At 58.7% G+C, this 108,625-nt stretch carries 111 protein-coding genes and 3 tRNA genes (1 of these 114 cut by a window edge); 49 read left to right on the forward strand and 65 right to left on the reverse strand.

The features are described 5' to 3' along the window. On the forward strand, positions 1 to 323 hold the 3' portion of the coding sequence (locus ACOTXT_RS01810) for a short chain dehydrogenase (protein ID WP_008502553.1). 280 nt of this gene lie to the left of the window's left edge; only the last 323 of its 603 coding nucleotides appear in the window; its start codon lies beyond the left edge, outside the window; the stop codon is at positions 321 to 323. On the opposite strand, the gene ACOTXT_RS01815 is transcribed toward ACOTXT_RS01810, so the two are convergent. The 7 genes from ACOTXT_RS01815 to ACOTXT_RS01845 form a co-directional block, all read right to left on the reverse strand. Beyond that, positions 317 to 1,051, reverse strand: coding sequence for a class I SAM-dependent methyltransferase (locus ACOTXT_RS01815; RefSeq protein ID WP_333164010.1), 735 nt, complete (start codon positions 1,049 to 1,051; stop codon positions 317 to 319). The two genes, ACOTXT_RS01810 and ACOTXT_RS01815, sit on opposite strands and share 7 nt — an antisense overlap. Before the next feature lie 126 nt (positions 1,052 to 1,177). Beyond that, positions 1,178 to 2,557, reverse strand: coding sequence for an amidohydrolase family protein (locus ACOTXT_RS01820; protein WP_333164007.1), 1,380 nt, complete (start codon positions 2,555 to 2,557; stop codon positions 1,178 to 1,180). A 1-nt stretch (position 2,558) separates the two neighbouring features. Beyond that, the gene (locus tag ACOTXT_RS01825) at positions 2,559 to 3,515 is read right to left on the reverse strand and encodes a carbamate kinase family protein (protein WP_213374999.1); all 957 of its coding nucleotides are present in this window, start codon (positions 3,513 to 3,515) and stop codon (positions 2,559 to 2,561) included. Further along, the gene (locus ACOTXT_RS01830; protein WP_333164002.1) at positions 3,512 to 5,065 is read right to left on the reverse strand and encodes a xanthine permease; all 1,554 of its coding nucleotides are present in this window, start codon (positions 5,063 to 5,065) and stop codon (positions 3,512 to 3,514) included. Before ACOTXT_RS01830 ends, ACOTXT_RS01825 begins: the two co-directional genes overlap by 4 nt. Positions 5,066 to 5,076: 11 nt before the next feature. Further along, the gene (locus ACOTXT_RS01835; protein ID WP_055321950.1) at positions 5,077 to 6,492 is read right to left on the reverse strand and encodes a DUF1116 domain-containing protein; all 1,416 of its coding nucleotides are present in this window, start codon (positions 6,490 to 6,492) and stop codon (positions 5,077 to 5,079) included. Further along, positions 6,492 to 8,033 carry an acyl-CoA synthetase FdrA gene (gene fdrA, locus ACOTXT_RS01840; RefSeq protein ID WP_333163999.1) on the reverse strand — a complete coding sequence of 514 codons (1,542 nt, stop codon included), beginning with the start codon at positions 8,031 to 8,033 and terminating at the stop codon, positions 6,492 to 6,494. The genes ACOTXT_RS01835 and fdrA overlap by 1 nt, the downstream gene beginning before the upstream one ends. Before the next feature lie 108 nt (positions 8,034 to 8,141). Further along, a complete protein-coding gene (locus tag ACOTXT_RS01845) occupies positions 8,142 to 8,747 on the reverse strand; it encodes an ankyrin repeat domain-containing protein (RefSeq protein ID WP_008502560.1) in 606 nt (201 codons plus the stop codon). A 319-nt stretch (positions 8,748 to 9,066) separates the two neighbouring features. On the opposite strand from ACOTXT_RS01845, the gene ACOTXT_RS01850 reads away from it, so the two are divergent. Continuing rightward, the gene (locus tag ACOTXT_RS01850) at positions 9,067 to 9,996 is read left to right on the forward strand and encodes a LysR substrate-binding domain-containing protein (protein WP_008502561.1); all 930 of its coding nucleotides are present in this window, start codon (positions 9,067 to 9,069) and stop codon (positions 9,994 to 9,996) included. Here the strand turns inward: ACOTXT_RS01850 and ACOTXT_RS01855 are convergent. Beyond that, positions 9,993 to 10,151 (reverse strand): YqaE/Pmp3 family membrane protein, encoded by a 159-nt coding sequence (locus tag ACOTXT_RS01855; RefSeq protein ID WP_008502562.1) that lies wholly within the window; start codon positions 10,149 to 10,151, stop codon positions 9,993 to 9,995. The genes ACOTXT_RS01850 and ACOTXT_RS01855 overlap by 4 nt on opposite strands. Before the next feature lie 181 nt (positions 10,152 to 10,332). Here ACOTXT_RS01855 and ACOTXT_RS01860 point away from each other — a divergent pair, with 181 nt between their 5' ends. The 3 genes from ACOTXT_RS01860 (at position 10,333) to ACOTXT_RS01870 (ending at position 11,422) form a co-directional block, all read left to right on the forward strand. Beyond that, a complete protein-coding gene (locus ACOTXT_RS01860) occupies positions 10,333 to 10,632 on the forward strand; it encodes an ArsR/SmtB family transcription factor (RefSeq protein ID WP_008502563.1) in 300 nt (99 codons plus the stop codon). A gap of 9 nt (positions 10,633 to 10,641) precedes the next feature. Then, on the forward strand, positions 10,642 to 11,163 hold the full coding sequence (locus ACOTXT_RS01865) for a rhodanese family protein (protein ID WP_023344777.1): 522 nt from the start codon (positions 10,642 to 10,644) through the stop codon (positions 11,161 to 11,163). A 79-nt stretch (positions 11,164 to 11,242) separates the two neighbouring features. After that, the gene (locus ACOTXT_RS01870) at positions 11,243 to 11,422 is read left to right on the forward strand and encodes a hypothetical protein (protein WP_213375003.1); all 180 of its coding nucleotides are present in this window, start codon (positions 11,243 to 11,245) and stop codon (positions 11,420 to 11,422) included. Positions 11,423 to 11,460: 38 nt separating this feature from the next. Here the strand turns inward: ACOTXT_RS01870 and stpA are convergent, their stop codons facing one another. Further along, positions 11,461 to 11,865, reverse strand: a complete 405-nt coding sequence (gene stpA / locus ACOTXT_RS01875) for a DNA-binding protein StpA (protein WP_008502566.1) — start codon at positions 11,863 to 11,865, stop codon at positions 11,461 to 11,463. A 493-nt stretch (positions 11,866 to 12,358) separates the two neighbouring features. On the opposite strand from stpA, the gene alaE reads away from it, so the two are divergent. Then, positions 12,359 to 12,808 carry an L-alanine exporter AlaE gene (gene alaE, locus ACOTXT_RS01880; protein ID WP_008502567.1) on the forward strand — a complete coding sequence of 150 codons (450 nt, stop codon included), beginning with the start codon at positions 12,359 to 12,361 and terminating at the stop codon, positions 12,806 to 12,808. Positions 12,809 to 12,840: 32 nt separating this feature from the next. Here the strand turns inward: alaE and ACOTXT_RS01885 are convergent, their stop codons facing one another. Next, positions 12,841 to 13,185, reverse strand: a complete 345-nt coding sequence (locus ACOTXT_RS01885) for a DUF2002 family protein (protein ID WP_008502568.1) — start codon at positions 13,183 to 13,185, stop codon at positions 12,841 to 12,843. A 160-nt stretch (positions 13,186 to 13,345) separates the two neighbouring features. On the opposite strand from ACOTXT_RS01885, the gene ACOTXT_RS01890 reads away from it, so the two are divergent. From ACOTXT_RS01890 to leuA, 13 genes are all read left to right on the forward strand, one after another. Then, the gene (locus ACOTXT_RS01890) at positions 13,346 to 13,672 is read left to right on the forward strand and encodes a DUF883 domain-containing protein (RefSeq protein ID WP_008502569.1); all 327 of its coding nucleotides are present in this window, start codon (positions 13,346 to 13,348) and stop codon (positions 13,670 to 13,672) included. Positions 13,673 to 13,914: 242 nt separating this feature from the next. After that, entirely contained in the window at positions 13,915 to 14,154 is a 240-nt protein-coding gene (gene nrdH, locus ACOTXT_RS01895) for a glutaredoxin-like protein NrdH (RefSeq protein ID WP_008502570.1), read from the forward strand. After that, positions 14,151 to 14,561 carry a class Ib ribonucleoside-diphosphate reductase assembly flavoprotein NrdI gene (gene nrdI, locus ACOTXT_RS01900; RefSeq protein WP_023294399.1) on the forward strand — a complete coding sequence of 137 codons (411 nt, stop codon included), beginning with the start codon at positions 14,151 to 14,153 and terminating at the stop codon, positions 14,559 to 14,561. The genes nrdH and nrdI overlap by 4 nt, the downstream gene beginning before the upstream one ends. Beyond that, positions 14,534 to 16,678: a class 1b ribonucleoside-diphosphate reductase subunit alpha gene (gene nrdE / locus ACOTXT_RS01905; RefSeq protein WP_023294400.1), complete on the forward strand. Its 2,145-nt coding sequence runs from the start codon at positions 14,534 to 14,536 to the stop codon at positions 16,676 to 16,678. Before nrdI ends, nrdE begins: the two co-directional genes overlap by 28 nt. A 9-nt stretch (positions 16,679 to 16,687) precedes the next feature. Continuing rightward, on the forward strand, positions 16,688 to 17,647 hold the full coding sequence (gene nrdF / locus ACOTXT_RS01910; RefSeq protein ID WP_055321953.1) for a class 1b ribonucleoside-diphosphate reductase subunit beta: 960 nt from the start codon (positions 16,688 to 16,690) through the stop codon (positions 17,645 to 17,647). A 330-nt stretch (positions 17,648 to 17,977) separates the two neighbouring features. Continuing rightward, on the forward strand, positions 17,978 to 19,180 hold the full coding sequence (gene proV, locus ACOTXT_RS01915; RefSeq protein ID WP_008502574.1) for a glycine betaine/L-proline ABC transporter ATP-binding protein ProV: 1,203 nt from the start codon (positions 17,978 to 17,980) through the stop codon (positions 19,178 to 19,180). Then, the gene (gene proW / locus ACOTXT_RS01920; RefSeq protein ID WP_008502575.1) at positions 19,173 to 20,237 is read left to right on the forward strand and encodes a glycine betaine/L-proline ABC transporter permease ProW; all 1,065 of its coding nucleotides are present in this window, start codon (positions 19,173 to 19,175) and stop codon (positions 20,235 to 20,237) included. The genes proV and proW overlap by 8 nt, the downstream gene beginning before the upstream one ends. A gap of 9 nt (positions 20,238 to 20,246) precedes the next feature. After that, complete coding sequence (gene proX, locus ACOTXT_RS01925) at positions 20,247 to 21,242, forward strand: glycine betaine/L-proline ABC transporter substrate-binding protein ProX (protein WP_045417596.1); 996 nt, start codon at positions 20,247 to 20,249, stop codon at positions 21,240 to 21,242. A 186-nt stretch (positions 21,243 to 21,428) separates the two neighbouring features. Further along, positions 21,429 to 22,613, forward strand: a complete 1,185-nt coding sequence (locus ACOTXT_RS01930) for an MFS transporter (RefSeq protein ID WP_008502577.1) — start codon at positions 21,429 to 21,431, stop codon at positions 22,611 to 22,613. 314 nt (positions 22,614 to 22,927) lie between these two features. Further along, the gene (mprA, locus tag ACOTXT_RS01935) at positions 22,928 to 23,458 is read left to right on the forward strand and encodes a transcriptional repressor MprA (RefSeq protein WP_008502578.1); all 531 of its coding nucleotides are present in this window, start codon (positions 22,928 to 22,930) and stop codon (positions 23,456 to 23,458) included. A gap of 126 nt (positions 23,459 to 23,584) precedes the next feature. Further along, on the forward strand, positions 23,585 to 24,757 hold the full coding sequence (gene emrA, locus ACOTXT_RS01940) for a multidrug efflux MFS transporter periplasmic adaptor subunit EmrA (protein WP_055321954.1): 1,173 nt from the start codon (positions 23,585 to 23,587) through the stop codon (positions 24,755 to 24,757). Positions 24,758 to 24,773: 16 nt separating this feature from the next. After that, positions 24,774 to 26,321 (forward strand): multidrug efflux MFS transporter permease subunit EmrB, encoded by a 1,548-nt coding sequence (gene emrB / locus ACOTXT_RS01945; RefSeq protein WP_008502580.1) that lies wholly within the window; start codon positions 24,774 to 24,776, stop codon positions 26,319 to 26,321. A 195-nt stretch (positions 26,322 to 26,516) separates the two neighbouring features. Continuing rightward, positions 26,517 to 28,172: a 2-isopropylmalate synthase gene (gene leuA / locus ACOTXT_RS01950; RefSeq protein ID WP_055321955.1), complete on the forward strand. Its 1,656-nt coding sequence runs from the start codon at positions 26,517 to 26,519 to the stop codon at positions 28,170 to 28,172. Here leuA and ACOTXT_RS01955 read toward each other — a convergent pair. From ACOTXT_RS01955 to mltB, 17 genes are all read right to left on the reverse strand, one after another. Then, positions 28,159 to 28,923 (reverse strand): AraC family transcriptional regulator, encoded by a 765-nt coding sequence (locus tag ACOTXT_RS01955; protein WP_055321956.1) that lies wholly within the window; start codon positions 28,921 to 28,923, stop codon positions 28,159 to 28,161. The two genes, leuA and ACOTXT_RS01955, sit on opposite strands and share 14 nt — an antisense overlap. 64 nt (positions 28,924 to 28,987) lie before the next feature. Beyond that, a complete protein-coding gene (gene luxS, locus ACOTXT_RS01960) occupies positions 28,988 to 29,503 on the reverse strand; it encodes an S-ribosylhomocysteine lyase (protein ID WP_008499539.1) in 516 nt (171 codons plus the stop codon). A gap of 153 nt (positions 29,504 to 29,656) precedes the next feature. Continuing rightward, positions 29,657 to 31,201, reverse strand: a complete 1,545-nt coding sequence (gene gshA, locus ACOTXT_RS01965; protein ID WP_055321957.1) for a glutamate--cysteine ligase — start codon at positions 31,199 to 31,201, stop codon at positions 29,657 to 29,659. Positions 31,202 to 31,284: 83 nt separating this feature from the next. Beyond that, positions 31,285 to 31,713, reverse strand: coding sequence for a YqaA family protein (locus ACOTXT_RS01970; RefSeq protein ID WP_021241956.1), 429 nt, complete (start codon positions 31,711 to 31,713; stop codon positions 31,285 to 31,287). After that, positions 31,710 to 32,276 carry a fructose-1-phosphate/6-phosphogluconate phosphatase gene (gene yqaB / locus ACOTXT_RS01975; RefSeq protein ID WP_008499542.1) on the reverse strand — a complete coding sequence of 189 codons (567 nt, stop codon included), beginning with the start codon at positions 32,274 to 32,276 and terminating at the stop codon, positions 31,710 to 31,712. The genes ACOTXT_RS01970 and yqaB overlap by 4 nt, the downstream gene beginning before the upstream one ends. 125 nt (positions 32,277 to 32,401) lie before the next feature. After that, positions 32,402 to 32,478: transfer RNA gene (locus tag ACOTXT_RS01980), tRNA-Arg, on the reverse strand. Between the two features lie 64 nt (positions 32,479 to 32,542). Further along, a tRNA-Arg gene (locus tag ACOTXT_RS01985) sits at positions 32,543 to 32,619 on the reverse strand. A gap of 4 nt (positions 32,620 to 32,623) precedes the next feature. Next, positions 32,624 to 32,716, reverse strand: a tRNA-Ser gene (locus ACOTXT_RS01990). Positions 32,717 to 33,058: 342 nt separating this feature from the next. Further along, positions 33,059 to 33,244 (reverse strand): carbon storage regulator CsrA, encoded by a 186-nt coding sequence (gene csrA, locus ACOTXT_RS01995; protein ID WP_000906486.1) that lies wholly within the window; start codon positions 33,242 to 33,244, stop codon positions 33,059 to 33,061. Positions 33,245 to 33,485: 241 nt separating this feature from the next. Then, positions 33,486 to 36,113 carry an alanine--tRNA ligase gene (gene alaS / locus ACOTXT_RS02000; RefSeq protein ID WP_023325950.1) on the reverse strand — a complete coding sequence of 876 codons (2,628 nt, stop codon included), beginning with the start codon at positions 36,111 to 36,113 and terminating at the stop codon, positions 33,486 to 33,488. A 131-nt stretch (positions 36,114 to 36,244) separates the two neighbouring features. Then, positions 36,245 to 36,745, reverse strand: coding sequence for a recombination regulator RecX (gene recX, locus ACOTXT_RS02005; protein ID WP_023294407.1), 501 nt, complete (start codon positions 36,743 to 36,745; stop codon positions 36,245 to 36,247). A gap of 68 nt (positions 36,746 to 36,813) precedes the next feature. Beyond that, positions 36,814 to 37,872 (reverse strand): recombinase RecA, encoded by a 1,059-nt coding sequence (gene recA / locus ACOTXT_RS02010; RefSeq protein ID WP_008499546.1) that lies wholly within the window; start codon positions 37,870 to 37,872, stop codon positions 36,814 to 36,816. 89 nt (positions 37,873 to 37,961) lie between these two features. Beyond that, entirely contained in the window at positions 37,962 to 38,459 is a 498-nt protein-coding gene (gene pncC, locus ACOTXT_RS02015) for a nicotinamide-nucleotide amidase (protein ID WP_008499547.1), read from the reverse strand. A 130-nt stretch (positions 38,460 to 38,589) separates the two neighbouring features. Beyond that, on the reverse strand, positions 38,590 to 39,474 hold the full coding sequence (locus tag ACOTXT_RS02020; RefSeq protein ID WP_032664228.1) for a metal ABC transporter substrate-binding protein: 885 nt from the start codon (positions 39,472 to 39,474) through the stop codon (positions 38,590 to 38,592). Between the two features lie 14 nt (positions 39,475 to 39,488). Then, on the reverse strand, positions 39,489 to 40,349 hold the full coding sequence (locus ACOTXT_RS02025) for a metal ABC transporter permease (protein ID WP_021241951.1): 861 nt from the start codon (positions 40,347 to 40,349) through the stop codon (positions 39,489 to 39,491). Then, complete coding sequence (locus ACOTXT_RS02030) at positions 40,346 to 40,999, reverse strand: metal ABC transporter ATP-binding protein (RefSeq protein WP_055321958.1); 654 nt, start codon at positions 40,997 to 40,999, stop codon at positions 40,346 to 40,348. The genes ACOTXT_RS02025 and ACOTXT_RS02030 overlap by 4 nt, the downstream gene beginning before the upstream one ends. 300 nt (positions 41,000 to 41,299) lie before the next feature. Next, positions 41,300 to 42,400, reverse strand: a complete 1,101-nt coding sequence (gene mltB / locus ACOTXT_RS02035; protein WP_008499552.1) for a lytic murein transglycosylase B — start codon at positions 42,398 to 42,400, stop codon at positions 41,300 to 41,302. Between the two features lie 251 nt (positions 42,401 to 42,651). Between mltB and srlA the strand changes: the two genes are divergently transcribed. The 7 genes from srlA to gutQ all read left to right on the forward strand — a co-directional run bounded on the left by srlA (position 42,652) and on the right by gutQ (position 47,587). After that, the gene (gene srlA / locus ACOTXT_RS02040) at positions 42,652 to 43,215 is read left to right on the forward strand and encodes a PTS glucitol/sorbitol transporter subunit IIC (protein WP_003862164.1); all 564 of its coding nucleotides are present in this window, start codon (positions 42,652 to 42,654) and stop codon (positions 43,213 to 43,215) included. Then, a complete protein-coding gene (gene srlE / locus ACOTXT_RS02045) occupies positions 43,212 to 44,171 on the forward strand; it encodes a PTS glucitol/sorbitol transporter subunit IIB (protein ID WP_333163986.1) in 960 nt (319 codons plus the stop codon). Before srlA ends, srlE begins: the two co-directional genes overlap by 4 nt. Before the next feature lie 12 nt (positions 44,172 to 44,183). Then, positions 44,184 to 44,546, forward strand: coding sequence for a PTS glucitol/sorbitol transporter subunit IIA (gene srlB / locus ACOTXT_RS02050; RefSeq protein ID WP_008499554.1), 363 nt, complete (start codon positions 44,184 to 44,186; stop codon positions 44,544 to 44,546). A 14-nt stretch (positions 44,547 to 44,560) separates the two neighbouring features. Beyond that, the gene (gene srlD, locus ACOTXT_RS02055; RefSeq protein WP_023294411.1) at positions 44,561 to 45,340 is read left to right on the forward strand and encodes a sorbitol-6-phosphate dehydrogenase; all 780 of its coding nucleotides are present in this window, start codon (positions 44,561 to 44,563) and stop codon (positions 45,338 to 45,340) included. Positions 45,341 to 45,432: 92 nt separating this feature from the next. Further along, positions 45,433 to 45,792: a transcriptional regulator GutM gene (gene gutM / locus ACOTXT_RS02060; RefSeq protein ID WP_008499556.1), complete on the forward strand. Its 360-nt coding sequence runs from the start codon at positions 45,433 to 45,435 to the stop codon at positions 45,790 to 45,792. A 63-nt stretch (positions 45,793 to 45,855) separates the two neighbouring features. Continuing rightward, complete coding sequence (srlR, locus tag ACOTXT_RS02065) at positions 45,856 to 46,629, forward strand: glucitol operon DNA-binding transcriptional repressor SrlR (protein ID WP_008499558.1); 774 nt, start codon at positions 45,856 to 45,858, stop codon at positions 46,627 to 46,629. After that, positions 46,622 to 47,587: an arabinose-5-phosphate isomerase GutQ gene (gutQ, locus tag ACOTXT_RS02070; RefSeq protein WP_021241948.1), complete on the forward strand. Its 966-nt coding sequence runs from the start codon at positions 46,622 to 46,624 to the stop codon at positions 47,585 to 47,587. Before srlR ends, gutQ begins: the two co-directional genes overlap by 8 nt. On the opposite strand, the gene norR is transcribed toward gutQ, so the two are convergent. Then, a complete protein-coding gene (gene norR, locus ACOTXT_RS02075; protein ID WP_055321959.1) occupies positions 47,584 to 49,095 on the reverse strand; it encodes a nitric oxide reductase transcriptional regulator NorR in 1,512 nt (503 codons plus the stop codon). The genes gutQ and norR overlap by 4 nt on opposite strands. A gap of 188 nt (positions 49,096 to 49,283) precedes the next feature. On the opposite strand from norR, the gene norV reads away from it, so the two are divergent. Together norV and norW are read left to right on the forward strand one after the other, a co-directional pair. Then, on the forward strand, positions 49,284 to 50,726 hold the full coding sequence (norV, locus tag ACOTXT_RS02080; RefSeq protein WP_055321960.1) for an anaerobic nitric oxide reductase flavorubredoxin: 1,443 nt from the start codon (positions 49,284 to 49,286) through the stop codon (positions 50,724 to 50,726). Continuing rightward, positions 50,723 to 51,856: an NADH:flavorubredoxin reductase NorW gene (gene norW / locus ACOTXT_RS02085; protein WP_055321961.1), complete on the forward strand. Its 1,134-nt coding sequence runs from the start codon at positions 50,723 to 50,725 to the stop codon at positions 51,854 to 51,856. The genes norV and norW overlap by 4 nt, the downstream gene beginning before the upstream one ends. A gap of 81 nt (positions 51,857 to 51,937) precedes the next feature. Here norW and ACOTXT_RS02090 read toward each other — a convergent pair whose 3' ends face one another. From ACOTXT_RS02090 to ACOTXT_RS02105, 4 genes are all read right to left on the reverse strand, one after another. Further along, on the reverse strand, positions 51,938 to 52,960 hold the full coding sequence (locus ACOTXT_RS02090) for a HoxN/HupN/NixA family nickel/cobalt transporter (RefSeq protein ID WP_021241944.1): 1,023 nt from the start codon (positions 52,958 to 52,960) through the stop codon (positions 51,938 to 51,940). Position 52,961: 1 nt separating this feature from the next. Beyond that, on the reverse strand, positions 52,962 to 55,178 hold the full coding sequence (gene hypF, locus ACOTXT_RS02095; protein WP_333163981.1) for a carbamoyltransferase HypF: 2,217 nt from the start codon (positions 55,176 to 55,178) through the stop codon (positions 52,962 to 52,964). A 5-nt stretch (positions 55,179 to 55,183) separates the two neighbouring features. Continuing rightward, positions 55,184 to 55,729 (reverse strand): electron transport protein HydN, encoded by a 546-nt coding sequence (gene hydN / locus ACOTXT_RS02100; protein ID WP_008499565.1) that lies wholly within the window; start codon positions 55,727 to 55,729, stop codon positions 55,184 to 55,186. 134 nt (positions 55,730 to 55,863) lie between these two features. After that, positions 55,864 to 56,877 carry a LacI family DNA-binding transcriptional regulator gene (locus ACOTXT_RS02105; RefSeq protein WP_023325960.1) on the reverse strand — a complete coding sequence of 338 codons (1,014 nt, stop codon included), beginning with the start codon at positions 56,875 to 56,877 and terminating at the stop codon, positions 55,864 to 55,866. A gap of 213 nt (positions 56,878 to 57,090) precedes the next feature. On the opposite strand from ACOTXT_RS02105, the gene ascF reads away from it, so the two are divergent. Together ascF and ACOTXT_RS02115 are read left to right on the forward strand one after the other, a co-directional pair. Continuing rightward, the gene (gene ascF, locus ACOTXT_RS02110; protein ID WP_008499568.1) at positions 57,091 to 58,542 is read left to right on the forward strand and encodes a PTS cellobiose/arbutin/salicin transporter subunit IIBC; all 1,452 of its coding nucleotides are present in this window, start codon (positions 57,091 to 57,093) and stop codon (positions 58,540 to 58,542) included. 18 nt (positions 58,543 to 58,560) lie between these two features. Beyond that, positions 58,561 to 59,985, forward strand: coding sequence for a 6-phospho-beta-glucosidase (locus ACOTXT_RS02115; RefSeq protein WP_021241941.1), 1,425 nt, complete (start codon positions 58,561 to 58,563; stop codon positions 59,983 to 59,985). 81 nt (positions 59,986 to 60,066) lie between these two features. Here the strand turns inward: ACOTXT_RS02115 and hycI are convergent, their stop codons facing one another. From hycI to hycA, 9 genes are all read right to left on the reverse strand, one after another. Next, positions 60,067 to 60,522, reverse strand: a complete 456-nt coding sequence (gene hycI / locus ACOTXT_RS02120; protein ID WP_032664243.1) for a hydrogenase maturation peptidase HycI — start codon at positions 60,520 to 60,522, stop codon at positions 60,067 to 60,069. Next, on the reverse strand, positions 60,515 to 60,925 hold the full coding sequence (locus tag ACOTXT_RS02125; protein WP_021241939.1) for a formate hydrogenlyase maturation HycH family protein: 411 nt from the start codon (positions 60,923 to 60,925) through the stop codon (positions 60,515 to 60,517). Before ACOTXT_RS02125 ends, hycI begins: the two co-directional genes overlap by 8 nt. After that, positions 60,922 to 61,689: an NADH-quinone oxidoreductase subunit B family protein gene (locus tag ACOTXT_RS02130; protein WP_021241938.1), complete on the reverse strand. Its 768-nt coding sequence runs from the start codon at positions 61,687 to 61,689 to the stop codon at positions 60,922 to 60,924. Before ACOTXT_RS02130 ends, ACOTXT_RS02125 begins: the two co-directional genes overlap by 4 nt. Then, a complete protein-coding gene (locus ACOTXT_RS02135; protein ID WP_032675404.1) occupies positions 61,689 to 62,231 on the reverse strand; it encodes a formate hydrogenlyase complex iron-sulfur subunit in 543 nt (180 codons plus the stop codon). Before ACOTXT_RS02135 ends, ACOTXT_RS02130 begins: the two co-directional genes overlap by 1 nt. 9 nt (positions 62,232 to 62,240) lie before the next feature. Continuing rightward, a complete protein-coding gene (gene hycE, locus ACOTXT_RS02140) occupies positions 62,241 to 63,950 on the reverse strand; it encodes a formate hydrogenlyase subunit HycE (protein ID WP_023294424.1) in 1,710 nt (569 codons plus the stop codon). Positions 63,951 to 63,965: 15 nt separating this feature from the next. Next, the gene (locus tag ACOTXT_RS02145; protein ID WP_023294425.1) at positions 63,966 to 64,889 is read right to left on the reverse strand and encodes a respiratory chain complex I subunit 1 family protein; all 924 of its coding nucleotides are present in this window, start codon (positions 64,887 to 64,889) and stop codon (positions 63,966 to 63,968) included. 1 nt (position 64,890) lies between these two features. Then, positions 64,891 to 66,705 (reverse strand): formate hydrogenlyase subunit 3, encoded by a 1,815-nt coding sequence (hycC, locus tag ACOTXT_RS02150; protein WP_333163976.1) that lies wholly within the window; start codon positions 66,703 to 66,705, stop codon positions 64,891 to 64,893. Beyond that, a complete protein-coding gene (locus ACOTXT_RS02155) occupies positions 66,702 to 67,310 on the reverse strand; it encodes a 4Fe-4S dicluster domain-containing protein (protein WP_045408561.1) in 609 nt (202 codons plus the stop codon). Before ACOTXT_RS02155 ends, hycC begins: the two co-directional genes overlap by 4 nt. Before the next feature lie 71 nt (positions 67,311 to 67,381). Next, entirely contained in the window at positions 67,382 to 67,846 is a 465-nt protein-coding gene (gene hycA / locus ACOTXT_RS02160) for a formate hydrogenlyase regulator HycA (protein WP_023294428.1), read from the reverse strand. 210 nt (positions 67,847 to 68,056) lie between these two features. Here hycA and hypA point away from each other — a divergent pair, with 210 nt between their 5' ends. The 10 genes from hypA (at position 68,057) to ACOTXT_RS02210 (ending at position 77,992) form a co-directional block, all read left to right on the forward strand. Then, positions 68,057 to 68,407, forward strand: coding sequence for a hydrogenase maturation nickel metallochaperone HypA (hypA, locus tag ACOTXT_RS02165; RefSeq protein ID WP_008499580.1), 351 nt, complete (start codon positions 68,057 to 68,059; stop codon positions 68,405 to 68,407). Positions 68,408 to 68,410: 3 nt separating this feature from the next. Beyond that, positions 68,411 to 69,274 carry a hydrogenase nickel incorporation protein HypB gene (gene hypB, locus ACOTXT_RS02170; protein WP_248226037.1) on the forward strand — a complete coding sequence of 288 codons (864 nt, stop codon included), beginning with the start codon at positions 68,411 to 68,413 and terminating at the stop codon, positions 69,272 to 69,274. After that, complete coding sequence (locus ACOTXT_RS02175; protein WP_333163971.1) at positions 69,265 to 69,537, forward strand: HypC/HybG/HupF family hydrogenase formation chaperone; 273 nt, start codon at positions 69,265 to 69,267, stop codon at positions 69,535 to 69,537. Before hypB ends, ACOTXT_RS02175 begins: the two co-directional genes overlap by 10 nt. Positions 69,538 to 69,539: 2 nt before the next feature. After that, on the forward strand, positions 69,540 to 70,661 hold the full coding sequence (hypD, locus tag ACOTXT_RS02180) for a hydrogenase formation protein HypD (protein ID WP_248226040.1): 1,122 nt from the start codon (positions 69,540 to 69,542) through the stop codon (positions 70,659 to 70,661). Continuing rightward, complete coding sequence (hypE, locus tag ACOTXT_RS02185; RefSeq protein WP_248226041.1) at positions 70,658 to 71,668, forward strand: hydrogenase expression/formation protein HypE; 1,011 nt, start codon at positions 70,658 to 70,660, stop codon at positions 71,666 to 71,668. The genes hypD and hypE overlap by 4 nt, the downstream gene beginning before the upstream one ends. A 64-nt stretch (positions 71,669 to 71,732) precedes the next feature. Next, the gene (flhA, locus tag ACOTXT_RS02190) at positions 71,733 to 73,805 is read left to right on the forward strand and encodes a formate hydrogenlyase transcriptional activator FlhA (protein ID WP_021241929.1); all 2,073 of its coding nucleotides are present in this window, start codon (positions 71,733 to 71,735) and stop codon (positions 73,803 to 73,805) included. A 153-nt stretch (positions 73,806 to 73,958) separates the two neighbouring features. Further along, complete coding sequence (locus tag ACOTXT_RS02195) at positions 73,959 to 74,957, forward strand: ABC transporter substrate-binding protein (protein WP_045418276.1); 999 nt, start codon at positions 73,959 to 73,961, stop codon at positions 74,955 to 74,957. Continuing rightward, positions 74,957 to 75,994, forward strand: a complete 1,038-nt coding sequence (locus ACOTXT_RS02200; RefSeq protein ID WP_008499587.1) for a FecCD family ABC transporter permease — start codon at positions 74,957 to 74,959, stop codon at positions 75,992 to 75,994. Before ACOTXT_RS02195 ends, ACOTXT_RS02200 begins: the two co-directional genes overlap by 1 nt. Continuing rightward, the gene (locus tag ACOTXT_RS02205) at positions 75,994 to 76,755 is read left to right on the forward strand and encodes an ABC transporter ATP-binding protein (protein WP_008499588.1); all 762 of its coding nucleotides are present in this window, start codon (positions 75,994 to 75,996) and stop codon (positions 76,753 to 76,755) included. Before ACOTXT_RS02200 ends, ACOTXT_RS02205 begins: the two co-directional genes overlap by 1 nt. A 16-nt stretch (positions 76,756 to 76,771) precedes the next feature. Beyond that, the gene (locus ACOTXT_RS02210) at positions 76,772 to 77,992 is read left to right on the forward strand and encodes an MDR family MFS transporter (RefSeq protein WP_055321967.1); all 1,221 of its coding nucleotides are present in this window, start codon (positions 76,772 to 76,774) and stop codon (positions 77,990 to 77,992) included. A 5-nt stretch (positions 77,993 to 77,997) separates the two neighbouring features. Here ACOTXT_RS02210 and ACOTXT_RS02215 read toward each other — a convergent pair whose 3' ends face one another. Beyond that, positions 77,998 to 78,342, reverse strand: coding sequence for a nitrous oxide-stimulated promoter family protein (locus ACOTXT_RS02215; protein WP_008499590.1), 345 nt, complete (start codon positions 78,340 to 78,342; stop codon positions 77,998 to 78,000). Positions 78,343 to 78,517: 175 nt separating this feature from the next. On the opposite strand from ACOTXT_RS02215, the gene ACOTXT_RS02220 reads away from it, so the two are divergent. Both ACOTXT_RS02220 and mutS read left to right on the forward strand, forming a co-directional pair. Further along, positions 78,518 to 78,748, forward strand: coding sequence for a SymE family type I addiction module toxin (locus ACOTXT_RS02220; RefSeq protein WP_008499591.1), 231 nt, complete (start codon positions 78,518 to 78,520; stop codon positions 78,746 to 78,748). 113 nt (positions 78,749 to 78,861) lie between these two features. Continuing rightward, positions 78,862 to 81,423, forward strand: coding sequence for a DNA mismatch repair protein MutS (gene mutS / locus ACOTXT_RS02225; protein ID WP_045418257.1), 2,562 nt, complete (start codon positions 78,862 to 78,864; stop codon positions 81,421 to 81,423). Between the two features lie 139 nt (positions 81,424 to 81,562). Here the strand turns inward: mutS and ACOTXT_RS02230 are convergent, their stop codons facing one another. Genes ACOTXT_RS02230 through ACOTXT_RS02240 form a run of 3 tightly spaced genes read right to left on the reverse strand, consistent with a single transcriptional unit; the run spans position 81,563 to position 83,814 of the window. Beyond that, positions 81,563 to 81,784, reverse strand: coding sequence for a non-oxidative hydroxyarylic acid decarboxylases subunit D (locus ACOTXT_RS02230; RefSeq protein ID WP_003862116.1), 222 nt, complete (start codon positions 81,782 to 81,784; stop codon positions 81,563 to 81,565). 10 nt (positions 81,785 to 81,794) lie between these two features. Continuing rightward, the gene (locus tag ACOTXT_RS02235; protein ID WP_055321968.1) at positions 81,795 to 83,222 is read right to left on the reverse strand and encodes a non-oxidative hydroxyarylic acid decarboxylases subunit C; all 1,428 of its coding nucleotides are present in this window, start codon (positions 83,220 to 83,222) and stop codon (positions 81,795 to 81,797) included. Continuing rightward, the gene (locus tag ACOTXT_RS02240; RefSeq protein ID WP_055321969.1) at positions 83,212 to 83,814 is read right to left on the reverse strand and encodes a non-oxidative hydroxyarylic acid decarboxylases subunit B; all 603 of its coding nucleotides are present in this window, start codon (positions 83,812 to 83,814) and stop codon (positions 83,212 to 83,214) included. Before ACOTXT_RS02240 ends, ACOTXT_RS02235 begins: the two co-directional genes overlap by 11 nt. 172 nt (positions 83,815 to 83,986) lie before the next feature. Between ACOTXT_RS02240 and ACOTXT_RS02245 the strand changes: the two genes are divergently transcribed. Next, positions 83,987 to 84,394: a MarR family winged helix-turn-helix transcriptional regulator gene (locus ACOTXT_RS02245; protein ID WP_008499596.1), complete on the forward strand. Its 408-nt coding sequence runs from the start codon at positions 83,987 to 83,989 to the stop codon at positions 84,392 to 84,394. On the opposite strand, the gene ACOTXT_RS02250 is transcribed toward ACOTXT_RS02245, so the two are convergent. Further along, complete coding sequence (locus ACOTXT_RS02250) at positions 84,391 to 85,278, reverse strand: LysR family transcriptional regulator (RefSeq protein ID WP_039024141.1); 888 nt, start codon at positions 85,276 to 85,278, stop codon at positions 84,391 to 84,393. The two genes, ACOTXT_RS02245 and ACOTXT_RS02250, sit on opposite strands and share 4 nt — an antisense overlap. A 108-nt stretch (positions 85,279 to 85,386) precedes the next feature. On the opposite strand from ACOTXT_RS02250, the gene ACOTXT_RS02255 reads away from it, so the two are divergent. Both ACOTXT_RS02255 and ACOTXT_RS02260 read left to right on the forward strand, forming a co-directional pair. After that, positions 85,387 to 86,589: an MFS transporter gene (locus tag ACOTXT_RS02255; RefSeq protein ID WP_333163962.1), complete on the forward strand. Its 1,203-nt coding sequence runs from the start codon at positions 85,387 to 85,389 to the stop codon at positions 86,587 to 86,589. Further along, positions 86,586 to 86,966, forward strand: a complete 381-nt coding sequence (locus ACOTXT_RS02260; RefSeq protein ID WP_055321971.1) for a DUF4440 domain-containing protein — start codon at positions 86,586 to 86,588, stop codon at positions 86,964 to 86,966. Before ACOTXT_RS02255 ends, ACOTXT_RS02260 begins: the two co-directional genes overlap by 4 nt. 52 nt (positions 86,967 to 87,018) lie before the next feature. On the opposite strand, the gene rpoS is transcribed toward ACOTXT_RS02260, so the two are convergent. Beyond that, positions 87,019 to 88,011, reverse strand: a complete 993-nt coding sequence (rpoS, locus tag ACOTXT_RS02265; protein ID WP_008499600.1) for an RNA polymerase sigma factor RpoS — start codon at positions 88,009 to 88,011, stop codon at positions 87,019 to 87,021. A gap of 59 nt (positions 88,012 to 88,070) precedes the next feature. After that, complete coding sequence (gene nlpD / locus ACOTXT_RS02270; protein WP_369751012.1) at positions 88,071 to 89,144, reverse strand: murein hydrolase activator NlpD; 1,074 nt, start codon at positions 89,142 to 89,144, stop codon at positions 88,071 to 88,073. Here nlpD and ACOTXT_RS02275 point away from each other — a divergent pair. Next, positions 89,086 to 89,217 (forward strand): peptidase, encoded by a 132-nt coding sequence (locus tag ACOTXT_RS02275; RefSeq protein ID WP_369751013.1) that lies wholly within the window; start codon positions 89,086 to 89,088, stop codon positions 89,215 to 89,217. The genes nlpD and ACOTXT_RS02275 overlap by 59 nt on opposite strands. Before the next feature lie 94 nt (positions 89,218 to 89,311). On the opposite strand, the gene ACOTXT_RS02280 is transcribed toward ACOTXT_RS02275, so the two are convergent. The 11 genes from ACOTXT_RS02280 to cysG form a co-directional block, all read right to left on the reverse strand. Then, positions 89,312 to 89,938, reverse strand: coding sequence for a protein-L-isoaspartate(D-aspartate) O-methyltransferase (locus ACOTXT_RS02280; protein ID WP_008499604.1), 627 nt, complete (start codon positions 89,936 to 89,938; stop codon positions 89,312 to 89,314). Beyond that, positions 89,932 to 90,693: a 5'/3'-nucleotidase SurE gene (gene surE, locus ACOTXT_RS02285; RefSeq protein WP_021241911.1), complete on the reverse strand. Its 762-nt coding sequence runs from the start codon at positions 90,691 to 90,693 to the stop codon at positions 89,932 to 89,934. Before surE ends, ACOTXT_RS02280 begins: the two co-directional genes overlap by 7 nt. Continuing rightward, the gene (truD, locus tag ACOTXT_RS02290; protein WP_023344810.1) at positions 90,674 to 91,723 is read right to left on the reverse strand and encodes a tRNA pseudouridine(13) synthase TruD; all 1,050 of its coding nucleotides are present in this window, start codon (positions 91,721 to 91,723) and stop codon (positions 90,674 to 90,676) included. Before truD ends, surE begins: the two co-directional genes overlap by 20 nt. After that, a complete protein-coding gene (gene ispF, locus ACOTXT_RS02295; RefSeq protein WP_008499607.1) occupies positions 91,720 to 92,199 on the reverse strand; it encodes a 2-C-methyl-D-erythritol 2,4-cyclodiphosphate synthase in 480 nt (159 codons plus the stop codon). Before ispF ends, truD begins: the two co-directional genes overlap by 4 nt. Next, entirely contained in the window at positions 92,199 to 92,909 is a 711-nt protein-coding gene (gene ispD / locus ACOTXT_RS02300) for a 2-C-methyl-D-erythritol 4-phosphate cytidylyltransferase (RefSeq protein ID WP_023616744.1), read from the reverse strand. The genes ispF and ispD overlap by 1 nt, the downstream gene beginning before the upstream one ends. 19 nt (positions 92,910 to 92,928) lie before the next feature. Continuing rightward, on the reverse strand, positions 92,929 to 93,240 hold the full coding sequence (gene ftsB, locus ACOTXT_RS02305; RefSeq protein WP_008499609.1) for a cell division protein FtsB: 312 nt from the start codon (positions 93,238 to 93,240) through the stop codon (positions 92,929 to 92,931). Positions 93,241 to 93,406: 166 nt separating this feature from the next. After that, a complete protein-coding gene (locus tag ACOTXT_RS02310; RefSeq protein WP_008499610.1) occupies positions 93,407 to 93,733 on the reverse strand; it encodes a DUF3561 family protein in 327 nt (108 codons plus the stop codon). A 58-nt stretch (positions 93,734 to 93,791) separates the two neighbouring features. Beyond that, positions 93,792 to 94,397, reverse strand: coding sequence for an adenylyl-sulfate kinase (gene cysC / locus ACOTXT_RS02315; RefSeq protein WP_021241908.1), 606 nt, complete (start codon positions 94,395 to 94,397; stop codon positions 93,792 to 93,794). After that, a complete protein-coding gene (gene cysN / locus ACOTXT_RS02320) occupies positions 94,397 to 95,821 on the reverse strand; it encodes a sulfate adenylyltransferase subunit CysN (protein WP_049121049.1) in 1,425 nt (474 codons plus the stop codon). The genes cysC and cysN overlap by 1 nt, the downstream gene beginning before the upstream one ends. Before the next feature lie 9 nt (positions 95,822 to 95,830). Then, positions 95,831 to 96,739: a sulfate adenylyltransferase subunit CysD gene (cysD, locus tag ACOTXT_RS02325; RefSeq protein WP_008499613.1), complete on the reverse strand. Its 909-nt coding sequence runs from the start codon at positions 96,737 to 96,739 to the stop codon at positions 95,831 to 95,833. Positions 96,740 to 96,748: 9 nt separating this feature from the next. Next, the gene (cysG, locus tag ACOTXT_RS02330) at positions 96,749 to 98,107 is read right to left on the reverse strand and encodes a siroheme synthase CysG (RefSeq protein ID WP_055321972.1); all 1,359 of its coding nucleotides are present in this window, start codon (positions 98,105 to 98,107) and stop codon (positions 96,749 to 96,751) included. Between the two features lie 237 nt (positions 98,108 to 98,344). Between cysG and ACOTXT_RS02335 the strand changes: the two genes are divergently transcribed. Continuing rightward, complete coding sequence (locus tag ACOTXT_RS02335) at positions 98,345 to 99,388, forward strand: aminopeptidase (RefSeq protein ID WP_008499615.1); 1,044 nt, start codon at positions 98,345 to 98,347, stop codon at positions 99,386 to 99,388. A gap of 98 nt (positions 99,389 to 99,486) precedes the next feature. On the opposite strand, the gene cysH is transcribed toward ACOTXT_RS02335, so the two are convergent. Genes cysH through cysJ form a run of 3 tightly spaced genes read right to left on the reverse strand, consistent with a single transcriptional unit; the run spans position 99,487 to position 103,754 of the window. Then, a complete protein-coding gene (gene cysH, locus ACOTXT_RS02340; protein ID WP_032675427.1) occupies positions 99,487 to 100,221 on the reverse strand; it encodes a phosphoadenosine phosphosulfate reductase in 735 nt (244 codons plus the stop codon). Positions 100,222 to 100,236: 15 nt separating this feature from the next. Further along, on the reverse strand, positions 100,237 to 101,949 hold the full coding sequence (cysI, locus tag ACOTXT_RS02345; RefSeq protein WP_008499617.1) for an assimilatory sulfite reductase (NADPH) hemoprotein subunit: 1,713 nt from the start codon (positions 101,947 to 101,949) through the stop codon (positions 100,237 to 100,239). After that, the gene (gene cysJ / locus ACOTXT_RS02350) at positions 101,949 to 103,754 is read right to left on the reverse strand and encodes an NADPH-dependent assimilatory sulfite reductase flavoprotein subunit (protein ID WP_055321973.1); all 1,806 of its coding nucleotides are present in this window, start codon (positions 103,752 to 103,754) and stop codon (positions 101,949 to 101,951) included. The genes cysI and cysJ overlap by 1 nt, the downstream gene beginning before the upstream one ends. Positions 103,755 to 104,060: 306 nt before the next feature. Between cysJ and queD the strand changes: the two genes are divergently transcribed. Continuing rightward, positions 104,061 to 104,423, forward strand: coding sequence for a 6-carboxytetrahydropterin synthase QueD (gene queD, locus ACOTXT_RS02355; RefSeq protein ID WP_023294450.1), 363 nt, complete (start codon positions 104,061 to 104,063; stop codon positions 104,421 to 104,423). Positions 104,424 to 104,510: 87 nt separating this feature from the next. Here the strand turns inward: queD and queE are convergent, their stop codons facing one another. From queE to ACOTXT_RS02370, 3 genes are read right to left on the reverse strand one after another with little or no spacing between them, the layout of a single operon-like run. Beyond that, positions 104,511 to 105,182 carry a 7-carboxy-7-deazaguanine synthase QueE gene (gene queE, locus ACOTXT_RS02360; protein ID WP_021241905.1) on the reverse strand — a complete coding sequence of 224 codons (672 nt, stop codon included), beginning with the start codon at positions 105,180 to 105,182 and terminating at the stop codon, positions 104,511 to 104,513. A 54-nt stretch (positions 105,183 to 105,236) separates the two neighbouring features. Continuing rightward, the gene (locus tag ACOTXT_RS02365) at positions 105,237 to 105,944 is read right to left on the reverse strand and encodes an N-acetylmannosamine-6-phosphate 2-epimerase (RefSeq protein ID WP_055321974.1); all 708 of its coding nucleotides are present in this window, start codon (positions 105,942 to 105,944) and stop codon (positions 105,237 to 105,239) included. Further along, positions 105,944 to 107,503, reverse strand: a complete 1,560-nt coding sequence (locus ACOTXT_RS02370; protein WP_023294452.1) for a PTS transporter subunit EIIC — start codon at positions 107,501 to 107,503, stop codon at positions 105,944 to 105,946. Before ACOTXT_RS02370 ends, ACOTXT_RS02365 begins: the two co-directional genes overlap by 1 nt. 165 nt (positions 107,504 to 107,668) lie before the next feature. Here ACOTXT_RS02370 and ACOTXT_RS02375 point away from each other — a divergent pair, with 165 nt between their 5' ends. Continuing rightward, positions 107,669 to 108,493: a MurR/RpiR family transcriptional regulator gene (locus ACOTXT_RS02375; RefSeq protein ID WP_044597718.1), complete on the forward strand. Its 825-nt coding sequence runs from the start codon at positions 107,669 to 107,671 to the stop codon at positions 108,491 to 108,493. Positions 108,494 to 108,625: the final 132 nt, after the last annotated feature.

Raw genomic sequence — 108,625 nt, forward strand, 5'->3', positions numbered from 1 at the left:
CGCTGACCGGCCAGCACTACCTGAACGAAGGCGGCTCGATTACGTTGATAAGCGGGATCGTGGCGCACGAGCCGATTGCGCAGGGGGTAAATGCCACCACGGTGAACGCGGCGCTGGAAGGGTTTGTGCGCGCCGCAGCCTGCGAACTGCCGCGCGGGATCCGCATCAACCTGATTAGCCCAACGGTGCTCACCGAATCGGTCGACACGTACGATGGCTTCTTCCCGGGCTTCGAAAGCGTGCCTGCCGCCACGGTGGCGCAAGCCTATCGTCGCAGCGTGGAAGGCGTGCAGACCGGGCGGGTGTACAAGGTCGGCTACTGAGCCTTGCGGGCGGCGATCAGCACCAGCATCGGGCGCTCCGCCTCTTCGGCCAGCGCGGGCCAGGCGTCAATCTGCGCCTGCGTTGGCCCCCATTCGTTGACGTTGCTTATCGTTAATCCGGCTTTAATCAGCGCGTTAAGCGTGGTGCCCAGCGTACGATGGTATTTGATCACCCCGTCCGCCAGCCAGTTGCTGACGCGCTGGCCTTCGTCCTGATAATGATTCACGCCCCAGAACCGCTCGCCGTTATCGTCGGTCAGCCAGCCCTGACGCGAGGCGCAGGTGTAAATGGGGTGCTCCATCGAAAAGACCAGGCAGCCGCCGGGCTTAAGCGCGCGCTGAACCTTCGCAAACAGGGTATCCAGCTCCGGCAGGTAGTGCAGCGCCAGCGAGCTGTAGACCAGATCGAGGCTGTTCTCGTTGAGCTTGAGTGATTCCAGATCGCTACGCTGATAGTGAATCCGTGCGTCGTCAGTCAGTTCAGCCGCGCGGGCGAGCATCTTTTCTGAAATATCGACCCCCGTGACGTCAGCAGCGCCCAGCTCGCGCGCGGCGCGGCAGAACCAGCCGTAGCCGCAGCCGAGATCGACAACCGATTTACCGGTTAAAGCCGGCAGCATGGCCTTAAGCGCGGGCCACTCCGGCGCACCGTCCAGCCCCTGCACCGAGCGCGGAAGCTGGGCGTAGCCTTCGAAAAACGCCGGGTTGTCGTAGATGTTTTGTGCCATGGCAGATCCCTCTTTAATAATGTGACTGCCAGTATAAAACATTGCCGGGTGGCGCTGCGCTTACCCGGCCTACGATTTGAGGGTTTCAGTAGGCCGGGTAAGGCGAAGCCGCCACCCGGCTCGCTTTTAGCCCACCGTACCCCAGACCAGATTGCCCTTATGGAACGTCGCGGTGCGCGGGGAGATGCGCGCCACGGCTTCGGCGGAACAGGAGGCGTCCACCAGCACAAAGCTGGCGTCATCCTGCGCTTTCGGCCACACGCGTTCGCCTTTGTCGTTCAGCGGCAGCACGTCGCCGGTCGCAATTCCCAGCGCGCGGGAGAGCGTCTGCTCGTTCGGGCGAATATAGAGCTGGGCGTAGAGATTCGCTTTTTCCAGCATGTCCCCCAGACCGTACGGCGACCAGTGGTCGATTACGCTGTCGGTGCCGGTCATCACAAACACGCCCTTGTACCGCAGCTGCTTCAGCGGCATATGCAGGGTGCCAATCGGCACGGTGGAGGCGATAGTCACCTGCTGCGCCGCCATGCGGGTAGCAATCTCATCCACCTGCTGCTCGTTGAGCGTGGCCAGCGCGAAGGCGTGGCTGATGGTCAGCTTGCCCTTCAGTTGCGGGGTTTTCTCCACCGTTTCGACCATGTAATTCACCGCCGCCACGCCCGCCGGGCTGGTTTCGTGCAGGTGAATGTCCACCCCTTTGTCGTAGTCCAGCGCAATCTGGAACATCAGATCGAGAGATTTCTCCATCGCGCCGTCGACGTTGGTCGGGTCCAGCCCGCCCACGTAGTGCGCCCCGGCCTGCATCGCCTCGCGCATCAGCTTTTCGGAATTCGACAGCAGCAGGCCGTGCTGCGGAAAGGCAACGATCTCGCAGTCAAATCCGGGCTTGCGGCGCGCCAGCACCGCCTGCAGGTTTTCGAGATTCTTCAGGCCGGAGGTCGGCTCAATATTGCAATGGCTGCGGGCGAGGGTGGAGCCTTTTGACTGGATCAGGTCGATCAGCTTTTCCGCACGCTCCTGGGTGTAGGGCTGGAGCTCAGGCAGCAGCTTCTGTTCCAGGCGGATCATATCCTGAATGGTGGTGCCCGCCGGGCGGTTGAGGGAACGCCACGGGCCGCCGTAAAAGGTTTTATCCAGGTGAATGTGCATGTCGCGCATCGCCGGAAGCATCAGCTTTTTACCCGCGTCGTAGTGCGGCAGGGTCGCGTCGGCGTGGCTGCCGTTATCGCGCAGGGCGACAATTTTCCCGTCTTTGATCTCCAGCGTTTTCAGCTCGGTGCGGGTGCTCGTCGCCACGCTGCCGTCGAAGTTAAACCCGGCTTCGAGCAGCACGTTGTCCAGATAGTAATGTTTCGCGGTGATGGTCATCGGTTTACCCGTCTCGCAGGTTGGTTTTGCGGAGTCGGCAGCATACGCGACGGATCCGGTCGCGCCAAACAGCGCGCAGGCGGTCACCATTTTGCCGCTCTGGCTGATAAATTCACGGCGGCTTTTATTTTCACTCATCTTATCTTCCTTCATTAATAATATGGGTACCGGTTTCCCCGCGCAGCGCGGCGGGCAGGCAGTCCGGCGAGGTGATAATCACGCGCTTGCCGCCGTGGTGTAAAAACGCCAGCGAGGCGATGATTTTGGGCAGCATGCTGCCCGCCGGGAAATGGCCCTCGTCTTTGTAACGCGTCATCTGCGCCACGCTCACCGCGTCCAGCGCCTGCTGATTCGGCTTGCCAAAGTGGATGCACACCTTCTCCACGCCGGTGGTGATCACCAGCACGTCGGCGCGGATCTCGCGCGCCAGCAGCGCGGTGGAGAGATCTTTATCAATCACCGCGTCGACGCTCTGGTAATCGCCCTGCTCAGTGCGCACCACCGGAATACCGCCGCCGCCCGCGCCAATCACCACAAACCCTTTTTGCGTCAATGTCTTGATCGCATCGGCCTCGACAATGCGCAGCGGCTGCGGGGAGGCCACCACGCGACGATAGCCCCGGCCCGAATCCTCAACAAAATGCCAGTCCGGGTGCGCGCGCTGCAGCTCGTCGCGCTGCGCCTCGCTGAAGAACGCGCCGATCGGCTTCGTGGGGTGCGTGAAACCGGGATCGTTTTTATCCACCTCCACCTGCGTGACGACCGTGACCGCTTTTTGCTCCCCGCGCGCGGCAAGGCGGTTGTTCAGCGCCTGCTGAATGAGGTAGCCGATGCCGCCCTGGGTGTCCGCCACGCAGTTTGCCAGCGGGGTCAGCGGGAGCCCTTCCCGCTCGTGGGCGATTTCGGCGCGGCGCAGATCCAGCCCCACCTGCGGACCGTTGCCGTGGGTGAGCACGATGTCATAGTCGGAGGCCAGCATTTCGAGCACCGACTCTGCCACCGCTTTAACCGCCTGCGCCTGATGTTCAATCGACTGGCTGGCGTTGTCTTTGATAATGCTGTTGCCGCCGATGGCAACGACCATAAGCTCTTTCATACGTGCTCCTTCGCAACAGTACCCGACGCAGCGCTCGTCACTTCCCGGCTGTCGAGAAAATGCTTCACCACAAACATGCCGCCCATCATCAGATACGCGGTGACGAACATCAGCGAACTGCCTTCGGCAAAGCCCACCACCGGCGCGTGGATCACCCCGAACAGCGCCAGCAGTGCCCCGCCCGCGGCAGCCATGGCGCCGCGCAGCGGTTTATTGATGATGGCGAAAATGGCGATACAGCCCCAGAGCATACTGGCGAGCGGTGCCCCGTTCCCCAGATGGACGAGTCCTTCGTAGTAGATCCCTTTGCTGTGCAGCACGTCGGTACCGATTTTCGCGGCATTCGTGCCCGCCGCCCCCATCACGCTGTTCATCATGGTCAGCGCCCAGTTGGCGATCCACGGGAACAGGCAGATGAAGATCACGGGCACTTCCACTTTCGGCGTTTCCCTCACCACCTGGTTGGCGGTGACCACGCCGATAAACACCAGAATCGGTACGATGGCGGTCATCGGGATGATGGCGAGCATAAAGGCTCCCAGCCCGAACAGCGGCACGATGAACATGGTCACGCCGGAGGCCAGGGTGTAGCCGATGCTGGCGCCCATCGCTTTCCAGCCGGGATGGCCGACGTAGACCGTCACCGGGAACGGGTTGCCCATCAGGCAGCCGAGCATCGACGCCAGACCGTTCGCCAGCATCACCTTGCGCGTCGGGTATTCATCCCCCGCCGCGTGGGCACTTTCGATGTTCTCCAGGTCAAAGATGTAGTTCGCCAGACCCAGCGGCACGGCAGAGGCCAGATACGGCAGCGCGTGCGGCAAGCCCTGCAGGAAGCCCTCCACATGCACCTGCGGCGGGTTAAAGCCGAACGATGACATGGACGCTTTGATCGCTTCCGGGCTCTGCAGGCCGGAGATCCATGCCAGGGCCGTACCGGCAATCAGCAACAGCAGACCGGTCGGGATTTTGGCGAAAATCGGCTTTTTACCGAACCAGTTGATGAAGATCAGCAGCAGGACGATGAACGACACGGTCGGCGCTTCGAACGCCTGCAGCATCGGGTTCATCGCCAGCAGCAGCAGGCCCAGGCCGGAGAGGCACGACAGCAGCACGGTGCGCGGGATCATCTTGCGGATGGTTTCCCCGAGGAACGAACCGCCCGCCAGGATCATCGCCTCCACGAAGCACCACACCAGGCCAATCTGAATCGCGAACTCCGCATCGCCCGTTTGCTGATAGACCGGCATCAGCACCAGGAAGGTCACGGTAAAAATGGACGGCGCGCTGGGGCCGGACGGCAGCGCGGTGACGTCCGTGCGCCCGGTCTGGCGCGCCATCTGCATGCCGAACCACGCATAGCAAATACTCGCGGCCAATACCGCCAGCCCGAAGGCTGGCGCAATGCGTCCATAAACAATCTCCTTCGGGATGCCGACGACAAAAATGAGCAACCCCATCATGGTCAGCAGATTGGTCAGGTTGTTGGTCATCAACCCGAAATACGCCGCCCAGTCACCTCTTTTCCACTCCAGTTTCATGTTTTTCATGGATGCATGCCTTATAAAAAGTAGCGATCGCGGAAGGTCAACAGCGCCTTTTCAAAACAGCTAAACGGCGGGTGAACGATGCCCGCTCCAATCATGCCGATGCCCGCGTCTTTGTGGGCAATGGCGGTATTAATGACCGGCAGAATGCCGCTGCCCGCGACCTTCGTGATGTCGATGGCGGTCGGGATCCCCATAAAGGAGAGCAGCGGAATGGTGACGTTCGGGTTTTCGCCAAGAGTGATTTCGCGCATCTGACGGGAGAAGTCGATGGCTTCCTCCACCGTGCCGCCCACCAGGGCGACAATCGCCGGGGCCGTCGCCATCGCAAAGCCGCCGATGCCGTAGGTTTCGGTGATCGCGCTGTCGCCGATGTCCAGCCCGGAATCCTCCGGCTTATAGCCCGCGAACATCGGGCCAATCACCTGCTGCGCCGGGCCGGTGAACCACTGCCCCGGCAGGCCGGAGACGCGCAGGCCGAACTCGTAGCCGTTGCGCGCCATGGTGGTCACGACGGTGCTGTATTCAATGCCGTGGGCAGCGTCCAGCGCGGCTTTACACATCGCCATCCACGTCGGGCCGGAGAAGTAGTCGCTGCTGGCGACAAACTCGAATACCTCGCGCTGCTGCGCTACCGGGTAGCCCGCCTGGATCAGCCCCGGCGTCAGCGCCTGGATCAGCAGCGTGGTGCCCGCGTTGTTGCGGTTGTGGCACTCGTCGCCCATGTGCAGCGCCTGGGCCAGCATCAGGCGCAGGTCGATTTCGCCGATAATCTTCATCGCGTCGCGCAGCATCGGGCCAAGCACGTCGCGCATCCAGTTCAGGCGATCGATGACGCTCTGGTCGTTGGCCCCCATGCGCAGGATCTTCGCCATCTGCTCGCTGAGGTTGGTGAACGCGCGGTTGCCGTAGGTTTTGTTCTCCACGATGTGCATAAACATCGACGCGGAGGTGACGCCCGCCATGGAGCCCACGCAGTCGTGCTCGTGGCACGGCGAGAAGGCGATCTCCCCGGAGGCGGCAAGCCTGGCCGCATCCTCCAGATCCGTCGCCAGACCTTCAAACACCAGCGCACCGGTGACCGCGCCCTTCATCGCGCCGCACATGTTTTCCCAGGAGACTGGCGGACCGGCGTGCAGAATGGTGGTGCGGGTCATCCCCGGCACAACGTTAATCGCCTGGTCATAGCCCACCAGCACCGGATGGGACTGAATAATGCGCTCCAGGGCGATTTGGTTAGCGGCGGCAATCTTCTCCGCCAGCGGTTTTTTCGCCAGCTGGTCGAGCGCTTCCACCACCTGCATATTGCCCTGCCCCGGCGGCGTCCAGTCGAGCTGGGTCACGGGTACGTGCTGCTTTTTAAGATCGTCGCTGAACATCGCAATGCCGACGTTAATGACGTTCAGCGGCTGGTTGAATAAGGTGGTCATTATGCGTTCTCCCCTTTGCAGACAAATTCGCGTGCGAGTAATCCGGTATTGGTGCTGCTGCTGGCCCAGATGACGCCTGCGTCGGTCAGCATCTGGCACTGCTGCGCCAGCGACTGCGGATCCTGGTCGGTGCCGAGCACGTAGCCGAGGATCTCAAGCGGACGGTTATCGGCCTTCGCGATAGCCTGCGCCTCTTTGATCGCCTCGATCATCACCCCTACCGGATCTTCGTGCGCGCCGAAGCCCAGCACGAAGTCCATCACGATGACGCCCACTTCCGGATCGCGCGCCTCCTGCAGCAGGCGGCTGATGCGGTTGGTCGGGTCGATCATCGGGTGCGGCCTGCCGTTGGTGAACTCATCGTCGCCAAAGTCGAGGAAGGTATGGGCTTTACTGACGCTTATGTCGCTCAGGCGCTTAGCCGGATCCGGCTGGATGTTGCTGTAGACGTCGTCGAATTTCGCAAGCGCCGCAAACATCGCCTCGTCGCACAGGGTGCCGCCGCAGAACAGGCCGCGAATGTACTTCTGCTGCGGGGTCAGGCGGGCGCGCACCTCTTCGATCAATGGCCAGTTGAGCGGGTGCAGATCGAGGGACTCTTTTTTGATGCCGGTAAGCAAAACGGCCTTCAGCGCCGCCTCTTTGGTGCCGCGCGCAAACTGCAGGCCGTCCTCATCGGCGGGCGGTTCATTGCGCCCGAGGAAGCAAACAACCACCTGCTTGCGGCAGGCTTTGGCGCGTGCCAGCACCTTCTCTGCCACGGCTGGCGCCGGCGGCTTGGAGATCAGCGCAATCACCTCTGTGCCCTCGTCGGCTTCCAGCGTGTCGATGGCGTCGAGCATCATCAGGCCGCCGATCTTCTCGCTAAGATCGCGCCCGCCGGTGCCAATCAGCTGCGACACGCCGCCGCCGAATTCATGGATGCGCACGCTTAGCTCCTGGCTGCCGGTGCCGGACGCGCCGACGATGCCAATCGGCCCGCGACGCACCGTGTTGGCGAAGCACAATCCCGCGCCGTTGATGATGGCGGTGCCGCAGTCCGGCCCCATCATCAGCAGCCCTTTCTTATGCGCCAGCTGCTTCAGCGCCAGCTCGTCGTCGAGCGACACGTTATCGGAGAAGAGCATCACGTTGAGATCGTTTTCCAGCGCCTGGCGCGCTTCGCGGGCAGCGAAGGTGCCGTTGACGGAAATCACCGCGAGGTTGCTCTCCGGGCGATGTTTTTTGGCGCTGGCAATCGTCGCGTAGCGCGCTTCATGGGAGCCCGCGGGCTCTTTACGCGTAAACAGCGCTTCGATGGCCGCCAGGGTTTCATCATTTGCCGCGTCGCCTTTAATGACGATCATCAGGTCGCCGTTTTTCGCCTCATTTAATTCCGGCGTTAACAGCCCGAGGTTTTTTAATACGCCCTTATTCATCTCCGTCGCCATGGCGACAAAAGCCTGCTCGACGCCCGGCAATTTATTGGCTTTGGTGGAAACGGACATTAATGACACGGAGTCATAATACGTATTCTTTTTAATCACGATTTTCGTTGGCATTATTTGCACCTGTTTACGGATAAAAGGAGGCCGCCGTCGTGCAAAATGCACGTCGGTAAAAATGCTTTTTTAAATTAGCGGCCAGCCGGAACGGGCTGACCGATCGTTTTACGCGCCCGCCGCCAGCAGCAGGTCGGCAATCTCAGTGAAGCCTTTCTCCCGCGCCAGTTCGAGCGGGGTTTTGCCGTATTTGTCGGTCATGTGCGGGTTCGCGCCGTGATCCAGCAGCAGCTTCACAATCTCTTGCTGTTTCGCACCGCCGTCGTTTAACACGATGGCTTCCAGCAGCGGCGTCCAGCCGACAAAGTTGGTGTGGTTAACGTTAATGTCGGTTTTTTCCAGCAGCTCGCGCACGATCTCCACGTGCCCTTTTTCACTGGCAGGGGTAATGCCCACGCCGCCGAAGCGGGTAAGGCGGTCGAGATCCGGATTCGCGGGTAATACCAGCCGCAGGAGGGTTAAATCGTTCGTCAGGCAGCTGATCAGGAAGGGGTTAAAACAGGTCTGGTCCTGTTTATCAATATCTGCCCCGGCGGCAATTAATAACGCCACGCAGGAATAGTGTTTTTTCAGGCTGGCAATCGTAACGGCGGTTCTTTTCTGGCGGTTAGTGGCGTTAATATCCACGCCTTTTTCCAGACAGGCTTTTAGCGCATCGCTATTTCCCTCTTCTGCCGCCAGCAGAAATTCCGTAACCAGTTCAGTTGCAGACATATTCAGACTCCCGATGTTTTATTGCTCTTGACCCGAGAATAGCAACAGCCTGGTCATAAAAGAATCCGCTTAAAAATGATTCATCGACAGTGAATTCATTGTTGAGATAAATTCAACAGTCGGGATAAAACGTGCGTCCGTGCAACCTTTTTCTTATGTTTAACCGCTTTTTAGCGCCTCAGGCTGCATTATTCTTATGGTTGAAAAAGCCTTGCATGACGCGGCTCTGAGTAAAGAGTCAGAACTGTGATCGGCTTCAAATGTGTTGTAAAGGCGTTGTTAAAATATGTTCAAAACTGATGACTGAGGAAGCTGTGATATGAATTCCATCTTTACCGAAGAGAACCTGCTGGCCTTTACCACCGCCGCACGCTTCGGCAGCTTCAGCAAGGCGGCTGCCGAGCTGGGCGTCACCACCTCCGCCATCAGTTACACCATCAAGCGGATGGAAACCGGGCTGGACGTGGTGCTGTTTGTGCGTAACACGCGCAGCATTGAGCTGACCGAGTCCGGGTTCTACTTTTACCGCAAAGCCACCGACCTGCTTAACGACTTCCACGCCATCAAGCGCGGGATTGATACCATTTCACAGGGCATCGAGGCGCGGGTGCGCATCTGTATCAACCAGCTGTTATATACGCCGCGCCATACCGCGCGGCTGCTGCAGGTGCTGAAAAAGCAGTTTCCCACCTGCCAGATCACCGTCACCACCGAGGTCTATAACGGCGTGTGGGACTCCATCATCAACAACCAGGCCAATATCGCCATTGGCGCACCGGACACGCTGCTCGACGGCGGCGGAATTGACTACACCGAGATCGGCGCTATTCGCTGGGTGTTTGCCATCGCGCCGGCGCATCCGCTGGCGTTCGTTCCGGAACCGATAGCGGAGAGCCAGCTGCGCCTGTATCCCAACATCATGGTGGAAGATACCGCACACACCATTAACAAGAAGGTGGGCTGGCTGCTGCACGGTCAGGAGGCGATTCTGGTGCCGGACTTTAATACCAAATGCCAGTGTCAGATCCTGGGAGAGGGGATAGGTTTTTTACCGGAGTATATGGCGCGGGACGCGGTGGAAGACGGGCTGCTGGTGACGCGGCGTATCAATAACCCGCGTCAGGACTCGCGCATGCTGCTCGCCACGCAGCATGCCGCGACTGGCCAGGTCACGCGCTGGATCAAACAGCAGTTTGGTCCAGCGGGTGTGCTGACCGATATCTATAGCGATTTACTGTGGCGCGCTTAGCTTTTGCTCTGTACCCAAAATGCGTGAATGAGGCCGGGGAAGTAGCCCAGCAGCGTCAGAAGAATGTTGATGATAAACGCCCAGCCAAGCCCTTTGCCCAACAGCACGCCCAGCGGCGGCAGCAGGATGGTAAAAACAATACGCCAAAAACCCATATTAACACTCCGTGCAAGCTAATCCATTGAAAATAATAGAGAGAACCCTTTCTAAGCATAGCCAGTTTACCTGTCTGCGCCAGTTCCCTGCTCCGCGTTTACCCTCTTTTACGCTTTTGACGCTGGCGTAATGCGCACAATTACTTTAGCATTACCTTAATTAAGCAAACTCTAAAGTACTATGACTGAACTCGAACAGCTTCAGGCCAGCGCAGAGCAGGCCGCAACGCTTTTAAAAGCGATGAGCAACCCGCGTCGGCTGCTGATCCTCTGCACGCTGTGCGGCGCCCCCGGCACCAGCGCGGGGGAGCTGGCCCGCGCGACGGGTCTGAGCCCTTCCGCCACGTCGCAGCATCTGGCGCGCATGCGTGAGGAAGGCCTGATCGCCAGCACCCGCGAGGCGCAGCGCATTCTCTATTTCATTAAAAACGACGCGGTGCATCAGCTCATCAGCACCCTGAAAACCCTTTATTGCCCGTAAGGAGCCGCCATGTCACTTCCCCTTCTTTCGCCGCGCGAGGCCAATGCCCGCATCGCCGATGGCGCAAAACTGATTGATATTCGTGATGCCGACGAGTACGCCCGCGAGCATATTCCCGCCGCGCAGTCCGTGCCGCTGAATACCTTACCCGGCGGACTTAAAACGCAGGCGGGCGAAACGGTGATTTTTCACTGCCAGTCTGGAGCCCGCACCTCAGGCAATGCCGATCGCCTTGCGCAGGCGGCCGCCCCCGCTCAGGCATTTGTGGTCGAAGGAGGCATTCAGGGCTGGAAGCAGGCGGGTCTGCAGACAGTCGAAGACAAAACCCAGCCGCTGCCGCTGATGCGTCAGGTGCAAATCGCTGCCGGGCTGCTCATTCTCTGCGGCGTAGTGCTGGGCTATAGCGTCTCAGACGGCTTTTTCCTGCTCAGCGGCTTCGTGGGGGCCGGGCTGCTGTTCGCCGGTGTGACCGGTTTTTGCGGCATGGCGCGGCTGCTGAAGGTGATGCCCTGGAACCGGCGTACCTCATAAGCAGTAATCGGTGAAATACGCTGTACCCGGTGTCATACGTGGGCTAAGGTGAAGATCGCTAAAACGATGAGGAGGTAATATGTTTTCTGTCGGTGATTATGTACAACCGCGTAAAGGCGGCCCGAAGCTGAAAGTGCTTGAAGTGAATGGTGACAGCGTGGTGGCGGTACAGGCCAGCAATGAACAAGGCGAGAAATATACCCTGAAAGCCGCCGAGCTGGCACCGTATACCGAAGACGGTGATTTCGGCGTCTGCTGAAAAGAGTGCCGGGCGGTATGTTCCGCCCGGTTCACGCATTAGATCAGAAAATCATCCAGTGATTTCCCCTCTGCCAGCGCGCTGGCAATAGGCTTCGGCGTACGGCCCTGGCCGGTCCACGTTTTCTCTTCACCGTTCTGGTCAATAAAGCGGTATTTCGCTTCACGCGGCTTACGCTTTTTCGTGGATTTACCCGTCTGCGCCAGTTCAGAGCCCAGCAGATCGGTCGGTGAAATACCATCGGCTTTCATCCGCTCCAGCAGGGCATTAATTTTCTCCTGCTGCTCGGCTCTCTGCTGCTCTAATTCCGCCAGCTCACTACGTTTCTCTTCAGCAACGACCCTGACTTTTTCCAGCATTTCCTCAAGAACGTCCAGGGATAATTCGCGTGCCATGGCGCGCAGAGTTCGGATATTATTAAGATTCTGTAACGTCAAAGACATATTATTTGAAAACCTTTTGTTTAGGGTAAATAGATAAATCACCGACAGAATAATTCATTTCCGGTGAAATATCTACCCGCGGGCTGCCCTGCCAATAGCGTAAATATGTTTAACTGTCGCCGTTAATATTATCTTATAACGTCTGAGCGATACGCAGGGATTCAATCATCACTGCAATATAAAGGGTCGACCTTAATCAAAATTTCAGCATTCTGCGCTACCCACAAAAGCACTGACTTACCTTTCAACATCAAGATAGTTAACCCCATGATTTAAAACAAAAAACTATCGCACGAGACAGATTATAACGAAGCGAACAAAAAACCATCAATTTTAGAGAATTTTGTGGACAAAACGCGATTAAATAAAAATTAATCACTAGTTGTTAGTTCAAACGTAGAGATATACGCTATACACGTCAAACAAACCAACCTAAAGCACTAACCGCTTCGGGAAAATCGTTTCTTTTGTGTTCTTCTCAAGGAGTTCAGACATGTTCTCACCGCAATCACGCCTTCGCCATGCTGTGGCGGATACTTTCGCGATGGTTGTCTACTGTTCCGTTGTGAACATGTTGATCGAAATATTCCTCTCCGGAATGTCCTTCGAGCAGTCACTTTCTTCTCGTCTGGTGGCGATTCCGGTCAATATTATTATTGCCTGGCCTTACGGTTTATACCGCGATGCCGTCATGCGCTTCGCGCGGCGTATCAGCCCCGCAGGCTGGGTGAAAAACCTGGCAGACGTTCTGGCCTATGTGACGTTCCAGTCGCCGGTTTACGTGGCCATTCTGCTGACGGTGGGCGCGGACTGGCACCAGATCGCGGCGGCGGTCAGTTCGAATATTGTGATTTCAATGCTGATGGGGGCGGTGTATGGCTATTTCCTCGACTACTGTCGCCGCCTGTTTAAGGTCAGCCAGTACAGCCAGGCTAAAGCGTGATGTGAAGCGACTGGCGCAGGCCAGTCGCAAATTTACTGTACGTCGCCAAACAGTCCCTTCAAAAACCGTTCCAGCGCCATGCGTGAACTGAAGCCATGCGGAATACCATAATGCTCATGCGTCTCTCCGCCTAAATAGAGCGGAAATTGCTGATAATGATCGCAGGTTTTAATATCCGAGGCAGGCTCAGCAAATGACAGACTTCTGTCTTTCAGCGTCGGGTGAATAATGAGAGCGGTACGTCCCATTCTTGCTTCACGATTAACGTAAACATAATTCTCGCCACGGCGATATCCATACGCTTTTGGCGTCACCTCATCCATGGTGAATCCCTCTTTTTCAAGAACGCGTGCCACCTCGTCAGGTCGTAAATACATATCTTTTCCTCGTTATCTTTTCCTGCCCGGCAACCTTACAGTATTCAGCATTAGCAGGGCTTTCAGAATAGTCCATAAACTGGCGGATATCGCGTGATGCGCTTCAGATATTAAATTTCTGAACTAAACTGAACGGGAACACAAAATTACGGAGGATCGTATGTTTAACAGACCGAACCGAAACGATATTAACGACGACGCTCAGGATATTCGTAATGATGTCAGCCAATTAGCAGACACGCTGGAAGAGGTGCTGAAATCCTGGGGGAGTGACGCGAAGGACGAAGCGGATGCCGCAAAACGTAAGGCTCAGTCTCTGCTCCGTGAAACCCGCGCACGCCTAAATGGCCGCACGCGTACCACACAGGCTGCCTGCGATGCGGTCAGCTGCGCAACGACCTTCGTGCGCGAAAAACCGCTCTGCACGCTCGGCACGGTAGCGGCAGTCGGGATCTTCGTCGGCGCTCTGCTTAGCCTGCGTAAGTAAGCGCGAGCCATCAGCCCCGGTCGCCGCTGGCACCGGGGCTTTTTAATGCCCGCAAGCCTGAAAAACCCGTACAACATCCCCTGCCCGCTGTGCTCATCATCAGGGCATCATCAATCTAAATTTCCCATATCTTGTATGGTTGAAACTTAAGACAACTACATCTAGTATTCCTTTTAGCAAGATACACACAACCTGACGCGATGATTCGCGCCGCTCTCTCATTTTAAATGGAAATACGAATCATGAGCATTATTATTTACACTCGTAACGATTGTGTTCAGTGCCACGCGACCAAACGGGCGATGGAAAGCCGCGGCGTGGCGTTTGAGATGGTGAATATTGACCAGCAGCCCGAGGCCGCCGATACCCTTCGCGCGCAGGGTTTCCGTCAGCTTCCGGTGGTGGTGGCCGGGGAGACCAGCTGGTCTGGCTTCCGTCCGGACATGATCAACCGCATCGCCGCGCAGGCCGCACGGGCATGATTCGGCTGGTCTTCTTCTCCAGCAGCTCGGAAAACACGCTCCGTTTTATTGAGCGCGTCGGGCTGCCTGCGGTGCGCATTCCCCTTAACGAGCGGGAGCGCATCCGGGTAGAAGAACCGTACATTCTGGTGGTGCCCAGCTACGGCGGCGGCGGTACGGCGGGCGCAGTGCCTCGTCAGGTGATCCGCTTTCTGAACGATCCGCATAACCGCGGGCTAATCCGAGGCGTGATCGCGGCGGGTAATCGCAATTTCGGCGATGCCTTTGGCCGCGCCGGAGATGTCATCTCTCAAAAATGCGGCGTGCCGTATCTCTATCGCTTTGAGCTGATGGGGACACAGCAGGACGTCGAAAACGTGCGTAAAGGAGTGAACGAATTTTGGCAACGACAACCGCAGAACGGGTAATACAGGCGACGCCGGATTACCACGCATTAAACGCGATGCTTAACCTCTATGACCGGGAGGGACGCATTCAGTTTGATAAAGACCGTGAGGCGGTGGACGCCTTTTTTGCCGCCCACGTGCGGCCCAACAGCGTGACCTTCGCGAGCCAGGATGAACGTCTCGACCACCTGGTTAACGAAGGTTACTACGACGCCCGCGTCCTCACCCGCTACGCACGCGCCTTCGTCGTGAAGCTGTTTGAACGCGCCCACGCCAGCGGCTTTCGTTTCCAGACGTTCCTTGGCGCGTGGAAGTTCTACACCAGCTACACCCTGAAGACCTTCGACGGTAAGCGCTACTTAGAAAGCTTTGAAGATCGCGTGGTGATGGTCGCGTTGACCCTGGCGCAGGGCGATGAAGCGCTGGCGCAACAGCTCACCGACGAGATCCTCTCCGGCCGCTTCCAGCCTGCCACGCCGACCTTTCTCAACTGCGGCAAAGCCCAGCGCGGCGAGCTGGTCTCCTGCTTCCTGCTGCGCATTGAAGATAATATGGAGTCGATAGGCCGCGCGGTGAACTCGGCGCTGCAGCTCTCCAAACGCGGCGGCGGCGTGGCGTTTCTGCTCTCGAACCTGCGTGAAGCGGGCGCGCCGATTAAGCGCATCGAAAACCAGTCCTCCGGCGTGATCCCGGTCATGAAGATGCTGGAAGATGCCTTCTCCTACGCCAACCAGCTTGGCGCGCGTCAGGGCGCGGGTGCGGTTTATCTGCACGCGCACCACCCCGACATTCTGCGTTTCCTCGATACCAAGCGCGAAAACGCCGACGAAAAAATCCGCATCAAAACCCTGTCGCTGGGCGTGGTGATCCCGGATATCACCTTTAAGCTCGCCAAAGAGAATGCCGAGATGGCGCTTTTCTCGCCGTATGACGTTGAGCGAATTTACGGCAAAGCCTTTGGCGACGTAGCCATCAGCGAGCTGTACGACGAGCTGCTGGCCGACGATCGCATCCGCAAAAAAACCATCAACGCCCGCGATTTCTTCCAGACGCTTGCCGAAATTCAGTTTGAGTCCGGCTATCCGTACATCATGTACGAGGACACGGTGAACCGCGCAAACCCAATTGCCGGGCGCATCAACATGAGCAACCTGTGCTCGGAGATTTTGCAGGTCAACAGCGCCTCCCGCTATGACGAGAATCTGGACTACGCGGAGATCGGCAAAGACATCTCCTGCAACCTCGGGTCGCTGAATATCGCCCACACCATGGATTCCCCCGACTTTGGCCGCACGATAGAAACCGCCATTCGCGGGCTGACGGCGGTGTCGGACATGAGCCATATCCGCAGCGTGCCGTCCATCGAGGCGGGCAACGCCGCGTCGCACGCCATTGGCCTCGGGCAGATGAACCTGCACGGCTACCTGGCGCGGGAAGGCATCGCCTACGGCAGCCCGGAAGGGCTGGACTTCACCAACCTCTATTTTTACACCGTCACATGGCACGCGCTGCATACCTCGATGATGCTGGCGCGCGAGCGCAACCAGCGTTTCGCGGGCTTTGAACAGTCGCGCTACGCCAGCGGAGAGTATTTCAGCCAGTATCTGGAAGGCGACTGGCAGCCGAAAACGGCGCGAGTAAGGGAGCTGTTTGCCCGCGCCGGGATCGTTCTGCCCACGCGCGAGATGTGGCAGCAGCTGCGTGATGACGTGATGCGCTACGGCATCTACAACCAGAACCTGCAGGCGGTGCCGCCAACCGGCTCTATCTCCTACATCAACCACGCCACGTCGAGCATTCACCCGATCGTGTCGAAGATTGAAATTCGCAAAGAAGGCAAAACCGGACGCGTTTACTACCCTGCCCCGTTTATGACCAACGAGAACCTGGCGCTGTATCAGGACGCATACGAGATTGGCCCGGAAAAAATCATCGATACCTACGCCGAGGCGACGAAACACGTGGATCAGGGGCTGTCGCTGACGCTGTTCTTCCCGGATACCGCCACCACGCGGGACATCAACAAAGCGCAAATCTACGCCTGGAAGAAAGGTATCAAGACGCTCTACTACATTCGCCTGCGCCAGCTTGCGCTGGAAGGCACCGAAATCGAAGGCTGCGTGTCCTGCGCGCTGTAAGGAGAAAGGATGAAACTGTCACGCGTGAGCGCCGTTAACTGGAACAAGATCCAGGACGACAAAGATCTGGAAGTGTGGAACCGCCTGACCAGCAACTTCTGGCTGCCGGAAAAGGTTCCGCTCTCCAACGATATTCCGGCCTGGCAAACCCTGAGCCACACCGAGCAGCAGCTAACGATCCGCGTCTTTACCGGCCTGACGCTGCTGGACACCATTCAGAATACCGTTGGCGCACCGGCTCTGATGGGTGACGCGCTGACGCCGCACGAAGAGGCGGTGATGTCGAACATTAGCTTTATGGAGGCGGTGCACGCCCGCTCCTACAGCTCGATTTTCTCCACGCTGTGCCAGACCAAAGACGTGGACGCGGCCTACGCCTGGAGCGAAGCGAGCGAGTCGTTACAAAGAAAGGCGGAGCTGGTACTGGCGTATTATCGGGCCGACGAGCCGCTGAAGAAGAAGATCGCCAGCGTGTTTCTGGAATCATTCCTCTTCTATTCTGGCTTCTGGCTGCCCATGTACTGGTCGAGCCGAGGCAAGCTCACCAACACCGCCGATTTGATTCGCCTCATCATTCGGGATGAAGCGGTGCACGGGTATTACATCGGCTATAAGTATCAGAAAGGGCTGGAAAAGGTCAGCGACGCGGAGCGCGAGGAGCTTAAAGGGTTTGCGCTCGATTTGCTGATGGATCTGTACGACAACGAGCTGAGCTATACCGAGGAACTCTACGCCGGCACCGGCTGGGAGGAAGACGTCAACGCTTTCCTTTGCTACAACGCCAACAAGGCGCTGATGAACCTGGGTTACGAGGCGCTGTTTCCGCCGGAAATGGCGGAGGTTAACCCGGCGATTCTCTCCGCGCTGTCGCCCAACGCCGACGAAAACCACGATTTCTTCTCCGGCTCGGGTTCGTCGTACGTGATGGGCAAAGCGGTGGAAACCGAGGATGATGACTGGGATTTTTAATGAACGTTAACGTTCGTTAATTTAATATAAACCCAACAATTTCCTCTCCAATATTTACAAAACAACTACACTGTCATTTCCGCGCCCTATTCGCCTGAATCACCCGATTCAGGCGAAATTCCCCGATGCCGCAGCAAAAAATTGAGAAAAATTCAAATCCCGCTCAGCCCTTTACTCATGGGAAATTCAGCCATTTCGCCTCCCTGAAAATTTACGTCATAAGCAAACCCAGGGTTGTCTCAGATTCTCAGTATGTTAGGGTTATGCCCGTTAACAATTTACCATGGTAATCATATCGACATAAACAAATAACAGGACACTCTCTATTGCATGGCAATTAAATTAGAAGTGAAAAATCTTTATAAAGTATTTGGCGAGCATCCTCAGCGCGCATTCAAATATATTGAGAAAGGCCTTTCGAAAGAGCAAATTCTGGAAAAAACCGGGCTATCGCTTGGCGTTAAAGACGCCAGTCTGGCCATTGAAGAAGGCGAGATTTTTGTCATCATGGGATTATCCGGTTCGGGTAAATCCACTATGGTTCGCCTTCTCAATCGCCTGATTGAACCCACCCGCGGACAGGTGCTGATTGACGGCGTGGATATCGCCAGAATATCAGACGCCGAGCTTCGCGAGGTGCGCAGAAAGAAGATTGCGATGGTATTCCAGTCATTCGCACTGATGCCACATATGACGGTGCTGGATAATACCGCTTTCGGCATGGAATTAGCCGGCACACCCGCGCAGGAACGTCAGGAAAAAGCCCTTGATGCCCTGCGTCAGGTTGGGCTGGAAAATTATGCGCATGCGTACCCGGATGAACTTTCCGGCGGCATGCGTCAGCGCGTGGGATTAGCCCGCGCATTAGCCATTAATCCAGACATTTTATTAATGGACGAAGCCTTCTCTGCCCTCGATCCGTTAATTCGCACCGAGATGCAGGATGAGCTGGTAAAATTACAGGCGAAACATCAGCGGACCATTGTCTTTATTTCCCACGATTTGGATGAAGCCATGCGTATTGGCGACCGTATTGCCATTATGCAAAACGGTGAAGTGGTGCAGGTCGGCACGCCGGATGAAATACTCAATAATCCGGCGAATGATTATGTGCGCACCTTCTTCCGCGGCGTGGATATTAGCCAGGTCTTTAGCGCCAAAGATATTGCCCGTCGAACGCCAAACGGCATTATTCGTAAAACCCCAGGCTTCGGCCCGCGCTCGGCGCTTAAGCTGCTGCAGGACGAAGACCGTGAATACGGTTATCTGGTTGAACGCGGCAATAAATTTGTCGGCGTTGTCTCCATCGACTCTCTGAAAACCGCGCTCAGCGAAAACCAGGGGATCGATGCGGCGTTGATTGACGCTCCGCTTGCCGTGGACGCCGAAACGCCGCTCAGCGAGTTGCTCTCTCACGTGGGGCAGGCGCCGTGCGCCGTGCCGGTGGTGGGTGAGGAACAACAGTACGTCGGCATCATCTCAAAACGGATGCTGCTGCAGGCTTTAGATCGCGAGGGGGCAAATAATGGCTGATCAAACTAACCCGTGGGGCACCACTGAAGCGGCGGACAACGCTGCGCAATCCGCCGACGCGTGGGGTTCCACGCCAGCACCCGCCGACGGTGGCGGTGCGGCGGACTGGCTGAACAGCGCACCCGCGCCTGCGCCAGAGCACTTCAATATTATGGATCCGTTCCACAAAACGCTGATCCCGCTGGACAGCTGGGTCACGGAGGGGATCGACTGGGTGGTCACGCACTTCCGCCCGGTTTTCCAGGGGATCCGCATCCCGGTGGATTACATCCTGAACGGCTTCCAGCAGCTGATGCTGGGCATGCCGGCACCGGTGGCGATTATCCTGTTCTCCCTGATCGCCTGGCAGTTTGGCAGCGCCGGGATGGGTGTCGCCACGCTGATTTCGCTGATTGCCATCGGCGCGATTGGGGCCTGGTCGCAGGCGATGATCACCCTGGCGCTGGTGCTGACCGCCCTGCTCTTCTGCATCGTCATCGGCCTGCCGATGGGGATCTGGCTGGCGCGCAGCCCGCGGGCCGCGAAGATTATCCGCCCGCTGCTGGATGCAATGCAGACCACCCCGGCATTCGTCTATCTGGTGCCGATTGTGATGCTGTTCGGCATCGGCAACGTGCCGGGCGTGGTGGTCACCATTATCTTTGCCCTGCCGCCGATTATTCGTCTGACCATTCTCGGGATCAATCAGGTGCCTGCGGATCTGATCGAAGCGTCACGCTCGTTCGGCGCCAGCCCGCGCCAGATGCTGTTTAAGGTTCAGCTCCCGCTGGCGATGCCGACCATCATGGCGGGCGTTAACCAGACGCTGATGCTGGCCCTTTCGATGGTGGTGATTGCCTCGATGATCGCCGTTGGCGGTCTCGGTCAGATGGTGCTGCGCGGCATTGGCCGTCTCGACATGGGGCTGGCTACCGTCGGCGGCGTCGGGATTGTGATCCTCGCCATTATTCTTGACCGCCTGACCCAGGCCGTCGGTCGCGATTCACGCAGTCGCGGCAACCGTCGCTGGTATTCCACCGGCCCTGTTGGGTTACTCACCCGCCCCTTTAGAAAATAAGGAACAACGATGCGACATAACGTACTTTTTGCCACAGCGTTTGCCACCCTTGTCTCCACCAGCACGTTCGCGGCTGACCTGCCGGGCAAAGGCATTACCGTGCAGCCGGTGCAGAGCACTATTTCGGAAGAGAGCTTCCAGACCCTGCTGGTCAGCCGGGCGCTGGAAAAACTGGGCTATACGGTTAACACGCCGAGCGAAGTGGATTACAACGTGGGCTACACCTCAATTGCCTCCGGTGACGCCACCTTTACCGCCGTAAACTGGCAGCCGCTGCATGACGATATGTATGCCGCCGCCGGTGGCGATAAGAAATTCTACCGTGAAGGCACCTTTGTCACCGGCGCGGCGCAGGGGTATCTGATCGACAAGAAAACCGCCGACCAGTACCACATCACCAACATCGAACAGCTGAAGGATCCGAAGATCGCCAAACTGTTTGACACCAACGGTGACGGCAAGGCCGACATGATGGGCTGCTCGCCGGGCTGGGGCTGCGAAGCGGTGATTAACCACCAGAACAAGGCGTTCGATCTGGCGAAAACGGTCGACGTGAGCCACGGCAACTATTCAGCGATGATGGCCGACACCATTGCCCGCTTCAAAGAGGGTAAACCGGTGATCTACTACACCTGGACGCCGTACTGGGTGAGCGACGTGCTGAAGCCGGGTAAAGACGTGGTGTGGCTGCAGGTGCCGTTCTCCTCCCTGCCGGGCGAGCAGAAAGATATCGACACCACACTGCCGAACGGCATGAACTACGGCTTCCCGGTGAACACCATGCATATCGTGGCGAACAAAGCCTGGGCGGAGAAAAACCCGGCCGCGGCAAAGCTGTTCTCGGTGATGAAGCTGCCGCTGGCGGACATCAACGCCCAGAACGCGATGATGCACGCGGGCAAATCGTCTGAGGCGGATGTTAAAGGCCACGTCGACGGCTGGATCAAGGCCCACCAGCAGCAGTTTGACGGCTGGGTGAAAGCGGCGCTGGCGGCGCAGAAATAAAACCTTTTCCCTCACCCTAACCCTCTCCCCGGATCGTACACACTGGGAGAGGGCCGGGGTGAGGGGATCAGACCGCACCCAACCTAAACCGCACAATCCAGCACGTAACAATCCCCCCACATTCACAATCATTGGCTATTATGGTTTCCGGAAAAATAATCACTTCACTAACGATTCCTGAAACTAATGACAAAAACCACTCAAGGGCTTAGCCCCGCACTCATCCTTTTAATGTCCGTGGCAACGGGTCTGGCCGTCGCCAGCAACTATTACGCGCAGCCTCTTCTCGACACCATCGCCCGCGCGTTCAATCTCTCCGCCAGCTCCGCAGGCTTTATCGTTACCGCCGCCCAGCTCGGCTATGCCGCCGGGCTGCTGTTCCTGGTGCCGCTCGGCGATATGTTTGAACGCCGGATGCTGATCGTCTCCATGACGCTTCTGGCCGCCGGCGGGATGCTGATCACCGCCAGCAGCCAGTCGCTGACGATGATGATTATCGGTACCGCGCTGACGGGGCTGTTCTCCGTGGTGGCGCAAATCCTGGTGCCGCTCGCCGCGACCCTCGCCTCACCGGAAAAACGTGGCAAGGTGGTGGGCACCATCATGAGCGGCCTGCTGCTGGGGATTTTGCTGGCGCGTACCGTCGCCGGGCTGCTGGCAAGCCTCGGCGGCTGGCGCACCGTATACTGGGTGGCGAGCGTATTGATGGTCGTCATGGCGCTGGCGCTGTGGCGCGGGCTGCCAAAAGTGAAGCAGGAAAATCACCTGAATTACCCGCAGCTGCTGGCCTCCGTTTTCAGCCTGTTCACCCAGGATAAACTTCTGCGCACCCGCGCCCTGCTGGGCTGCTTCACCTTCGCCAACTTCAGCATTCTCTGGACGTCGATGGCGTTTCTGCTGGCCGCGCCGCCGTTTAATTATTCCGAAGGGGTGATTGGCCTGTTCGGCCTGGCCGGTGCCGCAGGCGCACTGGGCGCGCGCCCCGCAGGCGGGCTGGCCGACAAGGGCAAATCCCATCTGACCACCTCCGCGGGGCTGGTGTTACTTCTGCTCTCCTGGGCGGCAATCTGGTATGGGCACGTCTCGGTGCTGGCGCTGATCGTCGGTATCCTGGTACTCGATCTCACCGTGCAGGGCGTTCACATTACCAATCAGACCGTCATCTATCGCGTGAAGCCAGAGGCGCGTAACCGCCTGACGGCCGGGTACATGACCAGCTACTTTATTGGCGGCGCGGCGGGCTCGCTCATTTCCGCCTCGGCGTGGCAGCATGCTGGCTGGTCAGGGGTATGTGCAATTGGTGCCATCGTCGCCACGATTAACCTGCTTGTATGGTGGCGCGGCTACCATCGCCAGGAGGCAATTCACTAAGTTTTACATTGCTTTGGGCCTCTTAGGGTGTAAAGGGGCCCCTCACTCTGTTAATGTAAACGTAATCATTTATCCCAGAAATTTTAATGTGGGTGACATATTTACAATCGGCATGAATAGTTCAGACCCCCGTCCTCACATCCTCTCTTCAGCGGGTTCATCCCCTACGCTTTCTGTGCTCACCGGGTCACGGACTTACCCGGCGCTTTCTGATGGTGACATTAATTTGGCGGATATAACCGCACAAATAATTCATTTACATTATTTGTCACTATCGTTACTATATCGGCTGTAATTAATGAGGTTATGCCCAAATGGATAGTTCGTTTACGCCCATTGAACAAATGCTTAAATTCCGCGCCAGTCGCCATGAGGACTTCCCGTATCAGGAAATCCTGCTGACTCGCCTGTGCATGCACATGCAGGGTAAGCTACTGGAAAACCGCAATAAAATGCTGAAAGCTCAAGGGATTAACGAGACATTGTTTATGGCGTTGATCACGCTGGAGTCTCAGGAAAACCACAGCATTCAGCCTTCTGAGCTGAGCTGCGCGCTGGGCTCCTCCCGCACCAACGCCACCCGAATTGCCGATGAGCTGGAAAAGCGCGGCTGGATTGAGCGCCGTGAAAGCGATAACGATCGCCGCTGCCTGCATCTGCAACTGACCGATAAAGGTCACGAATTCCTGCGCGAGGTGCTGCCACCTCAGCACAATTGCCTGCACAAACTCTGGTCCGCTCTCAGCACCGCCGAGCGCGACCAGCTTGAGCACATCACTCGCAAGCTGCTCACCCGTCTGGACCAGATGGATGAAGAAGGCGCCGTTCTTGAGGCGCTGCGCTAACGCGACGACACGCTCAACAATCCAGATTTATAAGAAAACCGACAGGCCAGCACGTCACACTGCTGGCCTTTCTGACAACAGGTCGGCTCAGCCGATGTGAAAATAAGAAGATCGTGGAGAACAACAATGAGCGCAAATGCGGAGAGCACTACCCCGCAGCAACCGGCCAACAAGAAAGGCAAACGTAAGAGCGCCCTTCTTCTGTTGACCTTGCTCTTTATCATTATTGCCGTGGCATATGGGATCTATTGGTTTTTAGTACTGCGTCATGCTGAAGAGACTGACGACGCGTACGTGGCAGGGAACCAGGTACAAATTATGGCGCAGGTGTCGGGCAGCGTGACGAAAGTCTGGGCTGACAATACCGACTTTGTGCAAAAAGGCGATGTGCTGGTGACGCTCGATCCAACCGACGCCCAGCAGGCGTTTGAAAAAGCACAGACCGCGCTGGCCTCCAGCGTCCGTCAGACCCGCCAGCTGATGATCAACAGCAAACAGCTGCAGGCCAACATCGACGTGCAGAAGACCGCACTCGCGCAGGCGCAGAGCGATCTGAACCGTCGCGTGCCGCTCGGCACCGCCAATCTGATTGGCCGTGAAGAGCTGCAGCACGCCCGCGACGCCGTCGCCAGCGCTCAGGCACAGCTGGACGTGGCCATTCAGCAGTACAACGCCAACCAGGCGATGGTGCTGGGCACCAGCCTGGAAAACCAGCCTGCCGTTCAGCAGGCAGCGACTGAAGTCCGCAACGCGTGGCTTGCCCTGCAGCGTACTAAAATCGTCAGCCCAATGACCGGCTATGTCTCCCGTCGTTCCGTCCAGCCAGGGGCGCAGATCAGCCCAACCACGCCGCTGATGGCGGTTGTGCCGGCGGACAACCTGTGGGTCGACGCCAACTTTAAAGAGACGCAGCTTGCGCATATGCGTATCGGCCAGACCGCAACGGTTGTCAGCGACATCTACGGCGATGACGTGAAGTACACCGGCAAAGTGGTGGGTCTGGATATGGGGACCGGCAGCGCCTTCTCCCTGCTGCCTGCGCAGAACGCCACCGGTAACTGGATCAAAGTCGTACAGCGTCTGCCCGTGCGTATCGAACTGGATGCCAAACAGCTGGCGGATCACCCGCTGCGTATCGGCCTCTCCACGCTGGTGACGGTTGACACCTCCAACCGCGACGGTCAGATCCTGGCAAGCCAGGTGCGTAGCAGCCCGGTTTATGAAAGTAACGCCCGTGAAATTAGCCTCGATCCGGTCAACAAGCTGATCGATGACATCGTGAAGGCAAACGCCGGTTAATCCGAAGGTGAGCGTTATGCAACAGCAAAAGCCGCAAAAACCGCTGGAAGGCGCGCAGCTGGTCATTATGACCATCGCGCTGTCGCTGGCGACATTCATGCAGGTGCTGGACTCCACCATCGCAAACGTGGCGATCCCGACCATCGCCGGTAACCTTGGCTCGTCGCTGAGCCAGGGGACCTGGGTTATTACCTCGTTTGGGGTGGCAAACGCCATCTCCATTCCGATCACCGGCTGGCTGGCAAAGCGCGTCGGTGAGGTGAAGCTGTTCCTCTGGTCCACGGTGGCGTTTGTTCTGGCCTCGTGGGCGTGCGGCATGTCCAGCAGCCTGACGATGCTGATTTTCTTCCGCGTCATTCAGGGGATTGTCGCGGGGCCGCTGATCCCGCTCTCCCAGAGTTTGCTGCTGAGCAACTACCCTCCCGCAAAACGTTCCGTCGCGCTGGCACTCTGGTCGATGACCGTTATCGTCGCGCCTATCTGCGGACCGATTCTGGGCGGGTACATCAGCGATAACTACCACTGGGGCTGGATCTTCTTCATCAACGTACCGATTGGCGCCGTCGTGGTATTGATGACGCTGCAGTCGCTGCGAGGACGAGAGACGCGCACCGAACAGCGCCGTATCGACAGCATCGGGCTGGCGCTGCTGATCCTGGGTATCGGCAGTCTGCAGATCATGCTCGACCGCGGTAAAGAGCTCGACTGGTTCAACTCGCAGGAGATCATCATCCTGACCATTGTCGCGGTGGTGTCGATAAGCTTCCTGATCGTCTGGGAGCTGACGGACGACAACCCGATCGTCGATCTCTCGCTCTTTAAGTCGCGAAACTTCACCATCGGCTGCCTGTGTATCAGCCTCGCCTATATGCTCTACTTCGGCGCGATTGTTCTGCTGCCGCAGCTGTTGCAGGAGGTGTATGGCTATACCGCCACCTGGGCGGGTCTGGCGTCGGCACCTGTCGGGGTGATCCCGGTCCTGCTGTCGCCGATTATTGGCCGCTTCGCCCATAAGCTCGACATGCGTCGGCTGGTGACGTTCAGCTTCATCATGTACGCGGTGTGCTTCTACTGGCGTGCGTATACCTTTGAGCCGGGAATGGACTTTGGCGCCTCGGCGTGGCCGCAGTTCATTCAGGGCTTTGCGGTGGCGTGCTTCTTTATGCCGCTGACCACCATCACGCTCTCTGGCCTGCCGCCCGAGCGTCTGGCGGCCGCGTCGAGCCTGTCGAACTTCACCCGTACGCTGGCGGGCTCCATCGGGACGTCGATCACCACCACCCTGTGGACGAACCGCGAATCAATGCACCACGCGCAGCTGACCGAAGCGGTGAACCCGTTCAACCCTAACGCACAGCAGATGTACAGTCAGCTGCAGGGAATGGGGATGACGGAGCAGCAGGCGTCCGGCTGGATTGCCCAGCAGATCACCAACCAGGGGCTGATTATCTCGGCCAACGAGATTTTCTGGATATCGGCAGGGATCTTTATCGTCCTGCTGGGGCTGGTGTGGTTTGCCAGACCGCCGTTTGGTGCCGGTGGCGGCGGTGGCGGCGCGCACTAGTTTGTGCGCGGGTTGCCGGGTGGCGGCTACGCCTTACCCGGCCTACGATAACTGACACATCCGTAGGCCCCGTAAGCGCAGCGCCACCGGGCAACCATTGCCACCGTGTCCAGAACGCGACAGCCATTGTCAGTGCCGATAAAGCAGCGCGCCTGAAATCGATTCACGATAGTGAAAAGACAACAGGAGCGCATCATGCTGAACACACCCGCCGACAAGTACCAACCCTTTCCCACCCTTTCCCTGCCCGACCGTCGCTGGCCGGAACAACGCATCACCCGCGCGCCGCGCTGGCTCTCGACCGACCTGCGCGACGGCAACCAGGCTCTGGCCGAACCGATGGACAGCACGCGCAAGCTGCAGTTCTGGGACCTGCTGTTAAGCTGCGGGTTTAAAGAGATTGAAGTTGCCTTTCCTTCCGCCTCGCAGACGGATTTCAATTTCGTTCGCCAACTGATTGAAGAGAACCGCATCCCGGATGACGTGACGATTCAGGTGCTCACTCAGGCACGGGAAGATCTCATCCATCGCACTTTTGAATCCCTGCGCGGCGCGAAGCAGGCGACCGTGCATCTGTATAACGCCACCGCTCCGCTGTTCCGTCGCCTGGTATTCGGCATGGAGAAAGCGCAAATCGTTGAGCTGGCCACCCGCGCCACGCGGCTTATCCGCCAGCTTTGTGAAGAGAACCCTGAAACCCGCTGGCAGTACGAATACTCTCCGGAAACCTTCTGCTTTACCGAGCCGGAATTTGCGCTGGAGATTTGTGAAGCCGTGGCGGAGATCTGGCAGCCTTGCGACGAACGCCCGATGGTGATCAACTTACCCGCCACCGTCGAAGTGAGCACGCCGAACGTCTATGCCGACCAGATCGAGTACTTCTGTCGCCATTTCAGCCGCCGCCGCGATGTCTGCATCAGCGTGCATCCGCATAACGACCGCGGTACCGGCGTCGCCTGCGCGGAGCTGGCCGTAATGGCGGGGGCTGACCGCGTGGAGGGCTGTCTGTTTGGTAACGGCGAGCGCACGGGCAACGTCTGCCTGGTGACGCTGGCGATGAACCTCTACAGCCAGGGTATCAGCCCGACTCTGGACTTTAGCGATATGAACCGGGTGGTGGAAGTGGTGGAAACCTGCAATCAGCTGCCGGTGCACCCGCGCCATCCGTGGGCAGGACGGCTGGCCTATACCGCCTTCTCCGGCTCGCACCAGGACGCAATCAAAAAAGGCTTTGATGCCCGCAGGCCTGGCGATCGCTGGGAGATGCCTTACCTGCCCGTCGATCCCCAGGATATCGGCTGCACCTACGAAGCGGTGATCCGCGTGAACAGCCAGTCAGGGAAAAGCGGCAGCGCGTGGCTGATCGAACAGAATCATGGTCTGAAACTGCCCCGCGCCCTGCAGCAGGATTTCAGCCAGCACGTGCAGCAGGAAACCGACCGTCACGGAAAAGAGATGACGCAAAATGCGCTGTGGCAGCTGTTTCGCACCCGCTACGGTCTGGTGGCCACGCCGCATTATGCGCTGCAATCCTACCGCAGCGACAGCCAGCAGGACGGCCAGCTGCGTTTGACGGCCAGCGTCGCCACACAGGGAGGAACGCGCCAGCTGGAAGGTCACGGCAACGGTCTGCTCTCTGCCGCCGCTCACGGCCTGAGCCGCTGGGTCAACGCCCCGTTCGTGATTAAGGATTATCACGAGCATACGTTAGGCGAACGCAGCGACAGCCGCTCGGTGGCCTACATCCGCTGCCTGTTCCAGGACGGCAGCAGCCGCTGGGGCGTGGGCATTGATAGCGACGTGGCGCGCGCGTCGCTTCAGGCGCTCTTTAACGCCGTCAGTCGTTCTTAAAGTAATCGCTGGGGGAGATGCCCATCACCCGACGGAACATTGCCGTAAAGGCGCTGTGGCTGCCGTAGCCCAGATCCAGCGCCACGCGCAATACCGGCTGGCCCTGCGCCAGCCGCACTAAGGCTTCCAGCAGACGCGCCCTTCTCAACCACTCGCTGTAGCTTAAACCCGTCTGCTGCTGAAAATGGCGGTTCAGGGTGCGCTCGCTCATGTTCATCAGGCTCGCAGCCTGCGCGCTGCTCCAGCTTTCCCCCGGGTTTTGCCGGATTTGCAGGCACAGGCGACGTAGCGCCTCGCTTTCCGGCTCCGGCAGGTGAAACGGCAGCACCGGCATAGTGCGGATTTCATCGAGAATCAGTTCATAGACGCGTTCATCCCGGCTTCCGGGTGAGTACGATTCAGGCAACGCAAGGGAGACGAGGATCAGCTCGCGCAGCAGCGGCGCGATCTGCACGATCTGGCAGGTGGCGGGGAGATCGGCCCGCGCCAGCGGATCGATAAACAGCGTTCGCGCCGCCACGTTGCCGGTAATGCGCAGGGAATGCTGCGTGCCCGCAGGCAGCCAGACGCCGCGACCGGGAGGCACAACCCAACAGCCCGATGCGGTATCCACCCTTACCACGCCGCTCAGGGTGTGCAGCAGTTGCGCGCAGTCGTGCTTGTGCCAGGGTTCGCTGTCACCATGAACGTAATCATGGGCAAACGGAACGAGGGGACGGTGGGTAAAAGAGAAGGTTAAGGTTGTGGTCAAAGGAGGCACCAGCACAATGTAGGCCCGGCAAGCGAAGCGCCACCGGGCATCCACAGGCACAATACTAGATGTGCAGTTCCTGCAGTTTTTCTTTCGGCAGGGCCAGCTCTTCGTTGCTGTTCACGCGAACGTCGCGTTCGATGATGTGGCGCGCGATCTCCTGCGCTTCTTCCAGAGAGTGCATCTGGTAGGTGCCGCACTGGTAAACGTTCAGCTCAGGGATCTGGTTCTGCTCTTTCACCTTCAGCACGTCTTCCATGGCCGCTTTCCAGGCATCTGCCACACGTTTCTCTTCAGGCTGACCAATCAGGCTCATGTAGAAACCGGTACGGCAGCCCATCGGAGAGATATCGATGATCTCAACGCCGTTGCCGTTCAGGTGGTCACGCATGAAGCCAGCGAACAGGTGTTCCAGCGTATGAATGCCTTTCTCCGGCATCACTTCTTTGTTTGGCACGCAGAAGCGCAGATCGAAGACGGTGATCGTGTCGCCGTGCGGGGTGTGCATGGTCTTCGCCACGCGGACTGCAGGTGCTTCCATACGGGTATGGTCGACAGTAAAGCTATCTAATAACGGCATACGTCACCTCCGATAGTGATTTTTTTTAAAATAAACTGAACTCTTCTACAGAATGCGCGTCTGAGTATATGAAAGACGCGCATTTGTTATCATCATCCCTGAATTCAGAGATGTATATTTTGGCCACAGCGATGTGGCCTTTTTCTTTTCTGCTTAGGCCTGCTTCGCCAGAAACGCCTCAAACGACTCGGTATCCGCCGCTTCAACCTCTTTCTGACGCACAACGGATGCTTCGCGTTCTGCGACAAAATCTGCTTCGCTCAGGATTTCTAACGGCTCCTGGATCAGCATTTCACGGTACTCCGCCGAGAGTGAACGCCCCGTACCACCAATGCCCTGATCAATCATAGAACGCAGAATGCGCGCTGAGAATGTCAGTTCCGGGTTATCAAAGCATTCCACCAGCTGGTCGCAAATCTGTTGATACGCGTCGCTGCCGTCGATGCTGTCCATCGTCCGGGCAACACGCTTCAGGTCACGGAACAGATCTTTGCCGACTTTCGTCAGCGGGAACTGTGCCGTTTCGCAGCCGATACCCAGCGTCAGGCCCGGTTTACGCCCTTCCAGAATCACGCGGTTCCAGTTTGTACGGGTGCAGAGCAGTTCGTCTGAACTCATTTCCGGCGCATCCGCCAGCACGCACCAGACCATAAACAGATCCAGGAAGCGAATCTGCTGCTCGTCAACGCCAATCGGTGAGAACGGGTTGATATCCAGCGAGCGCACTTCAATGTATTCGATCCCGCCGCGCTGCAGCGCATCCGACGGGGTTTCGCCGCTGCGGGTTACGCGCTTAGGACGAATTGGCGCATACAGCTCGTTTTCAATCTGCAGGACATTGCTGTTGATCTGCAGACGCTTACCGTCTTTTTCGAGGCCGATTTTTTCGTACTCTTCCGACGGGGTTTTGATCGCCCGCTTCAATCCTGCCACATATTCGTGCAATTCGTTAAACGTAATACCGAGATTGCTTTGCGATTTATTGGTATAGCCGAGATCGCTCAGACGCAGAGAGGTGGCGTACGGGAGATAGTACATTCCGCAGTCGGTCTTCTCGAACGGCAGCGTGGTCGGTTTCCCCTGCAGGAACGAAGAACAGATCGCCGGGGAGGCACCAAACAGATACGGGATCACCCAGCCGAAACGGTAATAGTTGCGGATCAGGCGGAAGTAGCCTGCTGAGATGGCGTCTTTATCCGTTTCACCGCATTTCGCCTGCCAGAACGCCATTGGCAGCGAGAAGTTGTAGTGCACGCCAGAGATGGTCTGCATCAACGCGCCGTAGCGGTTCTTCAGCCCCTCACGGTAGAGCGTTTTCAGCCTGCCGATATTTGACGTGCCGTACTGTGCCAGCTCAATCTCCTGGCCCTGCTCGATATAGCACGGCATGCTGAGCGGCCACATACGCTCATCGCCGAGATTGCGCGCGGTGTAGCGATGGATATCGCGCATAATCGTCAGCATATGATCAATATCACCCTCTACTGGGGTGATGAACTCCAGCAGCGCTTCAGCGAAATCGGTTGTGATCCATTTATGTGTCAGCGCCGAGCCTAACGCCTTCGGGTGACCCGTTGTCGCTAAATTGCCGTCCGCGTTAACGCGCAGCGTTTCACGCTCGAGACCACGCTGAATACCCTTCAATGCCTGAGGGTGGTTTTCCAGCCAGGCCAGCGCCTGAGATACGTCCGGGATCAAATTGACCTCCCGCCTGTCAAAGTAATGTTACTCAGCATAATTGTAATGGTTGACGATTGAAGGTCGCGTATTCATTCCACCAATTAGTGCCACCACGTCATACCCTGTAGTGTTGCCCACGCCACGAGAACATAGCGCAACGCCTTGCCAAGGCACAAAAAAAAGAGCACCGGTCCCCAGGAGATGCGCATCCATCCCGCCAGCAGACACAGTAAATCGCCTATTACAGGCATCCAGCTTAATAACAGCGTGGCAGCGCCATAGCGTTTTAGCCAGCCGACTGCCTTTTCCTGCCAGCGCGATTTTTCGCGCAGCGGAAAGAAACGCCCAAGAATAACGTTAGTCAGCCCTCCAAGGCTATTACCCATTGTTGCTATTACTACAAGCAGCCAGGGCTGACTCACGCCGGACAACAGCATCGCCACCAGCACCACTTCCGAATTGCCCGGTAACAGCGTGGCGCTGAGAAAACTGCTGGCGAATAATGAGGCAAGTGACAGCGCGTCACTCACAGTAAGCGTACATCCACCGCATCCATTCCGGCATCACGCGCGGCCTGGATCCCGAAATCGGCATCTTCAAACACGACGCACTTTGCCGCCGGGACGCCCATTAATTCTGCGCAAAGCAGGAAGGTGTCCGGTGCGGGCTTGTGACGTTTAACATGATCGGCGGCGACCACGGCAGAAAAATAGTGGCGCAGGCCAAGATGATTGAGCAAGGCTTCTGCAATCGCGCTTTCGCTGCCCGTCCCCACCGACATCGGGCGACGCCCGTGCCACTCTTTTACCACATCAATCAGCGGCAGAGGACGTACGGTATCTAAAAGCATGGCTTTTACCGCATCGGTTTTTTCGCGCGCGAGCAGGTGCGGGTCGAGATCGGCCTGATTCAGTTCAATCACGGCCTGCGCAATACGCCAGGTGGGGGAGCCGTTGAGGGCGATCATCGCCTGAAGGTCGAAACGCATGCCGTAGCGGCCCAGGACGTCGGTCCAGGCTTGACGATGCGTGGGTTCGGTGTCCAGGAGGGTACCATCCATATCGAAGATCAAACCGTCATACTGTGCGTACATCGTGCTCTCGCTAACCGATTAACAAAGCATTACTTTATCGTAAATGATGGTTTTTGTCGCTGATTGCGAAATGATAACAACGAGAGTGATTAAGAACTAAACATCGAAGGGAAAGGCAGAAGAGATGGTGCATCCGGGAGGATTCGAACCTCCGACCGCTCGGTTCGTAGCCGAGTACTCTATCCAGCTGAGCTACGGATGCATCGGGATTTACTACTGTACTGCTCGATATTCATATCACTTCTAAAGCAATATGAAGTAATAGATGGTGCATCCGGGAGGATTCGAACCTCCGACCGCTCGGTTCGTAGCCGAGTACTCTATCCAGCTGAGCTACGGATGCAAAATGGCGGTGAGGCGGGGATTCGAACCCCGGATGCAGCTTTTGACCGCATACTCCCTTAGCAGGGGAGCGCCTTCAGCCTCTCGGCCACCTCACCACACAACGCCTCTTTCGAGTGCTTCGAGCAACTCGTTAAGAGCTTCTCGTCGCTGCGTGGCGCATATATTACTTTCTGGGACTTATAAGTCAAACAATTTTCCAAAAGCTTTTATCGTTTGCACAAATCACACGCAATTCGCATGTAAAAGCCGCAAAGAGGGTGTTTTATAAGCGGATTTTGCAGGCATCTTCACAGAAAACTGATGCGGAAAGGACAGTGTTGGGACGAGATAAGGGTAACGGAGTGGTCAAAAAGAGAGCGATTGAAATTAAACGGTAACTTTGAGCAGGAAAAATAGCGGGAGGGTTGCGTCTCGCCCGACAGCGAGACGCGACAATATCAGTAACTGGACTGCTGGGATTTTTCAGCCTGGATACGCTGGTAGATCTCTTCACGGTGGACAGATACTTCTTTAGGAGCGTTAACACCAATACGTACCTGGTTACCCTTTACCCCTAAAACTGTCACGGTGACCTCATCCCCAATCATGAGGGTCTCACCAACTCGACGAGTCAGAATCAGCATTCTTTGCTCCTTGAAAGATTAAAAGAGTCGGGTCTCTTGTATCCCGGCATTATCCATCATATAACGCCAAAAAGTAAGCGATGACAAACACGTAAAGTGTAAGCAGTCACGGCATCACATTCTGTTAAACGTAAGTTTAGCCGATATACACAAACTCAACCTGACTTTATCGTTATCGATAGCACAGTGAACAAGACGCCATAACGTTACCGCTATGGCGTCTGCTTGTGCTTTGTAGTTATTACAGTTTCGCGCTTACCCAGCTTTCAACGCTGGCTAATGCCGCAGGAAGTGCCGCCGCATCCGTACCACCGGCTTGCGCCATGTCCGGACGACCGCCACCCTTGCCGCCCACCTGCTGAGCGACCATACCAATCAGTTCCCCTGCTTTTACGCGGTCAGTCACATCCTTAGAGACGCCCGCAATCAGAGAAACCTTACCTTCTGCTACTGTCGCCAGCACGATAACGGTAGAACCGAGCTGGTTCTTGAGATCGTCGACCATAGTACGCAGCATCTTAGGCTCAACGCCCGCCAGATCGCTGACCAGCAGTTTGACGCCCTTAATGTCTACAGCCTTGCTGGAGAGGTTTGCACTCTCCTGCGCCGCAGCCTGCTCTTTCAGCTGCTGCAGCTCTTTTTCCAGCTGACGCGTGCGTTCCAGCGCAACGCGCACTTTCTCGCCCAGGTTTTGGCTATCGCCTTTCAGCAGCTGCGCGATGTCGTGCAGCTGATCGCTCTGCGCATGCAGGCTGGCAATCGCACCTTCACCGGTCACCGCTTCAATACGACGCACGCCTGCCGCCGTACCCGACTCGGAAACGATGCGGAACAGGCCGATGTCACCGGTGCGCGAGGCGTGTGTACCGCCGCACAGTTCGGTAGAGAAGTCGCCCATGCTCAGCACGCGAACACGTTCGTCGTATTTCTCGCCAAACAGCGCCATCGCACCTTTTTTCTTCGCGTCTTCGAGATCCATGATGTGGGTCTCGATTGGCAGGTTACGACGGATCTGCGCGTTCACCAGATCTTCCACCGCGCGGATTTCAGACGGCTTCATCGCTTCAAAATGCGAGAAGTCGAAGCGCAGCACTTTATCGTTAACCAGAGAACCTTTCTGTGCAACGTGGGTACCGAGCACGTCGCGCAGGGCAGCGTGCATCAGGTGGGTTGCCGAGTGGTTCAGACGAATGCGCGCGCGGCGAGCTTCATCAACGTTAGCCTGGACGCCCTCGCCCACTTTCAGAGAACCGGAAACCAGTTTGCCCTGGTGACCAATCGCCTGACCGTATTTCTGGGTGTCGCTGACGCTAAAGCTGAAACCATTGCCCTTCAGTTCGCCTTTATCGCCAACCTGGCCGCCGGATTCGGCGTAGAACGGCGTTTTGTCCAGAATGACTACGGCTTCCTGACCTGCGCTGATGCTGTCCACGGCTTTGCCGTCAACAAACAGGGCGGTCACTTTGCCGGTCAGTTCCAGCGCCTCATAACCTTTGAATTCAGACGCGCTATCAACGCGGATCATCGCGTTATAGTCTGCACCGAAACCGCTGGACTCGCGCGCACGACGGCGCTGCTCTTCCATCGCGGCTTCGAAGCCCGCTTCGTCAACTTTAATGTTACGCTCGCGGCAAACGTCCGCTGTCAGGTCAACCGGGAAGCCGTAGGTGTCGTACAGGCGGAAAGCGGTTTCGCCGTCCAGGGTGTCGCCCTTAAGCTTCGCCAGCTCTTCGTCCAGCAGCGCCAGACCGCGCTCCAGCGTGCGGGCAAACTGCTCTTCTTCGGTTTTCAGAACCTGCTCAACCTGCGCCTGCTGGCGTTTCAGCTCGTCACCCGCTGACCCCATCACGCCAATCAGTGGCCCAACGAGTTTATAGAAGAAGGTGTCCTTCGCGCCCAGCATGTTGCCGTGACGAATAGCACGACGAATGATACGACGCAGCACGTAGCCACGGTTTTCATTCGACGGGATAACGCCGTCGGCAATCAGGAACGCGCAGGAACGAATGTGGTCTGCGATAACGCGCAGCGATTTATTATTCAGGTCGGTCGCGCCGGTCACTTCCGCAACGGCTTTGATCAGGGTGCTGAACAAGTCAATCTCATAGTTGGAGTTAACGTGCTGCAGTACCGCGGCAATACGCTCCAGACCCATACCGGTATCAACGGACGGCTTCGGCAGCGGCTCCATGGTACCGTCGGCCTGACGGTTGAACTGCATGAAGACGATGTTCCAGATCTCAATGTAGCGATCGCCGTCTTCTTCCGGGCTGCCTGGAGGGCCACCCCAGATGTGGTCGCCGTGATCGTAGAAGATCTCGGTGCACGGACCGCAAGGACCGGTATCACCCATCTGCCAGAAGTTGTCAGACGCGTATGGCGCGCCTTTGTTATCACCGATGCGAATAATACGCTCGCGCGGGATACCGACCTCTTTTTCCCAGATTTCGTAGGCTTCGTCATCGGTTTCATAGACGGTAACCCACAGACGCTCTTTCGGCAGGTTGAACCAGTTTTCACCGGTCAGCAGTTCCCACGCATACTGGATGGCATCGTGTTTGAAGTAGTCGCCGAAGCTGAAGTTACCCAGCATTTCGAAGAAGGTGTGGTGACGCGCGGTGTAACCGACGTTTTCCAGGTCGTTGTGTTTACCGCCCGCACGCACGCAACGCTGTGAGGTTGTGGCGCGGGAATAATTACGCTTGTCGAGACCAAGGAACACATCCTTGAACTGGTTCATCCCGGCGTTGGTAAACAGCAGAGTCGGATCGTTGTTCGGTACCAGGGAGCTGCTGGCAACAACCTGGTGTCCCTTACTATGGAAAAAATCGAGAAACGCCTGACGGATCTCAGCGGTGCTCTTGCTCATAATTATCCTGAAATCAAGCTAACGAAATGTCATAGCCAGCCTGTATCGGTAAACCGTTGGACAGACCAGCTACTGGAAAAAGTGGGAATAAGATAAGTTTTCTTTAGTGGGAAGTAAAATCCCGCATGCGTTCAATCGGCAAAATTACGCCAGATATCCTGAATATCTTCCATCAGAAAGCCGCGGTAGAGCAAAAAGCGCTGGATTTTGACTTTTTCTGAAAATTCACGCGGCAGCGGTTCGCCGTACTTGCGAATCGCCTGCTCTTTTGCCAGTTCACACCAGTCAATCTCGCACTCGCGCATCGCTTTTTCGATGGACTCCCGGGCCACCCCTTTCTGGTTCAGCTCCTGCCGGATGCGCGCAGGGCCGTAGCCCTTGCGGCCGCGGCTGGCGAGAAAGCGGGAAGCAAAGCGATCGTCGTCCAGGTAATGATGCTCATAGCACCAGGCCACCACGCGGTCGTAGTCTTCCGCCGTGGCATCAATCTCTTCCGGCCCGTTTTTACTCATCACCGGAGCCGACAGCTTCCGCCGCAGCTCCTGCTCACTGTGGTCACGTACGGCCAGGATGCGCACCGCACGATCCAGCAAGCGCGCGTAGGCGGGTCGGCGTGATGTCGGTTCACTCATAAAAAACCTGTAGAATCAGAAATGCAAAAAGGGCCGCATCAGCAGCCCTTCATCTTTACACGAGAGACTTAAAAGTCTTCGTTGGTTTCTTCAGCATCCGCAGCATCGACTACGAAATCAGGTTTGGAGTCCTGGTTGTTCAGCAGAAGCTCGCGCACCTTCTTCTCAATCTCTTTCGCCGCAGCCGGGTTCTCTTTCAGCCAGGAGATAGCATTCGCTTTACCCTGACCAATCTTGTCACCGTTGTAGCTGTACCAGGCGCCCGCTTTTTCAATCAGCTTCTCTTTCACGCCCAGGTCAACCAGTTCACCGTAGAAGTTGATCCCTTCACCGTAGAGGATCTGGAACTCAGCCTGTTTGAACGGTGCAGCGATTTTGTTCTTCACCACCTTCACGCGGGTTTCGCTACCGACGACGTTTTCACCCTCTTTCACCGCACCGATACGGCGGATATCCAGACGGACAGACGCGTAGAATTTCAGGGCGTTACCACCGGTTGTGGTTTCCGGGTTACCGAACATCACACCAATTTTCATACGGATCTGGTTGATGAAGATCAGCAGCGTGTTGGACTGCTTCAGGTTACCGGCCAGCTTACGCATCGCCTGGCTCATCATACGTGCCGCGAGGCCCATGTGAGAGTCGCCGATTTCACCTTCGATTTCCGCTTTTGGCGTCAGTGCGGCAACGGAGTCAACAACGATAACGTCAACCGCACCGGAGCGCGCCAGCGCGTCACAAATTTCCAGCGCCTGCTCACCGGTGTCCGGCTGAGAACACAGCAGGTTGTCGATGTCCACGCCCAGCTTACGCGCATAAACAGGATCCAGCGCGTGCTCGGCATCGATGAACGCACAGGTTTTACCTTCGCGCTGTGCCGCAGCAATCACCTGCAGCGTCAGGGTCGTTTTACCGGAGGATTCTGGCCCGTAGATCTCTACGATACGGCCCATTGGCAGGCCGCCCGCGCCCAGCGCGATATCCAGAGAAAGCGAACCGGTGGAGATCGTTTCCACATCCATGGTACGGTCTTCACCCAGGCGCATGATGGAGCCTTTACCGAATTGCTTTTCGATCTGGCCCAGTGCTGCCGCCAACGCTTTCTGTTTGTTTTCGTCGATAGCCATTATTACTCCTGTCATGCCGGGAGAAGCGACTGTGCTTCACCGTGGATTTCTGTTCTGTTGGTGCAATTATACTGTATGGTCATACAGTATCAAGTGTTTTGTAGAAATTGTTGCCAGAGCGTTTTTAACGCATATTCCGTTGCCTGACGGCGCACGCTTTCGCGATCGCCGCTGAAGCACTCCCGACGGGTGATCCCTTCCCCTTTAGACGTGGCAAACCCAAACCAGACGGTGCCAACAGGCTTCACGTCGCTGCCGCCGTCCGGCCCCGCGATGCCGCTAATGGAAATCGCGTAATCTGCCCGCGCCGCCTTGAGCGCGCCAATGGCCATTTCAATGACCACCGGTTCGCTGACCGCGCCATGCTGTTCCAGCGTAGCTTCACGCACGCCAATCATTTGTGCCTTAGCTTCGTTACTGTAGGTCACAAAACCGCGTTCAAACCAGGCGGAACTGCCGGCAATATCGGTAATCACTTTCGCCACCCAGCCGCCGGTGCAGGATTCCGCGGTGGTCATTGTCGCCCCACGCTGCTTAAGCGCCAGGCCAACGATCTCGCTAAGCTGCATCAATTCATGGTCAGTCATTCTCGCTCCAGGCATCAGAAAAACGTGCTGCACAAGATAGCACTTTCTCGTCAGATGTGGGGATGCGCTTCAGGTTTTACGAGGGGGCTTCAGAAAAAAGCCGGTGCAAACGCACCGGCCGTGGAAGAGGTTATTTCATGCTGTCGGCGAGCGTATTCACGTTGTGGCGGAACGCCTTGACGTAGGTGTCTGCCACGCCGCCTTTTGCTGACAAGGCCTCCGGGTAAAGTTCTCCCCCTGGCTGCGCGCCCGTCGCCGAGGCAATCTGCTTCACCAGACGCGGATCGAGCTGGTTTTCCATAAACCAGGTTTTTACGCCGTCGGCTTTGATCTGATTGATGATCTCAGCAACCTGCGCCGCGCTGGCCTCGCTCTCTGAAGAGAGTCCTTGAGGTGCCATGAAGGTTACGCCATAAGCGCGGCTGAAATAGCCGAAGGCGTCATGGCTGGTCAGCACCTTGCGCTTCGCCTGCGGGATCTGGCTAAAGCGCGTTTTGGCCCAGCTATCCAGCTGATTGAGCTGCGTGATATAGGGTTTACCGGAGGCTTCCAGCGCGGCTTTGTCCTGCGGATCGGCTTTCACCAGCCCGTTAAGAATATTTTGTGCATATAACGCCCCGTTCGCCGCGCTGTTCCACGCGTGCGGATCGGTCACGGTCTTTCCATCTTCCTCAAGCGTGTGCGTTTTCACGCCTGTTGAGGCGATGACCAGTTGCCCTTTGAACCCGGAGGCTTTCACCAGGCGGTCAAGCCAGCCCTCCAGCCCCAGACCGTTCACCACCACCACATCGGCCTTGCTCAGCGCCGCGCTGTCCTTCGGCGACGGTTCGAAGGTATGCGGATCGCCGTCCGGCCCCACCAGCGTCGTCACCTTCACATGATCGCCGCCCACCTCCTGGGTGATGTCCCCCAGTATCGAAAAGCTGGTGACCACATTCAGCGTTTTCGCCATCACGCCATGCGACATCATCCCCAGCGCGAGCGCCACTGCCACTACTAGTCCTGTACGTTTCATCGTTTCCCCTTGCGTTAAAAATACGCCCGCAGACTGCCAGCGAGCCTGCTTCGCGTACCCAATAAAATGGAAATAAAGAACAGCGCGCTGGCGGTGAGCACAATGGATGGCCCGGCCGGGAGACTCATCGCCCAGGAGAGGCTCAACCCCAGCCATGCGCAGACAATACCGCTGATGCCCGCCATCAGGAGTAACGCCGGTAGCGTGCGTACCCAGCAGCGTGCCGCCACGGCCGGCAGCATCATCAGACCGACGGCCATCAGCGTGCCGAGCACCTGAAAACCGGCCACCAGGTTAAGAACCAGCAGCGCCAGAAACAGTCCGTGCAGCAGGCCGGGCAGCCAGCGGGCGTTCACCTGTAGCCAGGCGGTGTCAAACGCTTCGGTAACCAGGCCGCGATAAAACATCGCCAGCACGATAAGAGTGAACATGCACACGCCCGTGACAAACAGCGCGGCGTCGTTGTCCACGGCGAGGATGGAGCCAAACAGTAAATGCAGCAGATCGACATTCGACCCACGAAGCGATACCAGCGTGACCCCCAGCGCCAGTGAGCCAAGATAAAACCCGGCAAAGCTGGCATCTTCCTTAAGCGGCGTGCGTCGGCTGACCAGACCGGCCAGCAGCGCCACGGTAATGCCCGCGACAAAACCGCCGATACTCATTGCCAGCAGCGACAGGCCGCTGAGCAGGTATCCCACGGCGACGCCCGGCAAAATAGCGTGAGAAAGGGCATCGCCCATCAGGCTCATCCGGCGCAGCTGGAGGAATACGCCGAGCGCGGTGGTGCTGATAGAAAGCGCCAGGCAAACCACCAGCGCGCGGCGCATAAAGCCGTACTCGATGAACGGCTGGAAGAATGTGTGCCAGATCATGCCACCCTCACCCGCTCGGTTTTCCACTGAGGCACATCAGCATCCAGCCGCAACGTCTGCGGGAAGTGGCGCGACACGCGCTCGCTGTCGTGCAGTACCGCGAGCAGCGTTTGCCCCTGCATATACATCTCCAGCATCACATCCATCAGCACGTTACAGGTGGCTTCATCGATGCCGGTAAAGGGCTCGTCCAGCATCACCAGCGGCGCCTGCTGTACCAGGACGCGGGCAAACAGCATGCGCTGGAACTGGCCGCCGGAGAGCTCATCAATGGTGGATGATGCCATGGATTCCAGCCCGACCCGCTCAAGCGCGCTGGCAATACGCAACCGCGTTTCGCGACGAAACCCGGAAAGCAGCGAAATGCCCGGCCAGCAGCCCATGCTGACGACATCGCGAACGGTCAGCGGAAACTGCGCCTCCAGCGCGTGACGCTGTGCCAGCCAGCCAATCATCGGGCGCTTCCCCTGCCAGCGAAAACCCCCGCTTACGGGTGGGATAAAACCCGCGAGCGTTTTCAGCAGCGTGGATTTGCCGCAGCCGTTGGCCCCAACAATGGCGGTCATGCTGCCGCGTTCAATGACGCCCGAAAGCGGGCGCGTGACGGGCTGGTGGTCGTAACCCGCAACCAGTTCATTCATCACGATCATGGCAATGCCACCGCCCAGCGCACGGCCAGGCCGAGAAAGACGATAAGCACCAGCGCCAGCAAAAGCCGAACCGGCGCAGAAAGAGAGAAAAGGGACGTTGACATCTCGGCACCAATTTAAATGTTATAACATAACAATAATGAAAGGTGGTTAGGATGTAAATGGCAGGTTTGAAAAGGGAGTGTGGCGAAATGTTTCTGCAAAACGCCCTCTCCCGTGGGAGAGGGCATCAGGCCGCACCGTGTGCGCAGCCATGCCGGGTGGCGGCGTTGCCTTACCCGGCCTACCCGTCGGGGTAACTTACTGACTAAACGGTGACGCCGCCGGCACGCGGGCCTGCGATACCGCCAGCCCCAGCTGCCATACGGCCATCGCATAGTGGGTGCTGTGGTTATAGCGGGTGATGGTGTAGAAGTTCGGCAGCCCGTACCAGTACTGATAGCCCGTTCCGACATCGAGACGCAGCAGACTCGCCTGCTGTGCATTGCCCAGCGGCTGCGTTGGCGTTAGGCCTGCCGCGGACAGCTGCGAAATGCTGTAGTTGGTTTTGAAGCCGTTTTCCAGACCCGGCGCCTGACCGTTCGCCTGCACCGCCACCTGGCCACCCGGCACCCAGCCGTGCGCTTTGAAGTAGTTCGCCACGCTGCCGATGGCATCCACCGGATCCCACAGGTTGATATGGCCATCGCCGTTAAAGTCGACGGCATACTGTTTATAGGACGACGGCATAAACTGGCCGTAGCCCATCGCGCCGGCAAACGACCCTTTCAGATCGAGCGGATCGTCCTGCTCGTTGCGCGCCATCAGCAGGAAGGTTTCCAGCTCGGAAGAGAAATACTCCGCACGGCGCGGGTAGTTAAAGGAGAGCGTCGCCAGCGCATCCAGAATGCGGGTTTTGCCCATCACGCGGCCCCAGCGGGTTTCCACGCCGATAATTCCGACGATAATTTCAGGCGGCACGCCGTACACCTGCCACGCGCGGTTAAGCGCATCTTCATACTGATTCCAGAACGCCACGCCGTTTTGCACGTTGTCCGGGGTAATGAACTGTTTGCGATAGCGCAGCCACGCCCCGTTTGGCCCGCTCGGCACCTGGGCCGTCGGCGCCTGTCTGTCCATCAGGCGCAGCACGTAGTCCAGACGCTTGGCCTGAGACAAAATTTCGTGCAGCTGCTGTCTGTCAAAGCCGTGCTTGCTCACCATTTTATCGATGAACTGCTCGGCCGCCGGGTTATTCGCGAAGTCGCCGCCCATCTGCATCATATTGTGCTGCGGCTCCAGCAGGAATCCTCCGGAAGGCGCGCCCGCCGTTTGCTGAACGGCTTCGGTCTTAGGTTTGCTACTACAGGCAGACAGCAGAATAAGCGCAGGCAACAGCGCTGCATAACGACGCTTGAACATGAGACATCCATTTAACGGGTTCGATAAGAACCCAGTATGGTAAAGCATCCGCAACACCTCAAGGAAGCGGTACGCACCTCCCCAACGCAAATCCGTGCTTTTTTCCCCCGAAAATCATTCACCACGTCAATTATCTTTCAAAATAATCCATTTTTCTTTCATTGTGAGATCTAACTAACACTTTAAAACCTTTCAAAGTGATTATTATTAGCCACAGATAGACAAAAACAAACGCCCTACAGGAGAGAAGAATGATAGAAACCATCACCCACGGCGCCGAGTGGTTCATCGGGCTGTTTCAGAAAGGCGGAGAAGTGTTCACCGGCATGGTGACCGGGATCCTGCCCCTGCTGATCAGCCTGCTGGTGATCATGAACGCGCTGATTAACTTTATCGGCCAGCAGCGCATTGAGCGCTTCGCCCAGCGCTGCGCCGGAAACCCGCTGTCCCGCTACCTGATACTGCCCTTTATCGGCACCTTCGTGTTCTGCAACCCGATGACCTTAAGCCTCGGCCGCTTTATGCCAGAGAAGTACAAGCCGAGCTATTACGCCGCCGCCTCCTACAGCTGCCATTCCATGAACGGCCTGTTCCCGCACATCAACCCCGGCGAACTGTTTGTCTATCTCGGGATCGCCAGCGGCCTTACCACGCTTGGCCTGCCGCTCGGCCCGCTGGCGGTGAGCTACCTGCTGGTCGGTCTGGTGACCAACTTCTTCCGCGGCTGGGTGACCGACCTCACCACCGCTATTTTCGAGAAAAAAATGGGCATCCAGCTTGAACAGAAAGTCCATCTTTCAGGAGCAACAGCATGAAGCGGATCCGCATTGAGAAAGGCACGGGCGGCTGGGGTGGCCCGCTGGAGTTCGACGCCACCGAAGGCAAAAAGATTGTGTACATCACCGCGGGCACGCGCCCGGCGATCGTCGACACGTTGCGCGATCTGACCGGCTGGGAAGCGGTCGACGGCTTCAAGGAAGGCGAACCGCCGGAAGCGGAAATTGGCGTGGCGGTGATCGACTGCGGCGGCACGCTGCGCTGCGGCATCTATCCGAAGCGCCGCATTCCGACGGTAAATATTCACTCCACCGGGAAATCCGGCCCGCTGGCGCAGTACATCGTTGAAGATATTTATGTGTCAGGCGTGAAGGAAGACAACATCACCCTGGTGAAGGGGACGTCTGCACCGCAAAAATCGGCCCCGCGCGAGTACGACACCAGCAAGAAAATTACCGAGCAGAGCGACGGCCTGCTGGCGAAGGTCGGGATGGGCATGGGGTCCGCCGTGGCGGTGCTGTTCCAGTCCGGGCGCGACACCATCGACACGGTGCTGAAGACCATCCTGCCGTTTATGGCGTTCGTCTCGGCGCTGATCGGCATCATCATGGCCTCCGGCCTGGGCGACTGGATTGCACATGGCCTCGCCCCGCTCGCCAGCCACCCGCTTGGGCTGGTGACGCTGGCGCTGATCTGCTCCTTCCCGCTGCTGTCGCCGTTCCTCGGCCCGGGCGCGGTGATTGCTCAGGTCATCGGCGTGCTGATTGGCGTGCAGATTGGTCTGGGGAACATTCCCCCGCACCTCGCCCTGCCCGCCCTGTTTGCCATTAACGCCCAGGCAGCGTGCGACTTTATCCCCGTGGGGCTGTCGCTGGCGGAAGCACGCCAGGACACCGTGCGCGTGGGCGTGCCGTCCGTGCTGGTCAGCCGCTTCCTGACGGGCGCGCCGACGGTGCTGATTGCCTGGTTTGTCTCCGGCTTTATTTATCAATAAGAGGTTCCTGCCATGACCGTGATTTACCAGACCACCATTACCCGCATCGGCCAGAGCGCGGCGGATGCGCTGAGCGACCAGATGCTGATCACCTTTCGCGAAGGGGCGCCTGCGGATATCGAAGAGTTTTGCTTTATTCACTGCCACGGCGAGCTGAACGGTGAGCTGAAGGCCGGGAGCCAGCTGGAGCTGGGCGAGGCGCGCTATGCCGTGACCGCCGTCGGCGACGTCGCTGAACAAAACCTGCGCGAGCTGGGCCACATCACCCTGCGTTTCGACGGCCAGCCGCAGGCGGAATATCCCGGCACGGTTCACGTAGCGGGCCCGGTTCCGCAGGCCGTTACCCCAGGCTGCACGTTAAAATTTGTTGCGTAATTAAGGAGATAGACATGAGTCAGGTTGCCGTTGTCATTGGTGGGGGACAAACCTTAGGCGAGTTCCTCTGCCGTGGGCTTGCCGCAGAAGGTTACCGCGTGGCGGTAGTGGACATTCAGAGTGAAAAGGCCGCCCGCGTGGCGGACACCATCAACACCGAGTTTGGTGAAGGAATGGCGTACGGGTTTGGCGCCGACGCCACCAGCGAGCAGAGCGTGATGGCGCTGGCCCGCGGCGTGGACGAGATTTTTGGGCGTACCGATCTGCTGGTCTACAGCGCGGGGATTGCGAAAGCGGCCTTTATCAGCGACTTCGAGCTGGGGGATTTTGACCGCTCGCTGCAGGTCAATCTGGTGGGCTATTTCCTCTGCGCCCGCGAGTTTTCCCGTCTGATGATCCGCGACGGCATTCAGGGGCGCATCATTCAGATCAACTCAAAATCGGGGAAAGTGGGCAGCAAGCACAACTCCGGCTACAGCGCGGCGAAGTTTGGCGGCGTGGGGCTGACGCAGTCTCTGGCGCTGGATCTGGCCGAGTACGGCATTACCGTCCACTCGCTGATGCTGGGCAATCTGCTGAAATCGCCGATGTTCCAGTCCCTGCTGCCGCAGTACGCCACCAAGCTCGGTATTAAAGCGGAAGAAGTGGAGCAGTACTACATCGATAAAGTGCCGCTCAAGCGCGGGTGCGACTATCAGGACGTGCTGAACATGCTGCTGTTTTACGCCAGCCCGAAAGCCTCGTACTGCACCGGACAGTCGATTAACGTCACCGGTGGGCAGGTGATGTTCTGAGTTCATTCCCCGGTGGCGCTGCGCTTACCGGGGCTACAATCCCCGTAGGCCGGGTAAGGCGCAGCCGCCACCCGGCAATTAAAGGAGCCGATATGGTCACCGCACTCATCACCGTCGCCGCCCTCGCCTGGCTCTGCCAGATGGCGTTTGGCGGCTGGCAAATCCATCGGTTTAACCGCGCGTTTGACGCCCTGTGCCAGAAAGGCCGCGTGGGCGTCGGGCGTTCCGGTGGACGTTTCAAGCCGCGGGTCGTCGTCGCTGTTGCGCTGGATGAAAACAACAAGGTCTGCGATTCCCTCATCATGCGCGGCATGACCGTCTTTGCCCGTCCGGTGAAAATCCAGGCAATCAACGGCATTTCACTGCAGGAATTGCAGCCCGATGTGATCTTTCCCCATGATCCACTTTGTCAGAATGCACTATCATTAGCGCTTAATCTGAAACATGGATAATTTCGTTGTGAAAGATATAGACTTGCGAAATTATCATTTCGCAACCTAAGGAACGAAGCGCCTATGAAACCTCGTCAGCGGCAGGCGGCCATTCTTGAGCATCTGCAAAAACAGGGAAAATGCTCGGTGGAGGATCTGGCCCACTACTTTGACACCACCGGCACGACGATACGCAAGGACCTCGTATTGCTCGAAAACTCTGGCGCCGTCATTCGAACCTACGGCGGCGTGGTGCTCAATAAAGACGAAGCGGACCCGCCTATCGACCACAAAACGCTGATCAATACCCACCAGAAAGCGCTGATTGCCGAAGCCGCCGTAAAATTTATCCACGATGGCGACTCGATCATTCTGGATGCAGGCAGTACCGTCCTGCAGATGATCCCCCTGCTCAGCCGCTTTAACAACATCACGGTGATGACCAACAGCCTGCACATCGTCAACGCCCTGTCGGAGAACGACTGCGAGCAGACCATCCTGATGCCCGGCGGCACCTTCCGTAAAAAATCCGCGTCGTTCCACGGGCAGCTGGCGGAGAACGCCTTCGACCACTTCAGCTTCGATAAACTGTTTATGGGTACCGACGGCATCGACCTGAACGCGGGCGTCACGACGTTTAACGAGGTGTTCAGCGTCAGTAAAGCCATGTGCAACGCCGCGCGGGAAGTGATTCTGATGGCGGACTCGTCGAAGTTTGGCCGCAAAAGCCCCAACATTGTCTGTAGCCTGGAGAGCGTCGACAAGCTGATTACCGACGCGGGTATCGACCCGGCGTTCAAAAAAGCGCTGGAAGAGAAAGGCATCGACGTGATCGTAACCGGAGAGAGAGATGAGTGATTTTCTGTTAGAAACGGGCCGCCAGACGCTAATGCTGGAGCTGCAGGAAGCCAGCCGCCTGCCGGAACGTCTGGGCGAGGATTTTGTCCGCGCGGCCAACACCATTATCCACTGCGAAGGCAAAGTGATCGTGGCGGGCATCGGTAAATCCGGCCATATCGGCAAAAAGATTGCCGCGACGCTGGCCAGCACCGGCACCCCGGCCTTCTTCGTGCACCCTGCCGAAGCGCTGCACGGCGATCTGGGAATGATTGAAAGCCGCGACGTGATGCTGTTTATCTCCTACTCCGGTTCGGCGAAAGAGCTGGATCTCATTATTCCGCGCCTGCAGGAAAAATCGGTCGCCCTGCTGGCGATGACCGGGAAATCCCGCTCGCCCCTGGCGCTGGCCGCCAAAGCGACGCTGGATATTTCCGTTGAGCGTGAAGCCTGTCCGATGCACCTCGCCCCCACCTCCAGCACCGTGAATACCCTGATGATGGGCGACGCGCTGGCGATGGCGGTAATGCAGGCGCGCGGGTTTAACGAAGAAGATTTCGCCCGCTCGCATCCGGCGGGGGCGCTCGGGGCGCGCCTGCTCAACAAGGTCCACCACCTGATGCGCACAGAAGATGCGATTCCACAGGTCAAGCTCAATACCAGCGTCATGGACGCGATGCTGGAGCTGAGCCGTACCGGTCTGGGGCTGGTAGCGGTGTGCGACGACGACGGGTACGTCAAAGGCGTGTTCACCGACGGCGACCTGCGCCGCTGGCTGGTGGGCGGCGGTAAGCTGGAAACAGACGTGTCTGACGCCATGACCCAGGGCGGGCTGACGCTGAACGCCGAGAGCCGCGCCATTGAAGCCAAAGAGGTGCTGATGAAGCGCAAAATCACCGCCGCACCGGTGGTGGATGACACCGGCAGGCTGTGCGGTGCCATTAACCTGCAGGATTTCTATCAGGCCGGGATTATCTAACCCTTCAGCCCGAGACGCTTCGCCAGCCGGTGCAGGTTGGCGACGTCCATCTCCAGCGCCCGGGCGCACGCCGCCCAGTTGCGGTTATTCTGCTCCAGCGCGCGGGTAATCATCTGACGCTGAAACGCCTCTGTCGCGTCACGCAGATTTTCATGTGCTCTCTCTGGTACAGCCTGCGCAATAGACGAAATTTCATCATGCTGCGCAAAATGCCGGGCATGTATAACCACTTCATCACCCGAACGCGTCGCTCGCGCCAGCACCACCGCGCGGTGAATCGCGTGTTCCAGCTCGCGCACGTTGCCCGGCCAGCCGTAGCTCAGCAGATGCGCCCTCGCCCCCGGGCTTAACACCACGCGGGAAAGCCCCATCCTGAGACGGCACTGTTCGCAGAAATAGCCCGCCAGCAGCACCACGTCGTCCCCGCGCTCGCGCAGCGGCGGCACGGTAAGCGGGAACACGCTCAGGCGGTGGAACAGGTCGGCGCGGAACTGCCCGGCAAGCACCGCTTCACGCAGGTCGCGGTTCGTCGCCGCCAGCACGCGAACGTCCACTCTGTGACTGCGGTCGTCCCCCACGCGCTGGATATCGCCGTACTGTAATACGCGCAGAAGTTTGGCCTGGAGCGACAGAGAGAGCTCACCTATTTCATCCAGAAACAGCGTGCCGTTATCGGCCATTTCGAACTTGCCGCTGCGGTTGCTGATGGCGCCGGTAAACGCCCCTTTGACGTGGCCAAACAATTCGCTTTCCGCCACGCTTTCCGGCAGCGCGGCGCAGTTGAGGTACACCAGCGGATTGACCGCGCGCGGCGACGCTTCGTGAATCGACTTCGCCACCAGCTCCTTGCCGGTGCCGGTCTCCCCGAAGATCAGCACGTTCAAATCGGACGCGGCAACAATCTCAATCTCTTTTTTGAGCTGCGCCATGCCCGGCGAGAGGCCAATCATCTCCGTGTGCGTCACCTGCTCAAACGCCGCCGGGCTGCCGGGAGAAATATTCTGACTCTCCAGCTGTTCAATCAGCAGCGCATTGTTCAGCGCCCCGGCGGCCAGGGCGGCAATCAAGCGAAGCTCCTCATCGCTGAAGGTATCGAACTGGTCCGGCGACAGGCCGTCGAGGGTCAGCGCGCCAATCAGATTCTGCCCGGCAAACAGCGGCAGGCCAATACAGGCGTGCACCTTCAGGCTCTCCTGGCCTGGAATCAGCCCGTCGTACGGGTCGGGCAGATCGCTGTCCGCCGGGAAACGCACCACGTCACCCGCACGGGCGATAGTTTCCAGACGCGGGTGGCCTTCAAGGGTAAAGCGCCGCCCGAGCACGTCCTTCGCCAGGCCGTCGATGGCCAGGGGAATAAACTGCCGCCCCTCGTAGCGCAGCAGCGCCGAGGCGTCGCACGCCAGCACGTGGCGCAGCGTGGAGATCAGCCGCTGGAAGCGGTCCTGATGACCAATACCGGTTTGCAGTTCAATGGCGATTTTCGCCAGCACGTCTACGGAAAAGCTCATCTCTGCCTCGCTGTCATTTTGACAATGCATGTTGTCATAGTGACACTGTTTTTAATAGTCATAATGACTACCCACTTCGGATTATCAAAATATTAACCTATAAAAATCAATATATTAAAAGTTGGCACGCGGCTTGATATAAGCAAACCATCCTATTTGAAAAACGCGATATTACGCTAAGGTTTGCTATGTCTATTCTGGTTAAAAATAACATTCATTGGGTGGGTCAACGTGACTGGGAAGTGCGCGATTTCCACGGGACGGAATATAAAACGCTGCGCGGCAGCAGCTACAACAGCTATCTCATTCGTGAAGGTAAAAATGTGCTGATCGATACCGTCGATCACAAGTTCAGCCGCGAGTTCGTGCAGAACCTGCGCAGCGAAATCGATCTGAACGACATCGACTACATCATCATCAACCACGCGGAGGAGGATCACGCCGGGGCCCTGACCGAGCTGATGTCGTATATTCCGGACACCCCGATCTACTGCACCACCAACGCCATCGACTCGATCAACGGCCACCACCACCATCCGGAGTGGAACTTCCACACCGTGAAAACGGGCGACGCGCTGGATATCGGCAACGGCAAGCAGCTGATCTTCGTGGAAACGCCGATGCTGCACTGGCCGGACAGCATGATGACCTACATGACCGGCGACGCGGTGCTGTTCAGCAACGACGCCTTCGGCCAGCACTACTGCGACGAACGTCTGTTCAACGACGAGGTGGATCAGACCGAGCTGTTCGAACAGTGCCAGCGCTACTACGCCAATATCCTGACTCCGTTCAGCCGTCTGGTGACGCCTAAAATCACCGAGATCCTCGGCTTTAACCTGCCGGTGGAGATGATTGCCACCTCCCACGGCGTGGTGTGGCGTGAAAACCCCACCCAGATCGTGGAGCTGTACCTGAAGTGGGCGGCGGATTATCAGGAAGATCGCATCACGATCTTCTACGACACCATGTCCAACAACACCCGCATGATGGCGGACGCCATTGCCCAGGGCATCAACGAGGTGGACCCGAACGTGGCGGTGAAAATCTTCAACGTGGCGCGCAGCGATAAAAACGAGATCCTCACCAACGTCTTCCGCTCCAAGGGCGTGCTGGTGGGCACCTCCACCATGAACAACGTGATGATGCCGAAGATTGCCGGTCTGGTCGAAGAGATGACCGGCCTGCGCTTTCGCAACAAGCGCGCCAGCGCCTTTGGCTCCCACGGCTGGAGCGGCGGCGCGGTCGACCGCCTTTCCACCCGTTTACAGGATGCAGGGTTTGAGATGTCGATGAGCCTGAAAGCGAAATGGCGGCCGGATATCGACGCCCTGGAAATCTGCCGCCAGCACGGCCGCGACATTGCCCGTCAGTGGGCGCTCGCACCGCTGCCGGAAACCGCCCCCGCCGCGGCGGTTGCGCCGGAAGCCGTAGCTGAAGCCGCCGCTGCCGACCTCGGTCCTTGCATGCAGTGCAGCGTGTGCCAGTGGATTTACGACCCGGAACGGGGCGAGCCGCTGCAGGATGTCGCCCCGGGCACGCCGTGGAGCGAGGTGCCGGACACCTTCCTCTGCCCGGAATGTTCCCTCGGGAAAGACGTCTTTGATGAACTGGCAACGGAGGCAAAATGAGCCACGGTATCGTCATTATCGGCTCGGGCTTTGCCGCCCGCCAGCTGGTGAAAAATATCCGCAAGCAGGACGCTAACGTGCCGTTGACGCTGATCGCCGCCGACAGCATGGACGAGTACAACAAGCCTGATTTAAGCCACGTCATTAGCCAGAACCAGCGCGCAGACGATCTCACCCACCAGACGGCGGGGGCGTTCGCGGAACAGTTTAACCTGCGTCTGTTTCCGTACACCTGGGTTACCGATATCGACGCCAACGCCCGTCTGGTGAAAGCGAAAGATAAAACCTGGCAGTACGACAAGCTGGTGCTGGCCACGGGTGCCTCTGCGTTTGTGCCGCCGGTTGAGGGCCGCGAGCTGATGGTCACGCTCAACAGCCAGCAGGCGTATCAGGCCAGCGAAACGGAGCTTCGCGACGCCACGCGGGTGATGATTGTCGGCGGCGGGCTGATCGGTACCGAGCTGGCGATGGATTTCTGCCGTGCGGGAAAATCCGTGACCCTGGTCGACCACGCGGCGAGCATTCTGTCGGCGCTGATGCCCGCTGAAGTGAGCTGCCGCTTACAGCATCGTCTGACCGACATGGGCGTGCATCTGCTGCTGAAATCGCAGCTGCAGAGCCTGAGCAAAACCGGCAGCGGCATACGTGCAACGCTCGACCGCAGCCGCAGCGTGGAGGTGGATGTGGTGATTGCGGCGACGGGGCTGCGCCCGGAAACGGCGCTGGCGCACCGCGCAGGCGCCGAAATCAACCGCGGCGTGAAGGTTAACAGCTACCTGCAAACCACCCAGCCGGACATGTATGCCCTGGGCGACTGCGCGGAAATTAACGGCCAGGTGCTGCCGTTCCTGCAACCGATTCAGTTAAGCGCCATGTGCCTGGCGAAAAACCTGCTCGGGGGCAACGCTCCGGTGAAATTACCCGCCATGCTGGTGAAGGTAAAAACGCCGGAAGTGCCGCTGCATCTTGCAGGTGAAACGCAGCGTCAGGATCTGAACTGGCAAATTGCCCTTTCGCCGCAGGGCATGGTGGCGCGCGGCACCGATACCGACGGTCAGATGCGCGCCTTTGTCGTCAGTGAGGACAGGATGAAGGAGGCCTTCGCCCTGCTGAAATCGCTCCCTGCTTAACCCTCCTGTTGCCGGGTGGCGCTGCGCTTACCCGGCCTACATGCAGACCCGTAAAAGCGTAGCGCAACCGGACTGGGTCGTTCAGGAACGTACCACCAGCGCGTCGTAGCCGCGCCAGCGGTAATTCGCCATGGAGATCAGCCAGCAGGCGACAAACAGACCCACGACGACAAACCCGGCGTTGCCCAGATTGTCGTTTACCGCGCCAATCAGATCCCAGAGGCCGCCGCTGAGGGCAAATTTATCCATCAGCAGACCCAGCGCTTCCAGCCCGCCGATAAACAGCGCCACCACCACGGAGGTGCCGGTGATGGTCATGTTGTAGTAAAGCTTGCGCTGCGGTTTGTTAAACGCCCAGCCGTAGGCACCCACCATCAGCAGGTTGTCGAGGGTATCCACCAGCGCCATGCCGCTGGCGAAGAGTGCCGGGAAGATCATGATTGACCACACCGACATTCCGCTGGACGCGCTGGCGGCAGAGATCCCCAGCACGCCGATCTCGGTGGCCGTATCAAAGCCGAGACCAAACAGGAAACCGACCAGGTACATCTGCCAGCTTTTATTGACGAGGCGGAAGGTCTTGCCGAACAGCCAGTTCATTACCCCGCCCTGAGCCGGTAGCGTGATGTCGTCCTGCACCGGCCTGCCGCGTTTTAGCGCCTGAAAACTGCGCCAGACGCCGCGCAGGATCACCATATTCACCAGCGCCATCGCCAGCAGGAAGGTCGCGGAAACGGCGGTGCCAATCAGGCTGCCGGTTTCGTGGAACCACGCCATGTTCTTCTGAAACGCCGTGGCGGTAGCGGCGATGGCAATGGAGGCCAGCACCACGATGGTGGAGTGGCCCAGCGAGAACCACGCCCCCACGCCGGACGGGCGTTTGCCCTGCTGCATCATCTTACGCGTCACGGTATCAATGGCGGCAATGTGGTCAGCGTCCACCGCATGACGCAGTCCGTAGCACCACGCCAGCAGGCTTGCCGCCATCAGCGCCGTGCTGCCGCTAAAGGTGTGCCATGCCCATCCCCAGGCCAGCAGGTTTGCCATTACCAGAGCCAGCAGCAGAAGCGCGGCGCGAGGTTCATTGCGTAACAGTCGTAACATTTTAAGTCCTTTGTAAACATGACCGGGCTGCGGCGACCACCGCCTGCCCGAAGGAGATCGCTCCGTCACCTGCGGGCAGGCGCGAAGGAAAAAGAAGCGTAAAGTCAGAAAGATAATGACGCAGACGCGCGCGCAGCAGACGGTTGTGCAATACCCCGCCGCTGAGGCAGATTGTCGACAGCGACAGGCGCCGGGCGTGAAACGCGGCGAGCTGCGCCAGCCCTTTTGCCAGCGCGTCGTGAAACGCCCAGGCGCGCGCGCAGGGCTCCGCCTGCCAGCTCAGCCACTGCTGCCAGAAAAGCGCGAGATTATCCGCGTCCAGCGTCACCGGATGGTCGACACCCGCGCACTGCGATGCCAGGGCTTCCAGCCGGCAGGCGGCTTCACCTTCCCAGGATTGCGTTTCGATACCCAGCGCGCAGGCGACTGCATCAAACAGGCGACCGCAGGACGAGGCCCGCGGCGCGTTGAGGCCACGCTGGATCGCCGTCGCCAGCAGCGGCCAGTTCTGGCGCTGTACCGCGTGGGTTTCCGGGTACTGCTGCCAGTCAGGCACAAACGCCAGGCAGTGGGCGAGCAGATTGCGCCACGGCTGCCGCGCCGCCAGATCGCCACCCGGCAGCGCAACGGCAGGCAGGCCCCCCAGATGCGCATAGTCGAGATAGCTGACCCGCAGGCACTCTCCACCCCACAGCGCGCCGTTTTCCCCCATGCCGATCCCGTCCAGCGTCAGGGCGATAACGTCTCCGCCCTCGCGCGGCCAGCCGTTTTCGGCCATGCACGCCGCCGCGTGAGCGTGATGGTGGTGTACCTCTTCAAGGGGCAACGCCTGCGCCTGCGCCCACTGGCGAGCGCGATACCCCGGATGGGCATCGCACACCACGCGCGTCGGCTGAAAGGCGTAAATGTCCTGCATCACCGACAGCGCGGAACGCCACTGCGCTTCCACACCCTCGTCACCGAGATCGCCAAAATGCTGGCTCAGCACCGCCTGGTTCCCACGCACCAGGCAGAAGGTGTTTTTCATCTCCGCCCCGGTGCACAGCATGGCGGGGATATTGTCGAACCCGGCAGGCAGCGTGATGGCATCCGGCACAAAGCCGCGCGCGCGGCGCAGCATCGCACCGTCCCGATCCATCACCGAATCGTCCATCCGCTGCAGGATATCGCGGTTATGCAGCAGGAAGCCGTCCGTGATGCCGCTGAGCTCATCCAGCGCCTGGCGGTTGGTGACGGCAGGCGGTCTGCCGCTGAGGTTGCCGGAGGTCATCACCAGCGGGCGCTGACTGTCCATCATCAGAAGATGCTGCAGCGGGTTCGCAGGAAGCATGATGCCCACGGTATCCAGACCGGGCGCGATACCTTCCGGGAGCGCGGGCAGCCAGGCTTTTGGCGTGAGCACAATGGGTGCGGCGGGTGAGCGTAGCAGTGCCTGAACCGTCTCCGGCAGGTCATCCGCATGCGGGATCATTACCGCCAGCGGCTTCGACGGGCGCTGCTTGCGTGCCCGAAGCGTCGCGACCGCCTGCGGGTTACGCGCATCGCAGACGAGGTGAAAGCCGCCCAGCCCTTTAACCGCGACAATACCGCCGCTTTTCAGCATCGCTACCGCCGCGCGCAGCGCAGCCTCGCGCTCAGCGGTCATGTCGCCCGCACGCCACGCCAGCGCGGGTCCGCAGTCCGGGCAGGCGACCGGCTGGGCGTGAAAACGGCGGTCGGCAGGATTACGGTACTCTGCTTCACACGGCCCGCAGAGCGGGAACGGCGCCATTGCCGTGGCCGGACGGTCATAGGGCATCGCGCGGATAATGGTAAACCGCGGCCCGCAGTGGGTGCAGTTGATAAACGGATAGCGATAGCGGCGTTCGCGTGGGTCGCACATCTCAGCCAGACACGCCGGGCAGGTCGCGGCATCGGGGACAATCTGGGTGTCCATCGTCCCGGCCCCGCTGTGGCGGATGGTAAAGTCCTCCGGCACGTGCGCCCAGGTAAACGGCTGCGTTTCCACGCGATCAATGCGTGCCAGCGGCGGGCAGTCCTGATGCAGCCTCGCGGTAAAGGCCCCCCCATTACCCGCGAGGCGCACCAGCACGCCCTCTCCGTCATTGCAGACGTCACCGGTCAGCTGAAGCGCCTTCGCCAGCTGCCAGACGAAGGGACGAAACCCCACGCCCTGCACCTTGCCGCGCACCCGCAGCTGAACGCCGTTGCTGCTCATACGGTTCAGAACAGCAGTGATGACGAGGTGTCGAACGCCGCGCGACGGCGCTTTTCGGCGCTCATCTGCTCAAGCTTGTCGCGATCCACGCAGACCAGCGCGTGCGTCGGGCAGGCTTCCATACAGGCCGGGCCGGCCTCACGGTGGTAGCACAGGTCGCACTTGTTGGCTTCGGCTTTCTCCGCCCGCACGCTCAGCCCCATGCCGCTGTTGCGCACCACCGGACGGACCACCACCTCCATCGCGCCATACGGGCAGGCAACCACGCAGGTTTTGCAGCCAATGCAGCGCTCCTGCATCACGTGCACAAAGCCTTTCTCGCGTTTAATCGCCCCGTTCGGGCAGACGTTCGCGCACGGAGCGTCTTCGCACTGGCGACAGATGGCGGCGGTGGAGATATTCACGCCTTTGATGACGTGGATGCGCGGCAGGAAGGTGTCAGGGGTGAGCGACGCACAGTCCTGCTCCGCCTGATGGGAAACCACGCACGCCACTTCACAGGTACGGCAACCAATACACTTACTGGCATCGGCCATAATAAAACGGTTCATCTGCTTCTCCAGCATTACAGTTATGCGCGGAGATATTCATAAACCGTGCCAATAATTAACATATTGATTTTATAGAACTTTAAAAATCGCAGCGGCGCTGTCATCGTCACTTATGACGATGACAGCTGTCGACATCAGCGGTGTGGGCCGTCAATAACCGAGTCGCGCAGGACAAGCTCGCCGGAGAAGGTTTGCTGATATTTAAACTCGCCGCCGTCGAGCATGAAGATCAGGCGGCTGATGGTCTCCTGAATCATCTCCGTTACCGGAATGCGTACGCTGGAGAGCGACGGCACGATGTAGGGTGCGATGGCCACATCGTCGAAACCGATCACCGACACCGCGTCGGGCGTGGCCACGCCGCTGTCGTGCAGCTGCTTCAGGGCACCGATGGCCATATCGTCATTGCTCGCCACCAGCGCCGTAAAGCGCTCACCGCGCGCAAGCAGGTCGGACACCGCCGCCGCGCCGCTGGCGGGGTTCCACTTCCCCTGCGCGATCAGCCCCTCGCGCAGCGGAATACCGTGCTGCGCCAGCGCATCCTTGTAGCCGGAGAGACGCTCGACCCCGGTGGGAGAATCCATCGAGCCGGTGATAAAGGCGATCTCCCGATGCCCTTTCGCAATCAGCTGTGACACCGCGTCCTGGCTGGAGGCTTTATGATCGGACCAGACGCTGTGGCTGCTGTTTTTCCGCAGGCGGCGGTTGAGCACCATAATGGGCTGCTCGCACTTCTCGACGATCGCATCCATCTCATCCACGCTCAGAAAACGCGGATAGATGATCACCGCGTCGCAGCGCATATCCAGCAGATACTGGATCGCCTCGCGCTCCTCATCGGCGCTGTGCTTGCCGTCCGCGAGGATCAGCTGTCGCCCTTTCTCTTCGGTCATGCGCGCGGCGTGAAACAGCAGTTCGCTAAAGTAGACGCCGTGATAAAGGGTGTTCGTCACCACCAGGCCCAGCGTCTGGGTGCGTTTGGTCGCCAGGTTGCGCGCCAGCAAATTTGGGCGATAGCCGCTCTCTTCAATGGCCTGAAACACCCGGTCTTTGGTCTCCTGGCTGACGTAGCCATTACCCGACAGCACCCGGGACACCGTCGCTTTCGAAACGCCTGCCCGCTTCGCCACTTCCAGCATCGTGGTCATGTTTTTTTTCCATCCGAAACTCATGCGGGCAGTGTACTGCACTGCAGAAAAATTGTCGCAGCGGCGACATCACGCTTTCGGCACCTCATTGCGACATTCATCACGAAACGAAAAAATGGTCAAAAAGCGATCTTGTTTCATTCATAAAAACTCATGATGATTATGTGGAACCGGTTTCCTACATTTCACACAACGATAACAGGATCACATCCGATGGCCAAAAATTACGCTGCGCTGGCGAACGACGTTATCAGCGCGCTGGGCGGCAAAGAGAACATCGTCGCCGTCACCCACTGCATGACGCGACTGCGTTTCGTTCTGAAAGACGAAACCCTCACCGACGCCGCGCGCCTGAAAAGCATCAGCGGCGTGCTCGGCGTGGTGCGTAACGACAACCAGTGCCAGGTGATTATTGGCAATACCGTCTCTCAGGCGTACCGCGAGGTGGTAAGCCTGCTGCCCGCTGACCTGCAGCCCGCGGTGCCGGAAGGCCCGCAAAAGCTGACGCTGCGCCGCATTGGCGCCGGGATCCTCGACGCGCTGATTGGCACCATGTCCCCGCTGATCCCGGCGATCATCGGCGGCTCGATGGTCAAGCTGCTGGCGATGATCCTTGAGATGACCGGCGTGCTGCCCAAAGGCGCGCCGACGCTCACCATTTTGACCGTCATCGGCGACGGCGCGTTCTTCTTCCTGCCGCTGATGGTGGCGGCCTCGGCGGCGGTAAAATTCAAAACCAACATGTCGCTGGCGATAGCCATTGCGGGCGTGCTGGTGCACCCGAGCTTTATCGAGCTGATGGCGAAAGCCGCGCAGGGCGAGCACGTTGAGTTCGCCTTTATCCCGGTGACGGCGGTGAAATACACCTACACCGTCATCCCCGCGCTGGTGATGACCTGGTGCCTGTCGTACATCGAACGCTGGGTGGATCGCATCACCCCGGCGGTGACGAAAAACTTCCTCAAGCCGATGCTGATCGTGCTGATTGCCGCCCCGCTCGCCATCGTGCTGATTGGCCCGCTGGGGATCTGGATCGGTAGCGCCATCTCCGCGCTGGTCTACACCATTCACGGCTACCTGGGCTGGCTCTCCGTGGCGATCATGGGCGCATTGTGGCCGCTGCTGGTGATGACCGGGATGCACCGCGTCTTTACGCCGACCATCATTCAGACCATTGCCGAAACGGGCAAGGAAGGGATGGTGATGCCGTCGGAAATTGGCGCCAACCTGTCGCTCGGCGGTTCGTCGCTGGCGGTGGCGTGGAAAACGAAAAACCCGGAGCTGCGCCAGACGGCGCTGGCGGCGGCGGCCTCCGCCATCATGGCGGGGATCTCTGAACCGGCCCTGTACGGCGTCGCGATCCGTCTGAAACGCCCGCTGATTGCCAGCCTGATCAGCGGCTTTATCTGCGGCGCGGTGGCGGGCATAGCCGGTCTTGCCAGCCATTCGATGGCGGCACCGGGGCTGTTCACCAGCGTGCAGTTCTTCGACCCGGCCAACCCAATGACCATCGTCTGGGTGTTTGGCGTGATGGGTCTGGCAGTGGTGCTGTCGTTTATTCTGACCCTGATACTGGGCTTTGAGGATATTCCGGTCGAAGACGAGGCTGAAAAAGCGCGCGCCCTGCAGACCGCACCGGTACAGAACAACGCAGCAAAAGCATAAATTGAAAGCGAGGTAAGAATGTCTGTTTTTCCACAAGGATTTTTATGGGGCGGCGCGCTTGCCGCCAACCAGAGCGAAGGGGCTTACCGTGAAGGCGGCAAAGGGCTGACGACGGTCGATATGATCCCCCACGGCGCGAATCGCCTGGCGGTGAAGCTCGGTAAGGAAAAGCGTTTCTCGCTGCGTGACGACGAGTTCTACCCGAGCCACGAGGCGATTGATTTTTACCATCGCTATAAAGAGGACATCGCCCTGATGGCGGAGATGGGCTTTACGGTGTTCCGCACCTCGATCGCCTGGAGCCGCCTCTATCCGAACGGCGACGAGCCGCTGCCGAACAAAGAAGGCATTGCCTTTTACCGCGCGGTGTTCGAGGAGTGCAAAAAGTACAACATCGAGCCGCTGGTGACCCTCTGCCACTTTGACGTGCCGATGCACCTGGTGACGGAGTACGGCTCCTGGCGCAACCGCAAGATGGTCGATTTCTTCGCCCGCTACGCCCGCACCTGCTTCGAAGAATTTAACGGGTTGGTGAAATACTGGCTGACCTTCAACGAAATCAACATCATGCTGCACAGCCCGTTTTCCGGCGCGGGACTGGTGTTTGAGGAAGGCGAAAACGAAGACCAGGTGAAATACCAGGCCGCGCACCACGAGCTGGTGGCGAGCGCGCTGGCGACCAAAATTGCCCACGAGGTAAACCCGGAAAACCAGGTCGGCTGCATGCTGGCGGGCGGTAACTTCTACCCCTACTCCTGCAAGCCGGAAGACGTGTGGATGGCGCTGGAGAAAGACCGCGAGAACCTGTTCTTTATCGACGTGCAGGCGCGCGGAAGCTACCCGGCCTACTCTGCCCGCGTGTTCCGCGAGAAAGGCGTGGTGATTGTTAAAGATCCGGGCGATGACGAACTGCTGAAAAATACCGTCGACTTTGTGTCGTTTAGCTACTACGCCTCGCGCTGCGCCTCGGCGGACATGAACGCGGGCAACACCAGCGCGGCGAACATCGTGAAGTCCCTGCGCAACCCGCACATCCAGGTGAGCGAATGGGGCTGGGGCATCGACCCGCTCGGGCTGCGCATCACCATGAACATGATGTACGACCGCTACCAGAAGCCGCTGTTCCTGGTGGAGAACGGCCTGGGAGCGAAAGACGTCGTTGATGAAAACGGCGAGATTAACGACGACTACCGCATCAGCTACCTGCGCGAGCACATCCGCGCAATGGGGGATGCGATTGAGGACGGCGTGCCGCTGATGGGCTACACCACCTGGGGCTGCATTGACCTGGTCTCGGCCTCAACCGGTGAGATGAGCAAGCGCTACGGGTTTGTGTACGTTGACCGCGACGACGCCGGGAACGGCACGCTGGAACGGAAACGCAAGAAATCGTTCGGATGGTATAAGAAGGTGATTGCGAGTAACGGGGCGGATCTCGAGTAGCCTGTTTTGCCGGGTGGCGGCTTCGCCTTACCCGGCCTACAAAACCGTAGGCCCGGTAAGCGTAGCGCCACCGGGCGCTGCTCAGAGCTGAGAAAAACCTCCATCCCCAACCCACCCGGCAAGCCGTGAATACACCACGTCCACCGCCTCTTTCACCGGCGGCGTCATCGGGTAATAAAACCCGACAATATCCGGCTGAATGCCCAAAAACAGCACCTCGCCCACGTCACCTTTGATCTGATCCACGAGGTAGTTCAGCGGCATATTGTGGGTGGTCATCATAAACATCTCGGCGATGTCGTCCGGGTCAATCAGGCGGATCTCGCCGGGGTTGAGCCCCATATCGGTGGCATCGACGATCAACAGCCTGTCCGGACGCAGCTCGCGGATGGCCACCACGTCGTTTTCCGGCGCGCTGCCGCCGTCAATCACCACCCAGTCGCCCTGCGGGTTCGCGGCACACATCTCTGCGAGCAGCGGACCCGCGCCGTCGTCGCCCATCATGCTGTTGCCGACACACAGTAAAACGTCAGTCACGTAATCTCCTCACCATCAGGTAGATGGCGCTCTCCTGATGAATATCATGCAGCATGCCGAGCAGCGTTTTGCTCCAAGTCTGCTGCTCGGGGGTTTGCCTGCCCAGCGCCGCGTCAAAGGCGTTGGCGAGCATGGCAATGTGGTTCACATCGATCACGATCTCGCCGTACTTCGGCACGCCTTCCATTTTGCGCCGCGCCGTGCTGCCCTCCTCCAGCGTGGCAATCCACGCCAGGTATTCCGGCCAGGGGCAGCTCAGCGCGGCCTCCAGGCAGTCAATCACCCCGAGGTGATGCCCAATCGCCAGGCTGTAATAGACCACCTGCTGCGCCGCATCCGGCGTGGCATCGTTCTCATCAATAAACTTACGGCTCAGCTGGCTGAACACCACCGTTTCACTCATCGGATACGCGCCTCGTCGACGATGCTGTTCAGGTTCGCCACAATCTCATTGAGGCGCGGATCGTTTTCCGCCTCCAGCCAGCGCGCCACCTGGTGGTCGCCCTGGCTCAGCAGGCGCAGATAATCGTCGGCAATCTGGCGCCCGTAGCGGTACCCCGCCAGCCTGCGCGCCGTGCGGTCAACCTTCACCCGCAGCGGCTGCACCATGTCCGGGTGCAGAATGGCGGCCGGCTGGTTGTCGAGTTCGCCCGGCTCGCGCGCGTGGATTTTCTGCTCCAGCAGGCCGAGCGCCATCGCGAAGCCGTACAGCGTCGCAGCGGGCGTCGGCGGGCAGCCCGGAATGTAGACGTCCACCGGCACGATTTTGTCGGTGCCGCCCCAGACGCAGTAGAGGTCATGGAAGATGCCGCCGCTGTTGCCGCAGGCGCCGTACGAGATGCAGATTTTCGGATCGGGCGCGGACTGCCAGGCGCGCAGCGCGGGCGAGCGCATGGCGCGGGTGACGGCCCCGGTGAACAGCAGGATGTCCGCATGACGCGGGGACGGCACCACCTTGATGCCGAAGCGCTCGGCGTCAAACAGCGGCGACAGCGTAGCGAAGATCTCAATCTCGCAGCCGTTGCAGCCGCCGCAGTCCACGCGGTAGACGTAGGCCGAGCGTTTGATTTTTTTCAGCAGCGACGCCTTCATGCTGGCGATGGATTCGTCCACCGTCATCGGCACCGGAATGCCGTTCGCGTCGCGCGGGCCCAGTAGGTTTTCCATCAGCTGGCCTCTCTCATGTGGCGGGTGATATCAATGCGGTCGGACGGCAGCAGGCACTTCTGTCGCTTGCACGCCGGACAGGTTTCAAAGCTTTCACGGTGATGTTCCGCGCGCGCGTCGCCGTTGTGCTGCAGCAGCGCGATGGCGTAGTCGATCTCTTTTTGCACGGCGAACGGGCGCTCGCAGACGCGGCAGCGGCACAGGTCAAAGCGCGACTGCTGCAGGAAATCCTCTTTCTTCCACACCGCCAGCTCGTACTCCTGCGACAGGCGAATGGCGACCGTCGGGCAGACCTCCTCGCAGCGGCCGCAGAAGATGCAGCGTCCAAGGTTAAACTGCCAGGCCAGCTCGCCGGTTTTGAGATCCGTTTCCACCGTCAGGGCATTCGACGGACAGGCGTTGACGCAGGCCGCGCAGCCGATGCACTGCTGCGGGTTGTGCTCCGGCTTGCCGCGAAAGTTTTTGTCGACCGGCATCGGCTCTAGCGGATAGCGGCTGGTCTGCGTGCCGGTTTTGATCACTTTTTTGATGAAGGTAAACATGACGAATCCTTATTTCAGCGGCGAGTTCTTACGCTCGATGCTGTAGCGCTCAAGCTCTTTGTACGGCACCACCTGGCTTTTCTTCTTGCGCACGTCCACAACGGTCATGCGGTCGGTGCAGGAGTAGCACGGGTCGAGGCTGCCGATGATCAGCGGCGCGTCGGAGACCGTGTTGCCGCGCAGCATATAGCGCAGGGTTGGCCAGTTGGCGTAGGTCGCCGCACGGCAGCGCCAGCGGTAGAGCTTCTGGTTGTCGCCGGTCATGCTCCAGTGGATGTCGTCCCCGCGCGGCGCTTCGGCAAAGCCGAGGGCAAAGCGGTTTGGAATGTAGGTGAAGCCTTCCACCATCAGCGGGCCGCCCGGCAGGTTGTCCAGACCGAAGTCGATCATGTTCAGCGCGGTGAACACCTCGTTGATGCGCACCTTCAGGCGGGAAATGACGTCGCAGCCCTGCTCGCTGTGCACGGTCATCGGCAGCAGGCCATAGCCGACGAACGGGTGATCTGCGCGGGTGTCGCGGGCGTGGCCGCTGGCGCGCACCATCGGGCCGACGTTGCTGAAGTCGCGGGCGATTTCCGGGTCAAGACGGCCGATGCCCACGGTGCGCTGCTCGATGTTGGGCGTGCTGAGCAGCATGTCCACCAGCTCCTGCACGTCGCGGCGCATCTGCTGCGCCAGCTGGCGGGTCTGGATCATGTCGTTTTTCAGCAGGTCGCGGCGGATCCCGCCGATCAGGTTCAGACCGTAAGTTTTGCGCGCCCCGGTGAGGATCTCCGCCATCTTCATCGACGCCTCACGCACGCGGAAGAACTGCATAAACCCGGAGTCAAAGCCGACGAAGTGGCAGGCCAGGCCGAGGTTCAGCAGGTGCGAGTGCAGGCGCTCCACCTCCAGCAGGATGGCGCGGATCATCTGCGCGCGTTCCGGCACCACGATCCCCATGCCGTTCTCTACCGAGGTGGTGTAGGCGGTGCTGTGGGCGAAGCCGCAGATGCCGCACACGCGGTCAGAAAGAAACGTCACTTCGTTGTAGCCCATGCGGGTCTCCGCCAGCTTCTCCATGCCGCGGTGGACGTAGAACAGGCGGTAGTCGGCGTCGATAATGTTTTCACCGTCAACGAACAGGCGGAAGTGGCCCGGCTCGTCAGAGGTGACGTGCAGCGGGCCGATCGGCACCACGTTATTCTTCTTGCTGCCCAGCTCGTTGATGAACTCGTAGGTTTCGCTGTCGGTAGTCGGCGCCGGACGCTGGCGGTAGTCCATGCTGTCTTTGCGCAGCGGATAGAGTTCGTCAGGCCAGTCGTCCGGCAGCACCAGACGGCGCTCGTCCGGCAGGCCAACCGGCACCAGGCCATACATATCGCGCACTTCGCGCTCGCCCCAGACGGCGGCGGGCACGCGCGGCGTGACGGACGGGTATTCCGGTTTATTCGGGTCGACCTCGACGCGCACGGTGATCCAGCACTTCTCGCCCTGCTCCATCGACATCACGTAGTACACCGCGTAACTGCCGCACAGCTGGCGCTCGTCGTTACCGAACAGCACCGACAGCCAGCCGCCCTGCCGGTAGTAGAGAAACTCCACCACTTCCGGCAGATAGTTCACCTTAATGGTGACGGTGATCTGGTCTTTGGTTTGCCAGGACTCCTCCAGCACCACGCCCGGGAAAGCCTGATGCAACGCGGCGAGATACTGCTGACCTTTCTTTTCTTCAGACATAAATACTCTCTTTAATCACGCCACCAGCAAGGAGACGAACGCTAAAAATGCAAAACCAAACCCGGCCCAGGTGATGCGGGACGTTTCCACAAAACGCAGGCGCGCCATGCTGTTTTCGAACAGGGCAATGACCAGCACGCCGACCAGCAGCTTGAGGGCGGCAACCACGACGGCCAGCAGCAGACCGCCCGCGGAGAAGTGCGTCATCTGCCCCCACGGGAAGAAGACGCCGACAAACATCTGCAGCACCACCAGCTGTTTGAGGCTGATGCCCCACTTCAGCACCGCAAAGCCGTAGCCGCTGTATTCGGTGAGCGGCCCTTCCTGCAGCTCCTGCTCGGCTTCGGCCAGATCGAACGGCAGCTTGCCCATCTCGATAAACGTGGCGAACGCGCAGGCGCACAGCGCCAGCACCAGCGGAAGGGAGCGGGCAACCGGCCAGTGGTAAACGGTGTCGGTGATAAAGCTGATGTGCGTGGAACCCGCAACCTGCGCGGCGACCCACAGCCCCAGCAGCAGGATCGGCTCAACCAGCACGCCGAGCATCGCCTCGCGGCTGGCACCGATGCCGGTAAACGGGCTACCGGTGTCCAGGCCCGCAATCGCAAAGAAGAAGCGGGCGATGGCGAAGAGGTAGATAAGGGTAATCAGATCGCCAAGCACGGGCAGGGGCGAAGCCACCGTCACCACCGGCAGCGCGGTGGCGACGGTGAGCATCACGCCCACCATCACAAACGGCGTCAGGCGGAAGACCCAGCCTGCGGCATCCGGGGCCACACTCTGGCGAGAAAGCAGCTTGAAGAGATCGCGGTACTCCTGCAGTACGCCAGGCCCACGACGGTTGTGCATCCGGGCGCGCGCCACGCGCGTGATGCCCGACAGCAGCGGCGCGGCGGCGAACAGCACCAGCGCCTGAAGAATTGCCAGTAACAGACTCATGTCAGGCTCCTCGTGAAATCACAATCACTACCAGCACCGCCAGCTCGATCATCGCCAGACGGCGGAACAGCGCGGGCGCGGCAGCGTTCTGCCAGCCGGGTACCCAGCCCACCGGGTTCAGCCAGTGGCGCAGCTTCAGCACGGCGGCGAAGTTCTCTTTCACCGGCATAGCAAAACCGTGGGCGGTGATGACCATCGACTGTTCGTGTTCATAACCGCAGGCCCACGCGGCACCGCGCGAGCGGGAGGTGAGCCGGTCGCGTTTGAAGAACAGCATCAGCACGAACGGCAGCAGCGGCGCGGCAATCAGCAGCAGTGCAATCATCGGCTGGGAAACGACGGTGTGAGCCGTCTCAAGCGGCAGCGGAATGGCCTTGCCCAGCAGCGGCAGCAGCCACGGCGCGGCAACCCCGCCCGCGATGCAGCACAGCGCCAGCGCGACCACGCTTACGCCCATCAGTACCGGTGCGCAGCAGGCGTTCTCAGCCTCACGCGTACGCGGTGCGCCAAGGAAGGTCACGCCATAGACTTTCGCCATGCACATCACGGCCAGCGCCCCGGTAATCGCCAGCCCGACCGCCAGCAGCGGCCCCAGCAGACGGGTGATAAACGCCTCGCTCTGACCGAGGGCGAAGAAGGACTGATAGATCACCCACTCCCCGGCAAAGCCGTTCAGCGGCGGCAGCGCGGCCATCGCCATCAGCCCGACCAGCATCGCCAGCGAAATCACCGGCATTTTTTTGCCAATCCCACCGAGCTTTTCGATATCCCGATGGCCGGTGCGGAACCAGACGCTGCCCGCCCCGAGGAACAGGGTGCTTTTAAACAGGCTGTGGTTGATCAGGTGATACAAACCGCCGATAAAGCCAGCGGCAATCAGCGCCGGTTGATTAAGCGCCAGCCCGGTCACGCCCGCGCCCATGCCGAGCAGGATGATGCCGATATTCTCCAGCGTGTGGTACGCCAGAAGACGCTGGATATTGTGCTCCATCAGCGCGTACAGGCCGCCGATGAAGGCGGTGATCATGCCCGCAATCAGCAGCACCACGCCCCACCACAGCGGCGGCTGGCCGCCGGTCAGCGTCATCGCCAGAATCCCGAACAGACCGACCTTCATCACCACCACAGAAAACAGCGCGGCAGCGGGCGCGGAGGCATTCGCATGCGCCTGCGGCACCCAGCCGTGCAGCGGGATAATCCCGGCCAGCAGGCCAAAGCCGATCACGCCCAGCAGCCAGACGTCATTGCCCAGCGGATGCCCGTTAAGCGCAGCGAACTCCAGCGTGCCGAAACGCTGCCACACCCGCCAGGAGGCCAGCGCCAGCAGCAGCGTCCCGAGGCGTCCCAGCGCAAACCACACTTTCCCGGAGGCGCTGCAGCCGGTCAGGAACACGCCGCAGAGCGCCATGATCTCCGCCATCACCACCAGCGCGCCGAGGTTGCTGGCGATCACGGTGCAGACCGCCGTCGCCATCAGCAGGTTCACCAGCAGGCCGTTGGCTTTGGCGTGCGGATGGCGGTGCCAGTCGATATTGAACAGGCTGATAAACAGCCCGCACAGGCCAAAGGTCACCAGCCAGATGGCGTTCAGCGGCGTAATCGCAACGGTGTGGCGAATCAGCGGCATCACGGCCTCTGCGGACTGCCCGCCGAGCAGGACAACTCCACCCGCCGCCAGCGTCATCAGGCTGCCGACCGCCCCGCCGATCCCGGCGATCCAGCCGCTCAGGGTTTTATGGAATGACAGAAGCCACGCCAGCACAGCGGCGGCGGCAAAGTACGCCACGGCGCTGGTAATCATCGTAATCGCGTTCATTTCACCCCCTCGTTGAGCGTCTGCAGAAGCGAAAGATCGCCGACGTCGGTATTAATGGTCAGCTCGCGCTTGCGCTTGCTGGTGCGGGCGATGTCGCGAATATTCACCAGAATCAGCGCTTTGGTTGGACAGGTGCGCACGCAGGCCGGGCCCTGTTCATCGAAGCTGCACAGGTCACACTTCACCGCCACGGCACGGATGCCGGGCACCCAGTCCAGCAGCGTGCTGACGCGTGCAGGCGCCGGAGGCGCGGGCGGGGCTTTAGGCGAGTTGGCATTGGCCGGAATATGCAGCGGGCGGCTGCCGGAGAATTCAATCGCACCGAACGGGCAGGCAATGCCGCACAGCTTGCAGCTTACGCACAGGCTTTCGTTCAGCTGGACTGCGCCATCCACGCGGGTGATGGCGTTCACGGGACAGACACCCGCGCAGGGGGCATCTTCACAGTGATGGCAGAGCTGCGGGGCAGACTCTTTTTCATTACGCATGACGTGCAGGCGCGGCATGGACTGTAGCCCATGCAGGCGATGCGTTTCCGAACACGCCGCCTCACAGGTTCGACAGCCAATACAGACCGTCGAGTCAGCAATTACAAAACGGTTCACCGGGTTATCCTCTGGTGATAGTCATTTTTGACGAAAAACTGTCTTGTCGACACTTCTCGACACACTGGGGGTCAGGCCACGTTCGCTGAGGTATTTCCGTCCATCAGCTGCTTCAGGTTGACCGGGAGATCGTGTTCAACGGCGGTGTACAGGCCGTTATAAACCGGGGCGATTTTTTCCAGATAGTGCTCCAGTACCTGCTGGCGATCGCGGTTGCTGACGTGGCCGTCCACCATGCCGTCAGCCATCAGCTGCGCCTTTGCAATACACTGTTTTTCACCGTCTTTTGTCTCGAGGTGGTACTCGATGGTGTGGCTGTTGAAGTTATCCGCCAGGGTGACATTGATGATGAAATGGCCGAAGAGGACAAAGCGCATATCGCCCTGCGCCGCACAGCTCATCGCGTGGTGAAGACGCGCTTTCGACAAGGTAATGCCCTGAACCAGAGAGTTGCAGTAAAGGTGCCACTGGTCCTGTAACTGCTGATGACGCTGCGCGATGTATTCCGCTTTTTCGCTGATTTCCCAAATAGTCATAATAGGTATCCGTTTAATGGAGATAGCGGCTGTTAAGCAGATTCCATGCCAGTTTTTATGTTTATGATTTTCAATGGATTTAATTAAAAATTCGCTGTCAACATCGCGGTGTCGACGTGTCATTTCGACAGCGGTGACATCGACACGCCTTAACAAAAATCAAGCTGGCACTGTTATTGCATTACCGGGGCAATTCATTGAGGAGGCGTCATGCACGAAATCACCCTCTGCCAGCGGGCTCTGGAACTTATCGAACAGCAGGCTGTGCAAAACCACGCGAAACGCGTCACCGGCGTCTGGCTGAAGGTCGGGGCGTTTTCCTGCGTCGAGACCAGCGCCCTGACCTTCTGTTTTGAGCTGGTGTGCCGCGGCACGCTGGCGGAAGGCTGCGAACTGCATATTGAGGAGCAGCAGGCGGAGTGCTGGTGCGAACAGTGTCAGCAGTACGTCACCCTGCTCTCATCAAAGGTACAGCGCTGTCCGCAGTGTCAGAGCACCGGGCTGCGCATCGTGGCGGATGACGGCATGCAGATCCAACGCCTCGAAATCGAGAAGGAGTAAAGTATGTGTAGTACCTGCGGTTGCGCCGAAGGCAACCTGTATATAGAAGGGGATGAGCACCGTCCCCACTCCGCGTTTCGCTCCGCGCCCTTTTCCCCTGCCCCGCGCCCTGCGGCAGCCCTGACCGGCATTACCTTTGCGCCGCAGCGTTCCGACGCGGGCGACCTGCATTACGGCCACGGCGAAGCGGGTACCCACGCGCCGGGCATGAGCCAGCGTCAAATGCTGGACGTGGAAATCAACGTGCTGGACAAAAATAACCAGATCGCCGCCCGCAACCGCGCCCGCTTCGCCGCCCGCAAACAGCTGGTGCTGAACCTGGTCTCCAGCCCCGGTTCCGGCAAAACCACGCTGCTGACCGAAACGCTCAAACGCCTCAACGGGCGCGTCTCCTGCGCGGTGATCGAGGGCGACCAGCAAACGGTAAACGACGCGGCGCGCATCCGCGAAACCGGCACCCCGGCAATTCAGGTTAACACCGGCAAAGGCTGCCATCTGGATGCGCAGATGATTGCCGACGCCGCCCCGCGCCTGCCGCTGGCGGATAACGGCATCCTGTTTATTGAAAACGTCGGCAACCTGGTCTGCCCGGCGAGCTTCGATCTGGGTGAACGACACAAGGTGGCGGTGCTTTCGGTGACCGAAGGCGAAGACAAGCCGCTGAAATACCCCCACATGTTCGCCGCGGCATCCCTGATGCTGCTGAACAAAGTCGACCTGCTGCCGTACCTGAATTTCGACGTGGATAAGTGCCTGGCGTATGCCCGCGAAGTGAACCCGGAGATTGAGATCATGATGGTCTCCGCCACGCGCGGCGACGGCATGGACGGCTGGTTACGCTGGCTGGAGAACGAACGATGTGCATAGGCGTACCGGGACAAATCCATTCCCTCAACGGTAATCAGGCCAAAGTCGAGGTCTGCGGCATCCTGCGCGATGTAGACCTGACGCTGGTGGGCAGCAGCGATGAAACGGGCGCGTCGCGTCTCGGCCAGTGGGTGCTGGTCCACGTGGGGTTTGCCATGAGCGTGATTAACGAAGCGGAAGCCCGCGACACGCTGGATGCGTTGCAAAACATGTTCGACGTGGAGCCGGACGTCGGCGCGCTGCTGTACGGCAAGGAGCGATAATCATGCGTTACGTTGATGAATACCGCGCGCCGGAGCAGGTGCTGCAGCTTATCGGACACCTCAAAACGCGCGCGGCGCGGCTGGACTACACCAAAGAAAGGCCGCTGCGGATCATGGAGGTGTGCGGCGGGCACACGCACGCGATCTTCAAATTTGGCCTCGACCAGCTGCTGCCGGACAACATTGAGTTTATCCACGGCCCCGGCTGCCCGGTCTGCGTGCTGCCAATGGGCCGCATCGACAGCTGTATCGAGATTGCCAGCCGGCCCGACGTCATATTCTGCACCTTTGGCGACGCGATGCGCGTGCCGGGGAAAAACGGCTCGCTGCTGCAGGCGAAAGCGCGCGGGGCGGACATCCGGATCGTCTATTCGCCGATGGATGCCCTGACGCTGGCAGCGGATAACCCCGCGCGCAAGGTGGTATTTTTTGGCCTGGGGTTTGAAACCACCATGCCCGCGACGGCCATCACGCTGCAGCAGGCGAAAGCGCGCGGCGTCGATAACTTTTTCTTCTTCTGCCAGCACATTACGCTTATCCCTACCCTGCGCAGCCTGCTGGAAGCGCCAGGCAACGGCATTGACGCCTTTCTGGCACCGGGCCACGTCAGCATGGTGATTGGCACAGACGCCTACGGTTTTATCGCTGAACAGTACAATCGTCCGTTAGTGGTCGCTGGTTTCGAACCACTTGATCTACTGCAAGGTGTCACCATGCTGGTTGAGCAGAAAATAGCGGCCCTGAGCGCGGTCGAAAACCAGTACCGCCGCGTGGTGCCGGATGCCGGCAATGAACGGGCTCAGCGTGCCATTGCGGAGGTGTTCAGCGTCGAAGGCGACAGCGAGTGGCGAGGACTGGGGCTGATTGCCGAATCCGGCGTGCGCCTGACGCCAGCCTATCGCGCGTTCGACGCCGAAGCGCATTTCCGCCCGCAGCCGCAGCAGGTTTGCGACGATCCCCGGGCCCGCTGCGGCGAGGTGCTCACCGGCAAATGCAAACCGCATCAGTGCCCGTTATTTGGCAATACCTGTAACCCGCAAACGGCGTTTGGCGCGCTGATGGTCTCCTCCGAAGGGGCATGCGCCGCGTGGTATCAATATCGCAACCAGGAGTGTGAAGCATGAACACGGTGGAAATGGCGCACGGAAGCGGTGGACAGGCGATGCAGCAGCTGATTAACCGGCTGTTCATGGAGGCCTTTAACAACCCCTGGCTCGCCGAGCAGGAAGACCAGGCGCGCATTGACCTCGCCACCCTCACCGCCCAGGGCGACCGGCTGGCCTTCTCCACCGACAGCTACGTCATCGATCCGCTGTTCTTTCCCGGCGGCGATATCGGCAAGCTCGCCGTCTGCGGTACGGCCAACGACGTGGCCGTCAGCGGCGCCATTCCCCGCTACCTCTCCTGCGGATTCATCCTCGAAGAGGGGCTGCCGATGGAGACGCTCACGGCGGTGGTGAACAGCATGGCACACACCGCGCGCGAGGCGGGTATCGCTATCGTCACCGGGGACACCAAAGTGGTACAGCGCGGTGCGGCCGATAAGCTGTTTATCAACACCGCCGGGATGGGGGCTATCCCCGCCAACATTCACTGGGGCGCACAGCGGCTTAGCGCGGGCGACGTGCTGCTGGTAACCGGCACGCTGGGCTGCCACGGAGCGACTATCCTTAACCTGCGCGAAGGCTTAGGGCTGGACGGTGAACTGCGCAGCGACTGCGCGGTGCTCACCCCGCTGATTCAGACGCTGTGTACTATTCCCGGCGTGAAGGCCTTGCGCGATGCCACCCGCGGCGGGGTGAATGCGGTGGTTCACGAATTCGCCGCAAGCAGCGGGTGCGGAATTGAACTGACCGAGCGTGGCCTGCCTGTAAAAGCTGCCGTGCGCGGGCTGTGCGAACTATTGGGACTTGACCCACTGAACTTTGCTAACGAAGGCAAGCTGGTGATCGGCGTGGAACGCGCGGCGGCGGAAGCCGTTCTTGCAGAACTGCGCGCGCATCCATTAGGGAAAGAGGCCGCCATCATCGGCGAAGTGGTTGAGCGCAAGGGGGTGCGCCTGACCGGACTTTACGGCGTGAAGCGCACGCTGGACCTGCCGCACGCGGAACCCTTACCCCGAATTTGCTAGAGCCGCGCCATAAGCGGTCAGCACTGAATGTCTCTTTTTTGCCAGTTTCTATTGGAAAGCAATAATGCCGTATACACCGATGAGCGATCTTGGACAGCAGGGCCTGTTTGATATCACGCGCACACTTTTACAGCAGCCCGATCTCGGCGCGCTGAGCGATGCCCTGACGCGGCTGGTCAGGCAATCAGCGCTGGCCGACAGCGCGGCGATTGTACTGTGGCATAGCGGAACGCACCGCGCGAGCTACTATTCAACGCGCGATAATGGCAAAACGTTTGAGTACGAAGACGAAACGTATCTCGCGCATGGCCCGGTGCGCCGTATTCTCTCCCGTCCGGAAGCGCTGCACTGCAACTTTGAGGAGTTCCGCACGGCGTGGCCGCGGCTCGCGGAGAGCAACCTCTACCAGCCGTTCGGCCACTACAGCATGCTGCCGCTCGCGGCGGAGGGACATATTTTTGGTGGCTGCGAGTTTATTCGCACGACCGACCAGCCCTGGAGCGAGGCGGAATACGAGCGTCTGCACACCTTTACCCAAATTGTGGCCGTCGTCGCGGAGCAGATCCAAAGCCGCGTGACCAATAACGTGGATTACGACCTGCTGAGCCGCGAGCGCGACAACTTCCGCATTCTGGTTGCCATCACCAACGCCGTGCTGTCGCGCCTTGATATGGACGAGCTGGTCAGCGAAGTGTCGAAAGAGATCCACCACTATTTCAAAATCGATGCCATCAGTATCGCGCTGCGCGGCCATCGCAAGGGCAAGCTGAACATCTACTCCACGCATTATCTGGATGAAGCCAACCCGGCGCACGAGCAGAGCGAAGTGGACGAAGCGGGCACCCTGTCTGAGCGGGTGTTTAAGAGCAAAGAGATCCTGCTGCTCAACCTGAGCGAGCAGGACCCGGTGGCACCGTACGAGCGGATGCTGTTTAACACCTGGGGCAACAAGATACAGACCCTGTGCCTGCTTCCCCTGATGTCCGGCAACACCATGCTGGGGGTGCTGAAGCTGGCGCAGTGTGATGAAGCCGTGTTTACCACCGCCAACCTGAAGCTGCTGCGCCAGATCGCCGAGCGTATCTCCATCGCGCTGGATAACGCCCTCGCCTATCAGGAGATCCACCGCCTGAAAGAGCGGCTGGTGGATGAGAACCTGGCCCTGACCGAACAGCTCAACAACGTGGACAGCGAGTTTGGTGAAATCATCGGGCGCAGCGACGCCATGTACAGCGTGCTCAAGCAGGTTGAGATGGTGGCGCAAAGCGACAGCACGGTGCTGATCCTGGGCGAAACCGGTACGGGTAAAGAGCTGATTGCCCGGGCCATCCACAACCTGAGCAACCGCAACAGCCGTCGGATGGTGAAGATGAACTGCGCGGCGATGCCCGCAGGCCTGCTGGAAAGCGACCTGTTCGGCCACGAGCGCGGCGCATTCACCGGGGCCAGCAGCCAGCGGCTGGGCCGTTTTGAGCTTGCGGACAAGAGCTCGCTGTTCCTCGACGAAGTGGGCGATATGCCGCTGGAGCTACAGCCGAAACTGCTGCGCGTCCTGCAGGAGCAGGAGTTTGAACGTCTTGGCAGCAACAAGCTTATCCAGACTGACGTGCGGCTGATTGCCGCCACCAACCGCGACCTGAAAAAAATGGTCGCCGACCGCGAGTTTCGCAGCGATCTCTACTATCGCCTGAACGTCTTCCCGATCTTCCTGCCGCCGCTGCGCGAGCGCCCGGAAGATATTCCCCTGCTGGTCAAAGCGTTTACCGCCAAGATCGCGCGTCGGATGGGGCGAAACATCGACAGCATTCCTGCCGAGACGTTACGTACCCTTTCATCAATGGAGTGGCCCGGCAACGTGCGCGAGCTGGAAAACGTCATCGAGCGTGCGGTGCTGCTGACGCGCGGCAATGTGCTGCAGCTCTCCCTGCCTGAAGTGACGCTGCCTGACGTGACCGTACCCGCCGCCGAGACGGCGAAAGAGGGAGAAGATGAATATCAGCTCATTATGCGCGTACTCAAAGAGACCAACGGCGTGGTTGCCGGGCCAAAAGGTGCCGCCCAGCGTTTAGGGTTAAAACGCACTACCCTGCTGTCGCGCATGAAGCGTCTCGGGATCGATAAAGAGAGCCTGGTTTAAGCCCCCAATCCGGCGGTGTTTTTCTGGCACCGCCTTTCGTTACCCTGCGCAATTGTCCCTCATTGACACAAAATCGTTTCCTCTGTATAAAATTCCGCCTTAATAATGAGTTTCATTTGCATCAATAATAATATTAATCAAGGGTAGCGTTTCATGAAGAAGGTCATCTGCGCGTTAGGCCTGGCGGTTGCGTCGGTCAGTTCTGCTCTGGCAACCACATATCCTCTGACGATTGAAAACTGTGGCTATAAAGAGACATTCACCAAAGCGCCGGAACGCGTCGTGGCTCTGGGTCAGAATACCGTCGAAATTCTGCTCCTGCTGGGGCTGGAAGATAAGGTGAAGGCCAGCGCCTTCTGGCCGACGAAAGTGCTGCCGCAGCTGGCGGACCAGAACGCAAAAATCAAAACCCTGACGGTCGAAATCCCTACCCTTGAATCCGTGCTTGCGCAAAATCCCGACTTTGTCCCCGCGCAGTCACCGCTGCTGCTGGGGCCAGAAAGCAAGGTCGCAAAACGCGACGATCTGATGACCCTGGGCGTGAACAGCTACGTGTCCCCGGGCATGTGTGCGACCAAAAAAGCCACCGGCGATATGTACGGCAGCCGCCAGAAACTGTGGGATATGACGTATCTCTATCAGGAGATTGAGGATTTCGCCAAAATCTTTAACGTTGAAGACCGCGGTCAGGCCGTGATTGCCGATTTCAAAAAACGTGAGGCTGACCTGCGCCAGGAATTCAGTAAAAACAAAAAAGATCTCTCCTTTGTTTTCTGGTTCTCAAGCTCCTCCCCTTCTGCGGACGCCTACGTAGGCGGTAAAAATAGCCCCTCCGGGTTTATCGCCAGCCTGATGGGCGGGCATAACGCCATTACCTCCGAGACCGAATGGCCAACCGTGGGCTGGGAAAGCATTATTGCCGCCAATCCGGATGTGATTGTGGTCTCGAGCCTGGATCGCAACCGCTGGGCGCTGGATAACGCGGAAGAGAAAATCAAATTCCTGAAAAGCGATCCGGCCGTCAGCCAGCTGGACGCGGTGAAAAAAGGCCATATCGTGGTGATGGACGGTCAGGCCATGAACCCGACAATTCGCACGATTTACGGGGCTGAGCAGGTTGGCGAACAGCTCAGAAAACTGGGGCTGAACTGATGACCACCGCTGTCCTTCAGGCCAGGCAGAGCCTGGTTCTGACGACCTCGTGTTTGCTCGCCTTTGTCCTGCTATTTCTGGTTATCGCGCTGAGCGTCAGCGTCGGCGAGCTGTCCATCCCGCTGGATAACGTGTTTTACGCCATCAGCAATAAAATGGGGCTCACCGATGTCCCGCTCACTCGCATCTATGAGAGCGTGATCTGGGACTTCCGCCTGAGCCGCGCGCTGGTGGCGGCCTGCTGCGGCGCAGGTCTGGCCATCTGCGGGGCCGTATTGCAGAGCCTGCTGAAGAACGCGCTGGCGGAACCCTACGTGCTCGGCGTGTCCGCGGGCGCGTCGACCGGGGCGGTTTCTGTCGTCGTATTGGGGATCGGCACCGGTGCGGTGTCGCTCTCTGCCGGGGCCTTTGCCGGGGCGTTCGCCGCGTTTGCGTTTGTCGCGTTTCTGACGAACGGCGCGCGCGGCGGGAATGAACGTACGATTCTGGCAGGCGTCGCCGCCTCGCAGCTTTTTAACGCCATTACCGCCTACACCATTAGCACCTCCGCCAGTGCCCAGCAGGCGCGCGACGTGATGTTCTGGCTGCTGGGCAGCTTCAGCGGCGTACGCTGGCCTGAATTCCAGCTGGCACTGGTCGTGGTGCTGATTGGGTTAGCCGTGTGCCTCTACTATTCCCGAGCGCTGGATGCCTTTACGTTCGGCGATGACGCCGCGGCATCGCTGGGCATTGCAGTCCCCTGGGTGCGCCTGGCGCTCTTTACCACCACCGCGCTGATTACCGCAACCATCGTCAGCATGGCGGGGTCAATCGGCTTTGTCGGGCTGGTGGTGCCGCACGTCATGCGTTTCCTGTTCGGGCCGCTGCACCGCACGCTGCTGATTGCCAGCGCGCTGGCAGGCGCGATCCTGATGGTGCTGGCAGACATTGCCTCGCGCATGCTGATTGCGCCGCAAAGCCTGCCCGTCGGCGTGGTCACCGCGCTGGTTGGCGTTCCGTTCTTTGCCGTGATTATCTACCGCTCAAGGAATAAGTGATGAGCATCTGCGCTGAAAATATTACCTGGAAGGTCGGCAAAAAAGTCATCGTTAATGACGTCTCGCTGAAGGTTTCACGGGGCGAAACGGTAGGACTGCTTGGCCCTAACGGCTGCGGCAAATCGTCTCTTTTACGTATCCTCGCGGGGCTGCGTCGCCCGGATGCGGGCTGTGTGACGCTGGACGGCCAGGACATCTCTCGTATTGCCAAAAAGCAGCTGGCCCGCCGGGTCGCCTTCGTGGAGCAGCACGGCATGACTGACGCCAACATGCGCGTGCGCGACGTGGTCAAACTCGGGCGGATTCCGCACCACTCCGCCTTTTCCAACTGGAGCACGCACGATGACGAAACCGTCACCGCCGCTCTGCAGCGTGTGGATATGCTGGATAAAAGCGACCAGGGGTGGCTGAGCCTCTCCGGCGGTGAGCGCCAGCGCGTCCACATTGCCCGCGCGCTGGCCCAGACCCCGACGGAAATCCTGCTGGATGAACCGACCAACCACCTGGACATTCATCATCAGATGCAGCTGATGCAGTTAATCAGCGAATTACCGGTCACCAGCATTGTCGCCATCCACGATCTCAACCACGCCTCGATGTTCTGCGACTCGCTGATTGTGATGCAGAAAGGGCAAATTGTGGCGACGGGAACACCGCAGGACATCCTGTCCGAGTCGCTGCTCTGGGACGTCTTCCGGGTCAAAACCAAAATTGAGATCTCACCGTTCCATGGCAAAAAGCACATTCACTTTATCGTTTAGGGGCGAGTGAACAACGATGCCCCTTCGCCCTGCCACCACGCTCTGGCCGCCAGTCTTACTGGGTAGCCAGTTTGTTTTTAACATCGGCTTTTACGCCGTTGTTCCCTTCCTGGCGATATTCCTGCGCGACGACATGCTGCTCTCCGGCGGGCTGATCGGGCTGATCCTCGGCCTGCGCACCTTCTCTCAGCAGGGGATGTTTATCGTCGGCGGCGCGCTCTCGGACCGGTTTGGCGCGAAAATCGTTATCCTGAGCGGGTGCATTATTCGCGTCGCGGGGTATCTGCTGCTGGCGCTAGGAGAATCGCTGTGGCCGATTATTCTGGGCGCGTGCCTGACGGGGGTGGGCGGCGCGCTGTTTTCTCCCTCTATTGAGGCATTGCTGGCGAAAGCGGGCACGCACAGCGAGGCGAAAGGTAAACGAAGCCGGGCGGAGTGGTTCGCGCTGTTTGCGGTCTGCGGGGAACTCGGTGCGGTACTGGGCCCGGTTGCTGGCGCCCTACTCACCGGCCTGGGCTTTCGCCAGGTGGCGCTGGCGGGCGCTGGCGTCTTTCTCGTTGCGCTGGTGGTTCTCTACTTTTGCCTGCCCGCGTCACGCCATGCCGCGCGGACGCTGAAGCTCGTTCCCTGGTGGACGACCTTTCGCCAGCCCCGCTTTGTCGCCTTTATCATTGCCTATAGCTCGTGGCTTTTAAGCTACAACCAGCTCTATCTGGCGCTGCCGGTAGAGATCCAGCGCGCCGGCGGTAACGAGAAAGATCTCGGCCCGCTTTTTATGCTGGCCTCTGTACTGATTGTTGCTTTACAGCTGCCGCTGGCGCGATTCGCCCGGCGCGTGGGCGCGGTGAGGATCCTGCCGGTGGGCTTTTTATTCCTCTCCGCCGCCTTTGCAAGCGTGGCAATGTTTGCGCCGACGGCACCGCCTGAGGGCTGGCTGCGCCTGCTGCCGTCGGTCTGTTTCGTGACGCTGTTGACGCTGGGACAGATGCTGCTGGTACCCTCAGCTAAGGACCTGGTCCCCCGGTTTGCCGAGGAGTCCACGCTGGGGGCGCACTACGGCGCACTCGCCACCGCCGGAGGCATTGCGGTACTGGCCGGAAATTTGCTGTTTGGCAGCCTGCTGGATCGCGCGCTGGTGCCCTCAACGCAGGCGATGCTCCCCTGGCTGCAGCTCGCCCTCTTCCCGCTCTGCAGCGCGCTGGCCCTTAACGTGATTTGCCGCCCGCTCAGAAGCTGAACCGGTCACTTTTTCGGACGATACTTTTCCGGCAGTTCCGGTACGGGACGACGGTCATCCATCAGATGGCGGACGGTCAGAATGGGGTGACGCCAGAGCATTCGCGGGCCTGCCCAGCGCATAATCTGCTTCATCTCTTCGCGTTTTGCAGGCTGGTAGCAGTGGACCGGACACTGTTTACAGGCGGGCTTTTCCTCCCCGAAAACGCATTTATCCAGACGCTTATCGGCATAGGCATTTAGCGCCTGATAGTGCCCCTCTTCCACAGAGGCTTGAGGACACTGCTTCTGATACAGCGCGATCATTTTCGCGATGGTCTCTTTTTCGCGTGAAATTCGTTTACCGGACATAGCGACTTACCGAACAATAAAGTGCAAAAATAATACACCTTTCAATGCGGGATTTCAGTTATTGCATGTTGTTTTCTGAAGCCTGATTCCAGTTTTAGCCCTGCAAGGCCCAACCATCACTGGTATTTTATACAGGCATCAGTAATGACTTTTATCCGTGTTGTCGGGAGACCCTATGCAAGAACTCGCTATCAACAAACCCTATCGCCATTTAACAGTGGGATATTTCAGAAAGCGCCATGAAGACCGCAATACCAAGATACCGAAGCGCTACAGCGTGCATGCGGCGCTGAGCTTAAAAGGTGACTGGCTTGAAAAGGCAGGGTTTACCACCCACTCCCGGGTGCGAGTGGGTGTGGAGCATGGAAAAATCGTCATTGAGCTCATGTCGGAAGATGCCTCGTAAAGCGGCGACATTTTTCTGCGCCGTACCTTTTTTTCATGCGACAATAGAAGGAACAAACGGCCACTGAGCCGCTCAAAACGGTTTATATTCAAAGAAATGGACATCATAACTCCATGAGCACACTCGACAATTTCGACGCACATACGCCGATGATGCAGCAGTATCTGAAGCTGAAGGCACAGCATCCGGAAATCCTGCTGTTCTATCGTATGGGCGATTTTTACGAGCTGTTTTATGACGATGCCAAACGCGCATCGCAGCTGCTCGACATCTCGCTGACCAAACGGGGCGCATCGGCTGGTGAACCCATTCCAATGGCCGGTATTCCGCACCACGCGGTAGAAAACTACCTGGCGAAACTGGTGAATCAGGGTGAGTCTGTCGCCATCTGCGAACAGATCGGCGACCCCGCGACCTCAAAAGGTCCGGTGGAACGCAAAGTCGTGCGCATCGTCACGCCGGGCACCATCAGCGATGAAGCCCTGCTTCAGGAGCGCCAGGATAACCTGCTGGCCGCGCTCTGGCAGGACGGCAAAGGCTTTGGCTACGCGACGCTGGACATCAGCTCCGGGCGTTTTCGTCTGAGTGAACCGGCCGATCGTGAAACGATGGCTGCCGAACTGCAGCGCACCAACCCGGCAGAACTGCTCTATGCCGAAGATTTCGCCGAAATGGCGCTGATTGAAGGTCGTCGCGGGCTGCGCCGCCGTCCGCTGTGGGAATTCGAAATTGATACCGCGCGCCAGCAGCTGAATCTGCAGTTTGGCACCCGCGATCTGATTGGCTTTGGCGTTGAAAATGCCCCGCGCGGGCTGTGCGCGGCTGGTTGCCTCCTGCAGTACGTAAAAGATACCCAGCGCACCGCCCTGCCGCATATCCGCTCTATCACCATGGAGCGCCAGCAGGACAGCATCATCATGGATGCCGCCACGCGCCGTAACCTGGAGATCACCCAGAACCTGGCGGGCGGCGTAGAAAATACGCTCGCGTCGGTCCTCGACAGTACGGTCACGCCAATGGGCAGCCGTATGCTGAAACGCTGGCTGCATATGCCGATTCGCGATACCGCTACGCTGGTTTGCCGTCAGCAGACGATTGCCGCCCTGCAGGATCGCTATACCGAGCTGCAGCCTGTCCTGCGTCAGGTGGGCGATCTGGAACGTATCCTGGCCCGTCTGGCGCTGCGCACGGCGCGACCGCGCGATCTGGCGCGGATGCGTCATGCTTTCCAGCAGCTGCCGGAACTGCGTGCGCAGCTGAGCGACGTTGACAGCGCGCCGGTACAGAAACTCCGCGAAACCATGGGCGAATTTACCGAACTCCGCGAGCTGCTTGAACGCGCCATTATTGATGCGCCTCCGGTTCTCGTGCGTGATGGCGGCGTGATTGCCCCGGGCTACAACGAGGAGCTGGACGAATGGCGCGCGCTGGCCGACGGCGCGACGGACTACCTTGATAAGCTGGAGATCCGCGAGCGCGAGCGTCTTGGTCTCGACACCCTGAAGGTGGGGTATAACGCGGTTCACGGTTACTACATTCAAATCAGCCGCGGGCAGAGCCACCTGGCGCCGATTCACTACGTGCGCCGCCAGACGTTGAAAAACGCTGAACGCTACATCATTCCCGAGCTGAAAGAGTACGAGGACAAAGTTCTCACCTCGAAAGGCAAAGCGCTGGCGCTGGAAAAACAGCTCTATGAAGAGCTGTTTGACATGCTGATGCCGCACCTGGCCGACCTGCAGCTGAGCGCCAGCGCGCTGGCGGAACTGGACGTGCTGGTGAACCTGGCCGAACGCGCGGAAACGCTGAACTACACCTGCCCGACCTTTACCGACAAGCCAGGCATTCGTATCACAGAAGGCCGTCACCCGGTGGTCGAGCGGGTGCTGAACGAACCGTTCATCGCCAACCCGCTGAGCCTGTCGCCGCAGCGAAGAATGCTGATCATTACCGGTCCGAACATGGGCGGTAAGAGTACCTATATGCGTCAGACCGCGCTGATTGCCCTGCTTGCCTATATCGGCAGCTACGTTCCGGCGCAAAACGTGGAGATTGGCCCCATCGACCGTATCTTTACCCGCGTCGGGGCTGCGGACGATCTGGCGAGCGGCCGCTCAACCTTCATGGTCGAAATGACTGAAACGGCTAACATTCTGCATAACGCGACGGAGCACAGCCTGGTGCTGATGGACGAAATCGGACGCGGAACGTCAACCTACGATGGTCTGTCGCTGGCCTGGGCCTGTGCGGAAAGCCTCGCGAATAAAATCAAGGCCATGACGCTGTTCGCCACCCACTACTTCGAGCTGACGCAGTTGCCGGAGAAAATGGAAGGCGTGGCTAACGTCCACCTTGATGCGCTGGAGCACGGCGACACCATCGCCTTTATGCACACGGTGCAGGATGGCGCGGCAAGCAAGAGCTATGGTCTGGCCGTTGCGGCGCTGGCCGGTGTACCGAAAGAGGTGATCAAGCGCGCGCGTCAGAAACTGCGTGAGCTGGAAAGCCTGTCACCGAATGCGGCGGCGACGCAGATCGATGGTACGCAGATGTCGCTGCTGGTGCCAGCGGAAGAGACATCGCCTGCTGTGGAAGCGCTGGAGAATCTCGATCCTGATTCCCTGACGCCGCGTCAGGCGCTGGAGTGGATTTATCGGTTGAAGAGTCTGGTTTAGTTCTCTGCGGTCTGTTTTGTCGGGTGGCGGCTTCGCCTTACCCGACCTACAAAACCGTAGGCCCGGTAAGCGCAGCGCCACCGGGCAAAAGGCCGCACAATATTATCGCCCGGTAAGCGCAGCGCCACCGGGCTTTTTTTTAGAGCAGCGGCGGGATTGTCGGCACCTGCGGCGCCTCGTCAATATCCTTCTGCGTCATGCGGAACGCTTCCGGGTAGTGCTCGCGGCTGGTACGGCGCAGCGGTTCGGTATCGCGCCAGGTATACAGACAATGCTGGCACTGATAAACGGTCCAGACCCCTTTCACCGGTGACGTCGCCATCACTTCAATATGCTCATCGGCACAACGTGGACAAATCATCTTTTCCTCCTTATTGGCGTGCAGCCAGCATCGTGGTCAGTTTTTCAGCCCAGGCTTTGGTTTCGGGAAGATCCTGAACCGGCTGGCTATAGTGGCCCCGGGTGTCCGGTGCGACAGGCGTGGTCGCATCAATAATCAGTTTGTCAGTAATGCCCGCCGGACTGGATCCCGGATCGAGTTCAAGCACCGACATGTTCGGCAGCTGCACCAGATCGCCTGCCGGGTTGACCTTCGATGACAGCGCCCACATCACCTGCGGAAGGTTGAACGGGTCGACATCCTCATCCACCATGATCACCATCTTCACGTATCCCAGGCCGTGCGGCGTGGTCATGGCGCGCAAGCCAACCGCGCGGGCGAAGCCGCCGTAACGCTTTTTGGTGGAGATGATCGCCAGCAGACCGTGGGTGTACATCGCGTTTACCGCCTGCACTTCCGGGAACTCCGCTTTCAGCTGCTGGTAGAGCGGCACGCAGGTGGCTGGCCCCATCAGATAATCAATCTCGGTCCACGGCATGCCGAGGTAAAGGGATTCGAAAATCGGTTTGGTGCGGTAAGAAACTTTGTCGATACGCACAACCGTCATGTTACGGCCACCGGAGTAGTGGCCGGTAAACTCGCCGAACGGCCCTTCAATTTCGCGCTTACGGCCTTCAATCACCCCTTCCAGGATCACTTCAGAACCCCACGGCACATCAAAGCCGGTCAGCGGTGCGGTGGCAATCGGGTACGGGCTTTCACGGAGCGCACCAGCCATTTCATATTCCGACTGATCGTATTTCAGCGGCGTCGCGCCCATCAGGGTGATGATCGGGTCGTTGCCCAGCGTAATCGCAATCGGCAGGTCTTCGCCGCGTTCTTCCGCTTTGTGCAGATGCAGAGCGATATCGTGCATCGGCACCGGCTGCAGGCCGAGCTTGCGCTTGCCCTTCACTTCCATGCGGTAGATGCCAACGTTCTGCTTGCCGAAGTTATCCGGGTCGAGCGGATCGCGCGAGACAACGCACGCTTTGTCGAGATAAAAACCACCGTCCCCGTCGTTCAGGCGGAACAGCGGCAGGATGTCGAACAGGTTAATGTCTTCACCGTCCACCGTATTCTGCGCCCAGGCCGGGTTGGCGCGGCGCTCTGGCGCAATCGGGAATTTATCCCAGCGGCGAATAAACTCGTCGATCTGCTTTTTCACCGGCGTGTTCGCAGGCAGCCCCATCGAAATAGCGTGATTTTGCCAGGAGCCGATGGTGTTCATCACCACGCGGGCATCGGTAAAGCCGCGAATATTGTCGAACCACAGCGCGGGCGCGCCGTCACCGATGCGGCCGGTCGCGTTGGCTGCCGCCGCCAGATCCGGCTCGGCGTTTACCTCTTCCTCAATTTTCAGCAGTTGCCCTTGCTCATCGAGCGCCTGCAGGAAGCTTCTCAGATCATCAAATGCCATCTTTATTCTCCTGTGAAAAATGTTTCGCCTCCCGCAACCCGTTCCAGCGACGCGCCTTTTTATGCTCCAGGCCAAACTGGTCGAGCACGCGGGTCACAATATGCTGGGTAATGTCATCGGCGGTTTGCGGGTGGTTGTAGTACGCAGGCATGGGCGGCACCATCGCCACGCCCATGCGGGAGAGCGCCAGCATGTTCTCCAGATGAATGGTGCTGAGCGGCGTTTCACGGGGCACCAGCACCAGCTTACGCCCCTCTTTCAGCACCACATCCGCCGCACGGCCCACCAGCCCTTCGGCATAGCCCGCGCGGATCCCGGCCAGCGTTTTCATGCTGCAGGGAATGACGATCATGCCGTCGGTACGAAACGAGCCGGAGGAGATGGTGGCGGCCTGGTCAGCCGGGCTGTGGATGACGTCAGCCAGGGCAGCAACGTCCTGGGCGGTGTAAGGCGTTTCCAGCTCAATGGTGGTTTTTGCCCACTTCGACATCACCAGATGCGTCTCTACTTCCGGCATTTCCCGCAGCGCCTGCAGCAGCGCCACGCCCAGCGGAGCACCCGTCGCCCCCGTCATTCCCACGATCAATCTCATTCATCACCTCAATCAATTTGTTCGTGTACGAACATTGTAGGTAAACTACTCCCGGATTGTTTTTCTGACAAGATCGTTCGTACACGATCACACAAAATGCTAAAAAATGCCGCATTATCATCCTGGACTTTAGCGGCTATCATAGGGGGTGATTTTTTCTGTCGGAGTGTTCATGGAACTAAGACAAGAGGCGTTCCACCTGTTACGTCAGCTTTTTCAACAGCATACCGCAAAGTGGCAACATGCCCTGCCGGAACTGACCAAGCCGCAGTATGCGGTGATGCGCTCGATTGCCGAGCATCCGGGCATTGAACAGGTGGCATTGACTGAAGTCGCGGTCAGCACGAAAGCGACCCTGGCGGAAATGCTGAGCCGCATGGAGGCGCGCGGGCTGGTCAAACGCGAGCACGACCCTGCGGATAAACGCCGTCGCTTTGTCTTCCTGACGCCAGAAGGTGAAGCCCTGCTTGCAGACTGTAAGCCGGTAGGCAATGAGGTTGATGAGGCCTTTTTAGGACGCCTTAACAAGGCCGAGCGGGAGCAGTTCTCTGCGCTCATCAAAAAGATGATGCACGATTAACTCACGCTGGTGCGCATAAAATCGATAAAGGTGCGCACTTTTGCGGGCACATGCCGGGCATCAGGATAGACCGCATAGATCCCCTGCCGCGCAAAGGTATACTCCGGTAAAATCGTCACCAGCGTTCCCGCATCAAGCGCATCGCGCACCAGCCATTCCGGCAGTAACGCCACCCCACCGCCTGCGAGCGCAAAAGCCATAAGGGCCTGAGCGCTGTCGGCAAACAAACGCGGCGCCTTTTTTATCTCCAGCATGTCAGGCGCACCGCGGGCATCTTTCACCTGCCAGCGCAGCGGCGAGGCTAAGCGCTCGTGGATAATCCAGTCGGCCTGCGCCAGCTGTGCAAGCGATTCGATCGGGTTTCTCGCAAGCCACTCGGGCGTCGCGACGGGGAGAATAGAAAAGTGAGAAATCAGTGCGGCGTGGTTGCGCGAATCAACAAGCGTCCCCAGCCGGATGGCCACGTCAAAGCGCTCCGAGATAAGGTCTGCGTGCAGTGACGACGAAACATGTCGGACGCGAAGATCCGTGTGCTGCTGGCTAAACCTGGCCAGCAGCGGCACCACGACCCGGGCGCCATATTCAGGCGTGGTCGTGATCCGCAGTTCACCGGTGAGTCCCGCATGGTTCGCGCGGACATCATCCTGCAGCCGTTCGGCCTCCTTCAGAAGCGCCACGCTGCGCTGATGAAAAAGCACGCCCGCCTCGGTTAGCGTCAGGCGGCGGGTGGAGCGCAGCAGCAGCGTAACGCCCAGCTCATCTTCAAGCTGGCGGATATTGAAGCTGACGACCGCTTTTGTCAGCCCCATCGCCTCGGCGGCGGCCGTAAAACTGCCGGTGTCGGCCACCGCGATAAACATCTGCGTCCGCTGTAGGTTAATCATCACCACGCCTTATACTGTCAAAATATTTTTGACAGTATATCGCGTTTTGTCAGGTTTATCCGTGATTCCCGAGCCGATACGATACGCCACCTCACCGGAGGATCCACCATGACGTATCGCAGCCAAGTTGCCGTTGTCTATCTGCTGGGCTTTTTTCTTGATTTGATCAACATGTTTATTGCCAGCGTCGCCTTTCCGGCGATGGCTCACGCCTTTAACACCACGCCTTCTGCCCTTGCCTGGGTCAGTAACGGCTACATTGCCGGCCTGACGCTGGCGATCCCGTTCAGCAGCCTGCTCTCGCGCCGCATCGGACCAAAGCGCGTCATCCTGCTTTCGCTTTTTCTGTTCAGTGCCGCCTCCGCTGCGGCGGGCCTGTCTGCAACGCTTGAAAGTCTGATTGCCTGGCGAGTGCTTCAGGGCGTGGGAGGAGGCTTACTGATCCCCGTCGGACAGGCGCTGACCTGGCAACAGTTCAGGCCTCAGGAGCGTGCGAAGCTCTCTTCGGCGGTCATGCTGGTTGCGTTGCTTGCTCCAGCCTGCTCCCCGGCTATCGGCGGCGTGCTGGTACAGACGCTGGGCTGGCGATGGATCTTTTTCGCCACGCTTCCGGTGGCTATCGTGACCTTCGTTCTGGCCTGCCTGTGGCTTAAACACGAAATGCCTGCGATGAACGCGGCCAGACTGCTAAACCTGACCTTGCTCGCGGACCCGCTTTTGCGTTTTTCCATGCTCGTGTATATCTGCGTACCCGGCGTATTTATTGGGGTGAACGTCACGGGCATGTTTTATCTTCAGAACGTGGCGAACATGAGCCCAGCCGCTACGGGCATGCTCATGCTGCCGTGGTCCGTGGCATCGTTTATCGCCATCACGGCAACGGGACGTTATTTTAACCGTATCGGCCCCCGACCCCTGATCGTCATCGGCTGCCTGTTGCAGGCGACGGGCATTCTGCTTTTGATTGACGTCAGTTCGGCTACGCTGTTGCCTGCCGTCGCGTTTGCCCTGATGGGCGCTGGGGGAAGCCTCTGCAGCAGCACGGCTCAGAGCAGCGCGTTTCTGACAACGCGCCGGGACGAGATGCCGGATGCCAGCGCGCTGTGGAATCTCAATCGTCAATTGAGCTTTTTTGCCGGTGCCCTGCTGCTGGCGCAGGTGCTGAACCTGGCGCAGGCGTGGATGACGCCACACGCCGCCTGGCACGGGATGTTTATTTTTGCCGCAGGCATGACCTTGCTGCCTGTACCGTACGTTTTTCGTCTTAACAATACGCAGGTGCTAAACCCGCTGCGACAGGAGAATTCATGACGCCTTTCGAACACGACATTATCGACCTCCACATTGCGCTTGAAGCATGGTTAGGCAAAGGTGAAGGCGAGGCCGACGCGCTGCTCGCCCGTTTCCGTCCCGATTTTCTGATGATCCCGCCGGGCGGTGTACAGGTCGACTATAACGGCCTGGCCAGTTTTCTGGAAAAACAGCGCGGAAGCCGTCCCGGGCTGAAAATCGTCATTGACGAATTAACCACGATCCAGAGCGGCGAACGGGGTGCAGTGCTTCACTACCGGGAGACGCAAACCCGGCCAGACCTGCCCGTTAACGTGCGCTGGTCAACCGCGGTGCTTAATCAGGAAGGTGACAAAATAACCTGGCGTCTGCTGCACGAGACGGCGACGCAGGCGTAAGACAAAAGAAAAAGGCCCGTCTCACGACGGGCCTTTTTTGACGAAAGGTTGCTTATTCGCGGAACAGCGCTTCGATATTCAGACCTTGCCCCTGCAGGATTTCACGCAGGCGACGCAGACCTTCAACCTGAATCTGACGAACACGTTCACGGGTCAGGCCAATTTCGCGGCCGACGTCTTCCAGTGTCGCAGCTTCATACCCCAGTAAACCGAAGCGACGCGCCAGCACTTCACGCTGTTTGGCGTTCAGTTCGAACAGCCATTTGACGATGCTCTGCTTCATGTCATCGTCCTGCGTGGTGTCTTCCGGACCGTTATCTTTTTCATCGGCCAGGATGTCCAGCAGCGCTTTTTCGGAGTCGCCACCCAGCGGGGTGTCAACGGAGGTAATGCGCTCGTTGAGACGCAGCATACGGCTTACGTCATCAACCGGTTTATCGAGTTGTTCGGCAATTTCTTCTGCGCTTGGCTCGTGGTCCAACTTATGGGACAACTCGCGCGCGGTACGCAGATACACGTTCAACTCTTTGACGATGTGAATCGGCAGGCGAATCGTACGGGTCTGGTTCATAATAGCCCGTTCGATGGTCTGACGAATCCACCAGGTCGCGTAGGTTGAGAAACGGAACCCGCGTTCCGGGTCAAACTTCTCAACTGCGCGGATGAGACCTAAGTTGCCCTCTTCAATCAGATCCAGCAGAGCCAGACCACGATTGCCGTAACGGCGGGCAATTTTCACGACCAGTCGCAGGTTACTTTCAATCATGCGACGACGCGAGGCAACATCACCACGCAAAGCACGACGTGCGAAATAGACTTCTTCTTCGGCCGTTAGCAGTGGGGAGTAACCAATCTCCCCAAGGTAAAGCTGAGTCGCGTCCAGTACACGCTGTGTGGCGCCCTGCGATAACAGCTCTTCTTCAGCCAAATCGTTATCACTGGGTTCCTCTTCTACTAAGGCTTTTTCGTCAAAAGCCTCTACTCCGTTCTCATCAAATTCCGCGTCTTCATTTAAATCATGAACTTTCAGCGTATTCTGACTCATAAGGTGGCTCCTACCCGTGATCCCTGAACGAGACACCCTGGCTGGCATGCCCCGTCAAATTATCGCTGCGGCAAGTACTGCAGCGGGTTTACGGATTTCCCCTTGTAACGAATTTCAAAATGCAAGCGTGTAGAACTGGTTCCGGTGCTACCCATGGTAGCGATTTTTTGCCCCGCCTTAACTTCTTGTTGTTCCCGGACCAGCATTGTGTCGTTATGGGCGTAGGCACTCAGGTAATCATCGTTGTGTTTGATGATGATAAGATTACCGTAACCGCGCAGAGCGTTACCGGCATACACAACGCGTCCATCTGCGGTCGCGATGATAGCCTGTCCTTTACTCCCTGCGATATCGATCCCTTTATTTCCCCCTTCGGAGGAAGAGAAGTTCTCGATAACCTTGCCGTCAGTCGGCCAGCGCCATGCAGAAATCGGCGAACTGGAGGTCATACTGCTGGCAGTCGGTTCAGTAGAGCTAACCACAGGTGCCGTAACCGGTGCTGTGACAGCAGTCGCAGTCCCTTTATTATTCGGCAACATTTTGTTAGCAGTCTGATCACCTGAATCCTCAGAATACGTAATTACAGGTTGTGAAGCAACCACCGTGGTGGATTTTTGTGCAGGCTTAACGCTGTTATTTTGAGCCGTCACATCGGCCGCTGAAACCGTGTTGCCAGGCGTAAGCGGCGTACCCGTCGCGTTGCCCACCTGGAGCGTTTGCCCGACTTCCAGAGCATATGGGGCCTGGACGTTGTTGCGCTGCGCGAGGTCACGGAAATCGTTCCCGGTGATCCACGCAATGTAGAACAGCGTATCGCCGCGTTTCACGGTATAGGTGCTGCCACCGGTGTAGCTGCCTTTCGGAATGTTCCCATACTGGCGGTTATAGACTATGCGGCCATTTTGGGTCTGAACAGGCTGTTCAACTGGCTGAACCTGCATTGGCTGTGTAACAGGATGTTGCACAGGCTGAATTTGTGGCGTTTGCTGCGGCGCAGCCGTTCCCATTTTAGGTGGCGGCGTGATTAACATTCCGCTGGACGTGTTACCTGAGCCGCTGTTTCCGCCGACGGAACTGACGGGCGCAGGCGCGTTGTTAGAACTTGTACAGCCTGCCAGCCAGAGCGAAACCAGTGATAATGCCGCAACACGGCTGATGGTGAATTTAGGGCTTCCCGCGCTCATTTATCCCCCAGGAATGTGTTAACTACCAGTGACTTAAAATTTACCGTGATGGCACGAATCTTTCGCGCCACACCATACGCTGAATTTGCCTTAATAACCCTGGATAATTCCGAGTCTCAGGCCAACTCCCCCTTCACCAGAGGCACAAAGCGCACGGCTTCCACGGTGTCGATAATAAACTCGCCGCCGCGCCGACGAACGCGCTTCAACAGCTGCTGCTCGTCCCCGACAGGCAGAACCAGAATGCCCCCCTCATCCAGCTGCGACAACAGGGCAGCTGGAATTTCTGGCGGGGCCGCCGTCACGATGATCGCGTCAAACGGGGCGCGAGCCTTCCAACCCTGCCATCCATCACCGTGTCGTGTCGAAACATTATGTAAATCAAGTTGTTTCAGGCGACGACGCGCCTGCCACTGTAAACCTTTGATCCGCTCAACGGAGCATACGTGATGAACGAGATGCGCCAGGATCGCGGTCTGATAGCCCGACCCGGTGCCAATCTCCAGCACGCGGGAATCGGGCGTCAGCTCCAGCAGCTCCGTCATGCGAGCCACCATGTAAGGCTGCGAAATCGTCTGGCCCTGCCCGATGGGCAGCGCCACGTTTTCCCACGCTTTGTGTTCAAACGCCTCGTCTACAAATTTCTCACGCGGAACCAGGGCGAGCGCTTCGAGCACGTGCTCGTCGCGGATCCCCTGCGCGCGTAGTTGTTCCAGAAGAGTTTGTACACGTTTGTTTACCATTGCGCGTTCACTCCTGCGCGATCCAGCCAGCCCGACACCACATCATGCGCGCTATACGCGGTTAAATCTACGTGCAGCGGGGTAACCGAAACATAGCCTTCCTCCACGGCGGCAAAGTCAGTATCCGGACCCGCATCGCACTTATCGCCAGGAGGGCCGATCCAGTAAAGCGTGTTGCCGCGCGGATCCTGCTGCGGGATCACCTGATCGGCCGGATGTCGACTCCCGCAACGGGTGACGCGGATGCCTTTAATTTCATCGAGAGGAAGATCCGGCACGTTGATGTTGAGGATGCGTCCGGTACGCAACGGCTCGCGGCCGAGCGCCCGCAGGATCGAACAGGTCACCGCGGCGGCGGTGTCGTAGTGCGTGTAGCCGTTCAACGAGACCGCCAGCGCCGGGAATCCCAGATGGCGGCCTTCCATTGCGGCCGCCACGGTGCCGGAGTAAATCACGTCATCGCCGAGGTTAGGCCCGGCGTTAATGCCGGAGACGACGATATCCGGACGCGGCCGCATCAGCGCGTTCACGCCCAGAAAAACACAGTCGGTTGGCGTGCCCATCTGTACGGCAATATCGCCATTTTCAAAGGTAAAGGTGCGAAGCGACGACTCCAGCGTCAGCGAGTTAGACGCTCCACTGCGGTTACGATCGGGCGCCACAACCTGCACATCCGCAAACTCACGGAGGTGTTTCGCCAGGGTCTGAATGCCTGGCGCGTGGATCCCGTCATCGTTACTCAGCAATATTCGCATAATCACCCGAGGTGTTGATAAGTTCCCTGACAACACTGGTGGCAAAGCTGCCTGCCGGCAGCCAGAAGCGTAACTCGACGGTTACGTCATCCCACCAGTTCCAGCTTAACTGCTGCGGATAGAGCAGCATCGCGCGGCGTGCCGCGTCGACTTTTTCCCGCACCAGCAAGGACTGCAATTCTGGCGCATCCGCCACGGCTGACTGCTCGGCGGCCAGGGCCTCCCCCTGGGTTCCCCAGTCGCCCGTACCGGGCAACGCGGCGGTGATCAGCAGCCCTTTTGCGTCCACGCGCGACTGGACATCGGCCATCTCTTCGGCCGTTGCCACAAACCAGCTTCCGCGTCCCGCTAATTGTAGCGCATCGCCAACAACAACTTGATTCGCGTCCGGTTTTTTCAGCCTTTCGCTCACAATCTGATTAAACAACGCACTGCGGGCCGCCGACAACCAAAAACTGCGTTTATTCCTGTCACGCACCGGCGCGTCGCTTTGCGCCCAGCGCAGTGCGCCCTGCAGGTTGCTGCCGCCGATGCCAAAGCGCTGCGCGCCAAAGTAGTTCGGTACGCCGCGGTCGCTGATGGCATTCAGGCGTTTTTCAACGTCTTCACGGTCAGTCACTTCGCGCAGCACCAGCGTAAACGCGTTGCCTTTTAACGCGCCCAGACGCAGTTTGCGCTTGTGGCGGGCATATTCCAGTACCTTACAGCCCTCAAGCTCAAATTTGCTTAAATCAGGCATCGCATTGCCGGGAACGCGCGCGCAGAGCCACTGTTCCGTGACGGCGTGTTTATCTTTCTGCCCGGCAAAGCTCACCTCGCGGGCATGAATTTTGAGGAATTTTGCCAGCGCGTCGGCCACAAAGCGGGTATTGCAGCCATTTTTCAGAATACGCACCAGGATATGTTCGCCTTCGCCATCCGGCTCAAAGCCCAAATCCTCGACCACGAGGAAATCTTCCGGGCTGGCTTTCAGCACCCCGTTCCCCTGCGGCTTACCGTGCAGGTATGTCAGGTTGTCGAATTCTGTCATTTGCTCGCCTTCACCAGCAGCGCCACGGCTTCACAGGCAATCCCTTCGCCACGACCGGTAAAGCCCAGCTTCTCGGTCGTCGTCGCTTTGACGTTCACGTCGTCCATATGGCAGCCCAGATCTTCTGCAATAAATACGCGCATCTGCGGAATGTGCGGCAGCATTTTTGGGGCCTGAGCGATAATCGTCACGTCGACGTTGCCAAGGGTGTAGCCTTTCGCCTGGATGCGGCGCCACGCTTCGCGCAGCAGTTCACGGCTGTCCGCCCCTTTAAACGCCGGATCGGTGTCCGGGAACAGCTTGCCGATATCACCCAGTGCGGCCGCGCCCAGCAGCGCGTCGGTCAGCGCATGCAGCGCCACGTCGCCATCAGAATGCGCCAGCAGCCCTTTTTCATAAGGAATGCGCACGCCGCCAATGATAATTGGGCCTTCGCCGCCAAAGGCGTGTACATCAAAACCGTGTCCAATTCGCATTATGCCTTCTCCTGATGGGTCGAACGGGTAAGATAAAATTCCGCGAGCTGTAAATCTTCCGGACGCGTCACTTTAATATTATCAGCACGTCCTTCAACAAGCTCAGGGTGGAAACCGCAGTACTCCAGCGCAGAAGCTTCGTCCGTGATGGTCGCACCTTCGTTAAGCGCGCGCGTTAAGCAGTCGTGGAGCAGTTCGCGGGGGAAAAATTGCGGCGTCAGCGCGTGCCAGAGATCGACGCGATCGACGGTGTGGGCGATAGCCCGTTTGCCCGGCTCGGCACGCTTCATGGTGTCGCGCACGGGAGCGGCCAGAATGCCGCCCACTTTGCTGGTTTCGCTCAATGCCAGCAGGCGAGCGAGATCGTCCTGATGCAGGCACGGACGCGCCGCGTCATGCACCAGCACCCACGGCGCGTTACCGGCCGCCTGAATGCCTGCCAGCACGGAATCGGCGCGCTCGGCACCGCCATCGACAACGGTAATCTGTGGATGATTTGCCAGCGGGAGCTGCGCGAAGCGGGCATCGCCGGGGCTGATAGCGATGATCGCTCGCGTCACCCGCGGGTGCGCCAGCAGCGCCGCCACGGCGTGCTCGAGGATCGTTTTATCGCCAATAGAGAGGTATTGCTTGGGACATTCTGTCTGCATGCGCCGGCCAAAACCTGCGGCCGGCACCACGGCGCATACGTCCGAAAAAGTTACTGCCATGTCGTAATCCTGGGCCTGATTATCGATTGTTTTGTGCTGAGCCCTGATTGCGTTTAGACGCATCCGGAACCAGACGATAAAAGGTTTCGCCCGGCTTAGTCATACTGAGTTCATTGCGTGCGCGTTCCTCAATCGCCTCTTGCCCGCCATTGAGGTCATCAATTTCAGCGAAGAGTTGATCGTTTCGCGCCTTAAGTTTGGCGTTTGTTGCCTGCTGAGCTGCGACGTCATCGCTCACCCGGCTATAGTCGTGCAGTCCGTTCTTACCGAACCACAGCGAATATTGCAGCCAGATTAGCAAAGCCAGCAACAGCAGCGTTAGTTTACCCATCCTGCCCCCTGAAAAACGGCATCATCATCCCAAGACTTCCCCAGAGCACTACGCCGGGGTAACAGAGATGCCGCAACATCGCGGGCAAATGTACCACATTTTTTCCGCAGAATCGTCCTGCTCAATATCGTTACACAGTTGGTTACGGTTTGAATTATGGCTGAAGTTAGCCCATGAGCCACAAAAATAACAGACCAAACATCAGCACCACCGTCACAATCGTGACCACGGTACTGTACAGGAGCTTGCCGTTGAGCAGCGAGTGAAGCGCAATGCCGACGACAACCGCCACGGGCATCAGCGCCAGAAAGAAAGGCCAGGTGTAGAGAAAGAAGAACAGCGTGTTGCCGCCGTAGATAAGAAACGGGATACCCAGCGCCAGCAACCATGAGACGAAGCCAATGATGGCCCCAGGAAATGACCAGGTCGTTTCGTCGTCGGTCGCAAGCGGCTCCGACCCGGTGGTGGTGATGTAATGTTCACTGTTGCGCATAGCTAGTCCTGTGACCGTGACTCATCGTTCGGGAAGACAGCTCCCGAACGATACCGTCTCAGGATCTGATAATATCGTCCCGTCTGAGCAGGTCTAATAATTGGCTTACTAAATTTGTTACCAATTGTTGACCCTCCAGGTGAATTTCTGGCGATTCAGGCGCTTCGTAGACCGCGTCAATGCCGGTGAAGTTGCGCAGTTCTCCGGCACGCGCTTTTTTGTACAGCCCTTTCGGGTCGCGCGCTTCGCAAACCTCCAGCGGCGTATCCACAAACACTTCGATAAAGCGATCCTGACCGACCCGTTCGCGCACCATCTGGCGCTCGGCGCGGTGTGGAGAGATAAATGCGGTCAGCACCACCAGCCCGGCGTCGGCCATCAGGCTGGCGACCTCCCCGACCCGACGGATGTTCTCTTTGCGGTCGTCGTCGCTGAACCCTAAATCGCTGCACAGGCCATGGCGCACGTTGTCGCCATCCAGCAGGTACGTGCTTACGCCCTGCTGATGCAATGCCTCTTCCAGCGCGCCCGCCACCGTCGATTTACCCGAGCCGGACAGCCCGGTAAACCACAGCACAACTCCACGGTGACCGTGGAGCTGTTCGCGCTGGGCGACGGTGACCGGATGAGGATGCCAGACGACGTTCTCATCATGGGCAGCCATTACTTGCCTCCCAGCAGATCGCGCGCGCCCCAGTGCGGGAAGTGCTTACGCACCAGCGCGTTCAGCTCCAGCTCAAAGGCGCTGAATTCTGAAGCTGCGGACGCCTGTTCGTTTGGCTCACGGACCATCCCCGCGCCGACGGTGACGTTCGTCAGGCGGTCAATAAAGATAAGCCCGCCCGTCACCGGATTTTGCTGATACGGATCCAGCACCAGCGGTTCGTCAAAGGTCAGATCGACCAGACCAATACCGTTCAGCGGCAGCTCGGTGACCTCGCGCTGGGTCAGGTTGTTGATGTCCACCTGGAACTGAATACCGTCCACGCGGGCGCGGGTCTTCTTGCCGGCGATTTTGATGTCGTAGCTCTGGCCCGGCGTCAGCGGTTGCTCCGCCATCCACACCACATCCACGGAAGCCCCCTGCACGGCGGCCAGCGTTTCCCGGGCATCCACCAGAAGATCGCCCCGGCTGATATCAATCTCGTCTTTCAGCACCAGCGTAACCGCTTCACCGGCGCCTGCGTCCTGCAGGTCACCGTCGAAGGTGACGATGCGTGCGATGGTCGATTCCACGCCGGATGGCAGCACCTTGACGCGCTGACCGACCTTTACGGCGCCTGACGCAAGGGTGCCGGAGAAACCGCGGAAATCGAGGTTAGGACGGTTCACGTATTGCACCGGGAAGCGCATCGGCTGAGTGTCGACCACGCGCTGAATTTCAACCGTCTCCAGCACCTCCAGCAGCGTCGGGCCGCTGTACCACGGCATGTTCGCGCTCTGGGAGGCAACGTTATCCCCTTCCAGCGCCGAGAGCGGCACAAAGCGGATATCCAGGTTGCCCGGCAGCTGTTCGGCAAAGGTCAGGTAGCTCTGGCGGATCTCCTCGAACTTCTCTTCGCTGAAGTTCACCAGATCCATCTTGTTGACCGCCACCACCAGGTGTTTGATCCCCAGCAGCGTGGAGATAAAGCTGTGGCGACGGGTCTGATCCAGCACGCCTTTACGGGCGTCGATCAGCAGGATCGCCAGGTCACAGGTCGACGCGCCGGTCGCCATATTGCGGGTGTACTGTTCGTGCCCCGGGGTGTCGGCAATAATAAATTTGCGCTTCTCGGTAGAGAAATAGCGGTAGGCCACATCGATGGTGATGCCCTGCTCGCGCTCCGCCTGCAGGCCGTCAACCAGCAGCGCCAGATCCAGCTTTTCGCCCTGGGTACCGTGACGCTTACTGTCGTTATGCAGGGAGGAGAGCTGATCTTCATAAATCTGGCGCGTATCGTGCAGCAGGCGGCCAATCAGGGTACTTTTCCCGTCATCCACGCTGCCGCAGGTCAGAAAACGCAGCAGGCTTTTGTGTTGTTGCGCATGCAGATACGCTTCCACGCCGCCTTCGTTGGCAATTTGTTGAGCAATAGTGGTATTCATGGCGGCTCCTTAGAAATAACCCTGACGTTTCTTCAGCTCCATGGAGCCTGCCTGGTCGCGGTCAATCACGCGCCCCTGTCGCTCGCTGGTGGTCGACACCAGCATCTCTTCGATGATCTCCGGCAGCGTCTGGGCGTTGGATTCCACCGCGCCGGTCAGCGGCCAGCAGCCGAGGGTGCGGAAACGCACCATCTGTTTTTTGATCACTTCACCCGGCTGCAGGTCGATGCGATCGTCGTCGATCATCATCAGCATGCCGTCACGCTCCAGCACCGGGCGCTCGGCGGCCAGGTACAGCGGAACGATCTCGATGTTTTCCAGATAGATGTACTGCCAGATATCCAGCTCGGTCCAGTTGGAGAGCGGGAAGACGCGGATGCTTTCGCCCTTGTTAATCTGGCCGTTGTAGTTGTGCCACAGCTCCGGACGCTGGTTTTTGGGGTCCCAGCGGTGGAAGCGATCGCGGAAGGAGTAGATACGCTCTTTGGCGCGGGATTTCTCTTCGTCACGGCGCGCGCCGCCGAAGGCCGCATCAAAACCGTATTTATTCAGCGCCTGCTTCAGCCCTTCGGTCTTCATGATATCGGTGTGTTTGGCGCTGCCGTGCACGAACGGGTTAATGCCCATCGCCACCCCTTCCGGGTTTTTATGCACCAGCAGCTCGCAGCCGTAGGCTTTCGCGGTACGGTCGCGGAATTCGTACATCTCGCGGAATTTCCAGCCGGTGTCCACGTGCAGCAGCGGGAACGGCAGCGTGCCCGGATAAAACGCTTTACGCGCCAGATGCAGCATGACGCTGGAATCTTTACCGATGGAGTACATCATCACCGGGTTAGAAAACTCGGCGGCCACTTCGCGGATAATATGGATACTTTCCGCTTCGAGCTGCCGCAGGTGTGTAAGACGTTTTTGGTCCATAACCGTTCCTTAAGCCAAATTTACAACAGAAGAACCAAAGCCTTCTGTATCGGTTGTGTGCTGAAACCAGGCGAGCGTGCTGTGCAGCTGCACCACTTCCCCCACCACGATCAGGGCAGGCATCGGGGCATCTTTCGCCAGGGTTGCAAGGTCTTGAAGTGTGCCGACAGCAACATGCTGATCGACGCGCGTGCCGCGAGAAATGACGGCGACGGGGGTCGTCGCCTCGCGACCGTGCTGAATAAGCTGTTCGCTGATGTCCGCCGCCTTCATCGTGCCCATGTATATCGCCAGCGTCTGGCGGCTCTGGGCGAGATGCGACCAGTCGAACGGCGTGCTGTCCGCCTTGTAGTGGCCGGTCACAAAGGTGACGCTCTGGGCGTAATCGCGGTGGGTCAACGGGATACCGGCGTAGGCCGTTACCGCAGAAGCCGCCGTGATGCCGGGCACCACCTGGAACGGAACGCCCGCTTCGGATGCCGCCTGCAGCTCTTCGCCGCCGCGACCGAAAATGAACGGATCGCCCCCCTTCAGGCGCACTACGGTTTTGCCCGCTTTCGCGGCGTCAATTAGCATCTGGTTGGTGTCGTGCTGCGGCACCGAGTGTTCGCCCGCCCGTTTGCCGACGCAGATTTGCTCCGCGTCGCGACGGATCAGCTCGCGCACGCCGTCGGTGACCAGGTGGTCGTAGAACACCACGTCCGCATCCTGCAGCACCTGCAGGCCGCGCAGCGTCAGGAGCCCGGCATCGCCCGGCCCCGCGCCCACCAGAATGATCTCCCCGCCCGTACTGCCGGGGTTATCCAGTTCGTCCTCGAGGATTTTCTGCGCCGCTGTCTCATTACCGGCATGCATCAGGCTGGCAAAGCGGCCGCGAAACACGCGTTCCCAGAAGCGACGGCGTTCCGTCACGCTGGTCAGGCGGGTTTTCAAATGGTTGCGCCAGTAGCTGGCTTTCTCCGCCATGCGCCCGAGGCTGGTCGGCAGCAGCGCTTCGATTTTTTCCCGCAGCACGCGCGCCAGCACCGGTGCGGTACCGCCGGAGGAGATCGCCACCAGCAGCGGCGAGCGGTCAACGATCGACGGGAAAATAAACGAGCATAAAGGCTGGTCGTCCACCACGTTCACCAGGCGGTAACGGGCCTGAGCGGCGTCGGAGATACGCTGGTTCAGTTCACGATCTTCGGTCGCCGCAATTACCAGCACGACGCTGTCGATTTGTGACTCGTCGAAATCCGCCTCTTCAACGACTTTCACCTGGGCCCCTGCGCGCTGCAGAAACGCGATTTTGCGATCGGCGATTTCACCCGTGCCAACCACCAGCACCGGTTTCTCTTTAATCGCAGCAAATAAGGGCAGATAGTCCACAGGCAACAACTCACTAACAACGAGGAATAGAGGGACTATAGGGGGCGGCTTAGACCGAATGAAATTACGAATTGGAATGAGTAGTTACTCAATGGAATAACGCTGTGAAAAAGCTAATACCAAAAAGTGCTTAACGCGCGAAATTTCGGGCATTTAAGAACGATTCAAATTGTGTATGGACGATCACAGTTTCATACTAGGCGGGTTATTATTTTGCTCTGTTTTTAAGGACTCACTATGTTTTCCGCAACGCGCCACCGTATTGCTGCCCTGGCGCTCGGCGTTTGCTTTATTCTTCCTGCCCAGGCAAAAAACCAACCTTATGGTGAAATCGCCACTATGCAGGCGCGGCATATTGCCACCGTTTTCCCTGGCCGCATGACCGGATCGCCTGCGGAAATGCTCTCCGCGGACTATCTTCGCCAGCAGTTTGCCGACATGGGTTATCAGAGCGATATCCGGTCATTTCACAGCCGCTACGTCTATACCTCACGCAATAAAACGAAAAACTGGCATAACGTGACCGGCAGTACGGTGATTGCGGCCCACGAAGGCAGCGCAAAAGAGCAAATTATCATTATGGCGCACCTTGATACCTACGCCCCGATGAGTGACGCCGATACGGATAACAATCTTGGCGGGCTGACGCTGCAGGGCATGGACGACAATGCCGCAGGCCTCGGCGTGATGCTTGAACTGGCCGAGCGGATGAAAGATATTCCCACCCAATATGGCATTCGTTTTGTTGCCACCAGCGGTGAGGAAGAGGGCAAACTCGGCGCTGAGAATCTCCTTAAGCGTATGAGCGCTGAGGAGAAGAAAAATACGCTGCTGGTGATCAACCTCGACAACCTGATCGTCGGCGACAAGCTCTATTTCAACAGCGGGCAGAGTACGCCGGGTACCGTGCGGAAACTGACGCGCGACCGGGCGCTGGCGATAGCCCGCAGCCATGGGGTTTATGCCACCAGCAACCCCGGCGGTAACCCGGATTATCCGCGAGGCACAGGCTGCTGCAACGACGGGGAAGTGTTCGATAAGGCGGGCATTCCGGTGCTGTACGTGGAAGCGACGAACTGGGCGCTGGGCAAAAAAGATGGCTACCAGCAGCGGGCTAAATCGAAGGCCTTCCCGGACGGGACGAGCTGGCACAACGTGATGCTGGACAATCAGCAGCACATCGATCGCGCGCTGCCGCAGCGGATTGAGCACCGCAGTCGTGATGTGGTGAAGGTGATGCTGCCGCTGGTGAAGGAGCTGGCGAAAGCGGGGAAAGCCTGAGGCCGTTAAGCCCGGTGGCGGCTACGCCTTACCGGGCCTACATATGGAACGAGCCTTAGTAGGCCCGGTAAGCGCAGCGCCACCGGGCAAAAAGGTTATCACCCTTCGTGCAACCCGCACTCGCGCTTCAGCCCGAAGAATCGCGTCTCTTCTTCCGCCATGCCCGGTTCCCACTTACGCGTGGTGTGGGTATCGCCCACCGACAGATAGCCCTGGTCCCACAGCGGATGGTATTTCAGCCCGTGCTTTTGCAGGTACTGGTACACCGTCCGGTTATCCCAGTCGATAATCGGCAGCACTTTAAAGACCCCGCGCTGCACCGCCAGCACCGGTAAGGTTGCCCGGCTGCCGGACTGCTCACGGCGCAGGCCCGCGAACCACGTCTGGGCATTAAGCTCTTTCAGCGCCCGGTTCATCGGCTCGACCTTGTTGATCTCATTGTATTTCTCAATGCCCTCAACGCCCTGCTCCCACAGCTTGCCGTAGCGCGCCTCCTGCCAGGCCGCGCTTTCCGTCGCGCGGTAGACCTTGAGGTTCAGCCTGAGCTTGTCCGTCAGCTCGTCAATAAACTGATAGGTTTCCGGGAACAGGTAGCCGGTATCGGTGAGGATCACCGGAATGTCCGGACGGATCTGATTCACCAGATGCAAACTGACCGCCGCCTGAATACCAAAGCTTGACGAGAGCACATAGTCTCCCGGCAGGTTTTCCAGCGCCCACGCCACGCGCCCTTCAGCGTCCAGCTTTTCAAGGTGGGCATTGGTTTCTGCCAGCGCCAGAATGCGTTCGACTTTTGGCAGGTCATTAAGGGCGTTTAGATCGAGTACGGACATAATTACCTCTCGTGTTTACTCCCAGAAATCCCTGGCGGGATCGAGCACCGGGCGAATGATGCCCGCACGCACCGTAAAGTCGCCGAAGCCTTCACCCGCTTCGCGCTCTTTCGCCCAGCGCCCGACAAGCTCGTCGATGGAATCAAGAATTTCCGGCTCGGTGATGTTCTCGCGGAACATACGCGGAATGCGCGTGCCGATACGGTTACCGCCCAGGTGCAGGTTGTAGCGCCCCGGCGCTTTCCCCACCAGCCCCAGTTCGGCCAGCATCGCGCGACCGCAACCGTTCGGGCAGCCCGTCACGCGCATAACAATATGCTCGTCCGGAATGCCGTGTTTTTCCAGAATCGCTTCTACCTTGTCAGTGAATGACGGCAGGAAACGTTCCGCTTCGGCCATCGCCAGCGGGCAGGTCGGGAACGACACGCAGGCCATTGAGTTTTCACGCTGCGGCTTCACCGCATCCATCAACCCATGTTCGCGCGCCAGCTTCTCGATCTTCGCCTTCTGGCTTTCCGGCACGCCGGCAATGATCAGGTTCTGGTTAGCGGTGATGCGGAACTCGCCCTTATGGATCTTCGCAATTTCCAGCAGACCGGTTTTCAGCGGACGCCCCGGATAATCCAGAATACGGCCGTTTTCGATAAACAGCGTCAGGTGCCATTTATTGTCGATACCCTTCACCCAGCCAATGCGATCGCCGCGACCGGTGAATTCGTAAGGGCGGATCGGCTCAAACTTGATGCCCGCGCGACGCTCCACTTCCGCTTTGAACGTCTCGACGCCCACGCGCTCCAGGGTGTATTTGGTTTTCGCGTTTTTACGGTCGGTACGGTTGCCCCAGTCGCGCTGGGTCGTCACCACCGCTTCCGCCACGGCCAGCGTATGCTCCAGCGGCAGGAAGCCGAACTCGCTGGCGGTACGGGCGTAGGTTTTCTTGTTACCGTGTTCGATGGACAGGCCGCCGCCCACCAGCAGGTTAAAGCCGACCAGCTTGCCGTTTTCGGCAATCGCCACGAAGTTCATGTCGTTGGCGTGCAGGTCGATATCGTTCTGCGGCGGGATCACCACCGTGGTTTTAAACTTACGCGGCAGGTAGGTCTGGCCAAGGATCGGCTCTTCGTCGGTGGTGGCGACTTTTTCCTGATCGAGCCAGATCTCTGCATAGGCGCGCGTGCGCGGCAGCAGGTGCTCGGAGATCTTCTTCGCCCACTCGTACGCTTCGGCATGCAGCTCGGACTCATACGGGTTCGAGGTGCAGAGCACGTTACGGTTCATGTCGTTGGCGGTCGCCAGCGCGTCCAGCCCAACGGAGTGCAGCATCTGGTGCACCGGCTTGACGTTCTTCTTCAGAATGCCGTGGAACTGGAAGGTCTGACGGTTAGTCAGACGGATGCTGCCGTAGATCGTGTTTTCACCGGCAAACTTGTCGATCGCCTGCCACTGTTTGGTGGTAATCACCCCACCCGGCAGACGGCAGCGCAGCAGCATCGCGTGACGCGGCTCCAGCTTCTGCTCTGCACGCTCGGCGCGGATGTCGCGGTCGTCCTGCTGGTACATGCCGTGGAAACGGATCAGCAGGAAGTTGTCGCCTTTGAAACCGCCGGTGAGACCGTCATTCAGATCTTCAGCAATGGTGCCACGCAGATAGTTGCTTTCCAGCTTCATGCGCTCGGCGTCTGTCAGTTTACCTTCGACCACCAGTGGCCCTGGATGTTTTTCGCTCATTAGTAGACATCTCGCTGATAACGGCGCTCAACGCGCAGCTCACTTAAAAATTCATCCGCCGCTTCGGCATCCATACCGCCGAATTCGGCAATCACTTCCAGCAAAGTCTGCTCAACGTCTTTCGCCATGCGATTGGCGTCGCCGCAGACATAAATGTGGGCACCGTCATTGATCCAGCGCCACAGCTCTGCGCCCTGTTCGCGCAGTTTGTCTTGTACGTATACTTTTTCTTTCTGGTCGCGGGACCAGGCCAGATCGATGCGGGTCAGTACGCCTTCTTTCACATAGCGCTGCCACTCCACCTGGTAGAGGAAATCTTCCGTAAAGTGCGGGTTGCCGAAGAACAGCCAGTTTTTACCCGGTGCGCCATCCGCCGCACGCTGCTGCATGAAGGCGCGGAACGGCGCAATGCCGGTGCCCGGGCCAATCATAATGACCGGCGTTTCCGGGTTTGCCGGCAGGCGGAAGTTATCGTTGTGCTCGATAAAGACGCGCACTTCGCCCTCTTCTTCCACGCGGTCAGCCAGGAAGCCCGATGCTCCACCCGTGCGGGCGCGGCCTTCGATGTCGTAGCGCACCACGCCGACGGTAATATGCACTTCACTCTCCACTTCAGCCTGGGAAGAGGCAATGGAGTACAGGCGTGGTGTCAGCGGACGCAGCAGGCCGATCAGCGCATCGGCATCCAGCTGAGCCGGAGAGAAGCGCACCATATCGACAATCGGCGTCGTCGCGGCGTAATGCTGCAGCTTCGCCTTGTCGCCCACCAGCGGCAGCAGGGATTCGCTGCGCGTTAAGGTGGCATAATTTTCGACGATATTCGGGGTATTCACCGTCAGCTCAAAATGCCACTGCAACGCTTCAGAAAGCGGCTGCGTTTTGCCGTCAACGGTGACGGGCTCGTCGCCTTTCAGCCACAGCAGCTCAACCAGCTCTTTCACCAGCGCCGGATCGTTCTGATACCAGACGCCCAACGCATCGCCAGGCTGATAGCGCAGGCCCGAGTCGCCGAGATCGATTTCGATATGGCGAACGTCTTTTTCGGAATCGCGGCCGGTAATTTTCTGGTTCACCGACAGGCTCGCCGCCAGCGGCGCCTCTTTGGTGTACGGGCTGGTGTGGATGTCGTTAACAGCACCCGTCGCGGTGAACGCGGCCTGGGCTGACGTCGCTTTCGGCACGCGCGCTTTTAGCACGTCGACGATGCGGGCACGCCATTCAGCGGCGGCGGTCTGGTATTCGACATCTGCGTCAACGCGGTCCAGCAGGCGCTCTGCGCCCAGCTCCGCCAGCCTGCTGTCGAAGTCTTTGCCGGACTGGCAGAAGAATTCATAGGAGGTATCGCCCAGGCCAAAGACGGCAAACGCCGTGCCATCCAGCTTCGGCGCTTTTTTCGAGAACAGGAACTTATGCAGCGCCACCGCTTCTTCTGCGGGTTCACCTTCACCCTGCGTAGAAGCCACCACCACCAGCAGTTTTTCTGACGCGATTTGCTTAAATTTATAATCCCCGGCGTTGACCAGGTTCACGTTCAGCCTGGCGGCCAGCAGGTCGTCACGCAGCGCTTCGGCCACGCGACGGGCGTTACCCGTCTGCGAGGCGGAAATCAGGGTAATGGACGGAATTTCTACGGCCGTGGCCGGTGCACCCGCCACAGCGCCAGGCTGCTGATTGAGCATTCCCCAGAAATAACCGGAGACCCAGGCAAGCTGAGTGGGAGAAAAATCAGAGGTGGCAGCCTGAAGGCGCGCCAGCTGCTCCGGGTTCAGGGGAAGCAAGTTTGAAGGTGGGGCCTGTGTTGTCATGCGTCGTTATGTTCCAGTAGCCAAGCGGACTTTAAGCGAATAAATCCAAACTGAAGATAAGGTTAACGGCGAGGATAATAACAATTAAAGAAGGGATGGAAATAATAAATAACCAAATGGACTAACCTGTTTTGGTTGTCATGCTTAGCGATAAAACCGATTAAATAATTATTTGAAATATAAGAACAAATAGCGATAAACACCCCGTATACGAGGCGGTTGCCGCTCAGAGCCGTTTTAGTTAATGCTAAAAATTGTGCTTTCCGGTACTATGCGGCGGTTTTTTCCGCATTACTGAGAGCGATCATGTCCACCACACTGTTTAAAGATTTCACCTTCGAAGCCGCCCACCACCTTCCGCATGTCCCTGAAGGGCATAAATGTGGCCGTCTGCACGGGCATTCGTTCATGGTGCGTCTTGAGATCACCGGTGAAGTTGATCCGCATACCGGTTGGATCATGGATTTTGCCGAGCTGAAGGCGGCGTTTAAGCCGACCTACGATCGTCTGGATCACTACTACCTGAATGAGATCCCGGGCCTTGAAAACCCGACCAGCGAGGTGCTGGCAAAATGGATTTGGGATCAGATGAAACCGCGGGTACCGCTGCTGAGCGCGGTGATGATCAAAGAGACCTGTACGGCAGGCTGCATCTATCGCGGCGAGTGATGCTTGCCGGGTGCGGCTTCGCCTTACCCGGCCTACAAAAGCCTCGAAACCCAGGCCCGGTAAGCGCTCGCGCCACCGGGCTTTTTTTCAGGCGATATTCAGATACTTGTGCGTCTGCATCGACAGGCGCCAGTTGCGCGCAATACAGGTTTCAATGCACAGGCGCGTTGCATCGTCTTTCTGGCTGATAGGCTGCAGGGCAATGACCCGCTGCTTTTCGTCCGTCAGCGTGGCCAGCAGTTCATCCAGCGCTTCGATATCACGCACGCGCCCTACCGGGTGCTTAATCTCATCCGCGCGCTCCAGCGCCTGAGACAGCACGTCATACCCGCCGCGCATATTCACTTTTGGCGATACCGTCACCCAGGTGGTGTGCGAGCAGCGCACTTCATGGGTGCCGCTGGTTTCGATCTGGCAGCTGTAGCCGTTCTTTTCGAGCAGCTCGGTCAGCGGCGTCAGATCGTGGATGCAGGGTTCACCGCCGGTGATCACCACGTGACGCGCCGTCCAGCCCTGACGACCAATGATGGCGAGCAGATCTTCGGCACTGCCCGCGCCCCACTTATCGCTCTCTTTGGTTTTCGCCAGAATGCTAAACAGCGACACTTCCCGATCTGCGAGCTTATCCCACGTATGTTTGGTATCACACCAGGCACAGCCAACCGGGCATCCCTGTAAACGAATGAAAATAGCGGGAACGCCGGTAAAGTAACCCTCGCCTTGCAGGGTCTGGAACATCTCGTTAATCGGGTACTGCATAGTCATCTCAGTAAAGGGGATAAACGATAAGTATCGCAGATCCCCGCCGGATGGTCATGCTCCATCGGTGCTTTGCGCGTCAATCGCCGCCATAAACCGTTCGGTAATTTGCTGCGGACGGGTGATCGCGCCGCCGACCACCACCGTATGCGCGCCCAGCGCCAGACACCTGGCCGCACGCTCGGGGGTATCCACGTTGCCTTCGGCAACCACGGGCACCGTCACGGCGGCCAGCACCGCCTTCAGGAAGGCGCAGTCGTTTTCCGGAAGTGAATGGCCCGCCGTTTCCGCCGTGTAGCCGTAAAGCGTGGTGCCGACGCAGTCGAAGCCCAGCGCCTGCGCCGTCACGGCTTCCTCCACGGAGGAGATATCCGCCATCAGCAGCACCGCGGGATAACGTGCGCGGATGCGCGAGACCAGCGTTTCCAGAGATTCTCCGCCGGGACGTGGCCGCGCCGTCGCATCAAGCGCAATGATGTCCGGCGAGACGCTCATGAGCTCATCCACCTCCTTCATTGTCGCGGTGATAAACACCTCGCTTTCGGGATAATCCCGTTTGATGATGCCGATGACCGGCAAAGACACCTGCTGCTTAATGGCCTCAATATCGATCACGCTGTTAGCGCGAATAGCCGCGGCCCCACCCTGTGCCGCCGCCAGCGCCATTCTCGACATAATAAACGGGCTGTGCAGCGGTTCATTTTCCAGCGCCTGACAGGAGACGACCAGTTTTCCCTTCAGGGTATCCAGTACAGTTTTCATTACGATAAGATCTCTTCCACTTCGTTTTTGATAATCGTGACGTGCGGGCCATAAATGACCTGAACGCCGTTGCCGCGCACGATAACGCCGCGCGCCCCGGTGGCTTTCAGTGCCGACTCATTCACTTTGCTGCCGTCTTTAACCGTGACGCGAAGACGCGTGGCGCAGCAGTCCACCTCGTCCAGATTCTCTTTTCCGCCTAATCCGGCGATCACCGCGGCTGCGCGTTCGTTTTGCGGCAGACTGACCTCATCAGCCATCGCCTCCTTTTCCCGACCTGGCGTCGCGAAATCAAAGCGATTAATCAGATAGCGGAAGGTAAAGTAGTAAAGGAAGAACCACGGTACGCCGACCAGCGGAACGAACATCCAGTTGGTTTTGGCTTCTCCCTGCAAAATGCCGAACAGCACAAAGTCGATGAAACCGCCGGAGAAGGTTTGCCCGATGGTGATATGCAGCATGTGCGCGAGCATGAATGCCAGCCCGTCAAACAGCGCATGGATGACGTAGAGCACCGGCGCAATAAACAGGAACGAGAATTCGATAGGCTCGGTAATCCCGGTCAGGAACGAGGTTAACGCCGCAGAAAGCAGCAGCCCGGCAACGCGTTTTTTGTTCTCGGGTTTTGCCGTGTGGTACATCGCCAGGCACGCCCCGAGCAGGCCAAACATCATCGTAATAAAGCGCCCGGACATGAAGCGTGACGTGCCCTCATAGAAATGTTGCGTGTTCGGGTCAGCCAGCTGAGCGAAGAAGATCCGCTGCGTGCCTTCCACGAGGTGTCCGTTGACGATTTCACTCCCGCCAAGCGCGGTGGTCCAGAAAGGCAGATAGAAGATGTGGTGCAGACCGAACGGGCCCAGCATGCGTAAAATGAAGCCGTACAGCAAAGTGCCCAGATAGCCGGTCGCATCCACCAGCCCGCCGAGACCAAAAATCAGCTTCTGGAAATGCGGCCAGACCACGGTCATGAGCGCACCGACCAGTATCGCCGCCAGCGAGCTGATGATAGGAACAAAGCGCGAGCCGCCAAAAAAGCCCAGGAACTGCGGAAGTGCAATCTTGTTAAACCGATGATGGAGCGCGCAGGTTACCAGCCCAATCACCACGCCGCCAAAGACGCCGGTTTCCAGCGTCTGAATACCCAGCGTCATGCCCTGCCCCACCGCGCCCGGGTTCTCATGCGCCAGTTTGCCGGTGAGGATCAGCAGCGCGTTGATGGTGGCATTCATCACCAGAAACGCGAGAAGCGCCGCCAGCCCCGCCGTGCCCTTATCGCTTTTTGCCAGCCCGACGGCCACCCCAACGGCAAACAGCACCGAGAGGTTCGCAAACACGATGGATCCTGCGCTGCTCATGATGGTGAAAATGGCCTGCAGCCAGCTCACGTCTAAAAACGGATAGGCCGCCAGCGTATTGGGATTGGATAGCGCGCCGCCTATCCCCAGCAGCAGACCCGCCGCAGGCAGCACGGCAATCGGCAACATAAAGGATTTGCCAAAGCGCTGCGCTTTTTCAAACCATCCCCCTGAAGAAGCCCCACTGAATATTTGCATCATTTTTTCATCCCCCCATTAATAGATGAAAATTTTTACCATATTAATTTTAAATAGTGAAAATTATCATCAAAAACCAGGACGACGATCATACTTTTTCGAAATGACTGGCATCTTTCCCCCGCTTTCCGCCACACTAGTCGCAGAGAAACGCATTAAGGATCGAGCATGTCAGACCATGAAAACCTGCTGCTGAAGCTACGCCAGGAGGCTTCCGGGTACAGCCCAACACAACAAAAACTCGGTGAGTTTGTTCTCAGCGATCCTGCCCGGGTGCTCTACCTGACGATCACCGAACTGGCGCGCGAGAGCCACACCAGCGAGGCCAGCGTGACGCGTCTTTGCCGCACGCTGGGCTGCAAGGGCTATAACGAATTTAAAATGGCGCTTGCGCTGGATATTCAGCAGGGGCAGCCCGCGCGTCAGGCGGGGGATGAGATTGATAACGTCGTGGATGAGTCGGTGCAGGCTTTGCAGGACACCGCCAGGCTCCTTGACCGCACGCTGCTTGAAAAGGCCGCGCTGGCGCTGCATCAGGCGCAGTCGGTGCAGATTTATGGCGTTGCGGCCAGCGCGATCCTCGGGGAGTATCTGCACTACAAGCTGTTGCGGCTGGGCAAACCCGCACAGCTGTTTAGCGATATGCATCGCGCGGCAATGAATGCGACAACGCTTTCGTCAGAAACCCTGGTGGTGGCTATCTCCAGTTCCGGCTCAACGCGGGATCTACTCCACGTGGTGAAGCTTGCCCGCAAGCGCGGCGTTAAGGTTCTGGCACTCAGCAATACGCCTCGCAGCCCGCTGGCATCGATGAGCGATATGCAGCTGGTGGCCGCCAAGCCAGAGGGGCCGCTTAGCGCGGGCGCGCTCAATGCCAAAGTTGGGGTCATGCTGCTGGTCGAACTGCTGACCACGTCCATGATTGCGCTGGATGGCCGTTACGGCGACGTTAGCCAGCAAACAGCCAGCGCCACGCTTCCCCTTTTGCTCTGAAAATCATTCGCAGGCTAAATAAAATAGCCTGCGCTTAATGCCGCCTGATTTAAGGAAGGTGCGAATAAGTCCGAGATGTGAGATCATCGTGTTGTAACCTGAACCCAGAATGAGTAACCGGATGAGCCAGCA

The organism is Enterobacter cloacae complex sp. IR5422 (genome assembly GCF_049238165.1).
Taxonomy (GTDB): Bacteria; Pseudomonadota; Gammaproteobacteria; order Enterobacterales; family Enterobacteriaceae; genus Enterobacter; species Enterobacter roggenkampii.

Excerpts from the sequence above, each read along its gene's own strand:
- ACOTXT_RS01815 (WP_333164010.1), bottom strand. The coding sequence starts at position 1,051 with ATGGCACAAAACATCTACGACAACCCGGCGTTTTTCGAAGGCTACGCC.
- ACOTXT_RS01820 (WP_333164007.1), bottom strand. The coding sequence starts at position 2,557 with ATGAGTGAAAATAAAAGCCGCCGTGAATTTATCAGCCAGAGCGGCAAA.
- ACOTXT_RS01825 (WP_213374999.1), bottom strand. The coding sequence starts at position 3,515 with ATGAAAGAGCTTATGGTCGTTGCCATCGGCGGCAACAGCATTATCAAA.
- ACOTXT_RS01830 (WP_333164002.1), bottom strand. The coding sequence starts at position 5,065 with ATGAAAAACATGAAACTGGAGTGGAAAAGAGGTGACTGGGCGGCGTAT.
- ACOTXT_RS01835 (WP_055321950.1), bottom strand. The coding sequence starts at position 6,492 with ATGACCACCTTATTCAACCAGCCGCTGAACGTCATTAACGTCGGCATT.
- fdrA (WP_333163999.1), bottom strand. The coding sequence starts at position 8,033 with ATGCCAACGAAAATCGTGATTAAAAAGAATACGTATTATGACTCCGTG.
- ACOTXT_RS01845 (WP_008502560.1), bottom strand. The coding sequence starts at position 8,747 with ATGTCTGCAACTGAACTGGTTACGGAATTTCTGCTGGCGGCAGAAGAG.
- ACOTXT_RS01850 (WP_008502561.1), top strand. The coding sequence starts at position 9,067 with ATGAATTCCATCTTTACCGAAGAGAACCTGCTGGCCTTTACCACCGCC.
- ACOTXT_RS01855 (WP_008502562.1), bottom strand. The coding sequence starts at position 10,151 with ATGGGTTTTTGGCGTATTGTTTTTACCATCCTGCTGCCGCCGCTGGGC.
- ACOTXT_RS01860 (WP_008502563.1), top strand. The coding sequence starts at position 10,333 with ATGACTGAACTCGAACAGCTTCAGGCCAGCGCAGAGCAGGCCGCAACG.
- ACOTXT_RS01865 (WP_023344777.1), top strand. The coding sequence starts at position 10,642 with ATGTCACTTCCCCTTCTTTCGCCGCGCGAGGCCAATGCCCGCATCGCC.
- ACOTXT_RS01870 (WP_213375003.1), top strand. The coding sequence starts at position 11,243 with ATGTTTTCTGTCGGTGATTATGTACAACCGCGTAAAGGCGGCCCGAAG.
- stpA (WP_008502566.1), bottom strand. The coding sequence starts at position 11,865 with ATGTCTTTGACGTTACAGAATCTTAATAATATCCGAACTCTGCGCGCC.
- alaE (WP_008502567.1), top strand. The coding sequence starts at position 12,359 with ATGTTCTCACCGCAATCACGCCTTCGCCATGCTGTGGCGGATACTTTC.
- ACOTXT_RS01885 (WP_008502568.1), bottom strand. The coding sequence starts at position 13,185 with ATGTATTTACGACCTGACGAGGTGGCACGCGTTCTTGAAAAAGAGGGA.
- ACOTXT_RS01890 (WP_008502569.1), top strand. The coding sequence starts at position 13,346 with ATGTTTAACAGACCGAACCGAAACGATATTAACGACGACGCTCAGGAT.
- nrdH (WP_008502570.1), top strand. The coding sequence starts at position 13,915 with ATGAGCATTATTATTTACACTCGTAACGATTGTGTTCAGTGCCACGCG.
- nrdI (WP_023294399.1), top strand. The coding sequence starts at position 14,151 with ATGATTCGGCTGGTCTTCTTCTCCAGCAGCTCGGAAAACACGCTCCGT.
- nrdF (WP_055321953.1), top strand. The coding sequence starts at position 16,688 with ATGAAACTGTCACGCGTGAGCGCCGTTAACTGGAACAAGATCCAGGAC.
- proV (WP_008502574.1), top strand. The coding sequence starts at position 17,978 with ATGGCAATTAAATTAGAAGTGAAAAATCTTTATAAAGTATTTGGCGAG.
- proW (WP_008502575.1), top strand. The coding sequence starts at position 19,173 with ATGGCTGATCAAACTAACCCGTGGGGCACCACTGAAGCGGCGGACAAC.
- proX (WP_045417596.1), top strand. The coding sequence starts at position 20,247 with ATGCGACATAACGTACTTTTTGCCACAGCGTTTGCCACCCTTGTCTCC.
- ACOTXT_RS01930 (WP_008502577.1), top strand. The coding sequence starts at position 21,429 with ATGACAAAAACCACTCAAGGGCTTAGCCCCGCACTCATCCTTTTAATG.
- mprA (WP_008502578.1), top strand. The coding sequence starts at position 22,928 with ATGGATAGTTCGTTTACGCCCATTGAACAAATGCTTAAATTCCGCGCC.
- emrA (WP_055321954.1), top strand. The coding sequence starts at position 23,585 with ATGAGCGCAAATGCGGAGAGCACTACCCCGCAGCAACCGGCCAACAAG.
- emrB (WP_008502580.1), top strand. The coding sequence starts at position 24,774 with ATGCAACAGCAAAAGCCGCAAAAACCGCTGGAAGGCGCGCAGCTGGTC.
- leuA (WP_055321955.1), top strand. The coding sequence starts at position 26,517 with ATGCTGAACACACCCGCCGACAAGTACCAACCCTTTCCCACCCTTTCC.
- luxS (WP_008499539.1), bottom strand. The coding sequence starts at position 29,503 with ATGCCGTTATTAGATAGCTTTACTGTCGACCATACCCGTATGGAAGCA.
- yqaB (WP_008499542.1), bottom strand. The coding sequence starts at position 32,276 with ATGTACGCACAGTATGACGGTTTGATCTTCGATATGGATGGTACCCTC.
- csrA (WP_000906486.1), bottom strand. The coding sequence starts at position 33,244 with ATGCTGATTCTGACTCGTCGAGTTGGTGAGACCCTCATGATTGGGGAT.
- alaS (WP_023325950.1), bottom strand. The coding sequence starts at position 36,113 with ATGAGCAAGAGCACCGCTGAGATCCGTCAGGCGTTTCTCGATTTTTTC.
- recX (WP_023294407.1), bottom strand. The coding sequence starts at position 36,745 with ATGAGTGAACCGACATCACGCCGACCCGCCTACGCGCGCTTGCTGGAT.
- recA (WP_008499546.1), bottom strand. The coding sequence starts at position 37,872 with ATGGCTATCGACGAAAACAAACAGAAAGCGTTGGCGGCAGCACTGGGC.
- pncC (WP_008499547.1), bottom strand. The coding sequence starts at position 38,459 with ATGACTGACCATGAATTGATGCAGCTTAGCGAGATCGTTGGCCTGGCG.
- ACOTXT_RS02020 (WP_032664228.1), bottom strand. The coding sequence starts at position 39,474 with ATGAAACGTACAGGACTAGTAGTGGCAGTGGCGCTCGCGCTGGGGATG.
- ACOTXT_RS02025 (WP_021241951.1), bottom strand. The coding sequence starts at position 40,349 with ATGATCTGGCACACATTCTTCCAGCCGTTCATCGAGTACGGCTTTATG.
- ACOTXT_RS02030 (WP_055321958.1), bottom strand. The coding sequence starts at position 40,999 with ATGATCGTGATGAATGAACTGGTTGCGGGTTACGACCACCAGCCCGTC.
- mltB (WP_008499552.1), bottom strand. The coding sequence starts at position 42,400 with ATGTTCAAGCGTCGTTATGCAGCGCTGTTGCCTGCGCTTATTCTGCTG.
- srlA (WP_003862164.1), top strand. The coding sequence starts at position 42,652 with ATGATAGAAACCATCACCCACGGCGCCGAGTGGTTCATCGGGCTGTTT.
- srlE (WP_333163986.1), top strand. The coding sequence starts at position 43,212 with ATGAAGCGGATCCGCATTGAGAAAGGCACGGGCGGCTGGGGTGGCCCG.
- srlB (WP_008499554.1), top strand. The coding sequence starts at position 44,184 with ATGACCGTGATTTACCAGACCACCATTACCCGCATCGGCCAGAGCGCG.
- srlD (WP_023294411.1), top strand. The coding sequence starts at position 44,561 with ATGAGTCAGGTTGCCGTTGTCATTGGTGGGGGACAAACCTTAGGCGAG.
- gutM (WP_008499556.1), top strand. The coding sequence starts at position 45,433 with ATGGTCACCGCACTCATCACCGTCGCCGCCCTCGCCTGGCTCTGCCAG.
- srlR (WP_008499558.1), top strand. The coding sequence starts at position 45,856 with ATGAAACCTCGTCAGCGGCAGGCGGCCATTCTTGAGCATCTGCAAAAA.
- gutQ (WP_021241948.1), top strand. The coding sequence starts at position 46,622 with ATGAGTGATTTTCTGTTAGAAACGGGCCGCCAGACGCTAATGCTGGAG.
- norR (WP_055321959.1), bottom strand. The coding sequence starts at position 49,095 with ATGAGCTTTTCCGTAGACGTGCTGGCGAAAATCGCCATTGAACTGCAA.
- norV (WP_055321960.1), top strand. The coding sequence starts at position 49,284 with ATGTCTATTCTGGTTAAAAATAACATTCATTGGGTGGGTCAACGTGAC.
- norW (WP_055321961.1), top strand. The coding sequence starts at position 50,723 with ATGAGCCACGGTATCGTCATTATCGGCTCGGGCTTTGCCGCCCGCCAG.
- ACOTXT_RS02090 (WP_021241944.1), bottom strand. The coding sequence starts at position 52,960 with ATGTTACGACTGTTACGCAATGAACCTCGCGCCGCGCTTCTGCTGCTG.
- hypF (WP_333163981.1), bottom strand. The coding sequence starts at position 55,178 with ATGAGCAGCAACGGCGTTCAGCTGCGGGTGCGCGGCAAGGTGCAGGGC.
- hydN (WP_008499565.1), bottom strand. The coding sequence starts at position 55,729 with ATGAACCGTTTTATTATGGCCGATGCCAGTAAGTGTATTGGTTGCCGT.
- ACOTXT_RS02105 (WP_023325960.1), bottom strand. The coding sequence starts at position 56,877 with ATGACCACGATGCTGGAAGTGGCGAAGCGGGCAGGCGTTTCGAAAGCG.
- ascF (WP_008499568.1), top strand. The coding sequence starts at position 57,091 with ATGGCCAAAAATTACGCTGCGCTGGCGAACGACGTTATCAGCGCGCTG.
- ACOTXT_RS02115 (WP_021241941.1), top strand. The coding sequence starts at position 58,561 with ATGTCTGTTTTTCCACAAGGATTTTTATGGGGCGGCGCGCTTGCCGCC.
- ACOTXT_RS02125 (WP_021241939.1), bottom strand. The coding sequence starts at position 60,925 with ATGAGTGAAACGGTGGTGTTCAGCCAGCTGAGCCGTAAGTTTATTGAT.
- ACOTXT_RS02130 (WP_021241938.1), bottom strand. The coding sequence starts at position 61,689 with ATGGAAAACCTACTGGGCCCGCGCGACGCGAACGGCATTCCGGTGCCG.
- ACOTXT_RS02135 (WP_032675404.1), bottom strand. The coding sequence starts at position 62,231 with ATGTTTACCTTCATCAAAAAAGTGATCAAAACCGGCACGCAGACCAGC.
- hycE (WP_023294424.1), bottom strand. The coding sequence starts at position 63,950 with ATGTCTGAAGAAAAGAAAGGTCAGCAGTATCTCGCCGCGTTGCATCAG.
- ACOTXT_RS02145 (WP_023294425.1), bottom strand. The coding sequence starts at position 64,889 with ATGAGTCTGTTACTGGCAATTCTTCAGGCGCTGGTGCTGTTCGCCGCC.
- hycC (WP_333163976.1), bottom strand. The coding sequence starts at position 66,705 with ATGAACGCGATTACGATGATTACCAGCGCCGTGGCGTACTTTGCCGCC.
- hycA (WP_023294428.1), bottom strand. The coding sequence starts at position 67,846 with ATGACTATTTGGGAAATCAGCGAAAAAGCGGAATACATCGCGCAGCGT.
- hypA (WP_008499580.1), top strand. The coding sequence starts at position 68,057 with ATGCACGAAATCACCCTCTGCCAGCGGGCTCTGGAACTTATCGAACAG.
- hypB (WP_248226037.1), top strand. The coding sequence starts at position 68,411 with ATGTGTAGTACCTGCGGTTGCGCCGAAGGCAACCTGTATATAGAAGGG.
- ACOTXT_RS02175 (WP_333163971.1), top strand. The coding sequence starts at position 69,265 with ATGTGCATAGGCGTACCGGGACAAATCCATTCCCTCAACGGTAATCAG.
- hypD (WP_248226040.1), top strand. The coding sequence starts at position 69,540 with ATGCGTTACGTTGATGAATACCGCGCGCCGGAGCAGGTGCTGCAGCTT.
- hypE (WP_248226041.1), top strand. The coding sequence starts at position 70,658 with ATGAACACGGTGGAAATGGCGCACGGAAGCGGTGGACAGGCGATGCAG.
- flhA (WP_021241929.1), top strand. The coding sequence starts at position 71,733 with ATGCCGTATACACCGATGAGCGATCTTGGACAGCAGGGCCTGTTTGAT.
- ACOTXT_RS02195 (WP_045418276.1), top strand. The coding sequence starts at position 73,959 with ATGAAGAAGGTCATCTGCGCGTTAGGCCTGGCGGTTGCGTCGGTCAGT.
- ACOTXT_RS02200 (WP_008499587.1), top strand. The coding sequence starts at position 74,957 with ATGACCACCGCTGTCCTTCAGGCCAGGCAGAGCCTGGTTCTGACGACC.
- ACOTXT_RS02205 (WP_008499588.1), top strand. The coding sequence starts at position 75,994 with ATGAGCATCTGCGCTGAAAATATTACCTGGAAGGTCGGCAAAAAAGTC.
- ACOTXT_RS02210 (WP_055321967.1), top strand. The coding sequence starts at position 76,772 with ATGCCCCTTCGCCCTGCCACCACGCTCTGGCCGCCAGTCTTACTGGGT.
- ACOTXT_RS02215 (WP_008499590.1), bottom strand. The coding sequence starts at position 78,342 with ATGTCCGGTAAACGAATTTCACGCGAAAAAGAGACCATCGCGAAAATG.
- ACOTXT_RS02220 (WP_008499591.1), top strand. The coding sequence starts at position 78,518 with ATGCAAGAACTCGCTATCAACAAACCCTATCGCCATTTAACAGTGGGA.
- mutS (WP_045418257.1), top strand. The coding sequence starts at position 78,862 with ATGAGCACACTCGACAATTTCGACGCACATACGCCGATGATGCAGCAG.
- ACOTXT_RS02230 (WP_003862116.1), bottom strand. The coding sequence starts at position 81,784 with ATGATTTGTCCACGTTGTGCCGATGAGCATATTGAAGTGATGGCGACG.
- ACOTXT_RS02235 (WP_055321968.1), bottom strand. The coding sequence starts at position 83,222 with ATGGCATTTGATGATCTGAGAAGCTTCCTGCAGGCGCTCGATGAGCAA.
- ACOTXT_RS02240 (WP_055321969.1), bottom strand. The coding sequence starts at position 83,814 with ATGAGATTGATCGTGGGAATGACGGGGGCGACGGGTGCTCCGCTGGGC.
- ACOTXT_RS02245 (WP_008499596.1), top strand. The coding sequence starts at position 83,987 with ATGGAACTAAGACAAGAGGCGTTCCACCTGTTACGTCAGCTTTTTCAA.
- ACOTXT_RS02250 (WP_039024141.1), bottom strand. The coding sequence starts at position 85,278 with ATGATTAACCTACAGCGGACGCAGATGTTTATCGCGGTGGCCGACACC.
- ACOTXT_RS02255 (WP_333163962.1), top strand. The coding sequence starts at position 85,387 with ATGACGTATCGCAGCCAAGTTGCCGTTGTCTATCTGCTGGGCTTTTTT.
- ACOTXT_RS02260 (WP_055321971.1), top strand. The coding sequence starts at position 86,586 with ATGACGCCTTTCGAACACGACATTATCGACCTCCACATTGCGCTTGAA.
- rpoS (WP_008499600.1), bottom strand. The coding sequence starts at position 88,011 with ATGAGTCAGAATACGCTGAAAGTTCATGATTTAAATGAAGACGCGGAA.
- ACOTXT_RS02280 (WP_008499604.1), bottom strand. The coding sequence starts at position 89,938 with ATGGTAAACAAACGTGTACAAACTCTTCTGGAACAACTACGCGCGCAG.
- surE (WP_021241911.1), bottom strand. The coding sequence starts at position 90,693 with ATGCGAATATTGCTGAGTAACGATGACGGGATCCACGCGCCAGGCATT.
- truD (WP_023344810.1), bottom strand. The coding sequence starts at position 91,723 with ATGACAGAATTCGACAACCTGACATACCTGCACGGTAAGCCGCAGGGG.
- ispF (WP_008499607.1), bottom strand. The coding sequence starts at position 92,199 with ATGCGAATTGGACACGGTTTTGATGTACACGCCTTTGGCGGCGAAGGC.
- ispD (WP_023616744.1), bottom strand. The coding sequence starts at position 92,909 with ATGGCAGTAACTTTTTCGGACGTATGCGCCGTGGTGCCGGCCGCAGGT.
- ftsB (WP_008499609.1), bottom strand. The coding sequence starts at position 93,240 with ATGGGTAAACTAACGCTGCTGTTGCTGGCTTTGCTAATCTGGCTGCAA.
- ACOTXT_RS02310 (WP_008499610.1), bottom strand. The coding sequence starts at position 93,733 with ATGCGCAACAGTGAACATTACATCACCACCACCGGGTCGGAGCCGCTT.
- cysC (WP_021241908.1), bottom strand. The coding sequence starts at position 94,397 with ATGGCTGCCCATGATGAGAACGTCGTCTGGCATCCTCATCCGGTCACC.
- cysN (WP_049121049.1), bottom strand. The coding sequence starts at position 95,821 with ATGAATACCACTATTGCTCAACAAATTGCCAACGAAGGCGGCGTGGAA.
- cysD (WP_008499613.1), bottom strand. The coding sequence starts at position 96,739 with ATGGACCAAAAACGTCTTACACACCTGCGGCAGCTCGAAGCGGAAAGT.
- ACOTXT_RS02335 (WP_008499615.1), top strand. The coding sequence starts at position 98,345 with ATGTTTTCCGCAACGCGCCACCGTATTGCTGCCCTGGCGCTCGGCGTT.
- cysH (WP_032675427.1), bottom strand. The coding sequence starts at position 100,221 with ATGTCCGTACTCGATCTAAACGCCCTTAATGACCTGCCAAAAGTCGAA.
- cysI (WP_008499617.1), bottom strand. The coding sequence starts at position 101,949 with ATGAGCGAAAAACATCCAGGGCCACTGGTGGTCGAAGGTAAACTGACA.
- cysJ (WP_055321973.1), bottom strand. The coding sequence starts at position 103,754 with ATGACAACACAGGCCCCACCTTCAAACTTGCTTCCCCTGAACCCGGAG.
- queD (WP_023294450.1), top strand. The coding sequence starts at position 104,061 with ATGTCCACCACACTGTTTAAAGATTTCACCTTCGAAGCCGCCCACCAC.
- queE (WP_021241905.1), bottom strand. The coding sequence starts at position 105,182 with ATGCAGTACCCGATTAACGAGATGTTCCAGACCCTGCAAGGCGAGGGT.
- ACOTXT_RS02365 (WP_055321974.1), bottom strand. The coding sequence starts at position 105,944 with ATGAAAACTGTACTGGATACCCTGAAGGGAAAACTGGTCGTCTCCTGT.
- ACOTXT_RS02370 (WP_023294452.1), bottom strand. The coding sequence starts at position 107,503 with ATGATGCAAATATTCAGTGGGGCTTCTTCAGGGGGATGGTTTGAAAAA.
- ACOTXT_RS02375 (WP_044597718.1), top strand. The coding sequence starts at position 107,669 with ATGTCAGACCATGAAAACCTGCTGCTGAAGCTACGCCAGGAGGCTTCC.